A 115,343-nucleotide genomic window follows, 5' to 3' on the forward strand; every position below is an offset into this window, starting at 1 on the left:
CAATGATATTACTCCATAAAGTGTATTTTTTCCTTAAAATCTCCGTATCCATAATCTATTAAATAGACTTCGCAATTGGTGTATGTCCGATTACGAATGTTTGATACGGCTAAGGTACTACTCACATTTTTGTTAGTTTACCTTTGCATATAAAAACCAAAGATGTATATTTGGGGACTATATCTATAAAACGATTCATTAAACACCTATTGCCATGAGTAGTAATATTTTCCTAACCATTGCTATTGTCACGACAGGCATTTTTGCAGTACAATTCATCCTATCCGTTTTTTTTGGTGATTTCGATGCAGATACGGACATCGACACTGATATCAGCAGTGTGGTTTCTTTTAAAGGACTGACCCACTTCGGTATCGGATTCGGCTGGTATATGTATTTGCAACACAACACCGAAATACAGACCTATCTGACTGGATTTGTCATCGGACTGATATTTGTTTTTGCCGTCTGGTTTTTATATAAGAAAGCCTATCAGTTGCAACAGACCAACCACTCGGAGAAAACAGATCAGTTAGTAGGAAGAGAATGTACCATTTACTTCAAACAGAACGAAAAAAAATACACAGTACAGATCAGCCGGGACGGAGCCATGAGAGAAGTCGATGTTATCACGGAATCAGGTAAACCCTACCAAACCGGAGATAAAGCAACGATCACCTCATACAAAGACGGAACTTTATATATCCAATAATTACAAACTCAAAAAAGAGAACTATGACCCAAGAAATGATGATTATGGCTGCCATACTCGTGGCGGTAATCCTAATTACATTTATCGGTATTCTTTCACGCTACCGGAAATGTAAAAGTGACGAAGTATTAGTAGTATATGGTAAGACAGGCGGAGATAAAAAGTCTGCAAAACTATATCACGGTGGTGCCGCTTTCGTATGGCCTATCGTACAGGGATACGAATTCCTGTCGATGAAACCGATGCAGATAGACTGTAAACTGACAGGAGCACTTTCCGCTCAGAATATTCGTGTGGATGTGCCGACTACCATTACAGTAGCTATCAGTACGGATCCCGAAGTCATGCAAAATGCTGCCGAACGTATGTTGGGGCTGACCATGGACGATAAACAAAATCTGATAACAGATGTGGTTTACGGACAGATGCGTCTGGTTATTGCCGACATGACAATTGAGGAGTTGAACTCCGACCGTGATAAATTCCTCTCTAAAGTAAAAGATAACATTGATACAGAACTCCGCAAATTCGGTTTGTACCTGATGAATATTAACATCAGCGATATTCGCGATGCTGCCAATTATATCGTCAATTTAGGAAAAGAAGCGGAAAGTAAAGCTCAAAACGAGGCACAAGCCAATATTGAAGAACAGGAAAAACTGGGTGCTATCAAGATTGCCAACCAGATTAAAGAACGTGAAACCAAAGTGGCGGAGACTCGTAAAGATCAAGATATCGCCATTGCGGAAACCAAAAAGCTGCAAGAGATCTCGGTAGCCAATGCCGACAAAGACCGTATCTCCCAGGTAGCTATCGCCAATGCGGAAAAAGAATCGCAAGTGGCTAAAGCAGAAGCAGAAAAGAATATCCGGATAGAGCAGGCCAATACCGAAAAGGAAAGCCGCATTGCAGAGTTGAACTCCGACATGGAGATCAAACAAGCTGAAGCACAAAAGAAAGCTGCCATCGGACGAAACGAAGCACAAAAAGAAATCGCGTTGTCTAACTCTGAACTGGCCGTAACCCAAGCCAATGCCGACAAACAAGCCGGTGAAGCTGCAGCCAAATCAGAAGCAGCCGTACAGACAGCCAAAGAAACCGCTCAGAAAGAAGTAGAAGAAGCGAAAGCACGAAAAGTAGAATCATCTCTGAAAGCAGAAAAAATCGTACCAGCAGAAGTTGCCCGCCAAGAAGCTATTCTGCAAGCAGAAGCCGTAGCCGAAAAAATCACCCGTGAAGCAGAAGCCCGTGCCAAAGCAACACTGGCACAGGCAGAGGCAGAGGCAAAAGCGATTCAACTGAAACTCGAAGCAGAAGCAGAAGGTAAAAAACGCTCGTTACTGGCAGAAGCAGAAGGTTTCGAAGCCATGGTGAAAGCTGCCGAATCAAACCCGGCTATTGCTATCCAATACAAGATGGTAGATCAATGGAAAGAAATAGCAGGCGAACAGGTAAAAGCCTTCGAACATATGAATTTAGGCAATATTACTGTATTCGACGGAGGAAATGGAGCCACAAGCAACTTCCTTAATACATTGGTAAAAACTGTCGCACCAAGTTTAGGAGTATTGGACAAACTGCCAATCGGAGAAACGGTTAAAAACATCATTCACCCGGAAGAGAAAGACAAGAAGGAGGAAAAAAAAGATAAAAAACAGTAAACAAAAACGAACTATAAACGATGAACAGGCTTCGCTACTTCTGCGAGTCTTTGTTCATCGTTTATAGTTTACCGTTTATCTCGTTGTTATATGAAAACACCCTTGTTTCAGTTCATACTTTATATAACATTTATCAGCCTTGCGAACATCACGCAACACTTCTGCCAACACTAACTTTAAGGTATCGGCACTTACATCCTGAAGAGGACGTCCCTCCTCATCTTCTACTTTCTTAAACCGCTTCCAGCTTACATCGAATGTTGTTCCGTAGAAATGACATGAGTTTTTTGACGCATTGCCATTCCGGCGACGTAAACGTTTTACATCATTCTCTGTCCGAAGCACAGATGTAACAATGATCTTATTCGGATTGAGTCCTTTGGCAGTCAATGAATCTAAAAAATTCGCTCCAATCGTATCGAGCAATGCACTGGCACGCGGTACTAAATAAGGAATGGAATGAGTAAGTGAATCCACTGCATAAAATTCATTATCAATAATGTGAACCAGTTTTCCATCCATATTTTCCGCTTCTTCACGCGAGGCTAACGGAGTAATTCCCCAAGTATGGGCCGCTTTTAGCTGCACATCATTCAAATCCCCGAATGAGCGTTTATAACTTACCACTCCCCTGATGTTACGCGGTTCGTTAAGTTTAAGAGACATATCTTTCTTTTTGCAACCTGCCAGAAAAGCCGGGGTCAAACATAAAAATATAGAAATAGTAAAGAGATACCTGTAGTTGGATAAATCCATAATTAGCCTTTTTTTATAAGTTCCGAGGACGCAAATATACTGGAATTGTCTTTCTCAGGAAAGAGCATCGCAAATTAATTCGGCAAGAATCGGCAAAGTATGAGAACGATTCATTAAATTTGCAGTCCATTTCACAGCGTATATGTGAACCTTTAAATTGATTCAATGATAGAAAAGCTGATAGTTCTTGAGGATATCGATCCGGTTATCTTTTATGGCGTAAACAACGCTAACATACAATTAATAAAAGCTTTGTATCCAAAGCTGCGCATTGTTGCCCGAGGCAATGTCATTAAAGTACTGGGCGACGAGGAAGAGATGTGCGCTTTCGAAGAAAATATCACCAAGCTTGAAAAATATTGCGCCGAATACAATTCACTGAAAGAAGAAGTCATTATCGACATTATAAAAGGAAATGCACCGCAAGCCGAAAAAGCAGGCAATGTGATTGTATTCAGTGTCACGGGAAAGCCCATTATCCCACGCAGTGAAAATCAATTGAAGCTGGTAGAAGGATTTGCCAAGAACGATATGGTATTTGCCATCGGACCTGCAGGTTCGGGCAAGACCTATACGGCCATAGCCTTAGCGGTTCGTGCACTGAAAAACAAAGAAATAAAGAAGATTATCCTCAGCCGCCCTGCGGTAGAAGCCGGTGAAAAGTTAGGTTTTCTGCCCGGAGATATGAAAGATAAAATAGATCCGTATCTGCAACCTCTTTATGATGCCTTGCAGGACATGATTCCAGCTGCCAAACTAAAGGAATACATGGAACTGAACATCATCCAGATTGCCCCATTAGCCTTTATGCGCGGACGTACGCTAAATGATGCAGTCGTAATCCTGGACGAGGCCCAGAATACTACCACCCAGCAAATCAAAATGTTCCTCACCCGTATGGGAATGAATACCAAGATGATCATCACCGGAGATATGACCCAGATAGACCTTCCGGCTTCACAAACTTCGGGGTTGGTACAGGCATTGCGCATTCTAAAAGGAGTCAAGGGAATCAGTTTTGTTGAACTGAATAAAAAAGACATAGTGCGCCATAAGCTGGTAGAACGGATTGTAGACGCTTACGAGAAGTTCGACAAAGAAAAGAAAGTCGAACGGGAAAAGTTAAACGGCGAGCGGCTCACCATAAGCAAAGAACGGCAAAACGTTGGTAATTTGTAATTCATAATTATATAGAAGTATGAAAGCATTAACAAAAACAGATTTCAACTTTCCGGGACAGAAAAGCGTGTACCACGGAAAAGTACGTGATGTGTACAACATCAATGGCGAACAACTCGTAATGGTAGCTACCGACCGTATCTCGGCCTTTGATGTAGTATTACCCGAAGGTATTCCTTATAAAGGACAAATGCTGAATCAGATTGCAGCTAAATTTTTGGATGCAACTACAGACATCTGTCCGAACTGGAAAGTCGCAACTCCGGACCCAATGGTTACAGTAGGAGTGCTTTGTGAGGGTTTTCCGGTAGAAATGATCGTACGCGGTTATCTTTGCGGAAGCGCATGGCGTGCCTACAAAAGCGGTGTACGCGAAATCTGTGGTGTAAAACTTCCTGAAGGCATGAAAGAAAACCAGAAGTTCCCCGAACCCATCGTGACTCCAACCACAAAAGCAGAAATGGGACTGCATGATGAAGACATCTCCAAAGAAGAGATTCTGGCCCAGGGATTAGCTACTCCGGAAGAATATGCTACACTTGAAAAATATACATTGGCTCTGTTCAAACGCGGAACTGAAATCGCAGCAGAACGCGGTTTGATTTTGGTAGACACCAAATATGAATTTGGTAAACACAACGGTACCATCTACCTGATGGACGAAATCCACACTCCGGACTCAAGCCGTTACTTCTATGCCGACGGTTACCAGGAACGTTTCGAAAAAGGTGAAGCCCAAAAGCAACTCTCCAAAGAATTTGTGCGTGAGTGGTTAATGGAAAACGGATTCCAGGGTAAAGAAGGACAGAAAGTTCCTGAAATGACTCCTGCTATCGTAGAAAGTATCAGCGAACGTTATATTGAATTATTCGAAAACATCACTGGTGAGAAATTCGTTAAAGAAGATACCAGCAACATCGCTGAACGTATCGAGAAGAACGTAATGGCATTTCTAAAGTAAGAAGCCCGAATCAGAAACGAATAAGATTCACCACAGGGTATGCGGAGTACACAAACATGGTTTTGAAACCCAAACCCGTCCACTTTTGTAAACCCTGTGGTGAATAAAACTCTGAATGAAAAATGAACTACCCACAAGAACAAATCAAACCTTATAGCAATGACGGAAAAAAGAGCGAACAGGTAGAACAGATGTTCGACAACATTGCCCCTGCATACGACCAACTGAATCATACCCTTTCATTAGGGATCGACCGGAGTTGGCGACGAAAAGCAATCAATTGGCTCAAACCTTTCCGCCCGCAACAGATAATGGATGTGGCAACCGGTACCGGCGACTTTGCCATTCTGGCATGCCGCGAACTGCAACCCGACCAGCTGATCGGAACAGACATTTCGGAAGGAATGATGAATGTGGGACGTGAAAAAGTGAAAAAGGAAGGTCTATCCGAAAAAATATCTTTTGCTAAGGAAGACTGTACCTCTCTCTCGTTTGCCGACAACCGTTTCGACGCTATCACTGTCGCTTTTGGTATCCGCAACTTTGAAGACTTGGATAAAGGACTCTCCGAAATGTGCCGTGTCCTCAAACCGGGCGGGCATCTGGTGATCCTTGAGCTGACAACTCCGGATCGATTTCCGATGAAACAATTGTTTTCCATTTACTCAAAAATAGTCATTCCAACCCTCGGAAAACTATTATCGAAAGACAACAGTGCTTACAGCTACCTGCCTCAAACAATCAAAGCATTTCCCCAAGGAGAAGTTATGAAAAACGTTATCTCGCAGGCTGGCTTCAGCCAGGTTCAATTCCGGCGGCTGACATTCGGCATTTGTACACTTTATATGGCTACGAAATAAATATTAATTTAACATCCTCCCCCTTATGCAAAAGTATGGTTTAATTGGCTATCCACTAAAACACTCGTTTTCTATCGGCTTTTTTAATGAAAAGTTTAAGTCTGAAGGCATAGACGCCGAATACGTCAACTTCGAGATTCCTGAAATCAACGATTTTATGGAAGTGATCGAAGAAAACCCCAATCTGTGCGGACTGAACGTAACAATCCCTTATAAAGAGCAAGTCATCCCTTTCCTTGACGAATTGGATAAGGACACTGCAAAAATCGGTGCAGTCAATGTTATTAAAATTGTTCGTGGTCCTAAAGGAAAAGTAAAACTGACAGGATATAATTCGGACATTATAGGATTCAGCCAGTCCATTCAGCCATTGTTGCAACCTTATCATAAAAAGGCGTTAATCCTGGGTACAGGCGGTTCGTCCAAAGCAATCTATCATGGCCTGAAGAATCTGGGAATCGATAGCGTATTCGTGTCCCGTACCCAAAAAGAAGGCATGCTGACCTACGAAGAACTGACTCCGGAAATCATGGCAGAACATACAGTGATTGTAAACTGTACACCGGTAGGTATGTATCCGAAAGTAGACTTTTGTCCTGCCATTCCCTACGAATTACTGACACCAAACCATTTATTGTACGATTTGTTATATAATCCAAACACCACTCTTTTCATGAAAAAGGGAGAGAAACATGGGGCCGTAACCAAAAACGGTCTCGAAATGCTACTGCTGCAAGCATTTGCCGCATGGGAAATATGGAATAAATAATGAAAAAAGGAATTAAGATAAGCGTCGTTATATTATTGCTGCTGCTTACCGGATGTACGATAGGCGGAAGTTTCTTCATGCTCAACTATTCGCTCCGCCCGGAAGCGAAGATACGTGCCAAGAATGCCGACTCTTATCCTTTCATGTACGAAAACTATCCGTTTTTACGTCCTTGGGTGGATAGTCTCAATCAGGCTCATGCACTTCGGGACACTTTTGTTTTAAATCCGGAAGGCATCCGCCTGCATGCTTATTACATCGCAGCCCCGCAGCCGACCAAAAAGACAGCAGTCATTGTACATGGCTATACGGACAATGCAATCCGCATGTTCATGATAGGCTATCTATACAATCGCGACCTGCAATACAATGTGCTTTTGCCCGACCTGCAACATCAGGGAGAGAGCGGTGGACCGGCCATTCAAATGGGATGGAAAGACCGTCTGGACGTAATGCAATGGATGCACATCGCCAATGAGCTTTATGGTGACAGTACTCAAATGGTTGTACATGGCATTTCAATGGGAGGGGCCACCACAATGATGGTATCGGGCGAAGTACAGCCCTACTTCGTGAAATGTTTCGTTGAAGATTGTGGTTACACCAGTGTCTGGGATGAATTCTCGCACGAACTGAAAGCAAGTTTCCACCTTCCTTCATATCCATTAATGAATACCACCAGCCTGCTGTGCCAGAAAAAGTACGGATGGAACTTCGAAGAGGCTTCATCATTAAATCAGGTAAAAAAAAGCCGCCTGCCAATGTTTTTCATTCATGGAGACAAAGATACGTACGTGCCCACATGGATGGTTTATCCCCTTTATGAAGCCAAACCGGCTCCCAAGCAGCTTTGGATTGTACCCGGAGCCGCACATGCTTTATCTTATAAAGAGAATAAGGAAGAATACACCCGGAAAGTAAAAGAATTCACTGACCGTTACATTCACTGATATGAAACAGATACTCACTTATTTGCTTTTCGTGTGGATACTCCTTCCACTGAAAGCACAGGAAAAGATATATACCGTAGACAATATTCCCAAAGTACATTTGCAAAACAAGATGCAATATGTCTGCAATCCTGCCGGAATCTTGTCACAACAGGCTTCTGACGAAATGGACTCGATGCTGTATGCTTTGGAACAAAAAACAGGTATCGAGACTGTAGTTGCCGTAGTACCTTCCATCGGAGATAAAGACTGTTTTGAGTTCTCCCATCAATTGCTCAACCAATGGGGAGTGGGCAAGAAAGGAAAAGATAACGGACTGGTCATCTTACTGGTCACCGATCAGCGATGCATACAGTTCTATACCGGCTACGGACTGGAAGGCGACCTGCCGGACGCAATCTGCAAACGTATACAAACCAGAGACATGATCCCTTATCTCAAAAAAGGAGACTGGAATCGGGGAATGGTGGCAGGAGTACAAGCGGTATGCCAACGCCTGGATGGTTCGATGGTGAACGATGATAAAGATACCGGAGAAAAGGGGATATCCGCCTCCATGCTTCTCTTTGCTATTTTAGGTTTCGTTGTGGTGGCCGGAGTGGTAGGTATACTGGCTGCACGGGCAAGTACCCGTTGCCCCAAATGTGGAAAACATCAACTTCAGCGGAGTGGCACGAACTTAATATCGAACCGCAACGGAGTAAAAACCGAAGACATTATTTATACCTGCCGCAATTGCGGACACACCGTAGTCCGGCGTCAACAATCATACGATGACAATTACAGGGGACGTGGCGGAAGAGGCGGAGGCCCTTTCATCGGAGGCTTCGGAGGGGGAAGTTTCGGAGGAGGTGGAGGCGGCTTCGGCGGCGGAAGCTTTGGAGGAGGTTCGGGCGGAGGCGGAGGGGCCGGCTCACGCTTCTAAGCAACCCAATCATTCTATATATTCATTAATCAGTAATCAAAAAGAAACAATATGAAAAAGTCAGTTATTATCCTTATTGCCGTAGTGGCAGTTATCGTCATCTGGGCCATCAGTGCCTACAACGGGCTGGTATCCATGGACGAGAATGTAAGTAGCCAATGGGCTAACGTAGAGACACAGTATCAACGCCGTGCCGACCTGATTCCTAACCTGGTCAACACTGTCAAGGGATATGCCTCACATGAAAAGGAAACACTTGAAGGCGTAGTGGAAGCCCGCAGCAAAGCAACGCAAATCAAAGTAGATGCTAATGACCTCACCCCTGAAAAGTTAGCTGAATATCAGAAAGCGCAGGGAGCAGTTACTTCTGCATTGGGTAAGCTGCTTGCCATCACCGAAAACTATCCGGACCTGAAAGCCAACCAAAACTTCCTTGAATTGCAGGCACAATTGGAAGGTACGGAAAACCGCATTAACGTGGCCCGCAAAAACTTTAATGATGCTGCACAGGCATACAACACCTCTATCCGGCGCTTTCCGAAAAGCCTCTTTGCGTCTATATTCGGTTTCGAAAAACGTACTTATTTCGAAGCAGACGAAGGTACGGAAAAGGCACCGGAAGTAAAATTCTGATAAGTCACACAAATCCTTTTCACCAGATATAATTGTTGATACAACAATATCCGATGAATAAAGTGGAAAATATGCTCTATAAAGGGTTATTTTCCACTTTATTCATTCAAATAATCCGCTCGCATTCACCATCTCCCCGTTTCATTCTCACCTCTCCCACTCTTTTCTTACCTCCTGTTCCAAGGTACTTCAAATACAAAATGATATTATTCCGTTTAAAGCACTGAAAGACTAAAAGGGAATTTGTTTCAGACGGTAATTAAAGTTCATCGCAGTAACTAAGATAAAGAATTTCATATGAAAAAGATCCTTTTACCAAAGGTCCGGCAAGACTTTCACCAAGAACTTTTCGTGCTTTTGGTTTTAACTTCGCAGCGAACGTATGTAAGTCCATCTGCCTGATCTGTACCCACAACAGATTGAGGGGGCAGATTTCAAAGTGCTTTTGAACTTTTCATTTCATAACTTTAAAATTAAAAACTGACTCTCTCCCTGTCATATTGTTCCATCGTTATATCCGCCAATTTGTTGGCTATAAGGAAAAAAAACAGTACTTTTGCCGCCGTATACAAAATCCAAATAACTCATGAGTAATCAACGATACATGATGCGAGGCGTCAGCGCATCAAAAGAAGATGTGCACAATGCCATCAAGAACATCGACAAAGGAATTTTTCCACAAGCATTCTGTAAAATAATCCCTGATATTCTGGGTGGAGATCCGGAGTATTGCAATATTATGCATGCTGATGGTGCAGGAACCAAATCGAGCCTGGCCTATATGTACTGGAAAGAAACAGGAGATCTCTCCGTGTGGAAAGGTATTGCTCAGGATGCACTGATCATGAACATAGACGACTTGCTTTGTGTGGGTGCAGTCGACAACATTCTGGTATCTTCAACCATCGGACGCAATAAACTCCTTATTCCCGGAGAAGTAATTTCCGCCATCATTAACGGAACAGACGAACTACTGGCCGAACTCCGTGAAATGGGAGTAGGCGTGTATGCCACCGGTGGTGAAACAGCCGATGTGGGTGATCTGGTTCGTACCATTATCGTAGACAGTACGGTAACCTGCCGCATGAAACGGGCAGACGTTATCAACAATGCCAATATCCGTCCGGGAGACGTTATTGTAGGCCTTGCCTCACATGGACAAGCCACTTATGAAAAAGAATACAATGGCGGTATGGGCAGCAATGGGCTGACTTCTGCCCGCCATGACGTTTTTGCCAAATATCTGGCAGAGAAATATCCCGAAAGCTATGATGCGGCAGTGCCCGAAGAACTGGTTTATTCGGGCGGACTGAAGCTGACAGACGCAGTAGAAGGTTCTCCGATCGATGCGGGAAAGCTCGTACTTTCTCCTACCCGCACTTACGCACCGGTAGTGAAGAAATTGCTCGATGCGCTACGTCCTGAAATTCACGGAATGGTACACTGCTCGGGTGGTGCACAAACCAAAGTGCTGCATTTCGTAGGCGATGTACGCGTAGTAAAAGACAACCTCTTCCCCGTGCCTCCATTGTTCAGAACCATTCAAGAACAAAGTGGAACCGACTGGGCAGAAATGTATAAGGTATTCAACATGGGCCATCGCCTTGAAGTATACCTTTCACCCGAACACGCGGCCGAAGTTATCAAGATCAGCGAATCTTTCGGTATCCCTGCACAAATCGTGGGACGCATCGAAGAAAGCGATAAGAAAGAACTGATTATCAAGAGTGAGTTCGGAGAATTCACATATTAGAAAACGAACAAGATCCATCACAGAGGACACAGAGTTTGCAGAGGTACTTACACGTACTTATGAAACCCTCTGTAGTTTCCGTGACGGATTAAATTCGTAGTTCATTTAACTCCTAAATTTATGGCAGACAACAATAGTATATTAGAAAAACTCGACGGTCTTGTTGCCCGTTTCGAAGAGGTGTCTACCCTTATTACCGACCCGGCAGTGATTGCCGACCAGAAACGATACGTAAAATTAACCAAAGAATACAAGGACCTGGACGATTTGATGAAAGCCCGTAAAGAGTACATGCAACTCCTGGCCAACATTGAAGAAGCTAAAGACATTCTCTCAAACGAGTCGGATACCGATATGAGAGAAATGGCCAAAGAGGAAATGGACAACAGCCAGGAACGCCTTCCGGTATTGGAAGAGGAAATCAAACTGTTACTGGTACCGGCCGATCCTCAGGACGGCAAAAATGCCATTCTTGAAATTCGCGGAGGTACAGGTGGAGACGAAGCCGCCATCTTTGCAGGCGATCTTTTCCGGATGTACGCCAAATTTTGTGAAACGAAAGGTTGGAAGATGGAAGTATCCAGCGCCAATGAAGGTGCTGCCGGCGGATATAAGGAAATCATTTGCAGTGTTACCGGCGATAATGTATATGGCACATTAAAATACGAATCGGGTGTACATCGTGTTCAGCGCGTACCGGCAACAGAGACTCAGGGACGCGTGCATACCTCGGCAGCTTCGGTAGCCGTACTTCCCGAAGCGGAAGAGTTTGATGTAGTGATTAACGAAGGTGAAATCAAATGGGATACTTTCCGTTCGGGAGGTGCCGGCGGACAAAACGTAAACAAGGTTGAATCGGGTGTCCGCTTGCGTTACATCTGGAAGAATCCCAATACGGGAGTAGCAGAGGAAATCCTGATCGAATGTACTGAAACCCGCGACCAGCCTAAAAATAAAGAACGTGCTTTGGCGCGCCTTCGTACGTTTATCTACGACAAGGAACATCAGAAGTATATCGACGACATCGCATCCAAACGTAAGACAATGGTTTCGACGGGCGACCGTTCGGCCAAAATCCGTACTTATAACTATCCCCAAGGGCGTATAACCGACCATCGCATCAACTATACCATCTATAACCTGGCCGCCTTCATGGACGGAGATATCCAGGAATGCATCGATAAGTTGACCGTGGCCGAAAATGCTGAACGTCTGAAAGAGAGTGAATTGTAACTCAATCATAAACATATTATCCAACTAAAGATATTCGATATGCCAAGTAAAAAGTGGAAATGTAAAAAATGTGGAAGAGTAATTTCAACTAACGGTCCTAAGCCAATGCCTTTAGGATGCCCTAAAGGACTAATGCATAACTGGGTAGAAGATAGCTTCATCGGCCCTTTTTGGGACAGATTAAAAGGTAAAAAATAACAAAGTTCCCAATTAATATATTACAAGCGAAACATGAATAAACAACAATTATTTGAAAACATTAAACGCAAAAAGTCATTTCTTTGCGTAGGGCTCGACACAGATATTAAAAAGATACCGGAACATCTTTTAAAGGAAGAAGATCCCATCTTCGCTTTCAATAAAGCAATCATTGATGCAACGACAGATTATTGCATCGCTTATAAGCCTAATCTGGCTTTCTATGAGAGCATGGGCGTAAAAGGATGGATTGCTTTTGAAAAAACAGTAAATTACATCAAGGAAAATTATCCCGACCAGTTTATCATCGCTGATGCCAAACGCGGTGATATCGGCAATACATCGGCCATGTACGCCCGCACCTTCTTCGAAGAGCTCGACATCGACTCTGTCACTGTAGCTCCTTATATGGGAGAAGACAGCGTTACTCCATTCTTATCTTACGAAGGGAAATGGGTAATTCTGCTGGCTCTGACTTCAAACAAAGGCTCACACGACTTCCAACTGACGGAAGATGCCAACGGCGAACGCCTTTTCGAGAAAGTATTAAAAAAATCACAGAAATGGGCCAATGATGAACAGATGATGTACGTTGTGGGCGCTACTCAGGGACGCGCTTTCGAAGACATCCGTAAGATTGTCCCCAATCACTTCCTTCTGGTTCCGGGCATCGGCGCTCAGGGAGGTTCTCTTGAAGAAGTATGCAAATATGGCATGAACAGTACCTGTGGACTCATTGTAAATTCCTCCCGCGGAATTATTTATGTAGACAAGACCGAAAATTTTGCCGCTGCCGCCCGTGCTGCTGCCAAAGAAGTGCAAGAGCAAATGGCAGAACAGCTGAAAGCTATTTTATAATGCCTTACGAACGGAAGATAATCAACGATCCGGTATTCGGGTTCATCAACATACCGAAGGGGTTGTTGTACGATATCGTACGGCATCCCCTTTTACAGCGCTTAAACCGCATCAAGCAAGTAGGACTTTCATCTGTAGTCTATCCCGGTGCACAGCACACCCGATTCCAGCACTCTTTGGGAGCCTTCTACCTGATGAGCGAAGCCATTACGCAACTGGCCTCCAAAGGAAACTTTATATTCGACAGTGAAGCCGAAGCCGTACAAGCAGCTATCCTTCTGCACGACATCGGTCACGGGCCTTTTTCGCATGTTCTTGAAGACACCATTGTCAAAGGAGTATCCCACGAAGAAATCTCCCTGATGCTGATGGAACGGATGAACAAGGAGATGAACGGACAACTTAATTTAGCCATTCAGATATTCAAAGACGAATACCCCAAACGCTTCTTGCACCAATTAGTCAGCGGACAACTGGATATGGACCGTCTGGATTACTTGCGCCGTGACAGTTTCTACACCGGAGTTTCAGAAGGCAATATCGGTTCGGCACGTATCATCAAAATGCTCGACGTAGCAGACGACCATCTGGTAGTGGAGTCCAAAGGGATCTATTCTATAGAAAATTTCCTTACAGCACGGCGATTGATGTATTGGCAAGTTTACCTGCACAAAACATCAGTGGCGTATGAACGGATGCTGATCAGTACCCTGTTACGTGCCAAGGAACTGGCTTCTCAAGGAGTGGAACTGTTTGCCTCGCCAGCATTGAAGTTCTTCCTGTACAATCACATCGATCCAGAGGTATTTTATAACAACCCTGACTGCCTGGAAAACTTCATTCAGTTGGACGATAATGATATCTGGACAGCTCTCAAGGTATGGAGCACCCATACAGATAAGGTTTTATCAACATTAAGCCTGGGTATGATTAATCGCAACATATTCAAGGTTGAAATATGCGCTGAGCCTATCAGTGAAGAGCGAAAAAAAGAATTGACTTTGCAAATCAGTCAACAATTAGGCATCACTCTTTCCGAAGCAGATTATTTCGTCTCTACCTCCAGTATTGAAAAGAACATGTACGATTCGGCAGATGACAGCATTGATATTATTTACAAAGACGGAACAATAAAAAATATTGCAGAAGCATCGGACATGCTAAACATTTCATTGCTTTCTAAAAAGGTAAAGAAATACTATATCTGCTACTTGCGTTGGGATAGATAAGTATAAAATATTCATCAAAGAGTAAGGATATATAAAAAAAAAGTCCGTTATTTGCGTACTAATTAAATTTTAAAGTAAAATTATGGAGTTCTCGGCTAAGCAAATTGCAGCATTTATCCAAGGGGAAATTATAGGTGACGAAAACGCTACTGTACATACATTCGCAAAGATAGAAGAAGGAATACCGGGCGCTATCTCTTTCCTTTCTAATCCGAAATATACGCCTTATATATATGAGACTGAAGCTAGCATTGTATTGGTGAACAGAGATTTTACTCCTGAACAAGAAGTAAAAGCAACATTAATCAAAGTAGACAATGCTTACGAGAGCCTTGCCAAACTGCTCAATCTTTATGAGATGAGCAAACCCAAAAGAACCGGTATTGACCCACGTGCCTATGTAGCGGAAACCGCTAAAATAGGGAAAGACGTATATATAGCTCCTTTCGCTTGTATAGGTGACCATGCGGAAGTGGGAGACAACACCGTCATTCATCCGCATGCCACTGTAGGCGGTGGTGCCCAAATAGGCAATAACTGCATCCTATATGCCAACGCAACAGTATATCATGATTGCCGGGTGGGGAACAACTGTATCCTGCATTCAGGATGTGTGATCGGAGCAGACGGTTTCGGTTTTGCTCCTACCCCGCAAGGATACGAAAAAATTCCTCAAATCGGTATTGTCATTCTTGAAGATAATGTAGAAGTCGGAGCCAATACCTGCATAGACCGTGCAACGATGGGAGCAACCGTGATCCATAGCGGAGTGAAATTAGATAATCTGATCCAGATAGCTCACAACGATGAAATAGGTTCGCATACCGTAATGGCTGCCCAAGTGGGTATCGCAGGTTCTACCAAGGTAGGCGAATGGTGTATGTTCGGTGGACAAGTAGGCATTGCCGGACATCTCAAAATAGGCAACCAAGTGAATCTGGGAGCTCAATCGGGTGTGCCCGGAAATATAAAATCCGGTAGCCAACTTATCGGAACTCCTCCTATGGAGCTAAAACAATATTTCAAAGCATCCATTGCACAAAAAAGCCTTCCGGAGATGCAGATCGAATTACGCAATCTCCGCAAAGAAATAGAAGAATTAAAACAACAATTAAATAAGTAACCAATGCTGAAACAAAAAACTCTGAAAGATAGCTTTTCACTGAGAGGAAAAGGTCTTCACACTGGACTTGACCTGACTGTTACGTTTAACCCCGCCCCAGATAACCATGGCTACAAAATACAGCGCACGGATCTGGAAGGGCAACCCATTATCGATGCCGTAGCCGACAATGTAGGTGAAACGACAAGAGGAACCGTGCTGTCAAAAAATGGAGTAAAAGTAAGCACAGTTGAACATGGAATGGCAGCCCTGTATGCTTTGGGTATAGACAACTGCCTGATTCAGGTTAACGGACCGGAATTTCCGATTCTGGACGGAAGTGCACAATATTATGTACAAGAAATAGAGAAGGTAGGAATCGAAGAACAGAATGCTGTTAAAGATTTCTATGTTATCAAATCAAAAATAGAATTTCGTGACGAAGAGACAGGCTCGTCTATCATCGTACTTCCTGATGAGAACTTCAGCCTGAACGTATTGGTATCTTACGATTCAACCATCATCCCCAACCAGTTTGCCACACTGGAAGATATGAAGAAATTCAAAGATGAGATTGCTCCCAGCCGGACTTTCGTATTTGTCCGTGAAATCGAGCCACTGTTGTCGGCCGGACTCATCAAAGGTGGCGATCTGGACAATGCCATCGTTATCTACGAACGCGAAATGTCACAGGAGAATTATGACAAACTGGCCGATGTCATGGGAGTTCCTCACATGGATGCCAAACTGTTGGGGTACATTAACCACAAACCTTTGGTATGGCCCAATGAGTGTGCCCGCCATAAGTTGCTGGATGTCATCGGTGACCTTGCTCTGATCGGTAAACCCATCAAAGGAAGAATCATTGCTACGCGTCCCGGACACACCATCAACAATAAATTCGCACGTCAGATGCGGAAAGAAATCCGTCTGCACGAGATACAGGCACCTACCTATGACTGCAACCGTGCACCGATTATGGATGTAAACCGTATCCGCGAACTACTTCCGCACCGTTATCCATTCCAATTGGTGGATAAAGTGATTGAAATTGGCGCCAACTATATTGTCGGTGTAAAGAATGTAACTTCCAATGAACCTTTCTTCCAAGGACACTTCCCTCAAGAGCCTGTAATGCCGGGTGTACTGCAAATAGAAGCAATGGCTCAAATCGGCGGATTACTCGTTCTAAATTCAGTAGATGAACCAGACCGTTATTCTACTTATTTCATGAAGATCGATGGCGTGAAGTTCCGTCAGAAAGTAGTGCCGGGCGATACCCTGATATTCCGTGTTGAGTTATTGGCTCCTATCCGCCGGGGCATTTCGACCATGAAAGGCTATGCTTTCGTCGGTGAGAAAGTAGTCTGTGAATGCGAATTCATGGCTCAAATAGTAAAAAACAAATAATTTATAAGCATGATAAGTCCCTTAGCGTATATTCATCCCGAAGCAAAGATCGGTGAAAACGTAGAGATTGCTCCGTTTGTGTACATTGATAGAAATGTAGTCATCGGAGATAACAATAAAATTATGGCTAATGCCAACATCCTGTACGGTTCGCGTATCGGAAACGGAAATACAATCTTTCCGGGAGCCGTTATCGGAGCAATTCCTCAGGATTTGAAATTCAAAGGTGAAGAGAGCACGGCCGAAATAGGTGACAATAACCTGATTCGGGAAAACGTGACCATCAACCGGGGTACAGCCGCCAAAGGCAGAACCATTGTAGGGAACAACAATCTATTGATGGAAGGTGTTCATGTGGCTCACGATGCATTGATCGGCAACGGTTGCATTGTGGGTAACTCCACCAAAATGGCAGGAGAAATCATCATTGACGACAATGCCATCATCAGTGCCAATGTGTTAATGCACCAATTTTGCCGGGTAGGCGGATACGTCATGATTCAGGGAGGATGCCGTTTCAGCAAAGACATCCCTCCGTATATCATAGCCGGACGCGAACCTATCGCTTACAGTGGAATTAACATCATCGGACTCCGCCGTCGCGGCTTTTCAAACGAGATTATAGAGAATATCCACAATGCCTACCGAATCATCTATCAAAGCGGGCTCAATACTTCGGATGCCCTTACAAAGGTTGAAACAGAAGTGCCGGCCAGCCCCGAAATAGAATACATCGTTGATTTTATTCGTAACTCCGAGCGGGGAATCATCAGGTAAATAAATAGAAATCAATAAGAAGAGGAGGATGTTTTCCAAGCATCCTCCTTTTTTGTGGAATAAACCCAGCCATCTTATTTGCAATCTTTCGGTTTTTTATTACTTTTACGCCATCAATAAAACAGTAACAACTATGATATACAGATTTACCATTATATCTGATGAGGTTGACGATTTCGTCAGAGAGATACAGATTGACCCGGAAGCTACTTTCTTCGATTTTCACGAAGCCATCCTGAAGGCAGCGGGCTACACAAACGACCAGATGACTTCTTTCTTTATCTGTGATGACGACTGGGAAAAAGAAAAAGAAATCACTTTGGAGGAAATGGACAATAATCCGGAAATGGACAGCTGGATAATGAAAGAAACCCGTCTCAATGAGTTGATTGAAGATGAAAAGCAAAAATTGCTTTACGTATTCGATTACATGACAGAACGTTGTTTCTTTATCGAATTGTCCGAAATCATCACCGGAAAAGAAATAAAAGGTGTCAAATGCACCAAAAAGTCAGGTGAAGCTCCTAAGCAAACAGTAGATTTCGAAGAGATGGCTGCCGCAGGAGGCTCACTCGACTTGGATGAAAATTTCTATGGCGATCAGGACTTCGACATGGAAGATTTTGATGCAGAAGGATTCGATGTTAATGATGGTGCATCCGGTGGTGGAAGTTCATACGACGAAGATAAATTTTGAATAATATGCTCCTATGACAATATGCCGGCTACGTAACTATGTTGCATAGCAGCAGGCATATTGTCATAGGGACACATTATCACATTACCAATCGTTATGACTGCCAAAACTTTAATCGTACTTATAGGGCCTACAGGCGTAGGAAAAACGGAGTTAAGCCTCCGTATAGCAGAACATTTCAAGACGAGTATCATTTCGTCTGACTCCCGGCAGTTATACGCCGAACTTAAGATAGGAACAGCAGCTCCAACCCCAAAGCAATTAAAACGGGTCCCACATTACTTTGTAGGCACTTTGCAACTCACCGATTATTACAGTGCCGCCCAATATGAGGCGGAAGTAATATCTCTTCTTGAACTTTTATTCCAACAACATGATGTCGTTCTCCTCACAGGAGGTTCCATGATGTATGTAGATGCCATCTGTAAAGGTATTGACGATATACCGACCGTGGATACCGAAACCCGTGAACTACTACTACATAAATACGAAACAGAAGGACTGGATAATCTCTGTGCCGAGCTGAAATTACTGGACCCCGAATATTATAAAATTGTAGATTTAAAGAACCCCAAACGAGTCATTCACGCATTGGAAATCTGCTACATGACAGGAAAGACTTATACCTCCTTCCGTACCCAACAAAAAAAAGAACGTCCTTTTCATATTCTGAAAATAGGATTGACTCGGGATCGTGCCGAACTGTATGACCGTATCAACCGCCGCGTAGACCAAATGATGGAAGAAGGCTTACTGGAAGAAGCACGTTCTGTCTATGTCCATCGGAATCTGAACTCATTGAATACTGTTGGTTATAAGGAGATATTCAAGTATCTGGACGGAGAATGGGAACTTCCTTTTGCCATCGAAAAGATAAAGCAAAACTCACGTATCTATTCACGCAAACAAATGACTTGGTTCAAGCGGGATGAAGAAATCCAATGGTTTCATCCTGAACAAGAGACGGAAATACTATCATACCTCCACACTCGATTAGATACTTATAAATAGAAGGTTTATTTTTAAAGATAAGAGAGAAACAAGGCGGATAAAATAAAAAAAACAGCGAAACAAGTGTTATACCCCCACCGATTGAGGGTGTGTCGCTGTGATGAGTTATGACACACTCTCAGTCGGTGGCAGCAAAAATTTTATCTTTTTTATTTCTCCAGACCGTCTAAATCAATCTCTACGCTCACATCTGTTCCTTTGCCTGGAACAGAACTTAGAGTCAGAACTCCTTTCAGGTTTTCCACACGTTCCTTTATGATAACCAGACCAATTCCCGACTTTCCGGTTTGTTGTTCAAAACCTTTGCCATTGTCAGCTATTGTCAACTTTATCCTGTTTCCTTCCCGAACAAGAATAATCTCAATATGGGTGGCCTGCGCATGTTTCAGTGCATTGCTTGTAGCTTCCTGTACAATTCGGTAAATCTCCAATGCCACTTTCTGCGATAAATGGTCGAATCCCTCCTCCGGTTCAAGCGCCAAAGTCAGCTCGGTCTGTCCCGGTTGATTACGCTGACAGACATAATCCTGAAGAATCTCCGACAGGGAAGCATACTTAAAGACAGGCGGCATCAAATCATGTGAAATTCCCCGCACTTCGGTTTGCAAAGCCTGCAATGTATCCAAAACCTCTTCCCTACTACTCGTCCCGTCAGCAATTTTCATTTTAATAGCCAGTAATTCGTTCGAAACATTATCATGGAGCTCTTTAGCCAAACGGTTTCGCTCTACCTCCAGGCCCTCAAGATAATACTGCACTTTACGCTGTTGTGCCTCATGCACCAAGGCTTGAAATTCGCGTTCCCTCTCCTCCAGCTTCGCCTTCTGCAATTCGACTGTCAATTCCGTTTCCTGCTGTTTCAGTTTGGCAATCTGTAACATTCCCTCATGAATACGCTGACGGGAACGATAACGTATCAGCAACAGAACAATCGTAATCAGCGCCAATACAATCAGGGTGACAGAGAGAATATTAATCCACTTGTTCTTTTCATTGATAGCCGTAAGCTGCTTCACCACCCTCTCTTTTTCGTCCAGACTATATTGTGTCCGTAACTTCTGAATAGTCTTACTACTGTTTTTATCAAACAACCGGGTTTCATATTTCAATGAATTGCGGGCAGCCTCCAGAGCTTTATTATAAAGCTCCTGTTTCTCGTACACCTTGGCCAATAAGGTATAGAAATCAATCAAAGAGTGATAATAATCCACCTCCTGTTCTTCATTCATTTTTTTCAGTTCATGCAATCCATCCTGCAGATGCCTCTCGGCCAATTCATAATCCGCCTGATAATAGGCAATCACCCCCGAAACATAGCTAAGTGACACGTTTGCATCGATCTTTTTAGGATTCATCAGTTTTTTACCCGTTTCAAAACATTGTTCCGCTTCCTTTATCTTACCGGCTTCACTATAGACAACTGCCTGATGCAAATAATTATCGGATATCACGTAGCCCACATCATATGGATTCTCGGTTGATGTGTATACTTCGAAAGCTTCCTGATTATATTTTGTCACAGAGTCCAATAAATCCATCCGGTGTTCATTTTGATATAAAGCATAGAAATACTTTGCTTTTAGGGTCCATTTCAATATCTGCTGAAAAGGGAAGTCTACCGGTAAATCCTTCATTGCTTCCGACAATTCATTTAATCCCTCATCATCTTGCCACATCGAATAAATGATAGAAAGATCATAATAAATCTCCGTTAAGATTGCCGGCTTCACCGCATTGCGATTAAAATACTCGGCAGCCTGATAATAATTTTCATGCGCTTTTTCCATCAGGTTCTTATTCGAATAATAGATTCCGGCAATATAGTGCATCATACCGGCAATGTTATTGTTTTCAAACTTTCCCTTGTTCATAAAAGCACTATCCAGATAGTTTTTAGCCTCAGCCATGTGCCCAAGTTGATTTTCGAACATGGCTACAATGGAATAAAGACGGGTAACGACCGCTTTATCCTCCACCTCTTTCGCTTCCGGAATCAATTGCTTCAGCACAGCGATCTGATGTTCCCGCGAAAGATGTTCGATATCCCCGGTCATGTAATAACGTTCCATCAAAGGAATTTTTTTATTTTTCATCAGATTCATAATCGAATCATACTGTGCGGCATCATCTTGTGCATCGGCCGCTACAACGTAGCAAAATAAAAATAAGAAAACAGATAGTAGTTTCTTCATAAGTAAATAATAATTAAAGTGTAATACTCTGACATTTTCTTCTGTCACTCTGCCAACCGAAGGTTAAGCCTTGTGTTAGTCACAAAAGTACAAATAATATAATTGGAGCAAATTAAAATCAAACATAATTTCAATAAACAAATATGCCGATAGAGTCTGCACATGTCCCTTTGCAGTCTCTATCGGCATATCCGTTTATTGGAATGATATCAATAACAATTATTTTAGTCTTCCGGATTCATGGTAGAAAAAGAAAGCTTATTTAAATCATTCGTTTTTTTTCCTTTCAACGTAATCAAAATAACACCATGTTCGGCCTTATCTCCATAGATCTTTACAGATTCTCTGTCTTTCAGCACACTGATCGACTCAATCATATCCGGATTGATTGCCTCCATTTGTTCGCCGGTTATCTCTTTTCCATCTACCATAATCAGCGGTTGAGGCTGAAAATCGGTCTGCCTGGTTGCAAACAGAGACAATCCACTTCTTTTCAATCCATCCGAGATAGTAAGTGCATTCGGAACAGATACCGTATCCAACTGCGAAACTTCAATGACCATCTTCGCCGGAACATCCTTTTTCACGGTGTCCACTGCTACTCCGATCTTTTTTTCCGGCACTTTTTTCTCCACTATTTGCTTTAAATCATTAACTTTGACGACCGAAATTTCTTCCATCTTACCAGAAATTTCAGGACGTGCAAATGCAGTCACAGCAATGGCGGCCAAAGGAAGTACATACAAATACTTCAATCGTGCCCAAGGATTTGATTTTTCTTTTAACATCATAGTGATACGTTTTTTAAGTTTACTGTGATTAAAGCTGTTGGCCATAGAGTAGAGCCTTGTGCCAACAGCTTTCTTTATCAGTAATAACTGATATTGCTTAGCATTGACACCTTCCCTTATCACCGTTTCATCAGCCTCGTACTCATGTATATTCTGCAGTTCCTGCTTCAACAGCCAGGAAGCCGGATTAAACCATTGAAAGAAAATACAGATATCCGCAATCAGTAAATCGACAGAATGCCGGTTACAGATATGAGCCGTTTCATGGATTAGTATTTCTCGACCGTCTTCTTCTAAATCTTTCTTAGAAATAACAATGTATTTCATCCAGCTAAAAGGAGAAATTTTGCTCTGATGGGTCACTAAAGTTATTCCATTTTCCATCTTTTCTTTCTTGCCCGACCTCAACAATGCCAGCAAACGGCTCAGGGAATAAAGATGGCGGCACACCAAAAAGAGGATGCCTGATAAATAGATTACCAAAATGATCTGAATGCCCGATACGGATCCCCCTTCTGCCTGTGCCACCCCAGATGCCGGCATATCCGCCATCATCAATAGTTGTTCGATAGTAAGCATCGTCTGATGCATTTCTGTCTGTTGGGTAGTAGTCAGTTGAATCAGAGGCAGCAACAGTGAAAGCAGCAAAAGAGCCAACAGAGCAATTCGGTTGAACCGGTGAAACGTCTCCTTGCTCAGCAATAAACGATAAAACAGATAAAAAATCGCCAAACAAACAGATGACTTCAGTATATAGACAAAAAAGACTCCCATACTATTCAATTATTAAAAATCCGGTTTCTACCCCATTTTAGTCCTCATTTCCCCGTTCTACCTCCTGAATCAGTTTTTTGAGATCATCGAGTGAAATATCTTCTTCCTTCACCAGTGACGAAACGGCACTGAGATATGAATTATTGAAATATTTACTAATCACACTCTTCAACGTGCGTTTACTAAAGTCGGACTCACTGACAACCGCATAATATTGGTAAGTATTACCATAAGTATGGTGTGCCAGAAAACCTTTCTCCTCCAATCCACGCACAATAGTAGACAAGGTATTGAAATGTGGCTTCGGCTCATCATAGAATGCCAACATTTCTTTCACAAACAAAGGACCTTTTTCCCAAAAAAAGCCCATGATTTCCTCTTCTTTAGCTGTCAATCCTTTCATAACTTTTCATCTTTTACATGCAAATAACGAAAAGATTTAGTTCAAAAACTAATTTTAGCAGTTAATTAAAACTAAAGCTGATAGTTTTATGATAAAGCATAAACAGTGAAACATTCCCAACTGGTAAAGTGTTATTTCATACATTTTTTAACCGTTTGCTATGCTAATTCAAAAAAAATTCTCACCTTTGTAGTGTACTACGTTTTTTGAATTTTATTAGAGACAATAGAAAGCAAACTTTCTGTCTTACAACAGCCAAGAGCATATAATTTAGTTATATGCTTGCGGCTTTGTCATAAAGACAACGGTTCTGCCCCCGTGATTAGGTTGTAATGGCCTAAACTGCATGCTTTCTATCCTCTGGATTCAAATATGCGTAGTACAGCGGATCAGCAGGGCCGTTCATTTTTCCCTGTCTATTTACGTTTAAGCCATGGGCAAACCTACTATCAAAATATTATATTTCCACCGTGGGAAAACCGACTCAAATGATTATTACAGATTGGATTACATTATCCAACGAGGCAGGAAGATTCTATACTATGCCACAGAAACCAAGGACTTTGAATATTCAGACTGCTTCACTTCTTCCTGTTTAGCCGAACGGAAAGAAACTATTCTTGATACAGCCAAATACATTTTCAAAGTTCACAAAGTGAAATATTCCCGCCTGATATTAAATCCAGGCTACTCTTATATCACTAAATATAAATCCCGTATCCGACAGATGTGCACCGCCACCCGATTCTGTAAATCTGATATTATCTGGACGACGTGTCCCCGGAGTTTCATTCCTATTTCAAAGATTCCATTTTCATTTTAGTTTTTTCTTTCAGTTTAAACCTTTATATACATCCTTAAATCCAGACCTCTACAACAAACTCAACCAGTTGATGTGAACCGCTGTTTCTTTATTGCCCCCCGTAAAGAGCAGCGGTTCTTTTTATCCTACCAATCAAGCAAATAAACATCTTTAATTTGCTCTACTTGTAAATCACCGTATATCAATATCTTACGTTTTATCTCACCATCGTTATTCCGGCCCGCGTACCCGGGCTCATGGGCCCAGGTATGCGGGCTCATGGGCACACATACGCGGGCTCATGGGCCCGGGTATGCGGGACGAGATAAGGACCGCACCATTTCCTATTAAACAACGAAGAAAAACAAAATACTTTAAAAGATATATTTGCTTAAAATGCGCACAATTCGCATTTGTCATTCAAACACTTACGTAAAATATCACCTTAAAACAGAAGGTGGAAGATGGAAGATGCGGGTGGAAGATAAATGGCTGAAAAACGCGATCTTCCACCCATTCAACAGCGTGATTATTAAACAGATAGATCTTAAAAGGTGGAAGATGGAAGATCGAAAATCATTTTTTGCAGGAGAGGGTATTTCAAATCCGGAAAGTGAACGATATGGTCACGCAAGAGGGTGAAGATTTCAGGTATCCGCAACTATACGGCATATTTTCAGCTACTTGCATGCGTTTCCCGAAATTATCACGTACCTTTGTACCCCCGTTATAGAATTACTTAATTATGAACCTGAATACTCCGGTAGAAATTCCATCTGGATTCATCCCTATCAGCCATGCCCAGCAACTGCTGATTATGGGTTCCTGCTTCGCAGAGAACATCGGAACCCTGCTTGCTGAAAATAAATTCCAGATCGACATCAATCCATTTGGTATCTTATATAATCCACGATCCGTCTCAATGGCTTTGCGCGAAATCATCAGCCAAAAGCAGTACAAAGCATCCGATCTGTTTCTGCATCGCGAATGTTGGCACAGCCCGATGCATCACGGTTCTTTCTCCGCCGCTACCCTTGAAGATACCTTACGGAATATCCAAGCCCGTCTGGAACAGGCACATAAAGAGCTGAAACAACTTGACCGGCTTATGCTGACCTTCGGCACCGCATACGTATACGAACAAAAAGAGACAGGAAAGGTAGTAGCCAACTGCCACAAATTGCCTGAAAAGAGTTTTATACGCCGCCGCCTTGAGATAGACGAGATAGTAGAAGACTATACCCTGCTGTTGGACGAATTGCTCTCTTTGAATCCTCAACTAAAAATCTTGTTCACAGTCAGCCCCATTCGCCACATACGAGACGGAATGCATGCCAACCAGCTCAGTAAAAGCGTGCTGCTGCTTGCCATAGACCGGCTGATGCAACGTTATCCACAGGTCACTTGCTACTTCCCTTCTTATGAAATAGTATTGGATGAACTTCGGGACTATCGCTTCTATGCAGATGATATGGTACACCCATCCACGTTGACCGTCAATTATCTATGGGAGCGTTTTTCGGAGACTTTCTTCACCCCCGAAACCCAAAACCTGATCAAAGAGTGTGAAACGATACGAAAAGCGATTGCGCACAAACCTTTCCATCCCGAGTCGGAAGAGCATAAAAGATTTTTAGGACAAATTGTGTTAAAAATAGAACGACTTAACGGAAAATACCCGTACTTAGATTTCGAAAAAGAAACAAACATGTGCCGACTGGCGCTTCAATAAATGTGCAAACATGCCAATGCTTTAATATTATGTCATATACAATTGAATCAATCGTTGAAAAAATAGGTGCACGGCGCCTGGGAAACAAGCCTGCTGCCATCGACTGGCTACTGACCGACAGCCGTTCGCTATGTTTTCCGGAAGAGACCCTCTTTTTTGCCATTCCCACCAAAAGGAACAACGGCGCACGCTACATCCCCGATCTTTATGAACGGGGAGTACGCAATTTTGTAGTCACAAGCGAAGATTTCAAAGGGCTCACCATGGACAGTGAGCAACTGAAAGTGACAATGGCTCAGGAATGCAATTTCCTTATTGTCCCCAATACTTTAAAGGCACTTCAGAAATTGGCCGAGCAGCACCGTGGTTCCTTCCAGATTCCGGTAGTCGGCATTACGGGCAGCAATGGAAAGACCATTGTAAAAGAATGGCTTCACCAATTGCTCAGTCCCGACCGGGTTATCGTGCGTTCACCACGCAGCTACAATTCGCAAATCGGTGTTCCGTTGTCTGTCTGGCAAATGAACGAAGAATCCGAACTGGGCATTTTCGAAGCCGGCATTTCCGAAATGGGCGAAATGCGCCCGTTGCAGAATATGATTAAGCCAACGATAGGTATCCTGACCAACATTGGCGGGGCACATCAGGAAAACTTCTTTTCGCTGCAAGAGAAGTGCATGGAGAAACTAAGCCTGTTCAAAGACTGCGATGTAGTCATTTACAATGGCGACAACGAGATGATAAGCAACTGCGTAGGAAAATCGATGCTGACTGCCCGTGAAATCGCGTGGAGCATGAGAGATATCGAACGTCCGCTCTACATCAGCAGGATTGAAAAGAAAGAGGACCATACCGTCATCTCCTATCGCTATCTGGAAATGGACAATACGTTCTGCATCCCCTTTATCGACGATGCATCCATCGAGAACTCCCTGAACTGCCTCGCTGCCTGCCTGTACCTGATGGTACCGGCCGACCAGATCACCGAACGTATGGCTCGCCTTGAACCTGTGGCTATGCGCCTTGAAGTGAAAGACGGAAAGAATAACTGCATCCTGATCAATGATAGTTATAACTCTGACCTTGCCTCTCTGGATATCGCTCTCGATTTTCTTTACCGGCGTTCGCAATCGAAAGGTTTAAAGCGTACTCTCATCCTTTCGGACATCCTGGAAACCGGACAAAGCACGACAACGCTCTACCGCAAAGTCGCGCAATTGGTTCACAGCCGGGGCATTGAAAAAATTATCGGTGTAGGTGCCGAGATATCTTCATGCGCATCAAAATTTGATATAGAAAAGTATTTCTTTCCCGATACCAAAGCACTGCTGAGATCAGATGTAATAAAGAAACTCAGAAATGAAATCATCCTGATAAAAGGCTCTCGCAACTTCGGTTTCGATCTCGTTTCGGAAGAACTGGAGCTGAAGGTACACGAAACTATTTTGGAAGTAAACTTAGGGGCTATGGTAGCCAACCTGAATCATTACCGCTCGATGCTCAAACCGGAAACCAAAATGGTTTGTATGGTGAAAGCATCCGCTTACGGAGCCGGTTCATACGAAATAGCCAAAACCCTTCAGGAACATCACGCTGACTATCTGGCAGTGGCCGTAGCCGATGAAGGTTCCGACCTTCGCAAAGCAGGTATCACGGCCTCCATTATCATCATGAACCCCGAGCTGACTGCTTTCAAAACCATGTTCGACTATAAGCTGGAACCGGAAGTATACAATTTCCATCTGCTCGACGCACTGATAAAGGCTGCGGAAAAAGAAGGGATAACCAACTTCCCCATTCACGTAAAACTGGATACAGGCATGCACCGATTGGGATTCGAAGAGAAAGATATCCCTCAATTGATTCGCCGGCTGAAGAATCAGAATGCGTTGATTCCCCGTTCGGTCTTTTCGCATTTTGTAGGCAGCGACTCTCCCCAGTTCGATGCCTTTACCCGACAGCAAATAGAACGATACGAAAAACTGTCGAAGGAGCTGCAAGATGCGTTCTCCCACAAAATATTGCGCCATATCTGCAACACGGCCGGTATCGAACGCTTCCCCGGTGCGCAGTTCGACATGGTTCGTCTTGGCATCGGATTGTATGGAATCAGTCCGATCGATAACTCAATCATTAACAACACGAGCACCCTGAAAACAACGATTCTCCAAATACGGGAAGTAGCAGAAGAGGACACTGTAGGTTACAGCCGTAAAGGACATTTGGTACGCCCCTCCCGTATCGCTGCTATACCCATCGGATATGCCGATGGTCTGAGCCGCCATTTGGGATGCGGACATGGCTACTGCCTTGTCAATGGCAAAAAAGCCCCATACGTAGGAAATATCTGCATGGACGTGTGTATGATCGACGTAACGGATATTGATTGCCGGGAAGGTGATCAAGCCATCATCTTTGGTGACGAATTGCCGATAACCGTCTTATCGGATGCGCTCGAAACCATCCCTTATGAAGTATTGACAGGCATTTCAACCCGGGTCAAGAGAGTATATTATCAAGATTAACTCCAAAAGATTCAGTCGAAAAAGTGAAAAGTAACGGACATTAACCTCCTCTTGCTTTTCACTTTTCGTTTTTATGAGCCCGGTTTTCGCTTTTATGATTCTGCCTTTCTTTTTTCATTCAAAATAGTCTATCTTTGCACACGAACTAATACAATACCGTTATGACAAACCTTTTTTTATTAGGATTCATGCCCAGTGGTTCCGAATGGATTATCATCCTGTTGGTTATACTCTTACTTTTTGGTGGTAAAAAGATTCCCGAACTGATGCGCGGGCTCGGCAAAGGAGTGAAAAGCTTTAAAGAAGGGGTGAACGAAGCCAAAGAGGAAATAAACAAGGCAAAAGAAGAAATCGACGAACCGGAAAACAAGGAAAAGAAAAACAACTGATATCCCGCTTTATTTTCGTTTCTTGCATCTACCCATAGGACGAAAGATACTGCTTCTTTTTTCACGGTATTAAAGACAGAACGAAAGTAAACTTCAACCGCCTTTCTCGTACAATGGCAGAAATTAAAGAACTGACTTTTTGGGATCATCTGGATGAACTGCGCCGGGTGTTGTTTCGAATTATAGGTGTATGGTTTGTTTTGGCTATAGGCTATTTCATTGCTATGCCCTATCTGTTCGACCACGTCATTCTGGCCCCCTGCCACAACGATTTCATTTTTTACCATCTTCTGCGGGACATCGGACAGGCATTCGACCTTACCGATGACTTCTTTACCCGTGAGTTTAAAGTCAAGCTGGTAAACATCAATCTGGCAGCACCTTTTTTTATTCACATGTCCACCGCTTTCTGGATGTCTGTAGTCACTGCCACACCTTATTTGTTTTTCGAGATATGGCGTTTCATCCGTCCTGCCCTTTACCCTAACGAACGGAAAGGAGTCCGCAAAGCCCTGACCATCGGCACGGTCATGTTTTTTATCGGAGTCCTTTTAGGTTATTTCATGGTCTATCCGCTCACCCTTCGTTTTCTCTCTACCTATCAACTCAGCGTAGAAATAGAGAATCAGATCTCCCTGAATTCTTATATAGATAATTTTATGATGCTGGTGCTCTGCATGGGGCTGGCTTTCGAATTGCCTTTGGTAACCTGGTTGCTTTCTTTGCTTGGATTGGTAAACAAATCATTCCTACGAAAATACCGGAGACATGCCATTGTCCTGATTGTCATTGCTGCCGCTGTCATTACTCCAACAGGAGACCCTTTCACGCTCAGCATCGTAGCTATCCCCCTCTATCTGCTTTATGAAATGAGCATATTGATGATTAAAGACAAAAAAGAAACATAATTATAAATATATCAAACTCTAATTGTAGTATGAAATATTTCTATGCCTTCTTAGGCTTATCGCTTCTGTTTATGAGCTGTTCTTCTTCTGAAACAAAGCCTAAAGATATTATTGAAATAAATATGCCGTTACAACAGGATGATAATATAGTCAAACTGTCCACAATAATAGATTCCATATATTATCTTCCCTTGGAAACTGATGATAGATATCTTATTGGAAACATCGATAAATTAATAGTCACCGATGATTTTTTCTATGTTATCGACAAGGATATCAGCCTTTCAATTTTCTGCTTCAACAAAAAGGGAGAATTCATTAGAAAAATAGGAAACCGAGGCGCTTCTAATAAAGAATATATCTCTATTACAGACGTAAATGTTTATCATGAAAACGTTTATATCTGGGATGGCAGTTCTAAGAAATTATTAATCTACAAGTCCAATGGGACTTTGTAAGTTTCATATCATCGGATTATGCAGCAGAAGCAATAGCCATCTTGGATGATTCCCAAATTGCTTTTTATGGTGATTACAAACATAATTACAAATTTAAAAATAGAGGGAAATATCCCAACTTATTAACTATCAATCTAAACAATAAGAAAACAAATGCCGATTTGTTCTATGAAGAAACCCTATCCACCACCAGTATCACTAGTTTACCTAATAATATTTCCAATAATAAATATCTCATCATACCTTTAAACGACACGATATATTAAATCTCTTCATCCGGAGTGAAAAGAAAATACGTTATAAATTACCGGCAAAAATACAAAAAAGAAAAAGAGAATTACATAGAAAGATTAAAAAGAGAAAAAGTAACAGTAGACGAAGCAATAGCTGGAGAAGGAGCTCAATTTCCTATTACTAATGTTTTCTTCGAGGGAAATAGCTTCTCCTACTTCTTTTACCAGATGGGGTATCATTTTTATTTCGGTTTTTATTACCCGGAATCTCAAACTTATATTGAAGCTTCTGCATACAAGAAAAATCCTATAAAAAATGACATGGATGGTCTCGCTCGGTTTTTACCTCGTACTGTTCATGGAGATTTTCTTTATTGCGCAATGGATCCTTCCGCAATTCTCGAACACACTGAATTGATTCCAATATCTGAAAAGAACAAACTACAGAAACTAAAATCAGAAGACAATCCGGTTATTGTTGCTATGAAAATAAAAAGACAATAGAATTATGTAAAAGATTGGTAGCATTTTTATTATTGTCCTATTGGACTTTTATACATCACTGAATTTTGCTTTTCAAAAAACGATCAACTGAAAAAAGGTGTAGGTATGAAAGAAAGCCAAATAAGAAGTATAGCTATGAATACGACCTCTTTATACACCTCTTCAAAAAAAGACATGATCAGTATTAATAAAATAAACCTCTAAAAACAACAGTATGAAACGTAAATTTCTTTATTTAATCATGATACTATTCATGGCATTAATTGGAGCTTCTTGCAATAATAGCGAAGAATATGATGGAATAGATGGCATTCTTGAAACTAATGTCGAGATCAAGGAAGTAGCTTGCCATTCTGATTCAAAAAAGGATGAAACGGTTTTGGTTTCTTCTTTTTCTGATCTGAAAAGTTTTCAAGTGGAATATTCCAAATATTCAAATGATTTGCCCTTGATAGATTGGAGTAAACAGACTTTGTTAGTTGCAGAAGTCTATACAAATACATTAATGGACAAATGCAATGTATCCGTATATAGAGGAAAAAACAAGTTTACTTTATCAATAGATGTGCTACGAGAGGAATTAATGTCTATGGCATTCGACGCAAAGGCTTATATCATCGTTTTAAATCAGCCGAATGTCGATACAAAAGATATCAAAATACATTTTAATCCACACGCTAAAAAGGAATAATCGGACTTTATCGTCCGATTTGCCCTCCTTCACCATCGATAAACACAGAGTTTACTCCTTCCTACCAATACAACCTATATCGTGGTTTTTCCTGTTCAGTATCATTTGTCTTTATCTATTTTATGAAAAGAGTATAGTAAACAAGAACGGATAAGTTAAGAAAACATAATAACATTGTTTAATTTTGAATAAATGAATCATTTTTTTATAATTGTAACATCAGAATTAAAAACTTAAAATCATGAAAAAAATCGTCATTCCATTCGTCATTATGCTAATAAGCATAAACGTTTATTTCGTTCAACAATCCAATCAAAAAGTAACAGAATCCCAAACAAGACTCAATGATTTTTTTGAATTATCCGCATTTGCTGATGATGGTGAAACTGCCGGACCAGGAGATTACGGTTGCGGAGGTAATCCAACTTTCATAAAAGACAAAGCTTTAAAGTCTTTTGCTTGCCCTAATTTAGAAACCCATAAAGCATGTGGCAAAGAAGAGCAAGTTTGTTGTGACCCTTCTAAAGGTACTGATTGCAAAGGCCTTTTATAACGAATCAACATCATACTATTATTCATGGATTTTTTATGTTCTTATTACCTCACATAAAAAATCCATGTTTTCATTTTAGATTCACTTTTATTCATTATTTATGAAAAATATATTTTTCGTCATACTATTGCTTATTTACTTATGGGGATGCTCACAGCCTATCCCTATAGACAATCAAAACCTTATTATAATAAATGCTCCGGTAAAAAAAGAATCTAATATAAAATTATCCTCACTCGTTGACTCAATATATTATATTCCTTTAGAAACTAAAGATGAATTTCTAATAGGAAACATTGATAAACTTATAGTAACAGACAAAAAAATTTATGTTTTAGATAAAAACATTACTACTGCCACATATTGTTTCGATCAAAAAGGTAAGTTTATCAGAAAGATAGGAAATAGAGGTGCCTCTGATAAAGAATATATATCAATAACCGACATAAATATTCATAATGGGAAAATGTATATTTGGGACGGAGATGTCAATAAACTACTAATATACAATTCAAATGGGGAATATATTAAGACAATAACATCCAAATATTCAGCTGAGACATTTGCTGTTATTAACGATTCAGAAATAGCTTTTTATGGTGATTATAAACACAACCATCTGTTTTTGGAAGAGGACCAATATCCCAACCTACTATTCCTCAATACCCGAAACAAGGACAGTAAATCAGATCTATTTTTCAGTTCAGAATTATCAACCTCAGGAATTTGGGGATTGCCCAATAATCTAACAAACAACAAAAATTTAATTATTCCATTAAATGACACAATCTATCAAATTTTAGATTCATTTCATTTAAAGAGAAAATTCGTTATGAATTATGGAGAGAATTATCAAAAAGCTCAAAGAGAATACATAAAAAAACTAAAATCTGAAAGTGTGTCTGTTGATGAGGCTATGAATATGCTGGGAGATGGAGCACAATTTCCTGTATTGACAGCCTACTATGAAGGTAGTTATTTTTCCTATTTCTTCTATAGAATTGGGTTTCATGCATTCTTCGGATTTTATTATCCGGAATCTCAAACTTATATTGAGGCTTCTGCATACCAAAAAAGTCCTATAGAAAATGACATGGATGGTCTCGCTCGTTTCTTACCTTATGCAGTCCATAAAAATACTCTTTACAGTATAATGGAGCCTTCTTCAATTATGGGTCACACAGAATTAATTCCCGCATCTGAAAAAGTAAAGTTAGAAAAACTGACTTTAGAAGATAACCCTGTAATCGTTGCCATAAAAATGAAAAAAATTTAAGACCATGAAAAGAATAAGTAGTATTTGCATTATCGTCTTATTAATTCTATTATGTATTAGTGAGTTTTCACTCTTCCAGAAAAACAATCACTTACGAAAATTGGTAAGCACAAAAGAGAATCAAATAGGAAGTTTAGCTATGGACAAAGATTTGCTTTTAAATAATATGCAAATGCAATATGCTAACAATGGATACCAATTAAATGACTTTCTACTAACAAATATCACTGGATCTACTTTAAAACTATCCAATCTACTAGATGATCATTATAAAATTATTTTCAGGTTTTCATATTTACATTGCTCCTCTTGCGTTGAATTTGAACTAAAAAACATTATAGAAATCGCCGAAAGGATACCTAAAGACAGAATTATCATCATTGCTGAATATGATAATAAAAGAGGATTTTCTGCTTTTACGAAAGCACACAATATCACTTTACCCATTTATTTTTTAAGTGAGAATACCCATGCCGATAATATCCTGCAAGACGAGAATATCCCCTATGTATGTTTGATGGATAAAAAAATGAAAATTGAACATTTGTTTATTCCCATCAAGGAAGTTCCTATTTATTCAGAACGTTATTACCACCACATCATTCAACGATATTTCTAAGAGATTCATAGGATTCTCACTCTATTTGTCTATTTTTGCTGTATGGAAAATGAGGTAAACGAATCTTTTGAAATCCTGCTTGCAGCCTGTCGGACAGCAGATAGCAATCTGGCGATGGCTTACAAACAGTTGCGTGATTTGCTCGAACGATTGTGCCGGGCACAAATGCAGGATGAAAGTCTTCAGATGACTGACCTTTCGGCACGGATCAGTTTTGTGTCGGCACGGGCAGGGCTGACAATTGTTGAACAAAACCGATTACACACTTTTCGCCTGACCTCAAACGCTATTCTCAATCGAAAAGAGGAACCTGTACGCGAAAAACTGCTGCGGGATGCCAAGACACTTGCTTTCTTTATACGTAAACTTTACGAAGTCGAGATTCCCGGCGAACTCTACCGCTTGCTGCCTCGTGCCGACGCGACGTACCTCGTAGCACCTCCGGCTAAAAAGCGAATAGAACGAATGCGTGTATGCTATCAATATGCCGACGAGCAGTATCTATATGTAACTCCGGTCGATACCATTGCTGACGAATATCTGAGGATACGTTATAATGTGCCGCAAATCAACGAGGAGTTTGCTCAAACCTGCGAAATTTTATGGTGCCATGCACAACTCAACCTACTTGATGTGGCCATTGACGAAACCGGTGTCCTGACTCCTTCGTTCATCGTACTCGAACCGGATTACTTAATCGACATCAGTTCGTTGGCAGAATGTTTTCGTGATTACGGACATCATCCCGCCAACTATGTACTGGCGCGTCTCCAACCCATCGAAAATGCCCGCCCGTTACTGCTGGGAAACATAGCCAACCTCTTCCTGGACGAATGGATTCATGCTGAAAACGAGCCGGACTACAGAGAGTGTATGCAAAAAGCCTTTCGCCGTTACCCGATTGAACTGGCTGCCTGCACCGACCTACGTGACAGAGAGAAGGAACGACAGTTCTTTGACGATTGCAAACTACACTTCGAACATATCCGCGAAGTGGTGACAGACACTTTCCGCGCGCCGGGTTATGAATTGGATAAGACCGATGCAGTGCTCGAGCCCTCGTACATTTGCGAAGCATTGGGACTGCAAGGACGATTGGACTACATGCAGCGTGACATGTCATCGTTTATTGAGATGAAATCGGGGAAAGCAGACGAATTCTCTATCCGCAACAAAGTAGAGCCCAAAGAAAACAATAAAGTACAAATGCTGCTCTACCAGGCAGTACTGCAATACTCGATGGGAATGGACCATCACCGGGTAAAAGCCTATCTGCTCTACACACGCTACCCTTTACTTTATCCGGCACGTCCGTCGTGGGCCATGGTGCGCCGGATCATCAATCTGCGCAACCGGATCGTATCTGATGAATATGGAATCCAGTTACGAAACAGTGTGGAATACACTGCCTCCAAACTCCAAGCCATACGTTCCGACATACTCAACGAACGAGGATTATCCGGCCGGTTCTGGGAACAATATCTCCGCCCGTCCATCGATAATCTATCGCAGAAGCTAACTTCACTTACCCCGCTGGAACAGTCGTACTTCTATGCACTCTATAATTTCATAACCAAAGAGTTATATACTTCCAAGTCCGGAGATGTCGATTACGAAGGACGTACCGGCGCAGCCGCCTTGTGGCTATCTACCCTGACAGAGAAATGCGAAACCGGTGAGATTCTTTACGATCTGCGCATCAAAGAGAATCATGCTGCCGATGAACATAAAGCATATATCCTCCTTGAACAAAAGAAAGACGGTTCCGGAGAAAATAAACTATTCCCGGAACCTAACGAAATATCCTCTGAGGTAGAAAAGGAGGCACAGGCCTTGCCCAACTTCCGTCAGGGGGATGCCATTGTACTTTATGAACGCAATCGGAACGAAGATAACGTCACCAATAAGATGGTATTCAAAGGTAATATTGAATTCATCACAGAAGGAGAGATAGGCATACGCCTGCGTGCCACTCAACAGAATAGTTCCGTACTTCCGCCGGACAGCCTCTATGCGATAGAGCATGACACCATGGATACTACCTTCCGGAGTATGTATCAGGGACTATCAGCTTTCGCTTCGGCAACAAAAGAACGGCGTGACCTTTTACTGGCACAACGAATGCCCGAATTTGAGTACGGGCTTGACAAACAGATTCTAACCGCTCCGGATGATTTTACACGGGTCACACTAAAAGCACTGGCTGCCAAAGACTTTTTCCTATTGGTAGGACCGCCGGGAACGGGCAAGACCTCATGCGCCTTGAAAAAAATGGTGGAAACTTTCCATTGCGAAGCGCAGACCCAAATCCTCCTGCTCTCGTATACAAACCGGGCTGTGGACGAAATCTGTAAAGCCATCTCATCCATTCGGCCGGAGGTCGACTTTATTCGTGTCGGCAGTGAGCTGTCTTGTGACGAAGCTTACCGGCATCATCTGATTGAAAACGAACTTTCTCTTTGTACCCGTCGCTCGGAAGTAGCAGAACGCATCGCCCGTTGCCGTATCTTTGTAGGCACAGTTGCTTCCATCTCCGGAAAACCCGAACTGTTTCGCCTGAAGAGATTCGATGTAGCCATTATTGATGAAGCGACCCAAATCCTGGAACCTCAACTATTAGGTATCCTATGTGCCCGGAGCGAAAATGGAGAGAATGCCGTCGGTAAGTTCATACTGATCGGTGATCATAAACAATTGCCTGCTGTCGTATTGCAAAATACCGAACAATCGGAAATCTATGATGAAAGCTTACGTACCGCCGGACTGAAGAATCTCAAGGATTCTCTTTTCGAACGCCTTTACCGCACCGTACAAGCCTCTTCCGGGGATCTGCTTCCCGACTCAGTATCGGCATCGGCTCCGAACCATCGCTCCTTCGACATGCTTTGCAAACAAGGACGTATGCATCCGGAAGTAGCTCATTTTGCCAATCAGGCATTTTATGAAGGACGCCTGTTACCGGTGGGATTGCCTCATCAAATGGAAGACAACCCAGATGTGCAACGAATGATTTTTCTACCTTCCGAACCCGAACCTCGAGGTACATCGGCCAAAGTCAACCATTCCGAAGCACGGATCGTCGCCCGAATCGCAGCCGACGTTTACCGGCAATATGGTGGAACATTCGACGGAATGCGTACCCTGGGTATCATTACCCCCTATCGGAGCCAAATCGCATTAATAAGAAAAGAAATTGTCAAAATGGGCATTCCGGAACTAAACTCCATTTTAGTCGATACGGTAGAAAGGTTTCAAGGCAGCGAACGGGATGTGATAATCTACTCTTTCTGTGTGAACTATCCTTATCAACTCCGTTTCCTTTCCAACCTGACAGAGGAAAACGGAGTATTAATAGACCGAAAACTAAATGTCGCATTGACAAGAGCACGCAAGCAAATGTTTATCACCGGGGTTCCCCGATTATTGGAACAAAACCCTATTTATGACAGTTTGATAAAATTAATAAAACGACAGAAACCATTATCTTAATTTTGCAGTCCTTAGCTTTTATTCTTTCTTTCTGAACTTCGTTAACACCTCAGTGTATTACAAACCGCTATATTTGCACTACGTTTTTTTCATAGAGATTTAGATTTAAGGTTAGAAGAATTGTGGAAGTCGTGAGACTTCCCTTTTTTTCATCTTAAAGTTTACTTTCTTTTTGAGCAAAAGCATAAAAAGAAAGTAAACCTAAAAAGCCCCTTCGTGAGAAGAGGCTTTTTTTATATCCTATCGTCAGAAATCACCACAGAGGACACGGAGGACACAGAGTTTTAATTTCTTGCTTAGTATATTAAAGAAAATATTCTCTGTGTCCTCCGTGTCCTCTGTGGTAAATCAAATTCAAAGCAGTATAGAATTATACACTTACGGGATGAATCCTAACGTAATCATTCCTCCCATACCAGATAGGCCGAAACCAACCAGTGGTTCAATTTATTGCCATCCACCGCCTGAGCTTCGGGAATACTGACTGTAAAAGTATGCTTGCCAGGAGCAAGTGTACCGATAACAGCTTCTTCGGGCACAACATCCGAACCAGGACACCAGTTGGAACGGGATAGATCTGAAGAAGCCAGAGGCTCTTCCACTTCTTTCTCCGTATATCCTTTCTCGCCAATATAAGAAGCCAGGCGCTTAATCAACCAAACACCGGTGGCCGGATTGAAACGACGGAAAGAAGCACAATCATCACGCCAAGGGATGAAGTTGAGCACCTCTTTTCCATCTATAGAAATGATATTACGTTTTTGCACAAATTCATCTCCCCCGCTATGTCCGCCATGTCCGGTCACTATATATTTTAACCGGATGTTTTTGGCACCCTTCGGAACTGTAAAATCGGTAGATACATCCCTCCGGGCAAAGATATCGGGATAACTTTGTCCCATGTAGTAAACCGTATTCATCAACGGCTCCACATGACGTTTTGGAAGTACGTCACAAGCCAGGCGACTCTCTTTCACATCGATATCCGCATTGACCAAATATCCTTCAGAAGTCCAGGTATCGATATAAATACCGACATAAGCTTCGCCTTCAAGCAACGGATAAAGATCGGTTATATCTTGTTGCCAAGTAACATTGCTTTCCCACTTGGGGATATAAACCGGACGGCGCTTACTGCTCAGCGAATCATTATTATTGCTGTAGTACCCCACACCGAATGGAGTCATGAAACGCATCAACTCTACTGTAGGCAAATAGTCTTTTCCGGAAACGATACCTACCATTTTTTCCAGCTTCAAGCTATCTACCGGCGGAAACTTCGCACCATCACGAGCGATTGTCAACAGATTGACAGCTGATGACTTGGGCAACACAAAACAAGAACCCGACTTATCCCAGCGATCACCGTTGGAAGCAAGGGTAATCTTTAGGTTCACCGACACATTTCGTTTGTATGCAGGAAGAGTTATCTTCTTCAGGATGATACGTCCGTTGACCAGATGATATACACCTGATTCATCCGGCCCGTTATAATTATTAGGATACGTATCAGGAGAGAAACGTACATTCACATTCTCAAATACCGGAACGTGAAGGTCGCCTTTGGCAGGCAGGTTCTTATGTCCTCCCGCCCAAAGCTGAACAGAAAGGAATAGAAAAACGAATAAAGAAGTTAATCTGAAATTCATAAAGGTTTATTTTTTAATTACTTTCAATCACTTGCCCCACTCCACGATAAAGCTTGATAGGACCATCGAGTAACACAGCAATCACAGTGATCTGCTCATCCTGCACACGTTCGGGAATATCGATATAGAGGTTTCCCGGCACCTCACTCCAATAGTTCTTGTTATAAACCTTGTATGGCAACATAGCTCCGTTACCCACTACCCATACACGGTTCACCTTATTGACAAGCCCTTTCACCTCAATCGGTCCGTTTGGCTTATAAGGTAAGTAAAGGTAAAGAATATCGCCTGCTTTATTCAGTGTGGTATACCCTTGAAAATGCTCACATGGAATACCGGCACGGGTCTCGTAGATAGCTTCCTTATGCTTCTTCGTCCAACGTCCGAACTCTTTCAGAACAGCAATCTGTTCAGCAGGAATAGTTCCATCTTCTTTCGGTCCTATATCCAGAAGCAGATTACCACCCATGCTGAGGCAATCGACAAAAGTACGCAGCAGCATGAACGGAGTTTTATAATTGGTATCAGCATGTTGATAGCCCCACGAATCGTTCATGGTCATGCAAAGTTCCCAATATTTATCGGCAGGGCGAACCACAGGAACTCCTTGCTCGGGTGTGGCATAATCGCCATATCCCTGGATACGGGAGTTTACTATAACATTCGGATTAGTGGAACGCAGCAAATTGATGATCCCTTTCGAATCCCAGGCTTCAGCGGTTTGTTCCCAGTCTCCGTCGAACCAATAAAGATCGGGCTTCCAGGTTTTATTCAGTTCAGAAAGCTGTCCGAAATTGAAGTTAACAAACTTAGCCCAACGATCCGGATCGTTTTTGTAACGTACTTCCGTGCGGGTTTTATTAGGATAATCGGGATGCGACCAGTCGAGCAACGAATAGTAAAATCCAAGTTTCAATCCTTGTTTGCGCACCTCCTTCACAAAAGGAGCAATCAGGTCACGCCCGGCAGGAGTGCTTTTCACGGTACTCAAGTCACCCACCTTCGTATCCCAAAGAGCTACACCATCATGATGCTTGGTAGTGATGACGGTGTAACGGGCACCACTTTCCTTAATCAGTTTCACCCATTCCTGAGGATTGTAGGCCGATGCCGTAAATCCTTTCTCCTGAGCCATGTACTCTTCATAAGGAAGGTAATTGTTGAAAAATGACCAGCTCTCAGATACTCCGTTCACAGCATAGATTCCCCAATGAATAAAGATTCCTAACTTGGCCTGGGAGAACCATTCCATTCTTTTCTCTTTCTGAGCAGCCGTTTCCTCAGTAGGAGTCGTTTGGGCGTTCAGCCCAAACCCTAAGAGAAACAAGGCAATAAGGGTAATGATCAATCGGTTGTTTTTCATTTTATTTTAATTATGTTTTGTCTCAATTAAGGCAAAGATAAAATTTCTATCTTGAAATACAAAATAAAAGGAAAAACATAAAAACGAACCGCACATCCTCTGCCTATACCACAATCCGGACCAAATCCGGAATCAGCGCCCTGAGTTATTCATATATTATTTACATTTCAAGCTTCATTAAAGTCTATTTCGTATTGGAAGTACTCCAACGCATCCCAAGAAAGTAAGTCCGGTCTATTTTCAAATCAAACGTATCTCCTATTTTTCAGAAAAACAAACCGTGTGCGAAAACAACATTTATTGTGTTCGATAACGTATTTATTCTTCCTTTTTATGAATTTATCATAAAATAATCTCTGAAAGTATGAAAATAAGTAGCCAATATCATTGGATAACATCAAATAATGCGTATTTTTGGCTCCGAAACAAAACCGGAAAATTTTAAATCAAATAGTATGAATACACTCCAAAACACTGTGGGGAAAATGACAAACTACAGATGGACAATTTGCGCCATGTTATTTTTCGCGACAACAATAAACTACCTCGACCGCCAGGTGCTATCGTTGACCTGGGATGAATTTATCAAACCCGAGTTCCACTGGGACGAATCACATTACGGCATTATAACTTCTGTGTTTTCCATTGTATATGCCATTTGTATGCTTTTTGCCGGCCGGTTTATCGACTGGATGGGTACTAAGAAAGGCTATCTCTGGGCTATCGGTGTATGGTCGGTAGGTGCCTGCATGCATGCATTTTGTGGAGTTGTGACCGAAGAGTATGTAGGCATGCATAGTGCAGCCGAACTGATAGCGGCCACAGGCGATGTAGTGGTAATACTCGCCACTATAAGCATGTATTGTTTTCTGGTTGCACGCTGCATCCTGGCACTTGGTGAAGCGGGTAACTTTCCGGCTGCCATTAAAGTAACGGCCGAATATTTCCCGAAAAAGGATCGGGCATATGCCACTTCCATTTTCAATGCCGGTGCCTCTATCGGCGCTCTGATTGCTCCTTTAAGCATTCCATTACTGGCCAAAGCCTGGGGATGGGAAATGGCGTTTGTTATCATCGGTGCCCTCGGTTTCATATGGATGGGGTTCTGGGTATTCATGTATACAGCTCCTTCTAAAAGCAGATCCGTAAACAAAACAGAACTCGAATATATCGAACAAGACAAACAGGAGAACGGAACAATACCCGCAAAAGAAGATAAGGAAAAGAAAGGCATGACTTTCCGGCAATGTTTTATGTATAAACAAACCTGGGCTTTTGCATTCGGCAAGTTCATGACGGATGGAGTATGGTGGTTTTTCCTCTTTTGGACACCCTCCTACCTGAGCACTCAATTTGATATAAAAACCTCCGAAGGATTGGGGCGGGCACTGATTTTCACTCTTTACGCAATTACAATGCTGTCCATCTATGGTGGAAAGATTCCCACGATTATCATTAATAAAACGGGACTAAACCCGTATGCAGCCCGCATGAGAGCTATGCTGATTTTCGCCTTCTTCCCTCTGTTGGTACTACTCGCCCAACCACTGGGAACCATCTCCCCCTGGCTTCCGGTTATCATGATCGGCATCGGAGGTGCTGCCCATCAATCCTGGTCCGCCAATATATTTTCTACTGTAGGTGATATGTTTCCCAAAAGCGCTATCGCCAGCATTACCGGTATCGGCGGCATGGCAGGTGGAGTGGGTTCGATGATTCTCCAATATTCAGCCGGTAAGCTGTTTGTACATGCAGATATAACTCAAATGGCATTTATGGGCTTCGTCGGTAAACCGGCCGGGTACTTTATAATTTTCTGCATCTGTTCGGTAGCCTACCTCGTTGGATGGATTGTGATGAAGGCATTGGTTCCCAAGTATAAACCCATCATATTGGATTAAAAACAAGCACATAGCAGACTGAAATAAAGAGTTAATTCTTCCCCCCTGTTCAGGAACGAAGAATTAACTCTTTATTTACTTTCCATGTATTTTGAAGGAGGTACACCAAACTGTTCCGTAAAGTGCTTTCTCAACGTCCGGGCATCGCTGAATCCTACCATTTCGGAGATTTCCTGAATGGAATAACGATTCTCCATAATCAATGAAGCAGCTTTACTTACCCGTATACTTCGAATCATATCGACTACAGATAACTCACTACGCTGCTTTACCTTCCGATACAAAGTAGGCTGGCTCATGTGAAGTTGCTCGGCTAACATCTTGACATTAAAATTATCATCAGACAGATTCTTCTCAATCACATTAATAAGTTTCTGCATAAATACGTCATCTTCATCTTCAGCCGGCTCCTGCTTCAACATCAAAGCTTTGGTATAAATCCGTTTCAAGCGTTCGCGTTGAAGAATCAGATTCTCCACTTTCGCTTTCAACACTTCCGGATTGAAAGGCTTCATCATATAGTCGTCCGCCCCGCTACGAGAACCTTGCAGTACATCTGCATCTTCTGCCCTGGCTGTCAACATCAGGATAGGAATATGGGCTGTCTCTTGTCGTTCGCGTATCTCCCGGCAACAAGCAAATCCATCTTTGACTGGCATCATCACGTCCGAAATAATTAAATCGGGAATTTCTTTTGTGGCAACTTGAATACCTTCTTCACCATCGGCAGCCTCAAGTACCGTGTATTTTGCTACAAACAAGGAACGGATATACTGACGTACATCTACATTGTCTTCAATAATCAGAAGCGTTTTTTTAGTGACCGGAACCTCCCCTTCAGTGTTTTCCTGTACGGATAAGGGTTGAAATTGCGGCTCCATTTCATGTTTATGATAATCTACCACTTCGTATAAGTCACCGATAAAATGAGATTTACCTTCCGGTATCAATAGAACAAACGTAGAACCTTTCCCAGGTTCACTATCAAGAGTGACTTGTCCATGATGCAGATCCATCGTATTTTTCACAATCCGCAATCCAATACCGACTTTGGTCGAAAAAGCCGGTGAATTATCGCCGGTGATGAAAGAATCAAAAATACGTTTTTGCAATTCATCCGGAATTCCCGTTCCCGTATCTGATACTGTTATCCGGCAAAAACCCTTTCCATCCCGCTCCATGCGGGTCAGAGAAAGCAAAACTTCTCCGTTTGGCGAAGTATATTTAAAAGCATTGGATAACAGGTTACTGACTGATGAAGTTATTTTCTCCGTATCAATCCACAGATAAACAGGATCATCCGGGAGCTGTACATTGAACGTAAATCCCTTCACTCCTGCCATTTGGCGGAATGACTCAGCTACCTCCTTTACTAATCCTACAATATCCGCTTCCGACAAACGAAGTTTCACCATTCCGGCTTCTATTTTCTGTACATAGAGTAATTGATCGACCAGCGTATGCAACGAAGTTCCGTTTTTATACATGGTATATAGTTTGCTATATAACGGATCGGAAGCTTTAATATACTGCAACAGCTCTTGTAGAGGTGAGAGAATCAAAGTCAATGGAGTGCGCAATTCGTGTGCCGCACTTGTGAAGAAGTTCTCACGCTCCATCCGGATTTGCCGTTCTTTCTCACGCTCCAAGTTTAAGGTCAGGAGTTCATGCTTCATCTTCATTTCTTGTTCCAAACGCTTTTGGCGAAGTCGAACAAGACGGAACAGATAGCCGACAAGCCCGACAAACGCCAGAAAGACCACCAACCGGAAAGCCAGCGTACGACTCCAGTGCGGCAAGATACGAATATGGAACGAAGTCATCTCTCCACTACTCCCATCAGGATAAATACTTTTCACTTCAAACGTATAGTCACCCTTTGGCAAATTGGTGTACGACGCTTTCTCACCTTCGTCCGACACCTGCCAATGCTCCTGATAAGGTAATAAACGATAATTGTATTTCCGCTGTTCTTCAGAGTAAGAAAGGTTATTAAAGATGAGGGCAAAGTCTCGGTTGGCATTATTCAATGTCACCGAATGGGTGTAGGAGATTCCTTCACTGAGCAGAGCCTGCCCATTGATCTCTTCACCAATCTCTACGGGGCGGCTGTCTACCTCAAGTCCGGTAATGAAAACTTTATCACTGTTCAAGGGAACATCCACATCGTTAGGATTAAAATAGGTGAGTGTCTTATTGTTCCCGAAAAACAGGGTCTCGCCGGCAAACAAGGCGGAACGGTTACTGCCGGAGATGTAGTAGTTATAAAACAGATGCTGATGGCGGCTATAACGTGAAACTCCCGAATTGCTTCCCAACCAGATATGCCCCTGGCTGTCTTCGACTAGACATCCTATAAAATTGCTGCATAAACCATTGCGCGTCGTATAGAACTCCCGTATAGCATCCATATCCGGTGAGAGAATACCAAATCCGTCCATATAACCTATATATACGTTGCCATCCAAAGAGGCCAATAAAGAGCGTACAGATTTTTGCGCGATATGTGCTTTCTCTTCATAACCTGTCTTTATTGAGATGCCTTCGTTATCATCAACCATCATTCTGCACACACCCAATAACGTTGTCCCCAACCATATAGAGCCATCCTTGCTCCCGACAATAGCACGCACAAAGAATTGAGGACAATTCTCAATATATTTACCAACAGGAATCCTCTTACAATATCCGGACTCCGGCTTCAACATCCACACCCCGGAACTCGTTCCGACCCATAGCCTCTGTTTCGCATCTACGTACAAAGCCCATACAGAAAGTGTATTGATATGAGTACCGTCCTGAAGAGTATACAACCGGAACTGCTCCGTCCGGTCATCATAAGAGGTCAGCGTACCATCTTTGTTTCCAAACCAAAGCGTTCCACGGGCATCTTTTGTGGCACAAAGCACCGTGTGCCTTTCCCGTATCTCCGGAGGGCCTACGGTAGTAAAATTCATCCGCCTCACCGGATCAAACGATTGGGAACTCCTCATGATACCCTGATGAAAGGTAGCCATCCAGACGTTCTTTTTGCTATCCGTCAGGATTCCGCAGATTTCATTATGCCGCTCTTGATGGAATTGATTGTAAAACTGCGACCTCAAATCAGAATACATCACGCCTCCACCGTTGGTACCTATCCAAACAACACCATCGGGATCATAATAAGCAGATATCATTCTCGTTTCGAGGCTCCGATGAAGCTGTGAAGCCGTATTATTGTATACCTCGGTAGTTACTCTCTCCGGATGACCTTGATCCGGCATTAATAGTGTATATCCACTCCAGGTGACTGCCAGATAGCGGTTATTATTAAGAGGTATGACCTGAAATACGTCGGTATGCGAGAGCTGATTCTCTCCGCCATTCTCCCGATAGGTGATTCTGTCGATATCCCCGGAAGCAACCTGATAGCGTAAAAGGCCTCTTCCAACGGTAGAAACCCAAATAACACCTTTATCATATAGCACGGAAGTCACACTCCAGACTTCATCCTTCCACAATTGTATCTTTTGGGACTGTTGGGGTGAGCCGGGATGAAACAAAATCAAAGATCCTTCCCCCGTTATCAGGCATAAAGTCTGATGATCGCTCCCATAGCACATAGCATAGAACTCTTCAGAAGCATCGATCAACTGCGTATACTCCTCTTTACATCTGAGCTTTATTAAAGTCACATCACCCTGTTCATCTTTCACCTCTTCGCATACATACAAACTTAACTTATGACCCGAAAAAGCCCAAAAGGATTTATCATCCACCGGCAACAAATGGGGAATGCGCATCTGGCTGCTGTCTGCTGCATAAACGATCGGTATGAACGATTCTGTGGTCCGGTCAAAGCAATACAACGCATTTCCGGCAATTACTCCCAGATACAAATCAGACAGCTCTACAATTTCAGTAACATGCACATAGGAGTATGAAGGGGTGAAGTTCTTTATCGTTCTTCCATCATAACGGCTCAATCCGTTATTAGTACCAAACCACATGAAACCATCCCTGTCTTTATAGATAGATAAAATCGTATTATCGGCCAACCCATCTTGCATCGTCAATAAACGAACATCCTTATCGAAGAAAGCACAGACAGGAACTATTGGGCAAGCACATGCAAAAAGTATAAGTAACAAGAGATTCAGATGCTTCATCATAATATAAATTTGTTGCAAATAAACGAAATAAAGCCTAAACATACAAAAGAGTATTGAAAAAAGATGCTTGTGAATTAAACGTGCATGCTGAATGATAAGAGTATGTCCGTTATCAATCATCCATTCCCGCTACTTTTGCCTGTAACAAACCTTATGTATAACTTTAAATAAGAAACGAATGAAAAAAATTTCAATCTTATTCATGTTGCTGCTCGGCATCACTTCATTGTATGCACAGCAATTCAACATTACGGGTACTGTGATTGACAAAAAGCTCAATGAGCCAATCATCGGTGCTACTGTCCAAGTAAAAGGGACAAACAACGGAACCGTCACAAATTTGGATGGTGAGTTCGCCCTAAAAAATGTCGCAAAAGGAAGTGTATTAAACGTGTCCTATATAGGATACGTAACTCAGTCAATCTCCCTCAATGGTGCCCAAACATCTTTCAGGATTGAATTGAGTGAAGATTCAAAAACGCTTGATGAAGTAGTGGTAGTCGGCTTTGGTACCCAGAAGAAGGTAAACTTGACCGGAGCCGTTGCCAGTGTAGATACCAAAGCACTGGCTTCACGTCCGGTATCACAGGTGGGGCAGGCCCTACAAGGTGTAGTTCCGGGATTAAACCTGTCCACTCCTGATTTAGGAGGACAGTTGGGACAAACAATGAACGTAAACATCCGTGGAACAGGTACTATTGGTAAAGGATCGAGTGCTTCACCACTTATCCTGATTGACGGAATGGAAGGCAACATGAACAATTTGAATCCGGAAGACATTGAAAACATCTCTGTGCTAAAAGATGCCGCTTCTTCTTCTGTCTATGGATCACGTGCCGCATTCGGTGTCATCCTAATCACTACTAAAAAGGGTAAAGCTGGTAAAATGCAGGTAAACTACAACAACAGTTTCCGCTATTCTGGACCAACTAATCTCCCTAACCAACTTGATTCCTATCGTTTTGCCAATTACTTTAATGAAGCATCCATCAACCAAGGTGGAACTGCAATATTTGATGAAGAGACCATAGACCGTATCCAGAAGTATATGGCAGGAGAAATTACAACAACCACCATAGCCAACGGCAACAATTGGCATTTCCACGAAAAAGCCAATGATAACGTAAACTGGTGGAAAACGCATTTTAAATGGGCTTGGTCAAATGAACACAATATCAGTCTGAACGGAGGTACAGAAAGATTGCAATACTATGTTTCAGGCAGTTATCTGAATCAGGACGGTAATCTCCGTTACGGTAACGATAATTACAAACGCTATAACGCAACAGCAAAAGTAAATGCGCAGATTAACAAATACGTAGAATTCAACATCAACACCAAATTCGTTCGTTTTGATCTTGACAATCCTATTTATCTTGAAGAAGGGGGACTTCTCTATCATGATATTGCCCGTATGTGGCCTATGATGCCTTTTAAAGACCCCAACGGCTATTATATGAGAAATGGCAAACTCAGCCAATTGACTGACGGTGGACGTGCCAAAACACACAATGACAATATTTACCTCCAGGGACAATTGGTAATTCACCCTATGAAAGGTTGGAATATCTATGCAGAAGCAGGAATGCGGGTTATCAACCAGAATAAACAAACCAACCTGAATCCCATCTACGAGCACGATGTAAACGGTAACCCGCTGGCATTAGCTTTCAGCGGTAGCTATTCTCCGGGATCCTCATTCGCACGCTCAGCCTATCAAAACAGTAATTTTTATACTACAAGTGTATACACTGATTACACATTGCAAATAAAAGACCATTATTTTAAGGCATTGATCGGAATGAACACCGAAGAATACATTTATCGCGAACTTGCTGCTCAGCGTCCTGATGTAATCAGCAGTCTCGTTCCGGAAATCAGTGCAGCAACAGGAGAAGACAAAATTAATAGTTCCAAATACAATGACTGGTCCACAGCCGGATTCTTCGGACGCCTCAACTATGCTTATAAAGATCGTTATATGGCCGAAGTAAATGTTCGTTATGACGGTTCTTCCCGCTTTTTGAGAGATCAACGCTGGAATGTATTCCCTTCCTTCTCTTTAGGATGGAATGTAGCTCGTGAATCATTCTTTGAACCGATCAACGATATTATTGGCACGCTGAAACCTCGTGTTTCATGGGGTATGTTAGGTAACCAGAACACAGATTCTTACTATCCGTTCTATCTGACACAAAGTGTAACAGCTAACGGTGGCAACTGGTTAATGGATAGCAACAGGCCAACAACAGCCGGAGTTCCCGGAATGGTCAGTAGTACACTTACATGGGAGAAAATCTATAATACCAATTTCGGTATCGATCTCGGCATGTTCAACAATCGTCTGAACATGACTTTTGAATACTTCATCCGCAGAACCAAAGATATGGTAGGACCGGCAGCCGAAGTAGGTGCTATTTTAGGAACTTCACTACCCAATACCAACAATGCAGAATTGAAAAATAAGGGATGGGAACTACAGGTTGACTGGAGAGATAATATCGGAAAAGTAAACTACAATGTAGGATTCAATCTTTCTGACAACCGTGCCAAAGTCATTTCATATCCTAACGCTTCAAAAGCTCTGTGGGATGCAAACGGCAACGCCCTCTATTACAACGGGATGACTATCGGAGAAATATGGGGATACGAAACCGAAGGTATTGCCCATACAGACGCTCAAATGACGGAATGGCTGGCTAACAATGACCAAAGTAAAATAGGTTCTGCCTGGGGAGCAGGTGATATTATGTATCGCGACCTCAATGGTGATGGTATAGTAGACAAAGGAAATAGTACAGCAACAGATCATGGTGATTTAAAGAAAATCGGAAACAGTACTCCTCGTTTTCGTTTCGGATTGAGTTTAGGAGCTGACTGGAAAGGCTTTGATGTCCAAATGTTCTTCCAAGGTGTCATGAAGCGTGATCTTTGGTTGAGCGGTCCCATGTTCTGGGGAGCAGACGGTGGCGAGTGGCAATCTGTTGGTTTCGACGAACATCTCGACTATTTCCGTCCTGAAAACACAACTTCTATATTTGGAGCAAATGTTGACTCTTACTATCCTAGAGCATATTTAGGCGATAAAGGAAACAAAAACAAGCAGACTCAAACACGTTACTTGCAGAACGGTGCTTATATGCGCATGAAAAATCTGCAAATCGGATATACATTCCCGAAAGCCTGGATGAATAAAGCAAAAATTGAAAGACTCCGTGTTTATGTCAGCGGTGAGAACTTATTTACAATCAGTGGCATTGCCGATATGTTCGACCCTGAAGCAACTGCCGGTAACGGATTCAGCAACGGAAAGACCTACCCATTGTCAAAGACTATTTCATTTGGTTTAAATATAACTCTCTAAAAAGCAAGTACAATGAAAAAGAATCTATTATATATTTTTAGTTTAGCAAGTGTTTTATGCTCTTGCAATGATTTTCTTGATAAAGAGCCATTGGATGCCGTACCGACCGACAAATATCTGTTGGCAGAAAGTGACTTAGCGGCTTATTCGGCTAATTTGTATGACCAACTTCCATCCCACACTCCGGGACAATATAGTATGGGAGTATTTGCTACCGATAACAACAGTGATAACCAAGCTGCAAGTAACCCCAACAGCTCGTTTGTAAAAGGCGAAACTCGTGTAGCGCAAAGTGGCGGTGCCTGGGATTTCGGTAAAATTCGAAATGTAAATTACTTCATCAACAAAGTACGCCCTCGTCTGGAAGCTGGCGAACTAAGTGGAACAGAAGCTAATAACATGCATTATCTGGGGGAGATGTATTTCTTCCGCGCCTATATTTATTACACCAAGTTGGTTGCTCTCGGAGATTTTCCTATCTTGAAACAATGGATTTCGGAAGACTATGAAACGGTCAGAGAAGCAAGCAAACGTCGTCCGCGCAATGAAGTGGCACGTTTCATTTTACAAGATCTGGATTCTGCTTACTACTACATGAAGACAACTGCTCCCATGAGTAACCGTCTAAATAAAGATTGTGCTGCTTTATTGAAAAGTCGTGTAGCCCTGTTCGAAGGTACTTGGGAAAAATATCATAAAGGAACTGCTCGTGTTCCGGGAGGACCAGGATGGCCAGGAGCAGAAAAGGACTATCTGAAAGATTTCACAATTAATATCGATTCTGAAATCAAGTTCTTCCTGACCGAAGCAAAAGAAGCTGCCCAGATTGTTGCAGATAAGCATCCGTTGTTCAACAATTATCCGTCATTATTCAACAGCCAATCGTTAAGCAATGCCTCGGAAGTGTTATTATGGAGGGCTTATGATGCCAGCCTGACTCCTTCTGTGAATCACTTCGTAGTAGGCTATATTCAACGTAATGGAGGAGGTAACACCGGATGGACACGCAATATGATGCAAACTTACTTGATGGAAAACGGATTACCTATTTATGCAGGCAATTCCGGTTACCAAGGAGATAAATCTTATGAAGCTGTTGCAGCCAACCGTGACCCACGTCTGACATACAATACTTTATTACCTGGTGATCTGCTATCAGAAGGGGGTAGCAATATCGAATATCTGGTTAAAGGATATGGCTATTATTACCGTGCGCCGATTGTACTTGGACAGGATGAAAACAAATGTCCTACCGGCTATTCTGTAAAGAAAGGACTGACAACAGATGCAGCACAAGGTCCGACTCTGCCTTCAACTACAGCATGCGTTGTATTTCGGGCTGCAGAAGCATACCTGAATTATATGGAAGCAGATTATGAACTGAATAATTCACTCGATGCCAACAGTGATAAATACTGGAAAGCCCTCCGCAGCCGCGCAGGAATGGATACCGATTATCAGAAAACAATCAATGCAACAGATTTGAGTAAGGAACTGGACTTTGCCCGCTATTCCGGCTCAGAGTTTGTGTCAAATACTTTGTATAACATCCGTAGGGAGCGCCGCATTGAGTTTGCAGCCGAAGGACTTCGTCTGAACGATCTGAAACGCTGGCGCGCACTGGATATGATGCAGAATTATCATGTTGAAGGATTCGATTTGTGGAGTGAAAACTATCAACGCTACACAACTCCCAATCCGATGCCGGCAGCGGACGTCACTCTCTCTGTTATTAACCTGATAGAATCAGGGAACGCCAATGCCAATGTGTCAGCAAAATCAGAAAGCCAGTACCTGCGTCCCTACCGGATTAATACAAATAACATAGCCTATAACGGCTATAACTGGAACCAGAATAAATACCTGAATCCGATAGCCTTCGATCACTTCCGTCTGACAACAGCAGAAGAAGGGTCTACAGACTATACCACCTCCACAATTTATCAAAATCCGGGATGGAAAATAGAAACCAGCAGTCTCCCCGATGGAGATTAGTTTTCAGTAGATTAGATATCCGATAACCAACAGGACCTCCTCAAAAAAATGCGGGGAGGTCTTGTTTCTTTCACCAAAAATTGTATTTTTATAGAAAAGATGTAACTTTACAGCATTATGAAAAAGATTATCCCGCAAACACTGCTTACCTTGCCTATCTTGGCCACAGGACTACAGGCACAGGAAAAGCAAACTCCCCCCAATCTGGTCTTCATTATGGCCGATCAATATCGAGGAGATGCCATTGGTTGCATCGGTAAAGAACCTGTAAAGACTCCCCATCTGGACAAACTTGCCTCAGAAGGAATCAACTTCACCAATGCTATCAGCAGTTATCCGGTATCATCACCGGCAAGAGGCATGCTGATGACCGGTATGTATCCTATTGGCAGTAAAGTAACCGGAAACTGCAACTCCGAAACCGCTCCTTATGGAGTAGAACTTTCCCAAAACGCCCGCTGTTGGAGCGATGTGCTTAAAGATCAGGGATACAACATGGGATACATCGGAAAGTGGCATCTGGATGCACCCTACAAGCCCTATGTAGACACTTATAATAATCGTGGGAAAGTAGCATGGAACGAATGGTGTCCGCCCGAACGTCGTCACGGTTTCGAGCATTGGATAGCTTATGGAACATATGATTACCATTTGAAACCAATGTACTGGAATACCACTGCTCCGCGAGACAGCTTCTATTATGTCAATCAATGGGGTCCGGAATACGAAGCAAGCAAAGCTATCGAATACATCAACGAACAGAAAGACCAAAAACAACCGTTTGCACTGGTGGTATCGATGAATCCTCCACACACGGGATATGAATTAGTGCCGGACCGGTATAAAGAAATATACAAGGATCTGGATGTAGAGGCACTCTGCAAAGGACGACCCGATATCCCGGCCAAAGGCACGGAAATGGGAGACTACTTCCGAAATAACATCCGGAACTATTATGCCTGCATCACCGGTGTAGACGAAAATGTAGGGCGAATCATCGAGGCCCTTAAACAAAATAATTTATTTGATAATACGATCGTGGTCTTTACCTCTGACCATGGAATCTGTATGGGTGCCCACGAGAATGCCGGAAAAGATATCTTCTATGAAGAGTCAATGCGTATCCCCATGATCCTATCTTGGCCGGACCAAATAAAACCACGTAAAAGCGACCCGTTAATGATTGCTTTTGCCGACCTATACCCCACACTCCTGTCAATGATGGGATTCAGTAAAGAAATCCCGGAAACAGTACAGACATTCGACCTGTCCAATGAAGTACTGACCGGAAAAAACAAAAAAGATCTTGTACAACCATACTATTTCGTAAAATTCGATAACCATGCAACAGGTTATCGCGGACTCCGTACCGACCGATATACATATGCCGTACACGCAACAGACGGAAAGATCGATGATATCATTCTTTTCGACCGCACCAATGATCCCCATGAAATGAATAACATTGCCAGCCAAGAACTTAAGCTTACCCAGACACTTAACCGGCAATTGAAAGCATGGCTTGAAAAAACCAATGACCCATTTGCCCAATATATAAAACTTAAATAATTATGAACAAAATCAACACCATCCTACTCTTGCTTTTTTGCTCAGTCTATTGCCTGGCACAACAGGCTACTATCCCCGTCCCTAAGCCCTTTCAGTTGAAATGGCATCAGGCAGAAATGGGAGCTGTATTCCACTATGACCTGCATGTATTCGACGGAGTACGCTACGGACAAGGCAACAACCGCATCAATCCGATAGAAGATTACAACATATTCAACCCGACGGAACTAAACACAGACCAGTGGGTGCTGGCAGCCAAAGCAGCCGGATGTAAGTTTGCCGTACTGACCGCCACTCATGAAACCGGTTTCGGTCTCTGGCAGAGTGACGTAAATCCTTATTGCCTCAAAGCCGTCAAATGGAGAGACGGCAAAGGAGACATCGTCCGTGACTTTGTCAACTCTTGCCGCAAATACGGATTACAACCAGGTATCTACATCGGTATCCGGTGGAATTCTCTTTTGGGCATACACAATTTTAAAGCAGAAGGAGAAGGAGAATTTGCTCACAACCGGCAAGCATGGTACAAACGACTGTGTGAAAAGATGGTGACCGAACTTTGCACCCGTTATGGAGATCTATACATGATTTGGTTTGACGGCGGTGCCGATGATCCTCGTGGAGACGGACCGGACGTAGAGCCTATTGTGAATAAATATCAGCCTAATTGCCTGTTCTATCATAATATAGATCGTGCGGATTTTCGTTGGGGTGGTTCCGAAACGGGTACCGTAGGTTATCCTTGCTGGTCTACCTTCCCCGCACCTTGCTCACATCACAAGCGGATAGAAAGCAACGTCGATCAAATCGAACTGTTGAAGCATGGCGACAAAGATGGAAAATACTGGGTACCAGCCATGGCAGATACTCCTTTGCGTGGAGCCAACGGCCGTCATGAATGGTTCTGGGAACCGGACGACGAAAACAACATCTATCCATTGAACGAACTAATGGATAAATATGAAAAATCTGTAGGGCGGAACGCTACCCTGATTTTAGGTCTGACACCCGATCCGAACGGATTAATCCCGACGGGAGACGAACAACGCCTGAAAGAATTCGGTACGGAAATCAATCGTCGCTTCTCTTCTCCATTAGCCCAGACATCGGGACAGAAAAAAAGTATGACCCTGAAACTGGACAAAAAGCAACCGGTGAACTACTGCATTATTCAAGAAAACATACAGAATGGAGAACGTATCCGCCAATATAAAGTAGAAGCCAAGGTAAATGGAAAGTGGCAAACAGTTTGTTCAGGAGAATCTGTCGGACACAAACGCATCGAAAAATTCGATCCGGTAGAGACCACAGTACTACGACTGACTGTTCTACAATCCATTGCAGTACCTGATATTATCAATTTCAGTGCTTTTTCTGTCAACTAATTCATACGCATGAAAAGATATTTCATCATAAGTTTGCTTACTTTGGCAAGTACGGTCGCTCCTCTGACGGCTGTACTTGCCCAAAGTTCTTTTATCTACAAAAAAGGTAAATCGTTCAAAGAAGTAAGCGCCTACCAGATGCCTCAGGCTATCCGCTTGGACAGAACGGCAGAACCGGTCATTTATGAGAATACAATTCCTGAAAATGCAACCACTATATGCTACCGCATCCAACTGCCGTCTTATGTGCGGGGGACATTCTTCAGCCGGGATTCCCGCCCCGGAGATTACGAATGGCCCAACAATACCAACCGCCTCTTGCCTTGGATGTTCAACCATTTGACAGATCTTACCCGAGACGACTATCCGGGGATTCCTTCCAACGCACGTCCTTCTACATTGGGAGACGCTTTATTGTTGCAAATGACCGATGGAAGCTATCTGTTCACCAAAGCAGTAGCGGGTGATAACAGTCTCAGTTGGTTTCAGGTAAATACGGACGGATCACTCAATTTATATGTATCGACATTGGGAACCGACCCGCTCGAACACAAAGTACCGGTAGCACTGGTTCAAAGTGCCGGAAACATTTATCAGGTATTCCGGCAGGCTTACGAAACCTTGATATCCGACCGGAACGTATCGGCCCTGCAAAAGCGCACGAAAAAGAACTATTTTGAAGCTCTGAACTATCTGGGATGGTGTACCTGGGAGCATTACCATTTCGATATTGATGAAACAAAAATCCTGAATGACCTGGATGCCATCGAAACCTCCGGGATTCCTGTACGTTATGTATTGATCGACGATGGTCACCTGGCCAACAAGAATCGTCAACTGACAAGTTTTACCCCCGATCCCCAACGTTTCCCGAACGGATGGGCTCCGATCATGGCACACAAAAACAAAGATAAAATACGTTGGATGGGATTGTGGTATGCCCTCTCAGGATATTGGATGGGAATCTCCGCCGATAATGATTTTCCAGCCCATGTGAAAACCAGCCTCTATCCTTTCAACGGTAGTCTCTTGCCCGGTAAAAGTGCCCCGAACATCGACACTTTCTACCAGTATTACGTTCATTCCCTGAAAGCCTATGGATTCGACTTTCTCAAAGTAGACAATCAGGCATTCACTTTACCACTCTACATGGGCTCCACTGAAGTTGTACGTCAGGCGAAAGAGTGTAATCTGGCATTGGAAAAGCAGACTCACGAACAGCAGATAGGGCTGATGAACTGCATGGCTCAAAACGTACTTAACACGGATCACACCCTACATAGCGGAGTCGCCCGTGTCAGCATTGACTATACTAAATACAATGAGAACATGGCCAAGTCGCATCTCTTCCAATCATACACCAACACATTACTGCAAGGGCAAACCGTATGGCCGGATCACGATATGTTTCATTCCAGCGATACGATCTGTGGCAGTTTGATGGCTCGTTCCAAGGCTATTTCAGGCGGGCCGGTCTATCTGTCCGATTCTCCGAAAGAATTTATAAAAGAGAATATTTTCCCACTGATTGATAAAGACGGCAAGATATTCCGCCCGGAAGCACCTGCCATTCCGACTCCTGAATCGATATTGACCAATCCGCTGCAAGACGGAAAGACATACCGGGTATTCGCTCCTACAGGTGACGAGGCTGTATCCCTAATTTGTTACAACCTCAACACCTCACCCAAACACCGGAAAGTAACCGCCGGGATAGACCCGAAGGATTATCTGTTACGCGAAACACTGACCGGCAAACCAACACCTCAACAAAAACGAGTAATTCTATTCGACTGGAACAATCAGACAGCCACCGAACTGACCGGTAAACAAACTGTAGATTTGGATGGATTTACCGACCGTCTATTTCATCTCTGTCCGATTCGTGACGGATGGGCCGTTATCGGGATACAGGAAAAATATCTGTCACCTGCGACCATCCGGATTCTATCTTCCACCCCGGACAAGTTGGTTATCAATGTACTTTCTCCGGGAACTCTGAAAATATGGACAGAGAACTCCGGAAAACAAGAACTGAGAAGTATTCAGGTAAAAGAAACCGGAAAAATGACCATCAAAAAATAATCCTCTAATATATAATTACGATGAATAAGAAAATAATTATCCCCCTCGCACTGGCCCCACTGGCTGCTCCGGCTCTGCAAGCCCAACACCAGCAACCGAACGGACGTACGGACACACGCCCCAACATCATTCTCTTCATGGTAGACGACATGGGCTGGCAAGATACATCCCTGCCCTTCTGGACCCAAAAGACACACTACAACGAAGTCTACGAAACTCCTAACATGGAACGCCTTGCCAAACAAGGTATGATGTTCACCCAAGCCTATGCCAGCAGCATCAGTTCGCCCACCCGCTGTAGTCTGATTACGGGAACTAACGCCGCCCGTCACCGGGTGACCAACTGGACATATCCCAAAGGACAACAAACGGATCGTCCGAGCGATGTATTCAACGTAGCGGATTGGAACGTTAACGGGGTTTGCCAGGTTCCTAACATCGACCACACATTTCAGGCAACCTCACTGGCAGAAATTCTGAAAGATAATGGCTACCACACGATTCATTGTGGAAAAGCACATTTCGGTGCCGTCAACACTCCTGGAGAGAGTCCTTATCACATGGGCTTTGAAGTAAACATAGCCGGACACGCAGGAGGCGGATTAGCAAGCTACCTGGGTGAAAATAATTACGGAAACCGGACGGATGGTAAACCGAGTCCCTGGTTCGCCGTTCCGGGATTAGAGAAATACTGGGGAACCGATACTTTCGTCAGTGAAGCCCTGACACTCGAAGCTATCAAAGCACTTGATCATGCCAAAGAGTACAATCAGCCCTTCTTCCTCTACATGGCCCATTATGCAATCCATGTTCCGATTGATAAGGACAAACGCTTCTATCAAAAATATATCGATAAAGGGTTGACTCCCAAAGAAGCTGCTTACGCCGCTCTGATCGAAGGTATGGACAAAAGTTTGGGTGACCTGATGGACTGGCTGGATAAAAACGGAGAAGTAGACAATACCATCGTTATCTTTATGAGTGACAACGGTGGTCTATCCAGCGAACCGGGATGGCGTGACGGAAAACTGCACACGCAGAACTCTCCCCTCAACAGCGGGAAAGGATCGGCTTACGAAGGCGGTGTACGCGAACCGATGATTGTCCGCTGGCCGGGTGTTGTAAAACCGGATACAAAGTGTGATAAATATCTGATTATCGAAGATTTCTATCCGACTATACTCGAGATGGCACAAATCAAACACTATAAGACAGTGCAGCCGATCGACGGAATTAGTTTTATGCCTCTTCTGACACAGACCGGCGATCCATCCAAAGGACGCAGCCTACATTGGAACTTCCCTAATCATTGGGGAAACGACGGTCCCGGCATCGGTCCGACCTGTACGGTACGTAAAGGTGATTGGAAGTTGATTTACTACTATGACAGCGGCAAAAAAGAGTTGTTCAATATTCCGGAGGACATCGGTGAAAAGAATAATTTGGCAGCCCTACATCCGGAGATCGTGAAAAATTTATCAAAAGAATTGGGCAACTATTTACGCAAGGTAGGTGGACAACGCCCTTCATTTAAGGCAACCGGAAAGCCGTGTCCCTGGCCGGATGAAATCAAATAACGACTATATACTTTATTGTAACAACGATTCTGAAAATGACTGATGTGGTTTTCAGAATCGTAATTGCACACCCTATCATAATCTGCAACTTTCACTTGCCTTCCCTCTATCTGCTCTACATCCCCAACATTCACTTCTGAAAGATATTGGAGTAAAATTTCGTCTATTTGAGGAACTTCTTTTAAAGGACAATTTAAATCCACCTTAAAGTCAAAAACTCCTCGTACATACCTGATGAGAAAGCTGGTTTTTCATTTAATTCAATCAATGCTCCCCAAGAGCAGAAAAAGAAGGAATAGTACTGTGTAGTCGCTCTTGAATACATTAAAAAGTTCGCAAATTTTGCGAACATCAAAATATAGTGTTATATTTGCATCCGTAAAAACAACCAATATGGAGATAATTTTCGACAAGGAGTATTTACGGGATTTGTATGTTACCGGAAAAGCCGATAAAAAACATCGGTTTCAACCGGAGATTATCCGTAAATATATCCACATCATTGATTTGATGATTGAAAAGACTGATATAACGGCTTTGGCTCAATATAACTCACTGAATTATGAAAAACTAAAAGGTGATAAAGCGGGATTGTCTTCTGTAAGAGTGAACAATCAATACCGTATTGAGTTTGAAGAGAGAATCAGGGATGGCGAAATTATCGCTACGATATGTAATATAACAGAATTGTCGAACCATTATAAATAGGAGGAATGGATATGAATGCTGCTACACAAGGGATTGACCCCAAAATGATTGCCAATAATCTTACTCCTGCATATCCAACCCATCCGGGTGAGATTTTGAAGGATGAAATCGAGTATAGGGGAATATCCCAGCGCAAATTAGCGAAACAGATGGGATTGGGATATTCCGTTTTGAACGAGATACTGAACGCCCGCCGCCCGATGACTGAGAAGACCGCTTTACTTTTTGAGGCCGCTTTGGGAGTTGAAGCGGAATCGTTAATGCGTCTCCAGCTGAAATACAATATGCAGACCACCCGCAAAGACCAGACATTCATGGAGCGACTGGCACAAGTACGTAAAGTAGCAGCGGTACTCTGAATCTATTATCTATAACTTATAGGATACTTTAAATTAAGATTATAAGTAAAGAGCTAGGATGAGCAGTAAACTTAGAATCCATTTTGTTTTCCAAGTGCTCTATACGTTGACTTATGGAATAGCCTTTAAGAAGATATTCCTTTAATACCTTATTCGCCTATTGCCCAAACTGAATCCTTTATCAATTCTTCCTCCTTAAATATAGGACGGATTTGACGAATAGAGAAATTGTACACGCAATGGGAGAACCCAAAGAACTACGCATCTTTCGGTTCTCCTTTCTGTCTTATATCAAACAATAGACAAAATAGTTTCCGCCTTGTCTACTATATAATCCGGACAGAATGATTCAAGCTCCGTACGGGGGCGGAATCCCCACGTGACTCCACAGGAAGTAACTCCGCTATTGATAGCCGTCTGCATATCCACTCCCGAATCGCCGACATACAGCACTTCGTCTTTCGAAGCACCGGCAATCTGCAAAATATCATGCACCACAGCAGGATCCGGCTTCACCTTCACTCCCTCACGCTGCCCAAATACAGCAACAAATCGGATTCCTGGGAAATAATGTGCTATCAACTTCTCGGTGGCTGCCTGATATTTATTGGAAGCCACGGCCAATTTGTAATCTTTATCCTGCAATGTTTCCAACAATTCCGGAATTCCCGGATAAGGGCGACTCTCATCGACATTATGCCGGTCATAATGCAAAAGAAATTCTTTACGAACCCGAAGAACATTCTCTTCTGTTTTCTCTCCTTCGGGCAATGCACGCTCAAATAACTTGTTGATGCCGTTACCCACCATAAAATTATAGGAAGAGACTTCATGAATCGGATATCCCAAAGTTTGCAAAGCATAATTTGTACTATGTGCCAAATCGGCAATGGTATTCAATAAAGTACCATCCAAATCGAATATTATCAGTTTTTTCATATCTTCTATACCTCTATGTTTACGACAAAGATACGGATAATTCAGCGCTAACTTTACTGTCACCCCACCGACAAGCTTTATAATAATTGTTAACGGGAGGACGACAGTGACAAAAAAAGGATTGAATTTTGAGGGATAAAGCTCTTATACACGTATTTATTATTAGTAACTATCTATTCTGATACTTTAAAAACACACCTGTATGAAACAACCGGTAAAACAACGATTAGAATCATTGGATGCTTTAAGAGGACTGGATCTCTTTTTTCTGGTGGCATTAGGCCCCTTGTTAAGAACGCTAATCAGAGCCATAGACTCTCCCCATTTAAACGAAGTAAGCTGGTGCCTCCGACACGTCGACTGGATCGGTTTTTCCCCGTGGGACTTAATTATGCCCCTGTTCCTCTTCATGTCCGGAATCTCTATTCCTTTCGCTTTATCCCGCTTCAAAGGAAAGGCAGACAAGGGCAAACTGATCTACCGGTTATGCAAACGGGTGGTGTTACTCTGGATCTTCGGCATGATGTGCCAAGGCAACTTGTTGTCTCTTGATCCTGATCACCTGTATCTGTATACAAACACTTTGCAATCCATTGCCACAGGATATATTGCAGCAGCCTTATTGTTTCTCTATACCGACAGAAAAACTCAAATAATTCTTTCCGTTATATTGCTGCTTATCTACTGGGCTGCCATGAAATTCATCAGTATCGACGGCTTCGGAGGTGGCAACTATACCCCCGAAGGTAATCTGGCAGAATGGATCGACCGAACCGTATTAGGACGTTTCCGCGATGGGGCTTCCGTAGAAAACGGAACGGTGATTTTCGCTGAAGGTTACTATTATACATGGATACTGAGCAGCCTGAATTTTATTGTCACGGTGCTGACCGGATTGTTTGCCGGCTACATTGCTAAAGACACGACAGAGGGTAAGCGCAAACTTCAGTTGTATTTTGGCATCGGTGCAGGCATGGTTCTCGCAGGTTGGACATGGGGACTCGTATTTCCCGTTATCAAAACCGTATGGACCAGTTCAATGGTATTGGTCAGCAGTGGTTACTGCTTCCTGTTGATGGGACTGTTTTATTACTGGATCGACTATAAACAACACCGCTCCCACCTGACGTTGCTGAAAGTATACGGTATGAACTCTATCCTCGCCTATTTGCTGGATTGTATTTTCGATTTCCGATGTATCGGACATTCGCTATTTTATGGGCTCGAACCTTATATGGGAGCCTATTATCCTGTATTAATTTCTTTAGTCAGCGCATCCGTTGTATATGTCATCTTATGGCTACTCTACCAGCGTTCCATCTTCCTGAGAGTATAGAGAAACACGGGCAACGAATTCGCCGACAAGTAGATACGGCTATCATAATCTTTGTTAACGGAGAGACAGAATCAGTCCGGAAAGCTTCTTTTTAAAAGAAAATATTTTAAGTTTGTGAAATAGCAATAAAAAGGGAAGAATTTGAACTTAAAAATGGAAAGGAGACGCTTATGGGATCAAAGAAAACAGACTTAATGCGTATTTCATATTTTGTAGCCATCGTGATACTGGTATGTCTGATAGGTAATCTCAAGGACCTTTGGCTACAATCGTGGACCGACCTGATCATCTATCTGATAGTCCTGTTTGCCGCCGCCGAATGCTTGTTCAGTACGTTTGCACGTATCCGCGCAGTCGGAGAGTGGAAACAACCCCGTTGGCTGACTTCTGTCTCCTTGCTGATTTACGGAATCTTTTTCTTCGGAACCCTATTTTTTATCGGAGATTTCTTAATAAACAAGTTATGATAAAAAACAATCTATTCAAAGGGATGTGCCTGTTATGGTTACTGCTGGCGGCAACCCCTGTATTGCAAGCACAGGATCGTATGCAACAGGCATCCGAACTTCTCGATCGGCTGATTGCAGGCAAAGGAGACAGTGTGCATGTACATCTGGACGATAACATCCGGAAAATGCTTTCAGTAGAGATGCTGAACGGACTGTTCAAACAATTGGAACAACAAGTAGGCAAGTATCAGTCGCACGGAGAGTGGAAAACCGAACAAATAAGCGGTATGATTATTTATTATTGCGACGTTAAATTCGAACGCTTACCACTGCGTTTTCTCACAGCGTTCAATCCGGACGGAAAGGTGAATACCATTCGCTTCGTACCTGTTCCGGTTGCGAATGCCACCCCGCCGACAGCCTCTGCACAAGATAAAATAAAAGAAACGGAGATACAGGTTTGTACGGGAAGCTTCAAGCTTCCCGGAACACTGACTCTTCCTAAAAACGAAAAAAATCTGCCGGCAGTCATTTTAGTGCATGGTTCAGGCCCCAACGACCGCGACGAAACGGTAGGAGCCAACAAGCCTTTCCGGGACTTGGCGTACGGACTGGCCGAGCGCGGAATAGCCGTGATCCGTTACGACAAGCGCACCAAAGTATATGGAGAAGACAGTGCACCTGAAGGCAAGGAAATCACTTTCGATGAAGAATCAGTGGATGATGCCCTTTCAGCAGTAAAGCTTGCCCAATCAATATCGGCTATAAATCCCGAACGAATTTACATTCTCGGACATAGCCTGGGAGGAACCTTGGCTCCCCGCATCGCCCAACGTAGCGATAAAGTTCCGGCAGGGATTATTCTGCTTGCCGGTGCCGCCCGTCCGCTTGAAGATCTGTTTATAAGTCAGGTAAAGTTTCTCGCCTCTGCACTCCCATCCACTAAGGATATTGAAAAGGAAATAGCCCAACTACAGAAACAAGTGGACAACGTAAAAAGGCTGGGTACAGATACATTCGACATGACAACTCCTTTGCCTATGAATCTGTCACAGGCTTACTGGATGCTTGCCAATCAATATAAGCCTTTGGAAGTGGTCCGGAAACTGACTCTCCCCATACTTGTCCTTCAAGGCGAACGTGATTACCAGGTGACCATGCAAGACTTCGAGTTATGGCAATCCGCCCTGGCAGAGCATCCTAATGCGATATTTAAATCTTATCCCCGACTCAACCATCTGTTTCAGGAAGGAGAAGGGAAATCATCTCCCCTTGAATACAACCGTCCCTCCCCTATTCCCGCCTATGTGATAGATGACATCGCAGCCTTCATCAACCACTCCAGGTAGGGGTTGTGTCAAAACTCACCACAGAGCCCACCATCTACACCACCATAACGCAAGCTTGGCCTTTATTACCCCGGTATCATTGTGATTTTGATAAATATCATCTATCATTACACCCGGACAAACAGGATAGCAGAAAAACTAAAAGCAGCAACGATTCACTCTGTATCAACAACTTAAACGAATTCACTTTCAGTATATAAAATGCTTGTTTTAACACTCTGTTAAATCAAGCGTTTCATTTGCAAAGAACAAGTCTTTTAAACACAAAACACTTATTCTTTGCCAACAAAAAGAAAACACCTGGAAAACCGCATTAACAATGTTAACGAAAGAGGAGACCACATTTAGAAACTGTTTTGAATTTATCGTCTGATGATTTGAGATGAGTTTTCGCGGTTATTTCGGTTGTTTTATGAGGAAGATAGCGAGCTATCTGACGATTAAAAGAATCGAAATAAACCGAAAAATCGCTCAAAGCATAGACGAAAGTCAATCAAAAAAGAGATTTGTAGAAATTCAAAACAGTTTCTTATAAGTCCATAAGGTTATCGGTTCGTCTCCCTTTCCGCTCTTACTTATTAAATTTCCAATCAAAAAGATGCTCCTTCCGCTTTCTTTTACTAAATTTGCATTTAAATTTGCCCGAATCATGAAGAATGAACCAACATATAGCTTGCTAAACGCCATCAATTATCCCAAAGACCTGCGCCAACTGAGCGTAGATCAATTGCCGGAGGTATGCGAGGAATTAAGGCAGGACATCATTAAGGAACTATCGTGCAACCCGGGACACTTCGCTGCCAGCCTCGGTGTGGTAGAACTGACTGTAGCACTGCACTATGTGTACGACACTCCTTATGATCGTATTGTCTGGGATGTGGGACATCAGGCCTACGGACACAAGATACTGACCGGACGGCGTGAAGCTTTCTCTACCAACCGTAAACTGGGCGGTATCCGTCCTTTTCCCTCACCGGAAGAGAGTGAATATGACACATTCACTTGCGGTCATGCCTCCAACTCCATCTCGGCAGCGTTGGGTATGGCAGTGGCAGCCGAGAGAAAAGGAGAAAAAGACCGCCATGTAGTAGCCGTTATCGGTGACGGATCCATGAGCGGAGGACTTGCTTTCGAAGGATTGAACAATGCTTCATCGACTGCGAACAACCTGCTTATCATACTCAATGATAATGACATGGCCATCGACCGCAGCGTAGGCGGCATGAAACAATATCTGTTCAATCTCACTACTTCGAACCGATACAATCAACTGCGTTTCAAGACATCCCGCCTGTTATTCAAAATGGGATTGCTCAATGAAGAACGTCGGAAGGCCTTGATAAGATTGGGAAACAGCCTGAAATCTCTGGCAGCCCAACAGCAGAATATCTTCGAAGGAATGAATATCCGATACTTCGGTCCCATCGACGGACACGATGTAAAAAACATAGCCCGTATCCTGCATGATATCAAAGATATGCAGGGGCCAAAGATTCTACACCTCCACACCATCAAAGGAAAAGGATTTGGTCCGGCAGAAAAACAGGCCACTATATGGCATGCCCCGGGTAAATTCGATCCGGTAACAGGAAAACGTATTGTAGCCAATACAGACGGAATGCCTCCTCTATTCCAGGATGTATTCGGGCATACGCTGGTAGAACTGGCGGAAAAGAACAAACGGATTATGGGAGTCACTCCTGCCATGCCGAGCGGCTGTTCCATGAACATGCTGATGGATCGTATGCCGGATCGCGCCTTTGACGTAGGCATTGCCGAAGGACATGCCGTGACCTTCTCCGGAGGTATGGCAAAAGACGGATTACTGCCCTTCTGCAACATCTATTCCTCGTTTATGCAGCGGGCTTACGATAACATTATTCATGACGTAGCGATACAAAAGCTGAATGTAGTATTCTGTCTCGACCGCGCCGGACTGGTAGGTGAAGACGGACCGACACATCACGGTGTGTTCGACATGGCTTACCTGCGCCCGATCCCCAACCTGACTATCTCGTCACCGATGGACGAACACGAGTTGCGGCGTTTGATGTATACTGCCCAATTACCCGACAAAGGACCTTTTGCCATCCGTTATCCGCGCGGACGGGGTTCGTTGGTGGACTGGGAATGTCCGTTGGAAGAGATTCCGGTGGGAAAAGGACGGAAACTAAAGGATGGAAACGATCTGGCAGTAATTACCATCGGCCCTATCGGCAAGTTGGCTGCCCGTGCCATCGAACGTGCTGAAGCAGATGCCGGCATTTCCGTAGCGCATTATGACCTTCGTTTCCTCAAGCCGCTCGATGAAGAGCTACTGCACGAAGTCGGCAAAAAGTTCCGCCATATCGTAACGATAGAAGATGGAATCATTAAAGGAGGCATGGGATGCGCCATACTCGAATTTATGGCCGATAACGGATATTATCCCGAAATCAGGCGCATCGGTGTACCGGATCAGTTCATTGAACACGGATCGGTGCAGCAACTCTACCACTTGTGCGGGATGGATGAAGAAGGAATTTACAAGGTAATCACTAAAAATGAATTGCGAATGGACGCTCCTGTGGAAAGCTGCATGGCTACCCATTCTTAATCCCCCAATACGCAATAGAACCGCAATTTGCAATCACAATGAAGATAATTATTGCTGGTGCCGGAGCTGTAGGCACCCATTTGGCTAAATTACTCTCACGCGAGAAACAGGACATCATCCTGATGGACGATGACGAAGAGAAACTCAGTACGCTTAGTTCCAACTTCGACCTGATGACTGTTACGGCCTCTCCTTCGTCCATATCAGGACTGAAAGAGGTAGGCATCAAAGAGGCGGACCTCTTTATCGCTGTCACTCCCGACGAAAGCCGGAATATGACCGCATGTATGCTTGCCACCAATCTGGGAGCTGAAAAGACAGTAGCCCGCATCGACAATTACGAATACCTGCTGCCAAAGAACAAAGAATTCTTCCAGAAACTGGGTGTCGACTCACTTATCTATCCGGAAATGCTGGCTGCCAAGGAGATCGTATCGTCCATGCGTATGAGCTGGGTGCGCCAATGGTGGGAATTCTGCGGAGGATCACTCATTCTGATCGGTACAAAGATGCGCGAAAAAGCCGAAATACTGAATGTCACACTGGCCGAACTGGGTGCGCCGGATATTCCCTATCACGTAGTAGCCATCAAACGGGGTACAGAAACCATTATCCCTCGTGGAGACGATACCATCAAACTACACGATATTGTATACTTCACCACTACCCGGAAGTACATACCTTATATCCGAAAAATTGCCGGAAAAGAAGAATATGCCGACGTACGCAATGTGATGATTATGGGTGGCAGCCGCATCGCAGTCCGTACGGCGCAATATGTACCGGATTATATGCAAGTGAAAATCGTGGATAACGACATAAACCGTTGCAATCGCCTGACAGAGTTACTCGATGACAAGATCATGATCATAAACGGAGACGGACGGGACATGGATTTATTGATTGAAGAGGGTTTAAAAAACACGGAAGCTTTCGTGGCTCTGACCGGCAACTCGGAGACTAACATCCTGGCTTGCCTCGCTGCCAAACGCATGGGAGTAAGCAAGACAGTGGCCGAAGTCGAAAATATCGATTATATCGGAATGGCCGAAAGTCTGGATATCGGTACGGTAATCAATAAAAAAATGATCGCTGCCAGCCACATTTACCAGATGATGCTGGATGCAGACGTGTCGAACGTGAAATGTCTGACCTTTGCCAATGCAGACGTAGCGGAATTCACCGTACCGGAAAACGCAAAAATCACCAAAAACAAAGTGAAAGACCTGGGACTACCCAAAGGAACTACCATCGGTGGTCTGATCCGCAACGGAGAAGGTATATTGGTTACGGGTGATACTCTTATCCAGGCAGGTGACCACGTCGTTGTATTCTGTCTTAGTATGATGATCAAGAAGATAGAAAAGTACTTTAATTGATGGTATGATAAACTCTAAAATGATATACCGCATTATAGGTTTTCTCTTACTGATAGAAACCGGGCTGTTACTTTGCTGCGCAGGTGTTTCGCTGATATACCGCGAGGATGACCTGAGCAGTTTCCTGTTATCGGCAGGATTGACTACTTTAGTTGCCATCCTTCTGCTGGCCTTTGGCAAAGGAGCCGAAAAACAACTCAACCGCCGCGACGGATATGTCATTGTCAGTGTAGCATGGGTCGTGTTTTCCTTATTCGGAATGCTCCCGTTCTATCTCAGCCATTATATACCAAGTATAACCAATGCTTTTTTCGAAACGATGTCCGGATTCAGCAGTACCGGAGCCACCATTCTCAACGACATTGAGGCGCTGCCCCACGGACTTCTCTTCTGGCGAAGCATGACACAGTGGATAGGCGGATTGGGCATTGTCTTTTTTACCATTGCCGTACTGCCCATTTTCGGTGTAAGCGGTGTACAGCTTTTCGCAGCCGAAGCCAGCGGACCGACTTACGACAAAGTGCACCCCCGCATCGGCGTGACGGCCAAATGGATATGGACGATTTATGCCGGACTGACAGCCATTGAAGTGATTCTATTGTTATTCGGCGGCATGGGATTATTTGACAGTATCTGCCATTCGTTCGCCACCACAGGTACAGGAGGTTATTCCACTAAACAAGACAGTATAGCCTACTACAACTCACCTTATATAGAATATGTAATAGGCATTTTTATGTTCCTGTCCGGAATCAACTTTACACTGCTTCTATTATTATTTACCGGCAAGCTGAAGAAGGTATTCCAGAATGCCGAACTGAAATGGTACGTCATGTCAGTGATTATCTTTACCGGATTCATCGCAGCGGTACTTTACCGTACTACTTCAATGGGCGCAGAAGAATCATTCCGTAAAGCTTTCTTCCAGGTAGCTTCGCTTCATACTTCTACCGGATTCGTGACGGCCGACTATATGCAATGGGTACCGGTACTTTGGGGCACCCTGACTGTCATCATGCTGATAGGTGCCTGTGCCGGAAGTACTACGGGAGGTATGAAATGCATCCGCATGGTAATTCTGGCCAAAGTATCACGAAATGAATTTAAACACATCGTACATCCGAATGCCGTGCTTCCGGTACGGGTGAACAAACAGGTCATTTCTCCTGCCATCCTGTCAACGGTGTTGGCATTTTCATTCATCTATGCCGTCATCATCATTCTCAGCGTATTGTTGATGCTGGCAATGGGAGTAGGTTTTACAGAATCTATCGGTACGGTGATTTCAAGTATCGGAAATATGGGACCGGGACTGGGAAGTTGCGGTCCGGCCTATTCATGGGACGGACTTCCCGATCTGGCGAAATGGTTGTTGTCATTCCTCATGTTGCTGGGACGTCTCGAGCTGTTTACCGTACTGCTTTTATTCAGTTCAGATTTTTGGAAAAGGAATTAGAAACAAGAGGATAACCTCATTTGTTGTATAATATAGAACAATATATGATTTATTAAAAAACCTTTTTTGTCACATGGAGTTTGCAAAAGAGATGAAATTAAATTCTATATTTGCAACCGTTTAAGGAAGAGAAATGAAACAAAGCTTAAAATATTATATACTGATAGTGCTTGCCGTGCTGCTTCATTCGGTAACGATGAAGGCGGCAAATACCTCTTATATAATAGAAGATCCGGATCAGGACGAATGTTTTATTTCACAAGCCACTCCTGCAAACCGGAACATTCTGGAGCGATTCCATTTTTATTGTACCATCATGCCCTGCGAAATGGGGCATGCAGATATTTCTCATGTACCAACGGATAAAAGCTTTATCCGTCCCGAAACGGTCTTCCATAAATACAGAATGAGAAATAATCCCTTATCAGATCATTCAATCTATTCACATACATACAATCCGTCGGATCCACTGACCTACTATGTCTACGGATTAAGGAAAATCATTATTTAGGAAAGCTACAAGCTATGAACAGCGATGCCATTTGTGAACAGATTCACTTGTGCCCTGTAGCTATCAACCCTTTTTCAATCAGTTGTCACTCAGAGGTGTGACGATTTATTGCATCTTTCAGATTATTCAATCTAAACATACTATTGGATTATGAATTTTACATTGTTAGTTGTCGTTCTGCTGACCGCAATTGCCTTTGTCGGTGTGGTGATAGCCCTTTCAAACGCTATCTCACCACGATCGTATAATGCGCAAAAGTTCGAAGCGTATGAATGTGGTATCCCTACACGCGGTAAATCATGGATGCAGTTCCGCGTAGGTTACTACCTGTTTGCTATCCTGTTTCTGATGTTCGATGTCGAAACGGTATTCCTGTTTCCCTGGGCAGTGATTGCCCGCGATCTGGGACCCCAAGGATTAATTAGTATTCTCTTCTTTTTAGTTGTGTTGGTTCTGGGCCTTGCCTATGCCTGGAAGAAAGGAGCACTGGAATGGAAATAATGAAAAAGCCCAAAATAAAGTCTATCCCCTATGAAGACTTCATCGATAACGAATCGTTGGAAAAGATGGTCAAAGAACTCAATGAAGGCGGAGCCAACGTCTTCGTGGGAGTGCTTGACGATCTTATCAACTGGGGACGCAGCAACTCGCTGTGGCCGCTTACTTTCGCAACCAGCTGTTGCGGTATCGAATTCATGGCACTGGGTGCCGCGCGTTATGACATGGCCCGCTTCGGGTTTGAAGTAGCCCGTGCCAGCCCGCGACAGGCCGACATGATTATGGTATGCGGAACCATCACCAATAAAATGGCCCCGGTACTGAAGCGTCTGTATGATCAGATGGCAGATCCCAAATATGTGATTGCCGTAGGAGGATGTGCAGTGAGCGGCGGTCCGTTCCGCAAGTCCTATCATGTGGTAAACGGAGTAGACAAGATTCTTCCGGTCGATGTATACATTCCCGGATGTCCGCCCCGTCCCGAAGCATTCTATTACGGCATGATGCAACTGCAACGCAAAGTGAAGATAGAAAAATTCTTCGGAGGAGTAAACCGGAAAGAGAAGAAACCTGAGAAGGAATAAACCCAGATGCATCACAGATTCGCATTAATCATTAAAATATGGAAGAAATAAAATACATAGAACCCGCAGCACTACACGACGAGATGCTGCGTCTGCGTAACGAAAAGCAGATGGACTTTCTCGAAAGCCTGACAGGCATGGACTGGGGAGTGGCAGAGGAAGGCGACGCACCGAACGTAACCCGGGGACTTGGAGTAGTCTACCATCTGGAATCAACCGTAACCGGCGAACGCATCGCTGTAAAAACATCCACAGATAACCGCGAAACTCCGGAAATCCCTTCCGTCAGTGACATCTGGAAAGCGGCTGACTTCAACGAACGTGAAGTATTCGACTATTATGGCATTGTATTCATCGGACATCCCGACATGCGACGCCTTTATCTGCGTAACGACTGGGTAGGATATCCGATGCGTAAAGATAATAATCCGGAAAAGGATAACCCATTGCGTATGGATAATGAAGAGACCTATGACACCACGCAGGAAATAGAACTGAACCCGGACGGAACTTACCAAACCCAGGAGAATGTCATCTTTGATGACCGTGAATATGTAGTCAATATCGGACCACAACACCCGGCCACCCACGGAGTAATGCGTTTCCGCGTATCGCTTGAAGGCGAAACCATCAGGAAACTCGATGCCAACTGCGGCTACATCCACCGGGGAATTGAGAAGATGAACGAAAGCCTCACCTACCCGCAAACCCTTGCACTGACCGACCGGCTCGATTATTTAGGAGCACACCAGAACCGCCATGCCCTTTGTATGTGCATCGAAAAGGCAATGGGAATCGAAGTCAGCGAACGTGTGAAGTACATCCGTACCATTATGGACGAACTTCAGCGTATCGACTCCCACCTGCTGTTCTATTCGTGCCTCGCGATGGACTTGGGAGCACTGACCGCTTTCTTCTACGGTTTCCGTGACCGTGAGATGATTCTGGACATGTTCGAAGAGACCTGTGGCGGACGTCTGATTATGAACTATAATACTATTGGTGGGGTACAAGCGGATCTACACCCGAACTTCATCCCGAGAGTGAAAAAATTCATCCCCTACATGCGTGGCATCATTCACGAATATCACGACGTATTTACCGGCAACGTCATTGCCCGGCAGCGCCTGAAAGGTGTAGGCGTACTGAGCCGCGAAGATGCTATCTCCTTCGGATGCACCGGTGGTACGGGCCGTGCCAGCGGATGGGCATGCGATGTGCGCAAACGTATGCCTTATGGTGTATATGACAAAGTGGATTTTAAAGAGATCGTTTACACCGAAGGTGACTCTTTTGCCCGCTACATGGTACGTATGGATGAAATTATGGAAAGTCTGAACATCATCGAACAGTTGATAGACAACATTCCGGAAGGACCGATACAGGAGAAGATGAAACCTATCATCCGGGTGCCGGAGGGAAGTTACTACACTGCTGTCGAAGGCAGCCGAGGTGAATTCGGGGTATTCCTCGAGAGCCACGGAGACAAGACCCCCTACCGCCTGCATTACCGTTCGACGGGACTGCCATTGGTTTCGGCTGTCGATACCATCTGCCGGGGAGCCAAGATTGCCGACCTGATCGCCATTGGCGGAACGCTGGACTATGTGGTGCCGGATATCGACAGATAAGTAAATAGTAAATCGTCTAATCGTAAATATAGCATATGTTTGACTTTAGTATAATAACAAGCTGGATACACCAGACGCTGACCTCCGTCATGCCGGAGGGGCTGGCTGTATTCATTGAATGTGTCGTAATCGGGGTGTGCATTGTGGCCCTGTACGCCATACTTGCCATTCTCCTTATTTATATGGAGCGTAAGGTGTGCGGTTTCTTCCAGTGCCGTCTGGGACCGAACCGTGTAGGAAAGTGGGGAAGCATCCAGGTACTCTGTGACGTGCTCAAGATGATGACCAAAGAAATCATCGAGCTGAAACACTCGGATAAATTCCTCTATAACCTGGCTCCGTTCATGGTGATTATCGCTTCGTTTCTCACCTTCTCCTGCCTGCCCATCAGCAAGGGGCTGGAAGTGCTGGACTTCAACGTGGGTGTATTCTTCCTATTGGCGGCTTCGAGCATCGGTGTGGTAGGTATCCTGCTGGCCGGATGGGGCTCGAACAACAAGTTCTCACTGATCGGTGCCATGCGAAGCGGTGCACAGATCATCAGCTACGAACTGTCCGTGGGACTCAGTATCCTGACGATGGTGGTACTGATGGGTACCATGCAGTTCTCTGAAATCGTAGAGAGCCAGGCCAACGGATGGTTTATATTCAAGGGACACATCCCGGCGGTGATCGCCTTCATTATCTACCTGATAGCCGGAAACGCAGAATGTAACCGCGGCCCGTTCGACCTTCCCGAAGCGGAAAGTGAGTTGACAGCGGGCTACCATACCGAATATTCGGGTATGCACTTCGGATTCTTCTATCTGGCCGAATACCTGAATATGTTTATCGTAGCCGCCGTAGCTTCCACCATCTTCCTCGGAGGCTGGATGCCGTTGCATATCGTCGGTCTGGACGGATTCAATGCCGTAATGGATTACATCCCGGGCTTCATCTGGTTCTTTGGCAAGGCATTCTTCGTGGTATTCCTGCTGATGTGGATCAAGTGGACTTTTCCACGTCTGCGCATTGATCAGATATTGAATCTGGAATGGAAATATCTGGTGCCCATTTCGATGGTCAATCTGGTAATCATGGTATTAATCGTAGTCTTCGGACTGCACTTCTAACCCGGAGGACTGAAAAATGAAGAATGAAGAATATACATATTTAGGTGGCCTGATGCAAGGCATCGGCTCCCTGCTGACGGGTATGAAAACCACCATCAAGGTGTATTTCCGGAAGAAAGTAACCGAACAATACCCGGAAAACCGTGCAGAACTCAAGATGTTCGACCGTTTCCGCGGTACATTGACCATGCCTCACAACGAAAACAATGAGCATCGCTGCGTGGCCTGCGGACTGTGCCAGATGGCATGTCCGAACAATACCATCAAAGTGACCAGTGAGACCGTTGAAACGGAAGAGGGTAAAAAGAAGAAAATACTGGCAAAGTATGAGTACGACCTCGGCTCGTGTATCTTCTGCCAGCTATGTGTCAATGCCTGCCCGCACGACGCAATCACCTTCGACCAGGTATTTGAGCATGCCGTATTCGACCGGAGCAAGCTCATCCTGCAGCTCAATCACGAAGGCAGTAAAGTAATCGAAAAGAAAAAAGAATAAAAGAATATGGGACTTACACTTGAAACAGTAGTATTCTACTTTCTGGCAGTGTTCATCATTGCCATGTCCATACTGACGGTGACTACACAACGCATCGTACGTTCGGCCACCTATCTGCTGTTTGTGCTTTTCGGCACAGCAGGCATCTACTTTCTGTTGGGGTATACTTTCCTCGGATCGGTACAGATCATGGTCTATGCCGGAGGTATTGTGGTGCTCTACGTATTCTCCATCCTGCTGACGAGTGGAGAAGGTGACCGGGCGGCTCACCTGAAACGGAGTAAATTCCTGGCGGGACTCGCCACGACCATAGTAGGCGCGGCACTGGTGCTCTTTATCACACTGACCCACAAATTCGTACCGACAAGCGATCCGGAACCGGTAGAAATCAGTATCAAGACCATCGGGCATGCACTGCTAAGCAGCGGCAAATATGGATATGTATTGCCTTTCGAAGCAGTCAGCATATTGTTGCTGGCTTGTATCGTAGGCGGATTATTAATTGCACGTAAAAGATAGAAAGATATGATGATACACATGGAATATTATCTGGTGGTTTCTACCATCATGATGTTTGCAGGAATATACGGATTCTTCACCCGGCGCAACACACTTGCAATCCTGATCTCTGTGGAACTGATGCTGAATGCGACCGATATCAACTTTGCCGTATTCAACCGTTTCCTTTTCCCCGGAGAACTGGAAGGATACTTCTTTGCCCTGTTCTCCATCGCCATCTCGGCTGCGGAAACGGCTATCGCCATTGCCATCATGATTAATATTTACCGCAATATACGCAGTATACAGGTAAAGAATCTCGATGAATTAAAATGGTAGGCAGAGCATACCTCCTGCAGTATAAACATAGTATAATATACAACAACAGATAGATTATGGAATATACAATTCTGATTCTTCTTCTCCCCTTCCTCTCCTTCCTGACAACAGGGATAGGAGGCAAGTGGATGAGCCACCGGACAGCGGGCACCATTGGCACGCTGGTATTGGCAGCGGTGACCGTACTTTCGTACATCACGGCCATACAATACTTTTCGGCTCCCCGCCTGGCGGACGGAACGTTCGCCACGCTCATTCCTTATAACTTCGAATGGCTTCCGTTTACGGAGACACTGACATTCAACCTGGGCATCCTGCTCGACCCTATTTCGGTAATGATGCTGATCGTGATCTCCACTGTCAGCCTGATGGTACATATCTACTCCTTCGGTTATATGAAAGGTGAACGGGGATTCCAGCGATACTACGCATTCCTATCCTTGTTCACCATGTCGATGCTCGGACTGGTAGTGGCAACCAATATCTTCCAGATGTATTTGTTCTGGGAACTGGTAGGCGTATCTTCTTACCTGCTGATAGGCTTCTACTATACCCGCCCGGCAGCCATTGCCGCCAGCAAAAAGGCGTTCATCGTAACCCGCTTCGCCGACCTGGGATTCCTGATCGGTATCCTGCTATACGGATATTACGGAGGGACATTCGGCTTCACTCCCGACACAGTTTCGATGTTGAGCGGTGGTGCCGGTATGTTGCCTTTGGCCCTCGGACTGATGTTTGTCGGCGGTGCCGGCAAGAGTGCCATGTTCCCGCTGCACATCTGGTTACCGGATGCCATGGAAGGTCCGACTCCTGTCAGTGCATTGATTCATGCCGCTACCATGGTGGTAGCCGGTGTCTATCTGGTGGCACGCATGTTCCCGCTCTTCATCGAATATGCCCCGGACGTACTGCACCTGATCGGATGGGTGGGCGCTTTCACTGCGTTTTATGCAGCCAGCGTGGCTTGCGTACAGAGTGATATCAAGCGTGTACTTGCTTTTTCCACCATCTCACAAATCGGCTTTATGATTGTGGCATTAGGTGTCTGCACCTCTTCCGACCCGCATCACGGAGGACTGGGCTATATGGCTGCCATGTTCCATCTTTTCACACATGCCATGTTCAAGGCATTGCTCTTCCTGGGTGCCGGCAGCATCATTCATGCCGTACATTCCAACGAGATGTCCGCCATGGGCGGACTCCGCAAGTACATGCCGATTACGCATATCACCTTCCTGATAGCCTGTCTTGCCATCGCGGGTATCCCTCTGTTCTCGGGTTTCTTCTCTAAAGATGAAATTCTGGCAGCTTGCTTCCAGTACAGCCCTGTGATGGGTTGGGTAATGACCGTCATCGCAGCTATGACTGCCTTCTATATGTTCCGTCTCTACTACGGCATTTTCTGGGCCGGCGTAACGCCCGGACAAAAGTCGGCAAGCAATGGAGCAAGTGACGCACACACTCCACACGAGTCTCCCCTCACCATGACTGTTCCGTTAATCTTCCTGGCTGCCGTCACTTGTGTGGCCGGTTTCATTCCTTTCGGACATTTCATCAGTGCCAACGGTGAATCGTATACCATCCATCTGGAAACTTCAGTGGCCGTCACCAGCGTAGTAATTGCCGTAGCATCCATCGCCCTGGCCACTTGCATGTACCTGCGTCCGCAACAGCCATTGGCAGATAAACTTGCCAAACGGTTCGCCGGACTGCACCGGGCAGCCTATCACCGTTTCTATATCGACGAAGTATATCAATTCATCACGCACCGCATCATCTTCCGTTGCATCTCTACACCGATCGCTTGGTTCGACCGCCACGTAGTAGACGGATTCTTCAACTTCATAGCTTGGGGAACCCACGCCACAAGCGACGAGATACGGGGACTGCAAAGCGGACGCGTACAGCAATACGCTTACGTATTCTTGCTTGGAGCATTGATACTGATCTTAATATTAATCTTATAAAGCACAAAAGATATGAACTTTTTATCCTTATTCGTACTCATTCCTCTGCTGATGCTTGGCGGGTTATACCTTGCCAAAGGCATTAAAGCCATCCGTGGAGTGATGGTAGCGGGAAGTACAGCGTTGCTTATCCTGAGTATTGTGCTGACGTTCCTTTATTTAGGCGAGCGCCAGGCAGGAGCCACAGCCGAAATGCTGTTCCGTGCCGACACAGTATGGTATGCTCCCCTCCACATATCCTATTCGGTAGGAGTCGACGGAATATCGGTAGCCATGCTGCTGCTTAGTGCCGTCATTGTTTTCACCGGTACCTTCGCTTCCTGGAAGCTGCAACCGCTGACCAAAGAATACTTCCTGTGGTTCACACTCCTGTCGATGGGAGTATTCGGATTCTTCATCTCCATCGATCTGTTCACCATGTTCATGTTCTACGAGATCGCGTTGATCCCGATGTATCTGCTGATCGGTGTATGGGGCTCGGGACGCAAGGAATACGCAGCCATGAAGCTGACCCTGATGTTGATGGGTGGTTCGGCTTTCTTGCTGATCGGTATTCTGGGCATATTCTTCGGTGCCGGCGGAACGACAATGAACATTCTCGAAATAGCCCGGCTGCACAACATCCCATTTGCACAACAGTGCATTTGGTTCCCGCTCACCTTCCTGGGATTCGGCGTACTGGGCGCACTCTTTCCTTTCCACACATGGAGCCCCGACGGTCATGCCTCGGCACCGACTGCCGTCTCCATGCTGCATGCCGGCGTACTGATGAAACTGGGAGGTTACGGATGTTTCCGCATCGCCATGTACCTGATGCCGGAAGCTGCCAACGAACTGGGCTGGATCTTCCTGATCCTGACAGGTATATCGGTTGTATACGGTGCCTTCAGCGCTTGTGTGCAAACCGACCTGAAGTATATTAATGCCTACTCGTCAGTGAGCCACTGTGGTCTGGTGCTCTTCGCTATCCTGATGATGAACCAGACAGCCGCCACCGGTGCAGTGCTCCAGATGCTCAGCCACGGGTTAATGACAGCATTGTTCTTCGCCCTCATCGGTATGATATACGGACGTACACATACCCGCGACGTACGCGAGTTGAACGGACTGATGAAAGTGATGCCGTTCCTCAGTGTCTGCTATGTAATTGCCGGACTTGCCAACCTGGGACTTCCGGGACTCAGCGGCTTCGTAGCCGAGATGACCATCTTTGTCGGTTCATTCCAGAACTTCGATGTGTTCCACCGCACACTGACCATTATCGCTTGTTCATCCATTGTCATTACTGCGGTCTATATCCTCCGGCTGGTAGGCAAGATTCTGTATGGGACTTGTACCAACAAGCATCACCTGGCACTGACAGACGCAACTTGGGATGAACGCTTCGCCGTTATCTGTCTCATTATTTGTGTTGCCGGACTGGGTATGGCTCCTTTCTGGGTGAGCCACATGATCGGAGAGAGTGTATTGCCCGTTGTTTCAAATTTAATACCTTAAACAAAGATGGATTATTCACAATTTCTACATATGGGAGAGGAGCTGTCACTGATAGCCGTTATCCTTATTTTATTTGTGGTCGACTTAATTATCTGCCCTGACCAACGAGGAAGTACACTTAAGTCTTCTTCTGTCAGGTCACTTACATTGCCGGCTGTTATCTTAATGACTATTCACACTGTCATCAATCTTTTTCCGGGAACACCGGCCGAAGCTTTCGGAGGAATGTATCAATATGCACCGATGCATACCATTATTAAGGCAGTACTCAACGTGGGTACAATCATCGTATTATTAATGGCCCATGAATGGCTGAAACGTGAAGATACCAAAATCAAACAAGGAGAGTTTTATGTACTGACACTATCTACCTTGCTGGGTATGTATTTTATGATTTCCGCGGGACATTTCCTGATGTTTTTCATCGGACTTGAGATGGCAAGTATTCCCATGGCTGCTCTGGTAGCTTTTGATAAATACCGCCATCATTCGGCTGAAGCCGGTGCCAAGTACATTCTGACCGCTTTGTTCTCAAGCGCATTGCTGCTTTATGGTATCTCAATGATATATGGTACAGCCGGAACTTTGTATTTTAATGATCTGCCGGGACACATCAATAGCAATATGCTCCAGGTCATGGCTTTCGTATTCTTCTTTGCCGGAATGGGATTCAAAATTTCCCTGGTCCCCTTCCATCTCTGGACCGCCGACGTATACGAAGGTGCACCTACGGCCGTGACCTCCTATTTAAGTGTGATCTCCAAAGGATCGGCAGCTTTCGTGCTGATGACCATCCTGACGAAAGTATTTGCACCGATGACGGCACAATGGCAGGAAGTACTGTTCTGGGTAACTATTGCCTCAATCACCATTGCCAATCTCTTTGCCATCCGCCAGCAGAACCTGAAACGTTTCATGGCATTCTCGGCTATCTCTCAGGCAGGATACATCATGCTGGGTGTCATAGGAGGCAGTGCGATGGGTATGACCGCCCTGGTTTATTATGTACTGGTTTACCTGGCAGCAAACTTAGGTGTGTTCGCAGTTATCTCGATTGTGGAGCAACGTAGCAACAAGGTAGAAATAAACGACTATAACGGACTGTACCGAACAAATCCCAAACTGGCATTCATCATGACACTTGCCCTGTTCTCACTGGCCGGTATCCCTCCGTTTGCGGGTTTCTTCTCCAAGTTCTTCATCTTCATGGCCGCATTCAACAGTGGGTTCCATTTACTGGTATTCATTGCCCTGATCAACACAGTAGTTTCACTCTACTACTACCTGCTGATCGTGAAAGCCATGTATATCAATCCCAACGAAGAACCCATCCCCGCTTTCCGCAGTGACGGTTATACCAAGTTAAGTCTCGCACTTTGTACATTGGGCATCATAGCCTTAGGTATCGCAAGCTGCATCTATCAGGGAATCGATAAGTTTGCTTAACCATATTTCACCACAGAGGACGCAGAGGACACAGAGAAGGAGATAAAGATACGTTATCCATTAGGATAATAATATCTTCGGTTTCCCTCTGCGTCCTCTGTGTCCTCTGTGGTGAAATGTCTTTTGCTATGAAAGCCCCTATTTCGGAATGGTGAACCAGAACCGGGAGCCCTTTCCCTCTTCCGAATCCACTCCTATGACTCCGCCTAACTGCTCTACGATGCTTTTGCAGATGGAAAGCCCGAGGCCGGTTCCATGAATAAAGGTGTTCAACTTGACGAAACGCTCAAAGATATGAGGCAGTTGCCCTGCGGGAATTCCAATTCCCGTATCCCGCACATAAAACTCCACGCACTCTTCTTTTTCTTCGTATCCCACGCGGATACTGCCCGATGAAGTAAACTTCAAAGCATTGTTCACGAAATTAGAGATAACCTGATGCAGGCGGTTCCGGTCACTCACCACGCTGCATTCCGACGGATGCGGATCAAAAACCAACTCAACTCCTTGTGGTACCTTGATCTGGGAACTGCGGACAATATCTTCACAAAGCATATTCACATCCGTCTCGCCATAGGTGAATTCAAATGTCCCCGCCTCTATTTTCGACAGGTCTAAAATATCAGAGATCAGCTGTAACAGCAAGTCGTTATTCTCTTGTACAATCTTAATGTATTCACGACGTTCTTCCAGATCTTCCGTATCCACCAGCAACCCCGAGAAGCCGACAATCGCATTGAGCGGTGTACGTATCTCATGACTCATATTCGCAAGAAAAGCACTCTTCAGGCGGTCCATCGTTTCAGCTTTCTCTTTAGCCTCGATAAGCATGGCTTCCGTCTCTTTCAGTTCGGTAATGTCATAGTTAATGCCGATGATCTCTATCTCCCCGTTATCCGGTTCAAACTTAGTGACCACTACATTCATACGAACCCAATTCCACTCATTGGTGGTTCCCGGCTTCAGCACACGCATTTCACTACGAAAATCTTTCTCTTCACCTTTCAATACCTTTTCGTAAAAACCAAGAACCTTCTGTCGATCTTCGGGATGCATCTTATCATAGACTCCCACAACCGCCGACAAAGAAATATCCTCGGGTTCACCCATATTCTTATACCATTGTTTAATGGCATATCCATGCTTGGTGAGCAAGTTCAATTTCGCATATCCCACTTTTGCATAGTCCGAGATCAAGAGGAAAAAATTTTCAAAGTCACGGATGCGGTTAATAGCATCGATACGTTCCGTATTATCGATATTAATTAAGACATATCCGTTAAAGTCCCCCTGACTATCAAATAATTTACTAACCTTTGTATATAATTCAATTGTATTGTTCTTATCCGAACGGAAATAATTACTTATACTATCAAAAGAGTAATTCAGTCTGAAATCGACCAGGTCTTCGTTCTGTACCCGTTCTCTGATTTCAAGAGGTACATTCGGATTCTCAAAGAAGTTGACTCCTATTGCATCGGCTTTATCTTTTATACCAAAGGTTTCCATGTCCCAATTGTTCAAGTCGAGCAAATAGCCATCCTTATCGTAAATCTCCACTCCGGCGGGAATATTGGCAAAGATATTCTTGAAAAGCTTCTCACTGCGATCCAAAGCTCTGTGGGCACGAACCGTCTCCGTAGAGTCCAGAAACAGAGCAACCACCTCGTCCTTTTCCGGAGAATACACGATGCAATGGGAACTGCGATGGGTGCGATGGAAGTAGACATCAGTCTCTTTGTGCACACTGCCCTCCATCACATCGAGAAGATAGTCCACCTTGGATTTAAAGTCTGCATGCAACTCACTGGCAAGGCATCCCACGTAATCGGAAAGAGGTATTCCTATGAGTTCCGAACTCAAATCATTGGCATCGACTATCCGGTAATCACAAGGCAGTCCGGCAGTATCCCGGACCATAGTCATACGTATATAACCCATCGGCATGAAGCGGAACAGATTACGCAAAAAAGAACGTTCGCGCACAGCTTCGTCTTTCGCTTTACGCAGCTCGATACAAATGCTGATGATATTGGCAAGAGACGATAACCATTGGAAGTCTTCATTATTCCAGTTGCGATAATTCTCTACCAGATCGATCCCCATATACCCCCATACATGTTCGCCGGCTATCAGCGGAGTGACCATCAGCGACTTGATGTTCTGACGGCTGAGGATGGCGTATTCAGCTTTCGCATGTTTCGGAAGCTGATCCAATGAATCCAGTATCACCGGTTTACCCGATACAGTCTGACTCGTCCACCAGGGCAAACTGTCGGTAGAGATGCGTTGCAGGCTATCGATCTCCGCCGGCACTCCCTCCGCCACCACTTCATAAGTGCAGTCCTGATAACGGTAATATTCATCATATTCGAAAATATACACTCGTCCTCCATGAAAAAGATCGAGTATATCCTGCAGTATCTCCATAATACAGAGATCTACGCTATCATCTTTCAGAAAGCGCAGGAGTGAAAGAGAAATAGAATTCTGACGATACAGCAAATCATTGATACGTGCCAGAATCGGTTCCGAAGAATCATCAGGCGCTTCTACCCGTTGTATAATACCGAATGAAACCACTCCCCTTCCCGGTATTTCCTCTCTGTCTCCCAGGCGCGTATGCAGCCACACAATTCCCTCTTTGGTATGAATCGGGAAAGTTTGCTCATAAAACTCTTTATGTATATAAGCGTTAAATTCCCGGACAATCTGTTCCTGATAGTCCTTACGCACTCGCTCCCTGAAGTCTTTAAAAGAGATGATGTTACCTTCCAGTTCTAATAAATCACAAAGATATTCCGAGCATATATAGTGTCCGGCTGTAAAATCAGCTTCCCACCACCCAATTTGTGCCATGGAGGCCATTCGCCGGAACCGTTCGATATCATTATACATAAAAGTAGTTTAAAGGGGTATATATGTTTGTCTGCTGTAAGCATGCAAAATTAAGAAATTATCCATTTTTATCAAGAGAATGCATTAAATATTTGCAGGAACGGTATTCTAAGAGTATTACGGGAGAGAAAAGATACACAGGAATGTAACACAGATGTCAATGAATCGTATAGGGCATGTATCACCCCCGTAATCTGAATCGCGCAACTTTGCACCGACAGAAAAACGTAGATAAAAAGACATGAAACAACAAATCGGGAGACTTCTCTCCACTCTTCTTCTCGCAACATTTTCCTTAGGAATCACAGCAGGGGTCATCCAGGGAACCATCATTGATAAACAGACCAAAGAACCCCTGACCGGAGCTACCGTACAAATTGCCGGAACCACGACCGGGACCGTAGCCGATGTAGACGGTAACTACACACTGACGCTAAGCAACGGTACCTATACCATTGAAGTGAAATATATAGGATATAAAACACTCCGGATGAATGAAGTGAAAGTGAAAGCCGATGCGACGCTGAACTTTGAACTGGAAGTAGACGCGCAAACGCTGGATGCCGTAACCGTAGTGGCCCGGAAAAACCTGGAAGGCGAAAAGGCTTTACTGCAAGAGAGACAGAAAGCAACACTTGCCATCGAGAACATGGGAGCCAAGGAGATGACCCTGAAAGGTATATCGAACGTACAGGACGGAGTCAAGAAAATAACCGGTATCTCCATTGCAAGCGCCGGACAGCTGATAGTACGCGGACTGGGCGACCGATACAGCACGACCACCCTGAACGGTTTGCCCATCGCCTCGCCCAACCCGGACAACAAGCTGATTCCGCTCGACCTCTTCCCGGCCTCTACCGTAAAGAACATCACTGTCAGTAAGGTATATGCCGCCGGAGCCTTTGCCGACTATTCGGGTGCACATATCGACATCAGCACCAAAGAGAACACGGGAAGTGACTTTTTCTCCATCGGCTTCAACGTGGGGGGACGCTTCAACACTGTCGGAAAAGATTTCTATTACAGCGACCGGAAAGGCGGACTCTTCAGTACAGGAAACCTCAGGAATAAAGACCGGATTCTGGCTATGGGTAAAAGCGAGTTCCGCGATTACGCCCGCAACAATGACCCGTTCGGCACAAACTTCGCCATCAGCAAGCACCGTTCACTGCCCGAATTCGGTGGTAACCTGGGAGGAGGCAAGAGCTGGACTCTGCCCAACGGCAACCGCCTGAGCGTGCTTGCCTCGGTAGGTGTCAGCAACGAAAACCAAATCTTGAAAGACGCCTACGTGACCACTATGACCGCTCAGGGCACACACCTCGACAAGTTCAATTATGACAGTTATTCCAGCGCACTGAAAATAGCCGGATTGGGCAACATCGGCTACTCGTTCCGGCAGGCGGACCACATCAACTTCACCGTATTCTATGCACGCAATGCCATCAACGACTACATGTCCCGCGAAGGGATCGATGCCGAAAAGAACAACATCACATCGAGCAACAGCGTTTTCCATGCCTACTCACTACTGAACAACCAGTTGCTGGGACACCACGAACTGACCTCTCAGTGGGATGTAAACTGGAGCGCTTCGTACGGACTGACCAACAGTGACGAACCGGATCGCCGGCAGGTGGTCTTCTTCCGTAACGAAGGCAGCGATAAACTGAACCTCTTTAAACTCAACCAGACTACCAACCGCTACTTCGGAGAACTGCAAGAGAAAGAGATTGTAGGAGATCTGCGCACTTCGTACAAATGGGGAGATGCGAACCAGGTTCGTGTGGGAGGTACTTACAAAAGCAAAAAACGCGACTTTGAAAGCGTGAACTTCTACTACGACATCAATGCCTTGAACGCTGACGTCACCAACATTTATGATACCAACGGATACCTGAATCAGGAAAACATAGCCAACGGGACGATAAAAGCCAACATCGACGCACAGCCCCGTTACAACTACTACGCCGGAATGGATGTATGGGCAGGGTTTGCAGAAATAGAATACTACCCGATGGAATCTCTGCTGGTCAACGTGGGACTGCGCTACGAGCAGGCCAAACAATGGGTACGCTATTGGACGGACGGCGGACAGGAGAAGAAAACGAACCTGGACAAAGGCGACTTCTTCCCGGCACTGAACCTGAAGTACAGCATAAACGAAACCAACAGCCTGCGTCTCTCCGTATCACGCACCGTCACCCGCCCTTCATTTATCGAAATGGCTCCGTTCCTCTATCAGGAATCTTACGGAAGTGCCTATATCCGCGGTAACAACGAACTGAAGAACGCTTATAACTATAACATTGACCTGCGCTATGACTTCTTTCCGAAACGCAACAACGGGGATATGTTCTCTGTCACCGGTTATTTTAAGAAACTGAAATCGCCGATTGAACAGACTCAGGAATCTTCGGGCGGCACAGTGATCCGCTCTTTCCGTAACGCCGAAGACGGAATAGCCACAGGAGTGGAAATAGAATTCCGCAAAGAACTGTTCAAGAACTTCCGCATCGGAGCCAACGGTTCGTACATGTATACAAACGTCATATTGCCCGAAGGCGGGGTATATACCGACTCGGAACGCGCTCTGCAAGGAGCCTCTCCGTTCCTGATCAATGCAGACCTCAGCTATACTCCTCGACTGAGAGGAGAAAGCGACCTGACGCTGGCACTGGTTTACAATGTGCAAGGCCCGCGCATCGAGACAGTAGGTATCTACGGAACGGGTAACATCAAGCAGCAGACCCTGCACACGATGGACTTCATAGCAAGCTATGCCATCAACAAACACCTGAGCCTGCGCCTGCAGATGAAAGACTTACTGAACAGTACCATCCGCTTCAAACAGGAGCTGCCGACAACAGGACAGAAGGTGGAAGTAGAATCATTCCGTCCGGGAACCAATGCGGAAATAGGAGTCTCGTACAGATTCTAAGGCTCGCCACAGAGTCACACAGAGTATTTATATGAATAATCAAACAGATAGTATAAACCATAAACAGTATGAATATGAAAATGAATTATCTAAAACTCAACTCTTGGGCCGTAGCAGCCCTGATGGGAATGTGTTCACTTGCAGCTTGTAGTGACGACAACAACGGCGAAAACGGCGGAAACGGCGACAGCGAAGAGGTGATCGCCAACAACGGAACACTGAAAGGAAGCGTAGACGGGTCGAAAACCGTCATCCTGACCAAAGGCTACAACTTCTCCCTCGACGGAGAATATATCGTCAAAGCCGGTTCTACCCTGAAGATCGGCGAAGGTGTGACAATCAGCGCCAAAAGCGATGATGCCACCATCGACTACATCCTCGTGGAGCAGGGAGCCAAGATCGAAGCGGTAGGTACTGCCTCCGCACCGATTGTCATGACTGCCGATACCAAAGAACCGGGAGCATGGGGCGGCATCCACATTTGCGGCAAAGCCCCGATCAACATCGGATCGACCGGTAAATCGGAAGTCGGAGATGCCGCTTACGGTGGTTCCGATCCGGCGGACAACTCGGGTATCCTGAAGTACATTCGCCTGGAATACGCCGGATACAAGTTCACTACGGAAAAGGAGTGTAACGGCTTCACCTTCTATGGTGTAGGAAACGGTACGACCCTCGAATACCTCGAAGCATACAAAGGTACCGACGACGGCTTCGAATGGTTCGGAGGTACGGTCAATGCCAAATATCTGGTATCGGTGAGCAACAGCGACGATTCATTCGACTGGACAGAGGGATGGAGCGGAAAAGGGCAATTCTTTGTCGCCTACCAAGAAGATCCCGCCACTTTGGGATATACATGCGACTGCCTGATCGAAGCCGACAATTATGACAAGAACATGGATGCCACTCCGATTTCATGCCCCACACTGGCTAACCTGACACTGATCGGCGCCAACAATGACGAAGGTAAGAGAGGCATCCGCCTGCGTGCCGGAACTCAGGCCAAAATCTACAATGCTCTGGTTACAGGCAAAGCCAATAACCTGACTACCGAAACAGAACAGACCGAGAAGTACTTGGTGAATGGTCCTTCGGTATTGAACTACATCGCTATCGCGGGAGATATCAAGGCAAGCGGTGACGGCGGTTACTCTTCTGCCCTGTTCACAGCCGCAGAGAATCACAATGCCATCAACCAGACTTTCAGCTTCAGCAATACCTTCATCGGAATCCAAGAAGGAGGAGCCGACCTCTCGGCAGACAGCTTCTTTGAGAAAGCGGCTTATAAAGGCGCAGTGAAAGCAGACAACGAATGGACCAAAGGTTGGACCAAGTTATAAATCACGTATACACTCACAGAATGAAGAGGTAGTATCGAAACTCTTTTCACCACAGAGTAACACAGAGCATCACAGAGTTTTTCACCAATAATCAACAATTTAAAATTGTCTCTGTGTTACTCTGTGTCCTCTGTGGTGGATTTTGACACATTTACCTGTTTTTCAAACTATGGACAGATACAGACTAAAGATTATCGCATTGACAGCACTGGTTTGCCTAGCCGGCAGTAGCTGTACGGACGACGAGAACAACGGACAGGGCAATAACATTATTTATGGTGAGAACATCATCGGAAACGGGGAACAGACCTTCGAGATAAAAGATCATCAATACCTGAAACGGGGCACTTACCTGATGAAGGGATGGTGTTACGTCACTTACGGTTCGACGCTGACCATTGAAGCGGGCACCGTTATCAAAGGAGACAAGGAAACCCGCGCCGCCCTAATTGTAGAACCGGGCGGGAAACTGATTGCCAGAGGAACGGTAGATGCTCCCATCGTATTCACCTCCGAAATGCCCGCCGGAAAACGGAAACCGGGTGACTGGGGAGGATTGATTTTATGTGGTTATGCCCGGAACAATGAAGACATCATGCAGATAGAGGGAGGCCCGCGTACCATGCACGGCGGTCCGAATAACGCGGATAATTCGGGCGTCCTGAGCTACGTCCGTGTAGAGTTTGCGGGATATCCGTTCAAGAAAAACCAGGAGATCAACGGCATCACCTTCGGTTCGGTAGGAAACGGCACGCAAATAGACCACCTGCAAGTATCGTATGCCAACGACGATGCCTTCGAATGGTTCGGCGGAACGGTTCATGCGGAATATCTGGTGGCCTATCACTGCTGGGACGACGATTTCGACATAGACAACGGCTATAGTGGCACATGCCGGCATCTGCTGGGCATCCGCCATCCGCGAATAGCGGACATCACGGGTTCTCATGCCTTCGAATGCAGCAATAATGGCACGAACACTCCTGCGACACCTACCACAGCCGCCACCTTTGAAGATGTCACGATCTATGGCCCTGCCTCAGGGGATGCCTCGTTCGTAAATCATCCCGACTTTATCAATGGCGGCGGCCTCCGGCCGGAAAATGAAAGCATGCTCGGGTTATTCGGCGCGGCACTGTATATGGGCAACAATACATCGGTGACTTTCCGGAACTGCCGGATCAGCGGATATCCATCGGACATGGAGGGCACACCGGCCTCAACGGATAACGTAGTATTCAGCGAAAAGGAAGAAACCGGTTATCCGGAGTGGACCCAAGGATGGTGCAACTTCAACCCGCAAGAGACAGAGTATTGAATTCACCACGGAGTCTTATTCATTGCCGCTTAACAGAGCGGTTTTGACATTCTGCCAAAATGATATTTCAATCCTCTCAGATTGCTTTCTTTCGGCCCGAGGGAAAGGCGCTCTGCGAAAAACGCCTCCTATGGCAATCCGGCATGATTGCTTTCGTAGGCCAAACGAGCCAAAGACAAACAAAACCGCACTGCTTTCCAGAGGACAGGCAACCGATAGACAGTGATATCCCTCTAAACGCAACTTTTTATCACTTCCGCTTTGTTCATCTCAGAGTAGCAACCGGAAAGATTCCGTCCACTTTTGAACCTCCGATCGGAAACAATAGGAGTAATCCGGAAAAACATTAGGAGATATTTCGAAAAGAAGTAAGCATTTTCGGGAAACGCTTACTTCTTTCGGAGCGAATGCTTACTTCTTTTCTCCAAAACTCCGGCTCTATTCTCATCAAATGCCGGCTTTTGGAGCCTCAGACCTTGGCTTTCCGGAGCAGAAAGTCCCTTTGTCAGGCTTTTCTTCTCCCGGACGGACCTGGAAAAAGAAATGCGCTGTTTGGCAAACAGCGCATTTCATATCTTTCTATCACAAGAATCGAATATATTCTATCAGAATGATTCATAAGAGGAGTTACCGTTAGCGACGATCGCTATACACTCCATCTCGATCAGCCAGGCCGGCCGGCATACAGCGGCAACAACAAACTGTATCGGTGTATCAGGAAAGCGTTTGGCAAACAGAGCGCGCACAACCGGATAATCCGAAGCGTCCCGTAGATAAACAATCATCTGCGCCACATCCTCAAAACCGGCTTTGCCCTCTTCGAGCAACTTCTCTACATTTTCCCACATCCGCCGGGTCTGTTCCCGGACATCACCTACATGAACCACTTCACCGCGATGATCGATACTCGCCGTACCGCTGATAAAGAGATGGCGACGGTCGCCATACTCCACGGAAGTTCCCCGTTCGAAAGTTACTCCATACAAGGCTGTCGGGCTGAGGTGAGACAGCGCATGCAGGTAAGTCACCTGTCCCGGCTGCAATCCTTTTACCGCATAGGCATCGAGCAGCACATGTATCTTCGGATCGGCATGCCGCCCCTCTATGCCGGTACTGGCTATATAATGGGTCGATTCGGTCAGTCCCTGCCCGACAAAGTTTTCACGGCGCGCCTTGACAATGCCCGCATAATTCACATCCACGTTCTGCACAAAGATCCAGGTACGGATGCAATCGGAAGCCAGCGTACAGCCTTTTCCGGTCAAATCGGCTTCGTAAGATTTTAACAAGGTTTTCATCTGCTGCTCCGAATTACCGCAAGGCACACCCGCACCGGCTGTCCAGTAATGCTTATAAGCGGCGTTCCGTTCGGAGGTCAGATAGACCCACAAAGCAATCTTACTTCCATCCAACGGAAGCTGTTGCACGACCGAGACAGCATACGATGGCTCTTCCTGCAAAACAGCTTGCAAAACCTCCCACTGATTGGCGGCATCACTCAGGAAGTAACGGCAAAACGCCGGCACCATTCCCCTGAGTTTTATCTTCCTGCCCAATGTCTTATGATATGCTTTGCAAATAGCCGTCAGCTGCTCTTCATAACTCCCCGCTTCCGGATCGACATGAAACATCAGATGCGCCTCCTTCGTTTCTCCCTCACCCCCAAAAAGGGAATATTCAATAGTAACCTTTAAGTACTCAAATCTATATTTTCTGTATTCCATACTCTTACTCTCTTTTTATTTCACTTTAACTCGCTCCTTCGACATCAGCCCTTTAGCCATCTCCCGCTTGTCCCATTGCACCGGAGCAGACACAAACTCGGGAACATTATACGAATAGATCAACTGATCGTAGAACGTATACGGATCTTGCTGAGGCAGCAGGAAAGGTTTCCCTATACGCCCCTGTCCGTCCACCGAGGCGATATAAAGGCGGGTGTACAACCCGTCACCTCTCCGGCTGCTGAACACAAACCAATGTGAATTGCTGCTCCAGTTGTGATAACTTTCCGTGTCGTCACTGTTCACCTCCTCCAGGTTGCGATAGGCTCCGGTCTTCAAGTCCAGCAACCAGAGATCGGCCTCTTTGTGCCAGATGGAGAAGTTCCCATAATCGGAAAGCGTGAACATCAGATACTTTCCGTCGAACGAAGGTTTGGGGAAAGAGATACTTTTGTCCAGCGTGCGGGCTGAGATCAACGTATCGATCCGGTCGCCGAACGTTCCGTCTTCCGGATGGAAAGCAATGCTGCACAGGCTGTATTTCACCTCTTTATACCGGGCAGGCATCTCTTTCTGCTCCGCCGAACAGAAATAAAGTGTCCGGCCGTCGGGCGAGAAGGCGGGAAATGTTTCGAATGCGGCGGTACTCAGCAAAGGAGTAGTCAGTATCCGATGTGACTGCGGATGGTAGACTACCACATCCGAAGCCTGGTCAAAAACCTCGATAGGCTTCTTCCCTCCCAGATGGAAAGTCTGGTTGGTCCGGTTCACCGAATAAGCGATGTATTCGCCCGAAGGATGCCAATAAGGATAAACACAGGCAGAAAGCTGTCCGTCAGCTTTGGTATCGAGGAACTCGCTCTCTCCACCGATGGTCATCACCGTGGCTCCGTGTCCGCCTCTGACATGCAGGCTGGACGGATCGGGGTTCGTCCGGTTGAAAGCATGACAATTGACGCAGGCGGCCGTCACCTGAGTATTCTCAAACAAAGGAGTCTGGCGGAACGTAGAAAGTTCGCGCTCGTAGATACCCATCTTGCTGTATATTTCGTATCCCGGTGCAAGCAGGCGGTACACCAATCCGTAATCAATGGGAAACGGACTGATATAGAACGGGAAAGACCGATACGCTTTCCATTGTCCGTTTTGACGGATACATACTTTCACTTCAAGGCTGTCCCCTTTATTGTTCTCCAGCAACTCGCTCCATTTTCCGGCAGGGATCTCCACAGATTCTCCGCTTGTCCGGATGGGATCTCCTTTCTTTCCGGAAATCACGACATCTACCGCCTCCGCCCCGTCGGCAGTCACACGGAAGTTGAGCGGCGCAATGGTAGCGGGAATCGTTACCCCCGCATAGTCGGGCCATATCGGAGGAAGTGCATCTACCGGAACGGGCGATACCACCTTTTGCCGGCAGGAAACCACTGTTAATGATAACAGCAGGATACCTAAACACTGTTTTATCTTATTCATAATCTTTTATCTAAAATGTACATAGAACCAGTAAGTATCTCCAAACCGGGGTGCCAACGCCTCCTCAGACCGTGTAGAAGTGTAAATGCGCGCATACTCCCGCAACCGCTCTCCTGTCTCCCGGTTAATCTTCCAGGGGATTTCCTCTCCCGGCGTATGCTTCTGCATACTCCAGCCAAACAGCAGTGCCTCCTGATAACTCTTCGGTATCGAGCGGTAGCCCAGTTTCTCTCCCAAAGGATAATAGTGAACGAATCGTCCCATGTCTTTCTTCAGCAGGATTATGCCCATCAGATATTCATAGGCCATCCGGTTCTCCGGATTTGCCTGCAACAACAATGACAACGTCATCTCCGGTTCTGCCGGATTGAAAAACAGGTCGGTTTGCGGGGTGAGTTTTCTCAGGCGTCCGTACTCGGGATGTGCATCGATCCGCGCCTCATCGTCCAGACAAGCCAGCATCTCCGTGGCCCAGTCTTTATAAAAAAGGGTATGTTGCAGGATACGCAGATATTTGCCTGCCACTTCATATCTTCCGTTTATCAGATTTGTTTCGGCAAGCCGCTTAAAACAGCGGACACTCTTCTGATAATCGGGGATGGCCTCCATCGCTTCAAAAACAAGTTGTTGGGCTGTGTTCACCATTCCCAGGTAATAATAGGGTTCGGCAGCTACCAGAGGGATTGTAAAGTCATTGACAAACGACATGAACAGTCCCTCTTTTCCACGCTGGCGATAGTGAAACATGCGGTCGGCCAATTGCCCCTTCATCCCTAAGGCAAGGTTGAGGCAGGAAACCGCCATGGGAGTATCGGGCAATTTCTTCCCGGCCAGGGCAATGATACCGTCCCAATCCTGCATACGTACGTGATAGTCATAGGCCATTACTGCCTCTTTATTCATCGCGATGCTGCGCTTGCCAAGGAGATTCATGGCCAACAGCATCAACAGGAACTGCCCCGTAAGGGCCACAACGTAACGTCCCCGGGTAATCTTCCCGGGCAGGCAGGCTACTAACGGTGGAACCAACACGAGAGCTATCCAGGCAATCACTTGTACTTTCGGAAAGAATAAAGGGAAACGATAACTTCCGATTCCCCACAACAAGCGGTCCATCGGATAAGGAAACAACCACCGGGAGGCCCAGATTGTGACTCCGGCAACAAGAATCGCTCCGCCTGCCGGAAGCCATAAGGAAGAGTGCTTCGTGCCGAAGCGCCAAAACTCAACCATCAAAGCCAGCGGGATGAACAACCAGGCACAACCTCCCGCCAACATATAGAGTACCGGAATGCCTGCCCAAAGGGAGATACGGCGTACGACAGGATTGAAAATACAGGTATATCCCGCAACTGCCCCCAACACCATGCAAGCGGAAAGGACTCCCGAAAGGAGATAGTTCTCGTCACAAAGAAGAATAAAGAAACACAAAGAGGGCAGCAAGGTAAGCGGATACCACAAAGAGCACTCTCCCATACGTCCGGCAATAAATGCAACCAAACGTTGCATGCCCCACAATACACCTGCTAAGACAGCGGCTCCCGCCCACGAATAATAATAAAACTGAGTGAGGAAATTACCTAAATAATCCGCCACTCCACCGGGATGGGATACCCGTTCGACAAAATACCCGGACGTGAAAAGAAACATCTGGAACTGTTCCTGATAGTGCAGATGATAAGGATAATATACTCCAAAGAAGATAAAGACACCTGCTCCCAACAGGATGGAGAGAAGCAGGTTCACTCTCTTGACGTGCTTGTTTTTCATATTCGCTAAATTGTGCCCAAAAGTACAAAAAGTTTGGAAAACAATCTAACGAAAGGGGAAACAATGCGTTTATCCGCCCAACAGCTCAATGCACATACGCCCGTTATGATAAGGGCATTTCCAGAATCCGGCTTTGTCATCATCCCGGTTGACGGTACCGTCGGCACGAAGGCTCCAGAACCATTCACCGTGGACATCGTCAATCAGATGTTGCCTGATGAATCGCCAACAGGCCACGGAACGCTGTAAAGCTTCGCAATCACCGAAATAGCGGAACAGGTTATAGTATCCGACTACGGTTTCGGCTTGTACCCACCAATGACGGTCGCCATCCACATGTCCCGTAGCGAGGTTCTTTTCATACACCATTCCTCCGTCGGGAGTGAAACCTTCGGATGCGGCCGCAGCGATCTTCTTCACAACAGGTTCCACTTCAGCAAGGAGTTCGGCGTCTCCCAGTATGCGGGCAGCTTCGTGCAACAGCCAGGAGGCTTCAATATCATGCCCATACGAAATAACGGCATATTTACTTTGCCAGTCATCATCAAAAAAGAGTCGCAGGTGGAATGTATCGTTGTCCAATATCTTCTGCATAAAAAGTTCTATCAGGTTACGCAACTGCCGTTTCAGCCCCTCGTCTTTCCAAACCCGGTATAAGTTGGTATAAGGCTCAAGGATATGCAGATGGGTATTCATCGTCTTGCGTTCATTGGCATCTTTCTCGCTAAGGCGCATATCGGCTATCTCGTTCCACTCCCGGGTAAGCGCTTCACAGTAGCCGTTCTTTATTCGGTCGAAGCTATGGGACTCTATGTCATAGAACAAACGGACGGCATACTCCAATGCTTCCGGATCTCCGGTGGCCCGGTGATATTCGCTCAGACCATAAATGGCAAAACCGATGGCGTAAATCTGTTTTTTGGTATCCAACGGCTCACCCCTGTAATCAAGAGACCAATAAACTCCTCCGAACTCCGGATCATAAAAACGGTCGATAAGGTAACGTTCGGCCCGGGTTGCCATCTCTTTGTATTCTTCTTTGCCCAACAGGCGGTAAGCGGCAGAGTAGGTCCACAGAATACGTGCATGCAGAATGGCTCCTTTCTCTGCCTGAGGCATCCGTTCTTCCTGTCCGGTGATACGTCCGTAAAATCCACCGTTTTCTTGATCCACCATCCGTTCCATCCAGTAGGGAAGGATGTGGGTGGTGAGTTCTTCCAGCATTTCCTGTTTAAGAATCTTGTCCATAGTATTTTGAATCATGATTGAGCAGTTTGTCTTTTCTTCTCCAATTCCGAGGTCACCTCTTTCATTCTCTTCTCCGACAGTGGGTACATGCTGATAAAGATAACAGACAGTACCGTCCCGACGGCCGGCAACCAACTGAGAAACATCTTAATTCCGTGAATGGCTTCTACACTCTGCACCTCGTTGGCACGAAATCCGAAGTAAGCCAGTAGCCAACCGGTCAATGCACTTCCTATGGCCCATCCGAACTTCTGGCTCATGGACGAAGAGGAAAAGATCAGCCCCGTAGCCCGGTTGCCTGTTTTCAGTTCGGAGTAGTCGGCACAATCGGCGTACATCGACCAGAGCAAAGGGAAGATACTTCCGGCACAAATGCTGATGAGTACCTGAAAGACAAAGATCAGAGCGATATCTCCTTTTCCGAACCAGTAAAAAATGACGGAAAGTATGGTAGCCAGGCTCATGGCTCCCATATATGTATTCTTTTTGCCAATGCGGTTGCTGACCGGCGCGGCAAGAATCACCCCCACGATATTGGCAGCCTGCCCCACTGCCAGGTAAAGCCCGCTCAGCACAAAAGAGACCCCGAAGAGGGAGACTGTTGAATAATCCTCTTCTACCACAAAGTACTTAAAATAATAAACCGTAGCTCCGTCACGGATGGAGTTGAAGACCAGAGCCGCCACTCCGGCACCCAGCAAGATCCACCACGGGCGGTTGTGAAGCAGATCCCTCAAGTCATCTTTCAGAGAGCCCTGCACTTCCCGGATCGGTTTCACCCGTTCACGCGTCAACGCAAAACAGAGATAGAACAGAACCGCACACATCACAGCGATCACCACTACACTCAACATCCAGCCACGCTGTTCATCCTCCGCACCTCCAAACAGATTTACCATCGGCATGAACAGCAACAAAGCGATGAAACTGCCGATATAGGCAAAAGTCATGCGATAGGTGGACAACGTGTTCCGCTCTTTCGGATCGGGACTCATCACTCCCAGCAGAGAAGCATAAGGCACATTGATAGCCGAATATACCATCATCATCAAAGAATAGGTGATGTAGGCATAGACAAGTTTTCCCGTATCGCTCAGTTGCGGAGTGGTGAAGGTAAAGATACCTATCAGCGCAAAGGGGACAGCAAGATACAGCAGGTAAGGACGAAACTTGCCCCAGCGGGTCTGGGTACGGTCGGCAATCACTCCCACAATAGGGTCGAAAGCCGAATCCCACACCCGGGTAATCAGAAACATGGTTCCTACCACAGCGGCCGGCAGCCCGAACACATCGGTGTAAAAAATCATCAGATAAGAACCGAACAGTTTCCAGAACATGGATGAAGCCATATCGCCCAATCCGTAGCCGATCTTCTCTTTCAGTGTAATCATAGTGGTCATTCTATTCTTGGTTTTCTTATTTCATCAGTTTCAGGTTCCGCTCAATCAGGTTTTTCAGTACCTCCACCGAAGCCGAGGAACAAAAACCGTCCTGAGGGGTATGCAGGCAATAGTCCACCAACCGTTCGACAGTCGAGGTGGCCACGTGCATCCGGGTATCCGACGAGGCATAGTAGATAAACACTTTCCCGTCATCATCGGCTATCCAGCCATTCGAAAAGAGTACATTCGATACATCACCGACGCGCTCTTCTCCTACCGGAGCCATAAAGTAGCCGGCCGGAGAGGCTATCAGCCGGGTAGGGTCTTCCAACGAAGTCATATACATATACAGCACATACCTCAGTCCGGCGGCACAATTGCGTACCCCATGAGCCAGGTGAAGCCATCCCTGAGGGGTCTTGATGGGATGCGGCCCTTCACCGTTCTTCACCTCTTTGATGGTGTGGTAATAGCGTTTGTCGATAATCTTCTCTTCACTCACCTCTGCATGAGTCATGTCGTCAATCAGTGCCCACCCGATACCTCCTCCGCTACCGGTATCTATGAATCCGTCTTGCGGACGGGTATAGAGTGCATACTTTCCATCCACAAACTCGGGATGAAGCACCACATTGCGTTGCTGGCTCTTTGTTTTCAGATCCGGCAGGCGTTCCCAATTTTTCAGGTCTCTGGTGCGGGCGATACCGGCCGTGGCAGTAGCCGACGACAAGTCACCGGCAGGAGCATCATCATCATGCCGCTCGGCACAGAAGATGCCGTAAATCCAACCGTCTTCGTGGGCGGTGAGACGCATATCGTATACATTGGTTGCCGGAATCACATCTTCGGGCAAAGTCACCGGATATTCCCAGAAACGGAAATTATCAATGCCATTCGGGCTTTCGGCAACAGCAAAGAATGATTTGCGGTCGACTCCCTCTACCCTCACCAGCATCAGATATTTCCCCTCCCACTTAATGGCCCCGGCATTCAGCGTTGCATTCACGCCGATACGCTCCATCAGGAAAGGGTTCGTCTCCTCATTCAGGTCGTATCGCCAAAAGACAGGCGTATGCGCAGCGGTCAGCACAGGATAACGGTAACGCGTTATCACTCCGTTTCCTTCTTCTATCGGTTCGTTCCTGCGTGTTAACAGTGCTTCATGCCCGGAGAGCAATTTAGCAACTTTATCATTAAACAGACTCATAATGGACAGTGTTTTTATCGTTATTTATTTGATTTTCTATTTATAAAGGTCTTTCACGTCCGAGACAAACAAAGTTTTCGGCTCACGGTAGAACTTCACAAAGTCATCGGCAGACACCTGCCCGGGATAAGGAGCATAATAGTGATTCACCCGTTCACGTGCATTGCGCCATACCAGCACATAACTGATAGGGTACTTGCTGATTACCGGATAGAGTGTCTGTGTCCACCAGGTAGAATCGGGAATAGCTTCGAAACCGGTTTCAGTGATGGCGATAGGCTTATTGTGCGACTGCCCCACTTCTGTCAGGATGGCAAGTGACTTATCCAGTTGCTCCATATACTGCGTCCGGTCGAACTGATAGGTGTCAAAGCCCACCAGGTCGATGATGTCATCTCCCGGATAACGTTCCAGATAAGCTGCCGAATCCTTTGGTTCCGATCCCGGGGAATAAGCATAAAGCAAGTTCTTTACTCCTTTGGCATGCATACGTTCATACGTCATCCGCCAGAGGGCTTTGTATTGTTCAGCCGTACAAAGGTTTTGTCCCCACCAGAACCAGCTTCCGGTATGTTCGTGCCAGGGACGGAAAAGAACCGGTATCTTTGTCCCGTCTTCTGTTTCCAGAGTATTCATAAAGGCCGCAACGGCATCGAGCCAACCCACGAACTTGGTGTGATGTGTTCCACCCGGAAGTATGGAGGCAACGACCGTCGTGTCACTCACATCCCATGCGTCTTTGCCGGTTGACGGATTGTCGAGGTGCCAACTGAAAGAAACCATTCCTCCACGCTTGTACTGGTTAATCGTTTCCTGCCGTATTTTACGGAACTGCACATGATCCAGACTTTTCTCACCTTCCAATTCTATATGTCCCAGATCGAACGACATAACCGCAGGATAGTCACCGCACACACTTTTCACATCACTGCGCCCTTCGTCACCTTCCCAGCCCACACCGTAAAGCGGATCGTCATGGTGACCGAACATGAATCCTTGTCCGGGAATCTGCCGGAGATTATTCAATAAGTTCACCGTTTCCGCTGTACGCAGGGTATCAGCAACTGTTTCCGACCCCGTTTTCTTTCCCGAAGGAGAACAGGCGCCCAATCCTGCCATCAGCAGTGCACCTGTAGCCAATATCTTTATTCTCTTAATCATAAATCGTTTATTTAGCAATGAATACTTCACAAAAGTAGGAGGGATTCCCCCCGGAAACAAGTACAATATTATCCAATACTGGTATTATCATTCATCTCCCCTTATTGTATTTCTCTACAGCCAGATAAAAAGCCTGAATGTTATCAAAAGGTACTTCGGGCGGAGTGTCGCAACCGGTAGAGATAATAAAGTTAGCGTATCCGCCTGTACAGCTCAGAAGTTCTTCTGTCTGCGCGAAAACTTCTTCGGGAGTTAACATCCTGAATACGCCCACAGGGTCCAGATTCCCCATCACCCATACATCCGAAGGGCACTCGCGGAGAGCGGCAAGCATATCCGCTTTATTACCGAAATGATATCCTTGGGCACCGGTAGCCAGCATAGCCGGAGTACAATGTCCCGTATTACCGCAATTATGCAGGATAACCGTAAACGAATCGTCCTGCACGGCATCAATAATGCGTTTCACGTAGACAGACGAATATTGCAGGCAATCTTCATTCGAAAGAAGCCCCGCAGCCGGTTCCGCCATAATGACCCCGGCTACCCCGGTCTCCTTAATAGCAAGACAATAGCGGAGAATGAACTCCGTACATTTTTCAAGCAATAGCCGGGCTGTTTCGGGTTCTGTATAAATAGCCATCATGATTTCCGTCATATCATACAGACGTCCTGCCAAAGAGTAAGGACCGATACATCCCGCCAGCACGGGCTTATCTATCCCTTTTGACGCCAGGCGGTCGGCCTGCAAGTATTGAGGCACACGCCCGGATTCAAGTGAAGGAACCTGCAAGGCCTCTACATCTGCATATCCGGCAAGCAGGCGCCCGGACACGCTGGGTACTTCATTTGAAGACATACTGAGTTGTGCTCCAAAGGCTTCTGCCTCTACTGTAAGATCCATAATGGTGGTACAAGCCACCGATTGCGGAAAACATTCATTCAAGGCACGGATAGCGTGATAATGGATTTCTCCGTCCGTTACGGCATCCAGCACCCGTTTACCCAGTAACTCGATGCCCGGATGGGTCATGATGGGCATTGCCACCCGTTTCTCTGATACTAATTTATCTTTTATATATTGTGACAGTTCCATAGCATTCTATCTTTTTAGTTTATTTCTGTTTTTATAGCAATTGGCTTTGCCGCACAGTTCGCATCCATATTTCCGCTTGACCATGCGGGGACCATAAGCAAGAATACCGCTGACCGACTTAATGGGTGACATCAGGGAAGAATCACTCAACCGAATCCCACAAGGAGATTCGGGCAGGCAACTGAAAAGTAACTGTTGCTGTGTGACATGCCACCCGCAATAACCGGGACTGTAAGGATGGCTCACCCCATAGCCTAAAGCGAACATCTGTGTTTCCACCTTCCGGCACACCTCACGGACGACAGCTTCGGCAATCGCTGAACCATAGGCATCCAGAAGAAACTCCCGCAGAATGTCACCCCGGGCGCACGTTTCATGCTGAAAAGCCTCAAACTCACGCCCCGCAGTGGCCACAAAGAGCGCATAGCCCGCAGCATCTTTCAGATAGGGAGTAATAACGGCTCCCGTCTTCAGGCAAATCCCATTCACTCCCACTTCGCAAGTACCGGCCGGTTCGGAATCGAACAGAATATACAGAAACCGGGGAATACAAATGCCGGCAATCTCTTCTTCGAGTGCACGGCACATTGCCCGCATCTCTGCGTCGGGCACGTAACCGGCACCCATCGAAAGACTGATGTCCTCCGGATCGAGCCTCAACGAGGTGAAAGGCAGGCATCCTTCAACGATATGCGGATTCATAAGCATGTTCAGCAGGCGTTTATCAACTTTTTAGCCATGATTACGGCTGCATTGGCATTACTGGTATAGGCATCGGCACCGATAGACCTGGCAAAAGCATCGCTGACAGGCGCACCTCCCACCATCACCTTCACTTTTCCCCTCAATCCGGAGGTTTCAAGGGCATCGATTACCTCCTTCATATAGTTCATGGTAGTGGTGAGCAACGCGGACATACAAATGATGTCTGCCTTGTTCTCCAGTGCCGCAGAGATGAATTTGTCACTCGATACGTCTACTCCCAGGTTGATGACTTCAAATCCACAGCCTTCAAACATGGAGGCGACCAAGTTCTTACCGATATCATGCAGATCTCCCTTGACCGTACCAATCACAATCCTGCCGATGTACGAATCGGCCTTTCCCTGCATCAGTGGTTTGAGTATATCGAGCGCACCACGCATGGCACGTGCGCTCATCAGGAGATTCGGCACAAACACCTGTCCCGATTCAAAACGTGCACCGATGGCTTCCATGCCCTTGATCATATATTCATTGATGATCTCCTGAGGTGCGACTCCTTCGGCAACCGCTTCTCTGGTAACGCTGACTGCCTGTTCCAATTTACCCGCCAAGATGGCTTCATATAATTCATTGAGGTTATTCATGGCATTTATCATTTATAAGATTAATAATGTATATATACGTACTCTTTCCCAACGAACCTCTGACATAGATTCATTGCATTGATGTATCCTCATCCGGCAACAGTTGCCGGCCGATTTTCATATTGTCAATAATTATAGCCCCGCAAACGGTCCTCAGCGGAAATCCTTTAAAGCATCGAACATCGCAACTACATTCTCGACGGGAACATTGGCCTGAATGTTATGGACGGCATTAAAAACAAACCCTCCGTCACGTCCCAATATCTCACACTGCTCCTTTACATGGCGACGTATCTCGTCCGGAGTGCCGAAAGGCAGTATCTTCTGCGTGTCGACCCCTCCTCCCCAGAAAGTCAGCCGGCTGCCGAACTCCTCTTTCAACCTCCGGGAATCCATGTCTTTGGCATTAATCTGGACCGGATTGATAATGTCGAATCCGGCTTCGATCAGCCCGGGCAAAATGGGAATGATAGCTCCGCAAGAGTGCTTGAATATTTTCCAGGTGGTATGCTGATGTATCCAGTCGTTCATCCGCCGATAGTGCGGCAACCAAAGTTCGCGGAAGGTATCTATGGAACAAAACTGCGACTCTTGTGAACCGAAATCTGTACCACATGTCAGCACCACCTCTATTTTATCTCCGAGTGCAGCCCAAAGTTTCTCATAATTAGCAATGGCAATATCAATCTCTTTCTCAAATACCTGATGCAGATAATCCTGCCGCATGGCTGTAGACATATACCACTCCACCACACTCCGGATCCCCTTCGGCTGCTTCAGCCCCATACCGGGAACAAAAGCAACGTCTCCCAAGGCTGTGCCTCCGAAACTGGCCACGACGGCCCGGCCGGTCTGATATGCTTTATCTGTCTCCGAACGGTAATAAGCCAGATCTCCCTCCGTCAGCAATCCGAACTCTTCCACATTGTCTTCCGGATTCAGTTGTTCTTCGTCAATGGGGTGCTGACGCTCGATGGCATTAATAAAATAGCATCCTTTGGGCATCACGGCACTGGGGGGATAGCTTTTATCTCCTCCGGCATACACATAAACATCTCCTTGAGCATCGGGAGTAAGATCCATCGCTTCAGGCACCAGCACCAGTTGTCTCCAAGGTGTTGTCTGTTCACGCATACGGGTTACATCCAGATCGAAAATATCTTTAGGACCTCCTATACCGATACAGTCCACCCCGATCTTTTCAGCCAGTTCCGCATCTACTTCCCCTAACATTTGAAAGGCATCCACAATCTTTACCGGCCGGGGTTCCAGCCCATAATAATTCCTCAATGCTTCTACAATGCGGCAATGAATGCCTGTAACCGCTGTTGCACCGAAATCGACCGGTACACTACCTGTATTCCGGTGATTGAGTGCACTGCGCACTTTATCTCTTGATCCGTTCATAGCATTTACATTTTAAAAGTATATTTTCGGTTTATCTCAAATTCCTGCTGACAGGCAATGTCTTCGGAAGAGCCTCCTGCCATGACTGTAAAACGTCCCGGTTCCACGGCCCATTCACCGTCCCGCATATACAGGGCCAACGACTTCTTGTCGAGAGTAAAAGTTATTTCCCGGGCCTCACCTGCTTTCAGGCGTACACGGCTGAAAGCACGCAGCTGTCTGTCAGGGGTTGTAAAGCTGCCGACTTCATCCCGCAGATAAAGCTGCACCACTTCGTCACCATCCACTGTACCCTGGTTGCGTACAGTTACCGATACATCTACCCGGCAGTGATTGCTTTCTTCACTCACCCGAACCTTCATGCCGGTATAGGAGAACGTCGTATAGCTAAGGCCATAGCCAAAAGGATAACGGGGAGTACCCGCCTCTTCTATATAGCGACTGCGATTTCCCTTACGTTTCGTATTATAGTACACCGGAAGCTGTCCAACCGAACGCGGAACGGAAAGTGTGAGACGACCTGCCGGATTGTAATCGCCAAATAGCACATCTGCCACAGCATTTCCTCCCTGCATACCCGGATACCAGGCATCAAGAATTGCATCTGCTTCCTGAATGACTCCCTCCATCAATAACGGGCGCCCTTTGATCAGGACCAATACCATCGGCTTGCCCAATTTGCGAACCTCTTCCAGCAATTCCAATTGTCTGCCCATAAGATGAAGTGTGGCACGGTCATATCCCTCTCCACTTTCCATATCACTGACCCGGTTTGCAGAGACCTTGGCGGCTCCTGTCTCTTCATATTCCGAAGAAAAATCCCGGGCACTCGATCCTCCTACTACCATCACCACGACATCGGCACTACGGGCAGCCTCTATGGCATCGGCAAATCCGGTACGGGAAGAATCCCGCACGGCACAACCTTTGGCATAAAGCACACGGGTGTCTTTAGAAACTTTTTGCCGGATGCCCCCCAGAACAGTCACCACAGAACCGTCTGCCTGAGGGGCTGTATAGTCACCAAGCATATTATAACCATTATCGGCATTGGGACCTATGACGGCAAGGGTACGAATATCCTTCTTCAACGGTAACAGCTTGTCTTCATTCTTAAGCAGAACGATCGACTGACGGGCAACTTCACGAGCCAGTCCGATATGCTCGGGAGAGGCAACCAGTTGTGCCGGACGCTTATCATCAACAAACGGAGCATCAAACAATCCCATGTGGAATTTGAGAGATAATATGCGGCGTACCGACTTATCTACTGTCTCCATAGCGACATCTCCTTTTCGAACTGCGGCAACCAGTTGTTCCGCATATACATTCGTCCCCAGGTCACTATCCACCCCGGCATTCACAGCTTTCACGGCTGCTTCATAGTCACTGCCTGCAACTCCGTGTTCCCGTAATCCGCCAATAGCATACAAATCGGACACGACGAAACCTTTGAATTGCCAACGGTCTTTCAAAATATCTGTCAGCAAATAGCGGCTTCCGGTACACGGATTACCGTCTATTTCATTATACGAACTCATCACCGACAATGCTCCTGCCCCTACAGCTTCACGAAAAGGAGGGAAAATAGCTTCTTCCAGTTCACGTTCGCCCAGATGGGCAGTACCTCCGTTATGTCCCCCTTCGGTCCAGCCATACGAGGCAAAATGCTTGAGAGTGGCAATTACGCTTTTACGCCCCCTTAGTGTGTCCCCTTGAAAACCGCGTACCAAAGCAGCTCCCATCACTCCATTCAGATAAGGGTCTTCTCCGTAAGTCTCTTCCACACGTGACCAACGCGGATCGCGGGCTAAATCAAGTACCGGTCCATAACCGATATGCGCTCCCTGAGCACTTGCTTCGGTTGCAATAACACGCCCCATCTGCCGGATCAGCTCCGGATTCCAGGTACTGGCCTGACCAATGGAAGTGGGAAAAACGGTTGTACCAATCGCCATATGTCCATGAGGGCATTCTTCTGCCAGGAACAACGGAATGCCCAAACGGCTATGCTCCATGACAAAAGCCTGAAGACGGTTGGAGGCGCGGGCAGCCAATGAAGGATTGAGGCCGGTATGCAGCGTGCGCTGTGTCCATGGATCGGCCCGCATAAAGCCCCAGAGTGCCCCGATATGATATTCGCTGATTTCCTTTTCCAACCGTGCAGTCAGGCGAATTTCCTCTCCCACCCGTTCGTACATCGGCCATCCCAATGAAGTAAGCATCTGGCCTACCTTTTCTTCCAGCGTCATCTGTGACAGAAGGTGCTCCACACGCTCTTCTACCGGAGCAGAGGGGTTTTCATAGGTATCCATCTGCCCGTTCTTATTCAGATCATAAAAAAGGAGCCGCGTTGCTTTATCTTTTTTCTTCCCGAACGTATCCTTGCCATGGATCGGGCATATGGGAATCACTCCCAGTAACAGAATACACAGTAATTTCATTTTCATTGTTTCTGAATTATCTGGTTAATATCATTTACCGTCTCTCTAATCATATCCACTGTCGAATCCGTTGCATAAACCGAATTCAACCCTTGTTCTTCCTGCCCGGGATCTCCCATGTAGTCATCTCCTTTTTGCCAGAAGAGGTGGCGGGGTTGTGCAAATCCACCCCATGCCCAGAAATTACATCCTTGAAAAACGCCTTTCCCGGCAGCATGCTTTTTGACGATATCAAACACTTTCCTATAATAAAGGTCTCGTTGGACAGTCGGACTGTCCGAGGCAAACTTTACGCTGTCTCTCGGCAAACCGAACTCTTCAAGCACCAACGGCTTGTTTATCTTATGGGCCTCTTGGGCATGTATGTCAATATAAGAGCAAGTATTCTTTATGGCCTGTCCGAGAGTTCCCGGAATATCTTTCTTATCGATCCATCCCCAATTGTTCGGCCAGATATGAATCGTGGCATAATCGATATTGGCATCGGCATGAATGGAAGTCCAAAGTGAAAGATCTCCTTCACAACCGGCCATTCCCTCCGATCCGACCGAGACCAGATGATTAGGGTCCAATGATTTAATAAGTGCCGCACAATCCGCAATCCACGCCGCAAAGCTTTCCTTATTCTCCTCACCGAACGGACGGGGCTCATTTCCTATCTGCCAGGACATGATCGCAGGATCTTCACTGTATTTCTTTCCCGTGTACCGGTTGACACGATTCACGACGTGGGTAACATGATTCCGGAACAGACGGTGTGCTTTTTCAGACTTAGCGTATTGTGCCACATAACCGGAGAAAGCATCCCATCCGGCTATATTCGGCATCGGTACCTCACCGTGTCCCGCCCAATAAAGGTATTGGGAATATCCGCCCGACCACTCCCAACTATTGTTCAGGAAAAGCACGGCATACATATCCCGTTTGCCCAACTCCGATAAGAAATAATCGAGTCCGTCGAAAATAGTATCGTTATATACGCCCGCTTCTATCTGAAGCGCAGGTTCAGCTTTGGTCGGGATACCATCTTTTCCGTCGGCCCCGACAAGAACACGCAGGTTATTGATTCCATGGGCTTTCAGGTGATCGAGTTCACGAAGCAGCCTTTCACGATTACCCCCCTGCCCCTGTGACCCCAATATGGCTCCATACCAGAAATTGGTCCCAATATAATAGTAAGGTTTTCCATTCACCGTCAGACGCCCGTCTGACACACGGACAAAAGGATCGGAAGAAATCCGGGGAGAAGTACATGCCCCGAACACGACCAGCAAGGTCAGTAGTATACTCGATAGGGTTTTCATAATTATCAGATGTTTTATTTATAAGATTCTTTTCACTCTGTAACTGATATTGCAAAGATAAGCGTCGTCCGCATATATACCTAATACTATCTTAGCATTCCATGATATTATTATAAGCAGGTTAAGGCCAAGTATAGAAATCGGGAATCTCATCTGCAAAAAGTACCAGGGAATCTTCCTTAAACCGGCAAAAATCGGTTGCAGCCGGATGTCCTTTATAAGGAGCAAACCCGGACCAGCTACACACATAGTTCAAAGCTACTCCTTCCGAACGCAGGATGGACAACAATTGCGTATACCACAACGAGTCACGGGTCTGTGTACCGGTCTCGGTAATGGCCGAAAGTTTTGCATGCTGCCGGGCATACTGAGTCAGTATACGTGCTTTCAAAACAACCAGAGAAGTGTCTCCTCCATCCGGACGAAAATCCCAGTAATTATCCATTCCTACCACATCTACATATTCATCTCCCGGATAGCGTTCCAGGTATTCGGCTTCGGTAGTAAAGCCACAATCAGGAGAGAAAGCATACAGAAAGTTATGTACCTGCAGAGAGTCCCTGAGGTAAGTGACCGTAAACCGATATAATTCTTTAAACTCCTCAACCCGGCAATGATTTCTGCCCCACCAGAACCAGTTGCCATCAAACTCATGCCAGGGACGGAATATAATGGGAATCAATTCTCCGTTGTCGGCTTTTGCATTGTGGGCAAAGTCGGCAATGATTTTCAGGTCAGCCTTAAATATAGCATGATGGGAACCTCCCGGTAAGATATGGCGGACCACCCGGGTGGTATCATAAAAGTTTCCACCGGTCACCGGATTGTAATAATGCCAGCAGAATGTAATCACGTTACCTCGGTTATATGCAGCATGAAACTTCTGCCGGATGTAATCCGGGTCTTTTGTTTCCCAACTACGGGGATTTGTAAAATGAAGAAAATCAAAGCTGGCCAAAGCAGGATAAGTTCCCGTTACATCGTATGCGTCACATCGGTTCGCTTCATCCCGCCAGCGTGTGGTATCCGAGTCAAACCCATCCATTTCATAATTATGTTGTCCGTAAACAACCTGTTTCCCGGTCAGTTGGCGCAAGTTATAAAACAAAGCTGCCGTCCGTTCAGTCGCGCCTGAATCAACCAGCATCTGTCTGGTTTCTGTCAGCAAATTCCTTTGCGGGGGAACACAGGACAGGATGCAGACCACAGTAGCAATGTATATTCCAATTCTTTTCATTGATAATCTATTTGAATGATATCTGATGTCTCACTTTCACAATCCCACCGTGATACGGAAGTCAGGCGATAATAATAAGTCCCTTTTAAAGGAGTTCCGTCAAAATCGAATCCATTATCGGCAAAGGTGCATGTATTTCCAGCTACAAACGTCACAAACGTACCTACCCCGACTGCAAAATCAGGAGTCTTAGCACGATAGATGCGATACATTTCCGCATTTTCCGTACAAGTCCAGTACATACGGTTATTATCGATTTGTTTTACCACCGGAGGTATCGGCTTATCATTCCCCTGTACTTCCGTCACCACTACCGTATGATTCCGGAACGGAGCAGAGGCCGGATAAAAGGAGGTATTGTGAGAATCGGAAACAGAAATATAATATTCTATTCCTTCTTCGGTAATCCCGGAAGCAGGCAACGTCAATGTGAAGACAGCTCTGACCCGGCGTTCAAACGGCAACTCTTTCCATACTTTATCTCCCGGTTTCCGATAGTGAAGTGTTCCGGATACAACTTCGGGCAAGCGGTCTTCAACCACAGAAAACCGGATATGCAACGGAGCTCCCTTCATTACGGAAGTCACCGGAGAATTAATAACAATAACCGGTGCTTCACGATCTGCATTTCCAGCCGGACACCGGGCAGGTATTCCCAAAGGACTCTTATGCCCTTCAACATCCACCGTGTACACCGAATAGACAGCAACTCCATGAAACATATCCCGATAGCATGTCACACCGGCTGCCAATGTATCAATTTCTTCTCCATTACGACAAACAACAAAAGCCTTTGCCGCCGGTTCTTCATTACGCCAACTGACCAATGCTCCCTCACGGGTTCCCTTGGCTGTGATATGCGAAGGTGCCTGTACCCGCTGTTGCTTACGAAGTTGATTGATTTTCGCTACATAATTCTGTTTGACAAATCTATTCTGAGTACTCATGATATTCCCGTAGGACGAAATATCCTCGATACGATACAGGAAGCTGCGCGCCCATTCATCCATCTTTCCGGGTAAATCATCCCACCGATAAGCTTCAAAACCGGCATTCAACGCAATGTGGCAAGCAGCACCCTGAATGCGCGCACGCAACCGGGAAAGACGCAACCTCTGAAGTGCATCCGGAGTAACCGCCATACAACTATCAATGGTTTTCAATTGTGCTTCAGCTAATTTTTCCGCCCCGGCTATCACATCAAAAGGTTGAAAACGAATATACAATGTATGAATACCCTTCAATCCGCTCACCGGAACCGTCAGCGTTCTCCAAGATTGCCACCCTTCCGTATTCTTTACCTCAAACCGGGCGATAACAGGGCCTTCCAGACGGTCCAGACAAACAGTGGCAACCCCACCCGAAGATGCAGAAGCGACCCGAACGGACATCCGCTCAGGACTATTACTAAAATCAACCGCAGGATACTCCAACCAGTCATCCGCCATAATATACCCTACACACTCACCACCTTCATCACAAGGGGCATTTTGGGTACCTTTCTTCTCTTTGTATCCGGTAGCTTCTATCTTTACGGTTTCTCCATTTTTCCCGATAAAAGCCATCGAACAAAGGTTCATCAACGGATAAGTATGCACCACCTGATTAAATCCGGGTGTTTCCTGACACTCGCCAAAGTCAGTGGCAAAAGGCTCGTTTTGATTGATAATACCGGTAATGGCATCGGCCGCATTTTTCCCGTAACTGGCACATGCAAAATCCCGATATACCTTCTCCGAAGAATCCAGTACTTCACGCTTATACCAGGGGGCCTTACTGATATACCACATTTTAGGAGAAATAGCATCGGCCAGTCTCCACGTCAGTGCATAAAAACCATTCATATTGGGAGAAGCATCTCCAAAGGCCCGGATGGTTTCCGAAAGATCCACATTATAAGGATAGTAATATTCAGAACTGTTAAAATCCCGTTCCAACCAGGGACATCCCCAGTATTCACGACTGCCATACACACTTCCCGGTTCGAACGCTGCCGAATAATAAGATATGGGAGCACAAATAACATCTTCGGGCAGACTATTCACTGATTCCGGGGTCAGCCCCCACCCCGATACAGCTATACGGGTAGAAGGCGACATCCGCTTCATCTCTTCATAGAATCCATCAAAAACTCTCCGCCAGCGGGCATAAAAAGCTTCATTCTTCTGACCCTCAGACTGGAAACAAAGCAGATAATCCAGTTCCGGATATTCACAGGCAATTTCTGTAACCTGTGCCTTAATTACTTCTCTATTATCCGGCTCAGTCTGATATTCCGGCAAGAGGACATCGATATCCAATCCTAAGCCTATTTTCACACCACGCAAATGTGCATAGGCGATCACCTTGCGGAATATAGTTGCTCCTTTCTCTTTGATCTGGCTATTCGTCAGCGTTTCATTATGTAACCCATAATCAGCTCCAAAATCATAGTCATCATAAATCCCGGATGCTCCAAAAAGATATTCATTGACATCCCATCCGGGGCAACACCATCCGTGTCCGGTCTTTATGGTAGGCATCCATCCACGTGACAAATGACCTTTATACTCAAAATTATGAAACAATTCATTATGCCCGCAAAACCCGTTATAGTTATGAATCATAATAAAATTCATCCGCATCCGCGCAGCCTGATCTATGATGTAACGCCAATCATCCCATGAATAAATCGTAGACGATTGCGGAAAATTAGTCCAGGGAAGAAATCCGCGAACGGTCATTGTCGGCGTACGTTCATCCCGGATAAACGGTAACTTTGTCTGCGGCTTTTTTTTATCGGGATACACATCCCCGTTCATATAGAAACGCATTCCTAAATGATCCTCCAATAACCCATATACGCCATAAAGCAGTCCACTGGCATCCGCACCGGCAATAACCACCAGTTGCCTGCCTTTTTCCTTCACTGTCCGAATGACATACCCCTGTGCTCCGGGCACTGATGCCAGAGACAGCACTCCATTGTCTTTCCAGGAAGTCATCAACGGATGATCCAGTCTTGTAAGCACAAATTCCGTTTTCCTGTCCGGCACCTCTCCATGTCCGACAGATAATAGCCGCCCGGACAACTGATAGTAATATCGTTGAAGCTCTGCTGCCGCATATTCTTCGACCGGTGTACCCGAAGTAGCCAATAAAATCTGTGCTTTGATTGTCGATGCTGTCATTGCCAGAATCAAAACAGCCAGCAGGTGATATGCCATTCGTTTCATTTCTATTTTATTTTATTTTCCAGATAAGTTTTAAGTTCATTGTATTCACGCCACACACGCTGGTTCAAAGAGCTAAGAACTCCCAGTTCTCCACGTGAATGAACCCGTTTCACATAAGTATCGAACATCTCTTTGATTGGTGCTGAAAGCAATAACCGGTATGCATCCGCATATTCCTGTGAAGCATCTATTTTCTCACCTTGCGCTTCTTTCTTCTTTAAGGTAAAAGCAGGCATCATAGCCTGATCCACCTCTCCCAAGAGAAGTTCAAAACGAAACATTGCTATGAAACGTTCCAGATTATCCCGCTGCTCCCCTTTTAACTTTTTCAATAATGATTCTCCGGAAGACACCAGTTCTTTCCGTATCCGCACATTATTTTCGTCCAGCAGTCCCCATTCCGGAGTATAGGCGTAAAACTCCGGCGAAGGCACATTCCACTGAATTTGTTTCCGATCCATTCCGGCAAGCAACGGGGTCATTTTTTTAGCCGCATCTTTTCCGAACTCCTCCGTCAGAAATCTGTCATACAACTGCTCCACACTTTCTTTGGCATCTTTATCCGAAGCAAAATGGGCAAACGTTCGGAAATTAAAACGAGGTTCCTCCGTACGCCAGTGGATAGCAACCACTCCGTCCAGATTCTGTTTAGCGGCAAGTTTCACATGTTCACGCATCATATGGACCCTTGGCTGAAAATGCCACAACTGGTGATCGCCTTCCAACCAGGGAACTGCCCATACATTACGGTTCCGGGCAATCTCTCCCAAAAACTCCGGTTGTGGACTTTTCCCCAGATCCGGATTGAGACAACTGAAAATAATATCTTTGGGCAAAGCTCTGTCCAATCCTTTCAGCAATGAAGGTAACTGATGTCCTCCTCCCCAGCCACCAAGGATCAATTTGGCATGCGAACCCTTTGATTTCAGATAATCATAAGTCAGTTTCATATATTCCAGCGCCCACACTCCGACAAAACGGGCCGATGAATCGGCCGCTTCCTCAAAGAAGCTTTCATTTTCCCGATAAGCACGGGCAAAAGGTGCATTCCGCAATGCTTTCTGAGTATCGACTCCCATAAACGAATGTTCATTCAGCCACATCCAGATGTAATCAATATCCGGATAAGCTTTCAGGATATCATCAATTGCAGCATAATGTATCTCGGCTGCTATCTGACTTTTCGGATTCGGAATCATATTCGATTCACCCGGCCAATAGAAACAGTCTCCGGCTACATTCAAAGAAAAGTATTCGGGAGGAATCACTCCGAATTCAAATCCCATAGCCATACGAATTCCCCGTTCATGTGCCATTTTCAATACATCACGCATCAGCCCCTGGGCCCTTTCGTAATGCTCCCGGGGAGAGTGCGAGGTAACCGAACCGTCATTACCGAAAGCTTCTGCCCCTGCAGGTAAGTGGAATGCTTTTCCCGTATCATAAGCAAAGTTTTTCACAGCCATCGGCAGATAGCCCCAACGTGCAGTCAGAGAATTATCAAAACAGGCTTGAGGAAGAATATTCTTATATTCTATTTTTATCATAGGTTCCACATAAGTGGCATAACGCTCACCACCCCCCGTATAATTGTGGAAACCAATGAAGTTGATACCATTTTTCTGACATTCATCCAGATAATTCCGGTAATCTGACAAGTTCCATGAAGTAGGTCCTGACAAGAAATTATGCCAGGGAAGTACCCCCCTGATATTAAATTTCTCCTGTGCCTGCATCCCCAGACAGAAGAACAAACCGATAAACAAATATTGAATTTTCCGCATTGTCATTCTTTTTTTATTCATATTGCGGAGTGAGTTAAAAAGAGGGATAGTTATAAGAAAACTGCCCCTCTTTTACCAACTCTACCCTACATCAGGCAGTCAATAAACTACCTTTCACTAAACACACCTTAATCTTTGGGAACAATACGGAAATTATCAAAGCAGATATCCGTATCTTCCGCCCAACTATTACCCATAATCTGTAAAACTCCATCATTAGGAATGTCCCCTTTCCACATTTCTCCCAGGTCAATAGAAACCGTTTTCCACTCTCCGTTCGTATTCAAGGCGAGTCCCGATGCAAAAGGTTCCCAATCGTAATTAATCTGCGAGAAGTAAAATCGGATCTGTCTTTTGGTCAATGGCTTGATTGTATTTACTTCAAACTTCAGCAAATATTTATCCTGATCGGCAATAACCTCGGGAAAGTATTCGACAGCACACTGTGCAATAGTAGTCACCTCGTTCCAGTCCCAATCATTCGCATCTCCCTTATTAATCTTGAAACGGGAGAATTGTCCGCTGTACGGAGCAGGAACGGGACCATTTATCACATATTTACCACCTCCCCAACCGGTGAACGGGTCAAAGTCACACAGCATATTGCCCTTTTCCATATATTTACCGGGAACCATGACTTCTCCACAAACCGGGCTGACTAATTTAATTTTTGAACCTATTACGGCATCCTCCGGCAACACAAAACTCAGACTGTTACCGGTTGCTTTTGTTATCTCCGCTTCTTTTCCACCAAAGAACAGCTGCCCCGATTCGGTCGTTATCTCATAAAGATCAAAATAATCGCCAACCACCTGCATCGTATCACCTGCCGGCGTAAATTCATTGAACATACCGTTCACCTCCAATTCAGGAATAAACACCGATATCGGAGTAGTTACGGTAGAATTTCCGTTTCCTAAAGTTATCAGATTATTTACCTCTCCCGGAATTACCCTGGGGATCGGAAAAGTTATTTCTCCGGAAGTGATATACGCATCTCTCAAATCAACCTGTACATCATTTACCAGAATCGAATTAACAGCATTCAATCCTGTACCTTGCACAATGATATATTGTGCAAGATTAGCCTGATCGATCCCCTGTTCGCGATCGAGTACCGTAGATACCCGGGTGACAGCGAGAGGGGCATATTCCACTTCATCATCTTTACACGATGCAAACAGACCACAGCCCAGAATCACCCATACGAATAAAATATATCTAAATGTTTTCATTGTATCTTCAATTTTAAATGTTACGAATGTATTCATTACCATCCCGGATTGTTAGAATCAATCTTATCATTAGAGTTCACCTCACTGGTAGGTATCGGATATAGAAGATTACGCTCCAAACGACGTTTAGTCACATTATGCTCATCCATATCGATGGCATTCATCACATCCAGATAGATACCCCAACGGAAAAGATCATAACGGCGGTCAGCTTCATAGGCCAATTCACGGGCACGCTCTTCCAATACAGCCGAACGGAATTCATCCTGATTCATTCCGGAGAACGGAGTGGCATGGGCACGCGTACGAATACGGTTCACCTGATTATAGGCCTCAGCGTCCGGTCCGCCATTCAATTCATTGACAGCCTCAGCATAAATCAACATTATATCCGGCAAACGGAGTAACGGAAAGTGAAAATCACTGTTTTTTTGTTTCCGGTCTGTAACAAAAGTAAATTTCGTCAACTTCGCCAATGTCCACCCCTGACCTTCATGATAGACTTCCGTACCATCAAAAGCATTGCCCTGACTGTCATATACCTCCTTATTCTCCACTTTATCTGCATACCAACGGGGATAATAGTTATAGATAACCTTACCATTGGATATTCCATCCGACGCATATCGGTGAATAACTCCATCGACAATACGCGTATCCTGTTCTTCGAAAAGCAGATACCAGTGATCGCGCATACCATACCAGTTACCTTCCATCGTACCGTCTTCTTTGAAAATGCCCACATAATCCTGGCAGATCGTGTTTCCAAAGTCCTTATCACCGCTGATGGCCTGTGCCATCCAGATGTGTTCTCCCTTATTACGGTTTCCTATGGCCCATACGTCCATATAATTATCAAACAGGGTATATTCGTTTATCACCTCCCAAGCTTTGTCACGTGCCAACGCATAATACTTGGCCGGATCAAAAGACTCATAACCTGCAACAGTCTTTGCAATGTGCGTGATAGGTTGTGGTTCAAATATATTCGGATCTCCTCCCTTAACCACGATAGGCACACCGGACATCGCCCCGGAAGCCATAGTAACATATACTTTCGCCAATAACGCTTTGGCAGCTCCGCTCGAGGCACGTCCCGCTACAAACCCGGAATCATCTTTCGAATACATCCCTTCAGCTTGTTCCAGCAATTCAATGATATGTGTGTATACGTCCGATACCGAGGCACGAGGCTGGCTCATAGCTTCCCCTTCCGATATTGATTTCCGGAAAATAGGCACAGGACCGTAATTTCTCACCAGGTTAAAATAAGCCCATGCTTTAAGGAAGCAGAGTTGTGCCAAAGCGTCCTGTTTACTCTCCGGAGTCAGGTTATTCATAGCCGAGATCTTGGATATACCCAGATTTGCCCGGTGAATCAACGTATAGCTGCCCTGCCACATATGATCTATTCCCCAGAATCCTTGTGGATTACCTGCTCCGACATTACCAAATGCCCATGATGCACCCGACGCATAGTCACAATCCATATTGGTCAGATAAAGATAAGAACCCGGAGCAATAAAGCTGGTAATCACTGTATTATAAGTACCTGTCACAAGCTGGGAAGCCGCACTCTCACTGTCTCCCAACTGTTCG

Annotated in this window: 85 protein-coding genes (1 of these 85 running past the window's edge); 58 read left to right on the top strand and 27 right to left on the bottom strand. The window is 45.2% G+C overall.

What is annotated here, in order from left to right; genetic code table 11:
* Positions 1-214 precede the first annotated feature (214 nt).
* Entirely contained in the window at positions 215-712 is a 498-nt protein-coding gene (locus tag FDF36_RS13705; protein WP_005818523.1) for a hypothetical protein, read from the top strand.
* A 23-nt stretch (positions 713-735) separates the two neighbouring features.
* A complete protein-coding gene (locus FDF36_RS13710) occupies positions 736-2,373 on the top strand; it encodes a flotillin family protein (RefSeq protein ID WP_220391706.1) in 1,638 nt (545 codons plus the stop codon).
* A 75-nt stretch (positions 2,374-2,448) separates the two neighbouring features.
* On the opposite strand, the gene FDF36_RS13715 is transcribed toward FDF36_RS13710, so the two are convergent.
* Positions 2,449-3,129 (bottom strand): DUF5715 family protein, encoded by a 681-nt coding sequence (locus FDF36_RS13715; protein WP_005818519.1) that lies wholly within the window; start codon positions 3,127-3,129, stop codon positions 2,449-2,451.
* A 165-nt stretch (positions 3,130-3,294) separates the two neighbouring features.
* On the opposite strand from FDF36_RS13715, the gene FDF36_RS13720 reads away from it, so the two are divergent.
* The 16 genes from FDF36_RS13720 (at position 3,295) to miaA (ending at position 19,674) form a co-directional block, all read left to right on the top strand.
* Positions 3,295-4,308: a PhoH family protein gene (locus tag FDF36_RS13720; RefSeq protein WP_005775646.1), complete on the top strand. Its 1,014-nt coding sequence runs from the start codon at positions 3,295-3,297 to the stop codon at positions 4,306-4,308.
* A 19-nt stretch (positions 4,309-4,327) separates the two neighbouring features.
* Positions 4,328-5,269, top strand: a complete 942-nt coding sequence (locus FDF36_RS13725; RefSeq protein WP_005775645.1) for a phosphoribosylaminoimidazolesuccinocarboxamide synthase — start codon at positions 4,328-4,330, stop codon at positions 5,267-5,269.
* 122 nt (positions 5,270-5,391) lie between these two features.
* Positions 5,392-6,129: a bifunctional demethylmenaquinone methyltransferase/2-methoxy-6-polyprenyl-1,4-benzoquinol methylase UbiE gene (gene ubiE, locus FDF36_RS13730; RefSeq protein ID WP_032543482.1), complete on the top strand. Its 738-nt coding sequence runs from the start codon at positions 5,392-5,394 to the stop codon at positions 6,127-6,129.
* A gap of 25 nt (positions 6,130-6,154) precedes the next feature.
* Positions 6,155-6,898, top strand: coding sequence for a shikimate dehydrogenase family protein (locus FDF36_RS13735; RefSeq protein WP_220391707.1), 744 nt, complete (start codon positions 6,155-6,157; stop codon positions 6,896-6,898).
* Complete coding sequence (locus FDF36_RS13740) at positions 6,898-7,848, top strand: alpha/beta hydrolase (RefSeq protein ID WP_005810187.1); 951 nt, start codon at positions 6,898-6,900, stop codon at positions 7,846-7,848. The genes FDF36_RS13735 and FDF36_RS13740 overlap by 1 nt, the downstream gene beginning before the upstream one ends.
* 1 nt (position 7,849) lies before the next feature.
* A complete protein-coding gene (locus tag FDF36_RS13745; RefSeq protein WP_220391708.1) occupies positions 7,850-8,773 on the top strand; it encodes a TPM domain-containing protein in 924 nt (307 codons plus the stop codon).
* A gap of 51 nt (positions 8,774-8,824) precedes the next feature.
* Positions 8,825-9,406, top strand: coding sequence for a LemA family protein (locus FDF36_RS13750; protein ID WP_220391709.1), 582 nt, complete (start codon positions 8,825-8,827; stop codon positions 9,404-9,406).
* A gap of 586 nt (positions 9,407-9,992) precedes the next feature.
* Positions 9,993-11,159: an AIR synthase-related protein gene (locus FDF36_RS13755; protein WP_005775636.1), complete on the top strand. Its 1,167-nt coding sequence runs from the start codon at positions 9,993-9,995 to the stop codon at positions 11,157-11,159.
* A 120-nt stretch (positions 11,160-11,279) separates the two neighbouring features.
* Entirely contained in the window at positions 11,280-12,392 is a 1,113-nt protein-coding gene (gene prfA, locus FDF36_RS13760; protein ID WP_005775635.1) for a peptide chain release factor 1, read from the top strand.
* Positions 12,393-12,623: 231 nt separating this feature from the next.
* Entirely contained in the window at positions 12,624-13,448 is an 825-nt protein-coding gene (gene pyrF, locus FDF36_RS13765) for an orotidine-5'-phosphate decarboxylase (RefSeq protein WP_220391710.1), read from the top strand.
* Positions 13,448-14,677, top strand: a complete 1,230-nt coding sequence (locus FDF36_RS13770; RefSeq protein ID WP_220391711.1) for an HD domain-containing protein — start codon at positions 13,448-13,450, stop codon at positions 14,675-14,677. The genes pyrF and FDF36_RS13770 overlap by 1 nt, the downstream gene beginning before the upstream one ends.
* An 82-nt stretch (positions 14,678-14,759) precedes the next feature.
* Positions 14,760-15,800 carry a UDP-3-O-(3-hydroxymyristoyl)glucosamine N-acyltransferase gene (gene lpxD / locus FDF36_RS13775; RefSeq protein WP_220391712.1) on the top strand — a complete coding sequence of 347 codons (1,041 nt, stop codon included), beginning with the start codon at positions 14,760-14,762 and terminating at the stop codon, positions 15,798-15,800.
* A 3-nt stretch (positions 15,801-15,803) separates the two neighbouring features.
* Positions 15,804-17,189, top strand: coding sequence for a bifunctional UDP-3-O-[3-hydroxymyristoyl] N-acetylglucosamine deacetylase/3-hydroxyacyl-ACP dehydratase (locus tag FDF36_RS13780; protein WP_220391713.1), 1,386 nt, complete (start codon positions 15,804-15,806; stop codon positions 17,187-17,189).
* A 9-nt stretch (positions 17,190-17,198) separates the two neighbouring features.
* Positions 17,199-17,966: an acyl-ACP--UDP-N-acetylglucosamine O-acyltransferase gene (gene lpxA / locus FDF36_RS13785; RefSeq protein ID WP_220391714.1), complete on the top strand. Its 768-nt coding sequence runs from the start codon at positions 17,199-17,201 to the stop codon at positions 17,964-17,966.
* 133 nt (positions 17,967-18,099) lie between these two features.
* Positions 18,100-18,663 (top strand): plasmid pRiA4b ORF-3 family protein, encoded by a 564-nt coding sequence (locus FDF36_RS13790; RefSeq protein WP_220391715.1) that lies wholly within the window; start codon positions 18,100-18,102, stop codon positions 18,661-18,663.
* Positions 18,664-18,759: 96 nt separating this feature from the next.
* Positions 18,760-19,674 carry a tRNA (adenosine(37)-N6)-dimethylallyltransferase MiaA gene (gene miaA / locus FDF36_RS13795; protein WP_220391716.1) on the top strand — a complete coding sequence of 305 codons (915 nt, stop codon included), beginning with the start codon at positions 18,760-18,762 and terminating at the stop codon, positions 19,672-19,674.
* Positions 19,675-19,823: 149 nt separating this feature from the next.
* On the opposite strand, the gene FDF36_RS13800 is transcribed toward miaA, so the two are convergent.
* The 3 genes from FDF36_RS13800 to FDF36_RS13810 all read right to left on the bottom strand — a co-directional run bounded on the left by FDF36_RS13800 (position 19,824) and on the right by FDF36_RS13810 (position 23,834).
* The gene (locus FDF36_RS13800) at positions 19,824-21,866 is read right to left on the bottom strand and encodes a sensor histidine kinase (RefSeq protein ID WP_220391717.1); all 2,043 of its coding nucleotides are present in this window, start codon (positions 21,864-21,866) and stop codon (positions 19,824-19,826) included.
* 224 nt (positions 21,867-22,090) lie between these two features.
* Entirely contained in the window at positions 22,091-23,431 is a 1,341-nt protein-coding gene (locus FDF36_RS13805) for a M56 family metallopeptidase (RefSeq protein WP_220391718.1), read from the bottom strand.
* A gap of 37 nt (positions 23,432-23,468) precedes the next feature.
* A complete protein-coding gene (locus FDF36_RS13810) occupies positions 23,469-23,834 on the bottom strand; it encodes a BlaI/MecI/CopY family transcriptional regulator (RefSeq protein ID WP_032537162.1) in 366 nt (121 codons plus the stop codon).
* Between the two features lie 1,547 nt (positions 23,835-25,381).
* On the opposite strand from FDF36_RS13810, the gene FDF36_RS13815 reads away from it, so the two are divergent.
* The 11 genes from FDF36_RS13815 (at position 25,382) to FDF36_RS13860 (ending at position 38,013) form a co-directional block, all read left to right on the top strand.
* A complete protein-coding gene (locus FDF36_RS13815; protein ID WP_220391719.1) occupies positions 25,382-26,368 on the top strand; it encodes a GSCFA domain-containing protein in 987 nt (328 codons plus the stop codon).
* Between the two features lie 29 nt (positions 26,369-26,397).
* Positions 26,398-28,893 (top strand): bifunctional UDP-N-acetylmuramoyl-tripeptide:D-alanyl-D-alanine ligase/alanine racemase, encoded by a 2,496-nt coding sequence (locus tag FDF36_RS13820; RefSeq protein WP_220391720.1) that lies wholly within the window; start codon positions 26,398-26,400, stop codon positions 28,891-28,893.
* Positions 28,894-29,054: 161 nt separating this feature from the next.
* Positions 29,055-29,282: a Sec-independent protein translocase subunit TatA/TatB gene (locus FDF36_RS13825; protein ID WP_220391721.1), complete on the top strand. Its 228-nt coding sequence runs from the start codon at positions 29,055-29,057 to the stop codon at positions 29,280-29,282.
* A gap of 113 nt (positions 29,283-29,395) precedes the next feature.
* Entirely contained in the window at positions 29,396-30,190 is a 795-nt protein-coding gene (tatC, locus tag FDF36_RS13830) for a twin-arginine translocase subunit TatC (protein WP_220391722.1), read from the top strand.
* A 29-nt stretch (positions 30,191-30,219) separates the two neighbouring features.
* Positions 30,220-30,648: a 6-bladed beta-propeller gene (locus FDF36_RS21315; protein ID WP_259281448.1), complete on the top strand. Its 429-nt coding sequence runs from the start codon at positions 30,220-30,222 to the stop codon at positions 30,646-30,648.
* A 281-nt stretch (positions 30,649-30,929) separates the two neighbouring features.
* Positions 30,930-31,385, top strand: a complete 456-nt coding sequence (locus FDF36_RS21320) for a hypothetical protein (protein WP_259281449.1) — start codon at positions 30,930-30,932, stop codon at positions 31,383-31,385.
* A 214-nt stretch (positions 31,386-31,599) separates the two neighbouring features.
* The gene (locus FDF36_RS13840) at positions 31,600-32,076 is read left to right on the top strand and encodes a hypothetical protein (protein WP_220391723.1); all 477 of its coding nucleotides are present in this window, start codon (positions 31,600-31,602) and stop codon (positions 32,074-32,076) included.
* 241 nt (positions 32,077-32,317) lie between these two features.
* The gene (locus tag FDF36_RS13845; protein ID WP_220391724.1) at positions 32,318-32,629 is read left to right on the top strand and encodes a hypothetical protein; all 312 of its coding nucleotides are present in this window, start codon (positions 32,318-32,320) and stop codon (positions 32,627-32,629) included.
* Between the two features lie 100 nt (positions 32,630-32,729).
* Positions 32,730-33,905, top strand: coding sequence for a 6-bladed beta-propeller (locus FDF36_RS13850; protein ID WP_220391725.1), 1,176 nt, complete (start codon positions 32,730-32,732; stop codon positions 33,903-33,905).
* Positions 33,906-33,909: 4 nt separating this feature from the next.
* Entirely contained in the window at positions 33,910-34,524 is a 615-nt protein-coding gene (locus tag FDF36_RS13855) for a hypothetical protein (protein ID WP_220391726.1), read from the top strand.
* Positions 34,525-34,566: 42 nt separating this feature from the next.
* Complete coding sequence (locus FDF36_RS13860) at positions 34,567-38,013, top strand: ATP-dependent helicase (RefSeq protein ID WP_220391727.1); 3,447 nt, start codon at positions 34,567-34,569, stop codon at positions 38,011-38,013.
* 401 nt (positions 38,014-38,414) lie between these two features.
* Here FDF36_RS13860 and FDF36_RS13865 read toward each other — a convergent pair whose 3' ends face one another.
* Positions 38,415-39,662 carry a PNGase F N-terminal domain-containing protein gene (locus FDF36_RS13865; RefSeq protein WP_220391728.1) on the bottom strand — a complete coding sequence of 416 codons (1,248 nt, stop codon included), beginning with the start codon at positions 39,660-39,662 and terminating at the stop codon, positions 38,415-38,417.
* 13 nt (positions 39,663-39,675) lie between these two features.
* The gene (locus FDF36_RS13870; protein ID WP_175636831.1) at positions 39,676-41,025 is read right to left on the bottom strand and encodes an alpha-L-fucosidase; all 1,350 of its coding nucleotides are present in this window, start codon (positions 41,023-41,025) and stop codon (positions 39,676-39,678) included.
* A gap of 455 nt (positions 41,026-41,480) precedes the next feature.
* On the opposite strand from FDF36_RS13870, the gene FDF36_RS13875 reads away from it, so the two are divergent.
* The gene (locus FDF36_RS13875; protein WP_220391729.1) at positions 41,481-42,926 is read left to right on the top strand and encodes an MFS transporter; all 1,446 of its coding nucleotides are present in this window, start codon (positions 41,481-41,483) and stop codon (positions 42,924-42,926) included.
* Positions 42,927-42,997: 71 nt separating this feature from the next.
* Here FDF36_RS13875 and FDF36_RS13880 read toward each other — a convergent pair whose 3' ends face one another.
* Positions 42,998-47,077, bottom strand: coding sequence for a hybrid sensor histidine kinase/response regulator transcription factor (locus FDF36_RS13880; protein WP_220391866.1), 4,080 nt, complete (start codon positions 47,075-47,077; stop codon positions 42,998-43,000).
* 181 nt (positions 47,078-47,258) lie between these two features.
* On the opposite strand from FDF36_RS13880, the gene FDF36_RS13885 reads away from it, so the two are divergent.
* The 8 genes from FDF36_RS13885 to FDF36_RS13920 all read left to right on the top strand — a co-directional run bounded on the left by FDF36_RS13885 (position 47,259) and on the right by FDF36_RS13920 (position 60,122).
* A complete protein-coding gene (locus tag FDF36_RS13885) occupies positions 47,259-50,444 on the top strand; it encodes a SusC/RagA family TonB-linked outer membrane protein (RefSeq protein WP_220391730.1) in 3,186 nt (1,061 codons plus the stop codon).
* Between the two features lie 12 nt (positions 50,445-50,456).
* On the top strand, positions 50,457-52,439 hold the full coding sequence (locus FDF36_RS13890) for a RagB/SusD family nutrient uptake outer membrane protein (RefSeq protein ID WP_220391731.1): 1,983 nt from the start codon (positions 50,457-50,459) through the stop codon (positions 52,437-52,439).
* A 117-nt stretch (positions 52,440-52,556) separates the two neighbouring features.
* Positions 52,557-54,008, top strand: a complete 1,452-nt coding sequence (locus tag FDF36_RS13895) for a sulfatase family protein (RefSeq protein ID WP_220391732.1) — start codon at positions 52,557-52,559, stop codon at positions 54,006-54,008.
* Between the two features lie 2 nt (positions 54,009-54,010).
* Positions 54,011-55,393 carry an alpha-L-fucosidase gene (locus FDF36_RS13900; RefSeq protein ID WP_220391733.1) on the top strand — a complete coding sequence of 461 codons (1,383 nt, stop codon included), beginning with the start codon at positions 54,011-54,013 and terminating at the stop codon, positions 55,391-55,393.
* A 9-nt stretch (positions 55,394-55,402) separates the two neighbouring features.
* Entirely contained in the window at positions 55,403-57,478 is a 2,076-nt protein-coding gene (locus FDF36_RS13905; RefSeq protein ID WP_220391734.1) for a Sip1-related alpha-galactosidase, read from the top strand.
* 20 nt (positions 57,479-57,498) lie between these two features.
* Positions 57,499-59,055, top strand: coding sequence for a sulfatase (locus FDF36_RS13910; RefSeq protein ID WP_220391735.1), 1,557 nt, complete (start codon positions 57,499-57,501; stop codon positions 59,053-59,055).
* 393 nt (positions 59,056-59,448) lie between these two features.
* Complete coding sequence (locus FDF36_RS13915) at positions 59,449-59,763, top strand: type II toxin-antitoxin system RelE/ParE family toxin (protein ID WP_220391736.1); 315 nt, start codon at positions 59,449-59,451, stop codon at positions 59,761-59,763.
* Between the two features lie 11 nt (positions 59,764-59,774).
* Positions 59,775-60,122: a HigA family addiction module antitoxin gene (locus tag FDF36_RS13920; protein WP_220391867.1), complete on the top strand. Its 348-nt coding sequence runs from the start codon at positions 59,775-59,777 to the stop codon at positions 60,120-60,122.
* A gap of 291 nt (positions 60,123-60,413) precedes the next feature.
* Here the strand turns inward: FDF36_RS13920 and FDF36_RS13925 are convergent, their stop codons facing one another.
* On the bottom strand, positions 60,414-61,061 hold the full coding sequence (locus FDF36_RS13925) for an HAD family hydrolase (RefSeq protein ID WP_220391737.1): 648 nt from the start codon (positions 61,059-61,061) through the stop codon (positions 60,414-60,416).
* Positions 61,062-61,263: 202 nt separating this feature from the next.
* On the opposite strand from FDF36_RS13925, the gene FDF36_RS13930 reads away from it, so the two are divergent.
* The 17 genes from FDF36_RS13930 to FDF36_RS14010 all read left to right on the top strand — a co-directional run bounded on the left by FDF36_RS13930 (position 61,264) and on the right by FDF36_RS14010 (position 80,205).
* On the top strand, positions 61,264-62,397 hold the full coding sequence (locus FDF36_RS13930; protein WP_220391738.1) for an acyltransferase family protein: 1,134 nt from the start codon (positions 61,264-61,266) through the stop codon (positions 62,395-62,397).
* A gap of 170 nt (positions 62,398-62,567) precedes the next feature.
* Complete coding sequence (locus FDF36_RS13935; RefSeq protein ID WP_220391739.1) at positions 62,568-62,864, top strand: hypothetical protein; 297 nt, start codon at positions 62,568-62,570, stop codon at positions 62,862-62,864.
* The gene (locus FDF36_RS13940; RefSeq protein WP_220391740.1) at positions 62,861-64,195 is read left to right on the top strand and encodes an alpha/beta hydrolase; all 1,335 of its coding nucleotides are present in this window, start codon (positions 62,861-62,863) and stop codon (positions 64,193-64,195) included. The genes FDF36_RS13935 and FDF36_RS13940 overlap by 4 nt, the downstream gene beginning before the upstream one ends.
* 649 nt (positions 64,196-64,844) lie before the next feature.
* Positions 64,845-66,791, top strand: a complete 1,947-nt coding sequence (gene dxs / locus FDF36_RS13945; RefSeq protein ID WP_220391741.1) for a 1-deoxy-D-xylulose-5-phosphate synthase — start codon at positions 64,845-64,847, stop codon at positions 66,789-66,791.
* A 38-nt stretch (positions 66,792-66,829) separates the two neighbouring features.
* The gene (gene trkA / locus FDF36_RS13950; RefSeq protein WP_220391742.1) at positions 66,830-68,170 is read left to right on the top strand and encodes a Trk system potassium transporter TrkA; all 1,341 of its coding nucleotides are present in this window, start codon (positions 66,830-66,832) and stop codon (positions 68,168-68,170) included.
* A 4-nt stretch (positions 68,171-68,174) separates the two neighbouring features.
* Positions 68,175-69,626, top strand: a complete 1,452-nt coding sequence (locus FDF36_RS13955; RefSeq protein WP_220391743.1) for a TrkH family potassium uptake protein — start codon at positions 68,175-68,177, stop codon at positions 69,624-69,626.
* A gap of 133 nt (positions 69,627-69,759) precedes the next feature.
* A complete protein-coding gene (locus FDF36_RS13960; RefSeq protein WP_220391744.1) occupies positions 69,760-70,137 on the top strand; it encodes a hypothetical protein in 378 nt (125 codons plus the stop codon).
* A gap of 150 nt (positions 70,138-70,287) precedes the next feature.
* On the top strand, positions 70,288-70,638 hold the full coding sequence (locus tag FDF36_RS13965; protein WP_005775585.1) for an NADH-quinone oxidoreductase subunit A: 351 nt from the start codon (positions 70,288-70,290) through the stop codon (positions 70,636-70,638).
* A complete protein-coding gene (locus FDF36_RS13970; protein ID WP_032531159.1) occupies positions 70,629-71,219 on the top strand; it encodes an NADH-quinone oxidoreductase subunit B in 591 nt (196 codons plus the stop codon). Before FDF36_RS13965 ends, FDF36_RS13970 begins: the two co-directional genes overlap by 10 nt.
* Before the next feature lie 38 nt (positions 71,220-71,257).
* Positions 71,258-72,850: an NADH-quinone oxidoreductase subunit D gene (locus FDF36_RS13975; RefSeq protein WP_005775583.1), complete on the top strand. Its 1,593-nt coding sequence runs from the start codon at positions 71,258-71,260 to the stop codon at positions 72,848-72,850.
* A gap of 35 nt (positions 72,851-72,885) precedes the next feature.
* Positions 72,886-73,962 carry an NADH-quinone oxidoreductase subunit NuoH gene (gene nuoH, locus FDF36_RS13980; RefSeq protein ID WP_122141635.1) on the top strand — a complete coding sequence of 359 codons (1,077 nt, stop codon included), beginning with the start codon at positions 72,886-72,888 and terminating at the stop codon, positions 73,960-73,962.
* Positions 73,963-73,978: 16 nt separating this feature from the next.
* A complete protein-coding gene (locus FDF36_RS13985; protein ID WP_220391745.1) occupies positions 73,979-74,458 on the top strand; it encodes a NuoI/complex I 23 kDa subunit family protein in 480 nt (159 codons plus the stop codon).
* 6 nt (positions 74,459-74,464) lie between these two features.
* A complete protein-coding gene (locus FDF36_RS13990; protein ID WP_005775580.1) occupies positions 74,465-74,977 on the top strand; it encodes an NADH-quinone oxidoreductase subunit J family protein in 513 nt (170 codons plus the stop codon).
* A gap of 9 nt (positions 74,978-74,986) precedes the next feature.
* On the top strand, positions 74,987-75,295 hold the full coding sequence (nuoK, locus tag FDF36_RS13995) for an NADH-quinone oxidoreductase subunit NuoK (RefSeq protein WP_005775579.1): 309 nt from the start codon (positions 74,987-74,989) through the stop codon (positions 75,293-75,295).
* A gap of 56 nt (positions 75,296-75,351) precedes the next feature.
* Entirely contained in the window at positions 75,352-77,262 is a 1,911-nt protein-coding gene (gene nuoL / locus FDF36_RS14000) for an NADH-quinone oxidoreductase subunit L (protein WP_220391746.1), read from the top strand.
* 12 nt (positions 77,263-77,274) lie between these two features.
* Complete coding sequence (locus FDF36_RS14005; protein ID WP_220391747.1) at positions 77,275-78,759, top strand: complex I subunit 4 family protein; 1,485 nt, start codon at positions 77,275-77,277, stop codon at positions 78,757-78,759.
* A 6-nt stretch (positions 78,760-78,765) separates the two neighbouring features.
* Positions 78,766-80,205 (top strand): NADH-quinone oxidoreductase subunit N, encoded by a 1,440-nt coding sequence (locus FDF36_RS14010; protein WP_220391748.1) that lies wholly within the window; start codon positions 78,766-78,768, stop codon positions 80,203-80,205.
* Between the two features lie 138 nt (positions 80,206-80,343).
* Here the strand turns inward: FDF36_RS14010 and FDF36_RS14015 are convergent, their stop codons facing one another.
* Positions 80,344-83,103, bottom strand: a complete 2,760-nt coding sequence (locus FDF36_RS14015; protein WP_220391749.1) for a sensor histidine kinase — start codon at positions 83,101-83,103, stop codon at positions 80,344-80,346.
* Positions 83,104-83,344: 241 nt separating this feature from the next.
* Here FDF36_RS14015 and FDF36_RS14020 point away from each other — a divergent pair, with 241 nt between their 5' ends.
* From FDF36_RS14020 to FDF36_RS14030, 3 genes are all read left to right on the top strand, one after another.
* Positions 83,345-86,044 (top strand): TonB-dependent receptor, encoded by a 2,700-nt coding sequence (locus tag FDF36_RS14020; protein ID WP_220391750.1) that lies wholly within the window; start codon positions 83,345-83,347, stop codon positions 86,042-86,044.
* Between the two features lie 68 nt (positions 86,045-86,112).
* Positions 86,113-87,387 (top strand): hypothetical protein, encoded by a 1,275-nt coding sequence (locus FDF36_RS14025; RefSeq protein ID WP_220391751.1) that lies wholly within the window; start codon positions 86,113-86,115, stop codon positions 87,385-87,387.
* Positions 87,388-87,556: 169 nt separating this feature from the next.
* Positions 87,557-88,705 (top strand): hypothetical protein, encoded by a 1,149-nt coding sequence (locus tag FDF36_RS14030; protein ID WP_220391752.1) that lies wholly within the window; start codon positions 87,557-87,559, stop codon positions 88,703-88,705.
* 605 nt (positions 88,706-89,310) lie between these two features.
* Here FDF36_RS14030 and FDF36_RS14035 read toward each other — a convergent pair.
* From FDF36_RS14035 to FDF36_RS14120, 18 genes are all read right to left on the bottom strand, one after another.
* Positions 89,311-90,429: a Rid family hydrolase gene (locus FDF36_RS14035; RefSeq protein ID WP_220391753.1), complete on the bottom strand. Its 1,119-nt coding sequence runs from the start codon at positions 90,427-90,429 to the stop codon at positions 89,311-89,313.
* Between the two features lie 15 nt (positions 90,430-90,444).
* Positions 90,445-91,905, bottom strand: coding sequence for a TolB family protein (locus FDF36_RS14040; RefSeq protein ID WP_220391754.1), 1,461 nt, complete (start codon positions 91,903-91,905; stop codon positions 90,445-90,447).
* Between the two features lie 6 nt (positions 91,906-91,911).
* Entirely contained in the window at positions 91,912-93,675 is a 1,764-nt protein-coding gene (locus FDF36_RS14045; protein WP_220391755.1) for a DUF6057 family protein, read from the bottom strand.
* Positions 93,676-93,744: 69 nt separating this feature from the next.
* On the bottom strand, positions 93,745-94,923 hold the full coding sequence (locus FDF36_RS14050) for an AGE family epimerase/isomerase (RefSeq protein ID WP_220391756.1): 1,179 nt from the start codon (positions 94,921-94,923) through the stop codon (positions 93,745-93,747).
* Positions 94,924-94,934: 11 nt separating this feature from the next.
* The gene (locus FDF36_RS14055; RefSeq protein WP_032531190.1) at positions 94,935-96,314 is read right to left on the bottom strand and encodes an MFS transporter; all 1,380 of its coding nucleotides are present in this window, start codon (positions 96,312-96,314) and stop codon (positions 94,935-94,937) included.
* Positions 96,315-96,339: 25 nt separating this feature from the next.
* Positions 96,340-97,512, bottom strand: a complete 1,173-nt coding sequence (locus FDF36_RS14060) for a 4-O-beta-D-mannosyl-D-glucose phosphorylase (RefSeq protein ID WP_032537178.1) — start codon at positions 97,510-97,512, stop codon at positions 96,340-96,342.
* A gap of 36 nt (positions 97,513-97,548) precedes the next feature.
* Entirely contained in the window at positions 97,549-98,673 is a 1,125-nt protein-coding gene (locus FDF36_RS14065) for a glycoside hydrolase family 26 protein (protein WP_032540826.1), read from the bottom strand.
* A gap of 91 nt (positions 98,674-98,764) precedes the next feature.
* Entirely contained in the window at positions 98,765-99,769 is a 1,005-nt protein-coding gene (locus FDF36_RS14070; RefSeq protein WP_101602630.1) for a uroporphyrinogen decarboxylase family protein, read from the bottom strand.
* Between the two features lie 6 nt (positions 99,770-99,775).
* On the bottom strand, positions 99,776-100,477 hold the full coding sequence (locus FDF36_RS14075) for a vitamin B12 dependent-methionine synthase activation domain-containing protein (protein WP_220391757.1): 702 nt from the start codon (positions 100,475-100,477) through the stop codon (positions 99,776-99,778).
* 2 nt (positions 100,478-100,479) lie between these two features.
* Positions 100,480-101,118: a corrinoid protein gene (locus FDF36_RS14080; protein ID WP_032541477.1), complete on the bottom strand. Its 639-nt coding sequence runs from the start codon at positions 101,116-101,118 to the stop codon at positions 100,480-100,482.
* A 153-nt stretch (positions 101,119-101,271) separates the two neighbouring features.
* Positions 101,272-102,525 carry a uroporphyrinogen decarboxylase family protein gene (locus FDF36_RS14085; RefSeq protein WP_220391758.1) on the bottom strand — a complete coding sequence of 418 codons (1,254 nt, stop codon included), beginning with the start codon at positions 102,523-102,525 and terminating at the stop codon, positions 101,272-101,274.
* Between the two features lie 5 nt (positions 102,526-102,530).
* A complete protein-coding gene (locus FDF36_RS14090) occupies positions 102,531-104,975 on the bottom strand; it encodes a glycoside hydrolase family 3 N-terminal domain-containing protein (RefSeq protein ID WP_220391759.1) in 2,445 nt (814 codons plus the stop codon).
* Entirely contained in the window at positions 104,972-106,273 is a 1,302-nt protein-coding gene (locus FDF36_RS14095) for a glycoside hydrolase 5 family protein (RefSeq protein ID WP_220391760.1), read from the bottom strand. The genes FDF36_RS14090 and FDF36_RS14095 overlap by 4 nt, the downstream gene beginning before the upstream one ends.
* Before the next feature lie 121 nt (positions 106,274-106,394).
* Positions 106,395-107,510, bottom strand: a complete 1,116-nt coding sequence (locus tag FDF36_RS14100; protein WP_220391761.1) for a glycoside hydrolase family 26 protein — start codon at positions 107,508-107,510, stop codon at positions 106,395-106,397.
* Positions 107,507-110,725 (bottom strand): carbohydrate-binding protein, encoded by a 3,219-nt coding sequence (locus FDF36_RS14105; RefSeq protein WP_220391762.1) that lies wholly within the window; start codon positions 110,723-110,725, stop codon positions 107,507-107,509. The genes FDF36_RS14100 and FDF36_RS14105 overlap by 4 nt, the downstream gene beginning before the upstream one ends.
* A gap of 2 nt (positions 110,726-110,727) precedes the next feature.
* Entirely contained in the window at positions 110,728-112,509 is a 1,782-nt protein-coding gene (locus FDF36_RS14110) for a hypothetical protein (protein ID WP_220391763.1), read from the bottom strand.
* 128 nt (positions 112,510-112,637) lie between these two features.
* Entirely contained in the window at positions 112,638-113,780 is a 1,143-nt protein-coding gene (locus tag FDF36_RS14115; protein WP_022011984.1) for a glycan-binding surface protein, read from the bottom strand.
* Positions 113,780-115,343, bottom strand: the 3' portion of a protein-coding gene (locus FDF36_RS14120; RefSeq protein ID WP_005775548.1) for a RagB/SusD family nutrient uptake outer membrane protein. It continues 104 nt past the right edge of the window; only the last 1,564 of its 1,668 coding nucleotides appear in the window; its start codon lies off the right edge, out of view; it ends in the stop codon at positions 113,780-113,782. Before FDF36_RS14120 ends, FDF36_RS14115 begins: the two co-directional genes overlap by 1 nt.

Source organism: Bacteroides fragilis, assembly GCF_019583405.1.
GTDB classification, from domain to species: domain Bacteria; phylum Bacteroidota; class Bacteroidia; order Bacteroidales; family Bacteroidaceae; genus Bacteroides; species Bacteroides fragilis_B.

Excerpts from the sequence above, each read along its gene's own strand:
- FDF36_RS13705 (WP_005818523.1), top strand. The coding sequence starts at position 215 with ATGAGTAGTAATATTTTCCTAACCATTGCTATTGTCACGACAGGCATT.
- FDF36_RS13710 (WP_220391706.1), top strand. The coding sequence starts at position 736 with ATGACCCAAGAAATGATGATTATGGCTGCCATACTCGTGGCGGTAATC.
- FDF36_RS13715 (WP_005818519.1), bottom strand. The coding sequence starts at position 3,129 with ATGGATTTATCCAACTACAGGTATCTCTTTACTATTTCTATATTTTTA.
- FDF36_RS13720 (WP_005775646.1), top strand. The coding sequence starts at position 3,295 with ATGATAGAAAAGCTGATAGTTCTTGAGGATATCGATCCGGTTATCTTT.
- FDF36_RS13725 (WP_005775645.1), top strand. The coding sequence starts at position 4,328 with ATGAAAGCATTAACAAAAACAGATTTCAACTTTCCGGGACAGAAAAGC.
- ubiE (WP_032543482.1), top strand. The coding sequence starts at position 5,392 with ATGAACTACCCACAAGAACAAATCAAACCTTATAGCAATGACGGAAAA.
- FDF36_RS13735 (WP_220391707.1), top strand. The coding sequence starts at position 6,155 with ATGCAAAAGTATGGTTTAATTGGCTATCCACTAAAACACTCGTTTTCT.
- FDF36_RS13740 (WP_005810187.1), top strand. The coding sequence starts at position 6,898 with ATGAAAAAAGGAATTAAGATAAGCGTCGTTATATTATTGCTGCTGCTT.
- FDF36_RS13745 (WP_220391708.1), top strand. The coding sequence starts at position 7,850 with ATGAAACAGATACTCACTTATTTGCTTTTCGTGTGGATACTCCTTCCA.
- FDF36_RS13750 (WP_220391709.1), top strand. The coding sequence starts at position 8,825 with ATGAAAAAGTCAGTTATTATCCTTATTGCCGTAGTGGCAGTTATCGTC.
- FDF36_RS13755 (WP_005775636.1), top strand. The coding sequence starts at position 9,993 with ATGAGTAATCAACGATACATGATGCGAGGCGTCAGCGCATCAAAAGAA.
- prfA (WP_005775635.1), top strand. The coding sequence starts at position 11,280 with ATGGCAGACAACAATAGTATATTAGAAAAACTCGACGGTCTTGTTGCC.
- pyrF (WP_220391710.1), top strand. The coding sequence starts at position 12,624 with ATGAATAAACAACAATTATTTGAAAACATTAAACGCAAAAAGTCATTT.
- FDF36_RS13770 (WP_220391711.1), top strand. The coding sequence starts at position 13,448 with ATGCCTTACGAACGGAAGATAATCAACGATCCGGTATTCGGGTTCATC.
- lpxD (WP_220391712.1), top strand. The coding sequence starts at position 14,760 with ATGGAGTTCTCGGCTAAGCAAATTGCAGCATTTATCCAAGGGGAAATT.
- FDF36_RS13780 (WP_220391713.1), top strand. The coding sequence starts at position 15,804 with ATGCTGAAACAAAAAACTCTGAAAGATAGCTTTTCACTGAGAGGAAAA.
- lpxA (WP_220391714.1), top strand. The coding sequence starts at position 17,199 with ATGATAAGTCCCTTAGCGTATATTCATCCCGAAGCAAAGATCGGTGAA.
- FDF36_RS13790 (WP_220391715.1), top strand. The coding sequence starts at position 18,100 with ATGATATACAGATTTACCATTATATCTGATGAGGTTGACGATTTCGTC.
- miaA (WP_220391716.1), top strand. The coding sequence starts at position 18,760 with ATGACTGCCAAAACTTTAATCGTACTTATAGGGCCTACAGGCGTAGGA.
- FDF36_RS13800 (WP_220391717.1), bottom strand. The coding sequence starts at position 21,866 with ATGAAGAAACTACTATCTGTTTTCTTATTTTTATTTTGCTACGTTGTA.
- FDF36_RS13805 (WP_220391718.1), bottom strand. The coding sequence starts at position 23,431 with ATGGGAGTCTTTTTTGTCTATATACTGAAGTCATCTGTTTGTTTGGCG.
- FDF36_RS13810 (WP_032537162.1), bottom strand. The coding sequence starts at position 23,834 with ATGAAAGGATTGACAGCTAAAGAAGAGGAAATCATGGGCTTTTTTTGG.
- FDF36_RS13815 (WP_220391719.1), top strand. The coding sequence starts at position 25,382 with ATGAACCTGAATACTCCGGTAGAAATTCCATCTGGATTCATCCCTATC.
- FDF36_RS13820 (WP_220391720.1), top strand. The coding sequence starts at position 26,398 with ATGTCATATACAATTGAATCAATCGTTGAAAAAATAGGTGCACGGCGC.
- FDF36_RS13825 (WP_220391721.1), top strand. The coding sequence starts at position 29,055 with ATGACAAACCTTTTTTTATTAGGATTCATGCCCAGTGGTTCCGAATGG.
- tatC (WP_220391722.1), top strand. The coding sequence starts at position 29,396 with ATGGCAGAAATTAAAGAACTGACTTTTTGGGATCATCTGGATGAACTG.
- FDF36_RS21315 (WP_259281448.1), top strand. The coding sequence starts at position 30,220 with ATGAAATATTTCTATGCCTTCTTAGGCTTATCGCTTCTGTTTATGAGC.
- FDF36_RS13840 (WP_220391723.1), top strand. The coding sequence starts at position 31,600 with ATGAAACGTAAATTTCTTTATTTAATCATGATACTATTCATGGCATTA.
- FDF36_RS13845 (WP_220391724.1), top strand. The coding sequence starts at position 32,318 with ATGAAAAAAATCGTCATTCCATTCGTCATTATGCTAATAAGCATAAAC.
- FDF36_RS13850 (WP_220391725.1), top strand. The coding sequence starts at position 32,730 with ATGAAAAATATATTTTTCGTCATACTATTGCTTATTTACTTATGGGGA.
- FDF36_RS13855 (WP_220391726.1), top strand. The coding sequence starts at position 33,910 with ATGAAAAGAATAAGTAGTATTTGCATTATCGTCTTATTAATTCTATTA.
- FDF36_RS13860 (WP_220391727.1), top strand. The coding sequence starts at position 34,567 with ATGGAAAATGAGGTAAACGAATCTTTTGAAATCCTGCTTGCAGCCTGT.
- FDF36_RS13865 (WP_220391728.1), bottom strand. The coding sequence starts at position 39,662 with ATGAATTTCAGATTAACTTCTTTATTCGTTTTTCTATTCCTTTCTGTT.
- FDF36_RS13870 (WP_175636831.1), bottom strand. The coding sequence starts at position 41,025 with ATGAAAAACAACCGATTGATCATTACCCTTATTGCCTTGTTTCTCTTA.
- FDF36_RS13875 (WP_220391729.1), top strand. The coding sequence starts at position 41,481 with ATGAATACACTCCAAAACACTGTGGGGAAAATGACAAACTACAGATGG.
- FDF36_RS13880 (WP_220391866.1), bottom strand. The coding sequence starts at position 47,077 with ATGAAGCATCTGAATCTCTTGTTACTTATACTTTTTGCATGTGCTTGC.
- FDF36_RS13885 (WP_220391730.1), top strand. The coding sequence starts at position 47,259 with ATGAAAAAAATTTCAATCTTATTCATGTTGCTGCTCGGCATCACTTCA.
- FDF36_RS13890 (WP_220391731.1), top strand. The coding sequence starts at position 50,457 with ATGAAAAAGAATCTATTATATATTTTTAGTTTAGCAAGTGTTTTATGC.
- FDF36_RS13895 (WP_220391732.1), top strand. The coding sequence starts at position 52,557 with ATGAAAAAGATTATCCCGCAAACACTGCTTACCTTGCCTATCTTGGCC.
- FDF36_RS13900 (WP_220391733.1), top strand. The coding sequence starts at position 54,011 with ATGAACAAAATCAACACCATCCTACTCTTGCTTTTTTGCTCAGTCTAT.
- FDF36_RS13905 (WP_220391734.1), top strand. The coding sequence starts at position 55,403 with ATGAAAAGATATTTCATCATAAGTTTGCTTACTTTGGCAAGTACGGTC.
- FDF36_RS13910 (WP_220391735.1), top strand. The coding sequence starts at position 57,499 with ATGAATAAGAAAATAATTATCCCCCTCGCACTGGCCCCACTGGCTGCT.
- FDF36_RS13915 (WP_220391736.1), top strand. The coding sequence starts at position 59,449 with ATGGAGATAATTTTCGACAAGGAGTATTTACGGGATTTGTATGTTACC.
- FDF36_RS13920 (WP_220391867.1), top strand. The coding sequence starts at position 59,775 with ATGAATGCTGCTACACAAGGGATTGACCCCAAAATGATTGCCAATAAT.
- FDF36_RS13925 (WP_220391737.1), bottom strand. The coding sequence starts at position 61,061 with ATGAAAAAACTGATAATATTCGATTTGGATGGTACTTTATTGAATACC.
- FDF36_RS13930 (WP_220391738.1), top strand. The coding sequence starts at position 61,264 with ATGAAACAACCGGTAAAACAACGATTAGAATCATTGGATGCTTTAAGA.
- FDF36_RS13935 (WP_220391739.1), top strand. The coding sequence starts at position 62,568 with ATGGGATCAAAGAAAACAGACTTAATGCGTATTTCATATTTTGTAGCC.
- FDF36_RS13940 (WP_220391740.1), top strand. The coding sequence starts at position 62,861 with ATGATAAAAAACAATCTATTCAAAGGGATGTGCCTGTTATGGTTACTG.
- dxs (WP_220391741.1), top strand. The coding sequence starts at position 64,845 with ATGAAGAATGAACCAACATATAGCTTGCTAAACGCCATCAATTATCCC.
- trkA (WP_220391742.1), top strand. The coding sequence starts at position 66,830 with ATGAAGATAATTATTGCTGGTGCCGGAGCTGTAGGCACCCATTTGGCT.
- FDF36_RS13955 (WP_220391743.1), top strand. The coding sequence starts at position 68,175 with ATGATAAACTCTAAAATGATATACCGCATTATAGGTTTTCTCTTACTG.
- FDF36_RS13960 (WP_220391744.1), top strand. The coding sequence starts at position 69,760 with ATGAAACAAAGCTTAAAATATTATATACTGATAGTGCTTGCCGTGCTG.
- FDF36_RS13965 (WP_005775585.1), top strand. The coding sequence starts at position 70,288 with ATGAATTTTACATTGTTAGTTGTCGTTCTGCTGACCGCAATTGCCTTT.
- FDF36_RS13970 (WP_032531159.1), top strand. The coding sequence starts at position 70,629 with ATGGAAATAATGAAAAAGCCCAAAATAAAGTCTATCCCCTATGAAGAC.
- FDF36_RS13975 (WP_005775583.1), top strand. The coding sequence starts at position 71,258 with ATGGAAGAAATAAAATACATAGAACCCGCAGCACTACACGACGAGATG.
- nuoH (WP_122141635.1), top strand. The coding sequence starts at position 72,886 with ATGTTTGACTTTAGTATAATAACAAGCTGGATACACCAGACGCTGACC.
- FDF36_RS13985 (WP_220391745.1), top strand. The coding sequence starts at position 73,979 with ATGAAGAATGAAGAATATACATATTTAGGTGGCCTGATGCAAGGCATC.
- FDF36_RS13990 (WP_005775580.1), top strand. The coding sequence starts at position 74,465 with ATGGGACTTACACTTGAAACAGTAGTATTCTACTTTCTGGCAGTGTTC.
- nuoK (WP_005775579.1), top strand. The coding sequence starts at position 74,987 with ATGATACACATGGAATATTATCTGGTGGTTTCTACCATCATGATGTTT.
- nuoL (WP_220391746.1), top strand. The coding sequence starts at position 75,352 with ATGGAATATACAATTCTGATTCTTCTTCTCCCCTTCCTCTCCTTCCTG.
- FDF36_RS14005 (WP_220391747.1), top strand. The coding sequence starts at position 77,275 with ATGAACTTTTTATCCTTATTCGTACTCATTCCTCTGCTGATGCTTGGC.
- FDF36_RS14010 (WP_220391748.1), top strand. The coding sequence starts at position 78,766 with ATGGATTATTCACAATTTCTACATATGGGAGAGGAGCTGTCACTGATA.
- FDF36_RS14015 (WP_220391749.1), bottom strand. The coding sequence starts at position 83,103 with ATGTATAATGATATCGAACGGTTCCGGCGAATGGCCTCCATGGCACAA.
- FDF36_RS14020 (WP_220391750.1), top strand. The coding sequence starts at position 83,345 with ATGAAACAACAAATCGGGAGACTTCTCTCCACTCTTCTTCTCGCAACA.
- FDF36_RS14025 (WP_220391751.1), top strand. The coding sequence starts at position 86,113 with ATGAATATGAAAATGAATTATCTAAAACTCAACTCTTGGGCCGTAGCA.
- FDF36_RS14030 (WP_220391752.1), top strand. The coding sequence starts at position 87,557 with ATGGACAGATACAGACTAAAGATTATCGCATTGACAGCACTGGTTTGC.
- FDF36_RS14035 (WP_220391753.1), bottom strand. The coding sequence starts at position 90,429 with ATGGAATACAGAAAATATAGATTTGAGTACTTAAAGGTTACTATTGAA.
- FDF36_RS14040 (WP_220391754.1), bottom strand. The coding sequence starts at position 91,905 with ATGAATAAGATAAAACAGTGTTTAGGTATCCTGCTGTTATCATTAACA.
- FDF36_RS14045 (WP_220391755.1), bottom strand. The coding sequence starts at position 93,675 with ATGAAAAACAAGCACGTCAAGAGAGTGAACCTGCTTCTCTCCATCCTG.
- FDF36_RS14050 (WP_220391756.1), bottom strand. The coding sequence starts at position 94,923 with ATGGACAAGATTCTTAAACAGGAAATGCTGGAAGAACTCACCACCCAC.
- FDF36_RS14055 (WP_032531190.1), bottom strand. The coding sequence starts at position 96,314 with ATGATTACACTGAAAGAGAAGATCGGCTACGGATTGGGCGATATGGCT.
- FDF36_RS14060 (WP_032537178.1), bottom strand. The coding sequence starts at position 97,512 with ATGAGTCTGTTTAATGATAAAGTTGCTAAATTGCTCTCCGGGCATGAA.
- FDF36_RS14065 (WP_032540826.1), bottom strand. The coding sequence starts at position 98,673 with ATGATTAAGAGAATAAAGATATTGGCTACAGGTGCACTGCTGATGGCA.
- FDF36_RS14070 (WP_101602630.1), bottom strand. The coding sequence starts at position 99,769 with ATGGAACTGTCACAATATATAAAAGATAAATTAGTATCAGAGAAACGG.
- FDF36_RS14075 (WP_220391757.1), bottom strand. The coding sequence starts at position 100,477 with ATGCTTATGAATCCGCATATCGTTGAAGGATGCCTGCCTTTCACCTCG.
- FDF36_RS14080 (WP_032541477.1), bottom strand. The coding sequence starts at position 101,118 with ATGAATAACCTCAATGAATTATATGAAGCCATCTTGGCGGGTAAATTG.
- FDF36_RS14085 (WP_220391758.1), bottom strand. The coding sequence starts at position 102,525 with ATGAACGGATCAAGAGATAAAGTGCGCAGTGCACTCAATCACCGGAAT.
- FDF36_RS14090 (WP_220391759.1), bottom strand. The coding sequence starts at position 104,975 with ATGAAAATGAAATTACTGTGTATTCTGTTACTGGGAGTGATTCCCATA.
- FDF36_RS14095 (WP_220391760.1), bottom strand. The coding sequence starts at position 106,273 with ATGAAAACCCTATCGAGTATACTACTGACCTTGCTGGTCGTGTTCGGG.
- FDF36_RS14100 (WP_220391761.1), bottom strand. The coding sequence starts at position 107,510 with ATGAAAAGAATTGGAATATACATTGCTACTGTGGTCTGCATCCTGTCC.
- FDF36_RS14105 (WP_220391762.1), bottom strand. The coding sequence starts at position 110,725 with ATGAAACGAATGGCATATCACCTGCTGGCTGTTTTGATTCTGGCAATG.
- FDF36_RS14110 (WP_220391763.1), bottom strand. The coding sequence starts at position 112,509 with ATGCGGAAAATTCAATATTTGTTTATCGGTTTGTTCTTCTGTCTGGGG.
- FDF36_RS14115 (WP_022011984.1), bottom strand. The coding sequence starts at position 113,780 with ATGAATACATTCGTAACATTTAAAATTGAAGATACAATGAAAACATTT.